This is a genomic window from Sphingobacterium spiritivorum ATCC 33861 (assembly GCF_000143765.1).
Classification (GTDB): domain Bacteria; phylum Bacteroidota; class Bacteroidia; order Sphingobacteriales; family Sphingobacteriaceae; genus Sphingobacterium; species Sphingobacterium spiritivorum.
This window is the reverse complement of sequence record NZ_GL379771.1, coordinates 749,731-865,073: the sequence shown is the minus strand read 5'-3', so window position 1 is coordinate 865,073 and position 115,343 is coordinate 749,731. Positions and strand designations below refer to the sequence as shown.

The window sequence follows — 115,343 nt, the reverse complement described above, 5'->3', positions numbered from 1 at the left end:
CGTGTAATGATTCAGCTTATTCATCTCCGCTTTAATCCAATACATACTCTTGTAACGATCCGCAATAGTCTTTTGAATACTTTTCGTCACTTCCAGTAAGGAGAAAATGGTTTTATTATCGATAACCTCTGGCATTAAACAAACTTAGGCAATCTTTCTTTGATAAAAAAGTGACGATTTTAGCAGATTCTCTGTAATATTTTTACTGGATTGGGATAAAAACCATATTTGATTGCGTGTTTGTGCATTTTTGAAAGTTAAATTTACAGCAAAAAAGAATTTATTCGTTACTTTTATCATCGTAAACCCTAAATTAAAGACATATGAAAATCCATAAATGGGTAATCGCAGCAACTGTTTGTAGTTTTTTAGGAACACTTCCTCTGTATGCACAGTATAAATCCGCTGTCAAAAATGAGAGTGTCCTGCTCCTTAATCAGGAGGGAATCATTCCTCTTAAAAAGCTGGATGATTATAAAATTGTTATTGCCAGTCCTTCTTCAGATAAGTTTACAGATTTTATTGTTCAGGCCGGACGTTACAGTGAATTTGAAATAAAAGGAGTGGAAAAGCTGGATGAGAGTATTAAATATGCCAATACCGTTATTATTCCACTACGGGATGCCGATATCACGGATCAATTAGTTTATCAACTGGTTCAGGCCCGTAAAAACAATAAAAAGATTATTCTGGCTGTTTTTGGTAGCGGCAGCGGGCTGTCGAAGTTGAACAATATCACTTTACCGGTTTTGTTTAATACAAATACAGATAGTCAGGCGCAGAAAAATGCGGCTATGACTATTTTTGGCGGTATGTCCAGTACCGCAAAGCTGGATAAGACCTATAGTTTTTATTTTCAAAAGGGAGCCGGTTTCAATACGAATCAAACCAGACTTCAGTATACAGATGGTCAGAGCAGCCCGCTCAATCTGAATAAACTCACTAAAAAAATAGATGAAATTGCTGCAGAAGCCATCACAAAGCAAGCTACTCCCGGAGCGGTAGTGATGATCATTAAAGACGGACAGGTTATCTTTGAAAAGGGGTACGGATATCATACTTATGACAAAAAGACTCCCACAACTATAGGTAACATTTTTGATCTTGCTTCCGTGAGCAAAATTGCAGGTACAACGCCTGTTATTATGCGTCTTACAGAACAGCATGTCATCAATCTGGATAGTACTATAGGAGACTATCTGTATCAGGCACAGGCAACTAATAAAAAGAACATCTCCTTACGAAGTGTGATGTTGCATGAAGCGGGATTTACTCCTTTTATTCCATTTTACAGAAATCTGAAACCCGGGGCCCTGGAACGTCGTTTTTCGGCTAGTCACCAGGTGAAAGTGGCGGATAGCTGTTATTTGCTGAACAATTACTACAGAGATGTGATGTGGCCTGAAATGCTAAATTCTCCCGTCAAGCCGGTAGGCAATTACGTATACAGTGATATCAGTATGTATGTCATGAAAGAAGTAGCAGAGCATCAGACGGGTGTGCCTATGCAGGATTATGTACAGAAGAACTTTTATAAGCCGCTGGGGATGAAGACTGCAGGATATTTACCAAGAGACCGTTTCGCTAAAGAAAGTATTATTCCCACAGAAAACGATACTTCCTTTCGTAAAGTCTTATTACAAGGTTATGTACATGATCAGGGGGCTGCAATGGCAGGAGGAGTGGCGGGACATGCCGGGCTTTTTGCTACTGCAAATGACTTAGCCATATATGGCCAGTTACTTTTAAACAGAGGCGAGTATGGCGGAAACCGCTATTTTACAGGAGAGACGGTAGATCTCTTTACCAGCAAACAATCCGCAACAAGCAGACGCGGACTTGGATTTGACCGCTGGGATCCGAATCCTAAAAATGAATACCCCTCTAAGCTGGCAAATAGTTCGGTGTATGGACATACCGGTTACACGGGTACATGTATCTGGATAGATCCGTCCAATCAGCTTATCTATATTTTCTTATCCAACAGAGTCCACCCGCAGGTTTCATCTAAATTGCTGGATCTGAATATTCGCAGCCGGATCCAGGATGCCATATATGAAACACTGAATGAAGTAAAGAAATAACAGCATCCGGTCTGTCTATGGCCAGAGACCTTATCCTAATGACTAAAAGATACTCCAATGATTAAAACGGTCAAACAGTTAACTTTCGGAATTACACTTATGAGTGCTTTTTCTGTAGTATCGGCCCAGGATTACAAACAAATCCATAAGGATCTGATTGTGGTGGATGGTCATAATGATGTGATTTATGAATCCATTTTCAAAGGAAAGGATATTGCTAAGCGGCTGACTACAGGTCATACGGATCTGCCCCGACTTAAAGAGGGTGGGGTGGATGTACAGGTCTTTGCTGTATGGTCGGATGATAAGAACTGGAAAAAAGGAGCTTTTAAACATGCGAATGATCAGATCGATGCGCTGGAAAAAATGATTTCGGGAAATTCGGATCAGATCGAACTGGCAAAAAGCTCGAAGGACATAGATGCGATCCTGAATAAAGGAAAGATAGCTGCTGTGATAGGTGTCGAAGGCGGGAATATGATTGAAAGCAAAATCGAGAATCTGGAAAAATTATATGACAGAGGAGTGCGTTACCTTACATTGACCTGGAATTATAATCTTCCATGGGTCACAGCTGCTGCTATTGAGGTCAAAACAAGCTCGGATAAGGGTAAAGGACTGACAGCGCATGGAAAGGACATTATTCGCCGGATGAATGAACTGGGGATGATGGTGGATCTTTCTCATGGTGGCGAAAAGACTTTTTATGATGTTATCGCTACATCTACCAAACCGATTCTGGTATCTCATAGTAATGCCTATACTTTAATGCCCCATTATCGCAATCTGAAAGATGAGCAGCTGGAAGCATTGAAAAAGAATGGGGGAGTAATCGGTGTGAACTTTTATTCCGGATTTTTAGATCCGACGTATACAGAACGGGTCAGGAAGCTATACAGAAAGCATTTTGGGGATAAAGGGAACTATAAATTATCGCCGACCCGTCAATATGAAAAACTGCCAAAGAAATTGCAACAGGAAGCTAATGCTCCGATGTCCAAATTGCTGGAACATATTAATTATCTGGTAAAGAAAGTCGGTGTAGACCACGTGGCCATCGGATCCGATTATGATGGAATCGAATCTCCTCCACGGGAGCTGGATGATGTAAGCAAATTTCCTTTATTAACAAAGGCACTTCTGGAACAGGGATATTCCAAAGAAGATGTTGGCAAAATTATGGGCGGTAATTTTTTACGCTTACTTCGTGAAAATGAAGCGCATTAGAAGTTTTTCTTCATAAATTCATTGTATTCTTTCTCCTCGATATTCATCTTATCGTACCAGTTTTTCTTGAGGATAAGCGAGGTTATTCCTAGGATCAGCATACTGGTAAACAACGGAAAGCCTTGCTTGATTACAATATACATGGGTATGAGGGTCAGGCTGCATTGCCAGATAATACCGATAACAATATTGAACATATCACGTTTGAAGTTTTTGTTTTCTTTAAGATCAGGGTATTGTGCCATTGCTTTTTGGATGATGGGTTTCCAGAATCCCCAGGGACGTACTTTGATATAAAAATCTATCAATACTTTTTCTTCTGTAGGTTTGGATAGCAGTGTTCCCGTTATACATCCGGTAACGGATACAAACAGGAGTACAGGGAAATAATAAAGAGGAAGTATATCCGGAAAAAACATCGGAGCAATCAAGGCTGCTATGATTCCTGAAAGCATCCCCCAGAAGAAACCGTTGCCATTGAAGCGCCACCAATGCCATTTAAGTACATTGGCAGCAATATATCCGCCGTATAATGCGGATACAATCCACTGTAATACAGAGTTAATGTTGCTGACATACATGCCAATAATGGTACTGATAATCACGACAAGAGCAGATACAATATAACTCACTCTGATCTGTGTCACGGCTGAAGCTTTTTTATGTATATATTTCAGAAATACATCATTTACTAAATAAGCCTGTGCGGCATTGACTGTAGAGGCAAATGTAGACATGAATGCAGATAAAAGTCCGGCAAGTAGGAGACCGACCAGACCCACATGTGCAAACTCATTAATCGCTCTGGGTAAAATGGTCTCAAAATCTATATTACTACCCATATTGTTAAAATCCTGACTGAAAAATACAAGAGCAAGAACCGTGAATCCCATAATCATAAGATATCGTGGAATTAACAGGATGACGGATACGGAGCCGCTCATGAGGGCTGCTTCTTTAGGGCTTTTGCAGGCTAATATCTTTTGCATATCATAGTTGGCTGCCGGACCTGCCATACTCATAAAGATTCCTTTGAAAAGCATCATCATCACAAAAATGGTAAACAAACTATACTGATCTTCGTTGATTTTGTCCATAATAGAGGGTATGAGGTTACTCCAATCCAGGTCCAGTGTCCATCCAAAAGAAGGAGAATCCCAACCTGCGGGAGTGTGGGCCGCAAGCATTTCGGGACTTACTTTGTTCATCGCGATTACGGCGATTATAATTCCGGAGATAGTCATAATACTGAACTGCACAACATCAGCCCATACAATGCTGTGCATACCTCCTAACATCACATAGAAGGTGGCAATTCCTGTAAAAAAAATGCCATAGACCTGTGCAACGGATGCTGTTTCAAGATGAAGCGGAATATATTGAGAAACAAATTCCCAGGGGAAGAATACTTCCATAAACTTGCCTATACCGATAAATCCATAGCTCAAAAATCCCAGTACACCCATCAGGGCGTAGAGGATCACAATAGTATGAGATAGATTAGCCCCCCGTCCATAGCCAAATCGTGTCCGTATCCATTCGGCTCCTGTAAGTACATTGGATCTTCGCAACCATACTGACAGATATATCATAAGAAAAACCTGATTAAATACGGGCCACAACCAGGGAATCCAAAGACTCTTGAATCCATACACAAATGCAAGGTAAACCATCCACATCGTGCCTGAAATATCAAACATTCCGGAAGCATCGGAGAGACCCAATAGATAAAAAGGAAGAGATTTACCTCCAAGAAAATAGGAGTCAAGATTTTTAGATGCTTTCTTTTTCAGCAATACACCGATGACAATCATTGTAATGAGATATACAACGATAATAAGAATGTCTATAAACTGGAGTTTCATTGGAAATCTGCTATCCTTTTGTATGTATCAACCGGAATATAATTTTTATGGAGCGGCTAAAGGTACATTTTTTCTATTTCTTTACGAGTGTTAATATAATACTCACCGGTTAATGATCAGAAATTTTTCTGAAAGCTGACCAGCCTTAGTAGGATTACGGGGTCAAATGTTTTATGTCGTTTGCTGTCCCACCCTTGTTAACGGTGGATCGTAAATAACAGTGCGATAAAGAGGCAGAATACACTAATCATGTTATTCATTCTGTTGTTTGTATATATTATTTTTGTCAATGAGTTCATTAATTTTTTTTATAGATTCTATTGTTCTTAATCCGTCTTGGGGGGTATGAAGACAATAATCCAGCAATTGATCTATAGTAGAAACGGCTACATGCATCCGGGTATCACTGGATGCGTAATAAATATATACTGTTCCGTTTTCATCTGCAATCCAGCCATTGGAAAACAGCACATTTGATACATCACCAATCCTCTCATCTTGTTCCGGAGCCATGAAATATCCTGCCGGCTCGGCGATCAGTATTTCCGGATTAGTCAGACTTGTGACGTACAGATAGAGTACATAGCGGAGCCCGGCTGCGGTATGTCGTACACCATGAGCCAGATGGAGCCAGCCTTTGGCCGTTTTAAGCGGAGAAGGCCCTTCTCCGTTTTTGACCTCTTTAATCGTATGATAATGACGTTTATTGATGATGATTTCGTTTTGTATTACGGCATGACAAATGTCCTCTGTCAGTGCCCATCCAATTCCGCCCCCATTTTTGGCCAAGATAAAATCATCCTGAGGACGTGTATACAGCGCATATTTGCCATTTACAAATTCGGGATGCAAGACGACATTACGCTGTTGATTGTCAGCCCTGATATTGGGAAGCCTTTCCCAATGCATAAAATCTTTTGTGCGGATAATGCCTGCCGAGGCGAGAGCAGAAGATAAATCTCCCGAAGAAGCCTTTGGATCATGTTTTTCGCTACAAAAGATGCCATAGATCCATCCGTCTTCATGTGCTGTAAGGCGAATATCATAGACATTCGTCTCTTGTTCATCATTGTCAGGAAAAGATAAAGGCCTTTCCCAGAATCGAAAATTATCAATGCCATTGGGGCTTTCGGCTATAGCAAAGAAGGATTTTCTGTCTACTCCTTCTACACGCACCAGCAGAAGATATCGCCCCTGCCATTTGATTGCTCCGGCATTTAAAGTCGAATTGACTGCAATTCGTTCTAAAAAATATGGATTCGTTTCGGGATTAAGATCATATCGCCAGTTTAACGGAATATGATGCTTGCTGATGACCGGATATTGATAACGATTTATAATACCATTAAAATCTGATTGTGGTATGTTGGTTCTTGTCAGTAACTCCTCGTGTCTGTCAAAAAGTAATGCTCTTCGCTGCTTAAAAAAGTCTCCCCTCATGTTGTTCTGCTGGCTCATGTGTAATCAATAGGTTATAGATTGTCCGGATATAAGGAAAGGCGTGTTACCCTATGAAAAGCGGTGTAGCTTGGGGAACTGATCTCCAGTTCATAGATGACTTCCTTGGTTTTGCCATCTATTTCGATGATATGGCCTCCGTTGCCTTTGTTGGTCACTGTCCCCATTCCCGGACAGAATAATATATTTCCGGTTTGGGCCAGGTATTGTACTCCTGAAAGTGCCTGTGAAAAGGTTCTTCTTCCTCTGTTTTGTCCATATGCCCACACCTGTTGTACAGTTTTTCTTACTTCATCGACCGCATATTCTACTACACGACTGTAGCTTTGGTCGGAGCTTAAGTCATTGGGTTTGAAATGGCGGTTGTAGCCATTATCAAAAACAAGGATATTGCCATTTGGCATCACTACAGGAGTATGTGGCCCCCATGGCCAGTCAAAATCAGGATGAGCGACCTCTCCGGAAATGACCTTAGGGTCAGTAACCGGCTGTCCCTGCTTATCCAGAGGCTGTAACAGATAGGGCTGATAGGCTGCGCCCCATCCTTTGTGTGGCGAAATAATCCATTTCAGCTTATTGGACGGATTAAAACTGGTAATCCCCTGATAACGCAAGGTGGCCAGAAGATCATTACCCCGCTCTGCAATAGAGTTGTTGTGGGCCCAGTTACTTGCTGTCTGGGCAAATTGCTGAGGCGTGTTAGCATCCGGCGTGTCATATCGCGCGCTGTCCAGCATAGTGACCAGGTCCCATTCATGGACAAGACTTCCGGATGTTGGATTAAGCTCTATAATATGATCATTGATTCTGGGTTTGCCATTATTCAGACGGGCACTGGATTTTGTCACTGTGATCAGGAAGTTTCCGTTTTTTGCCTCCGATACTTCATGATGGAAAGTGTATCCTAGCTTTTTGAGGTCCCACTGCCGTACAAGCTTTCCGAACAGGTCCAGTTCGACAATTCGGTTTTGGTACATATCTCCTGATAGAAAATTTCCGTTTTTAAGTCGTTTCAGACCAATAGAAGCACCTAAAGACTGCAGTTCCGGGGACTTTTTGAGAAGCAATATCCACCGTATTTCTCCATCGGCATCCAACATATAGGGACAGGAAGTGTCCAGTTCGCTTTCTCCCGGATAACTTACCAGATTTACTCCGGGCTCCATTCTGGCCGTTTGAGCGGTGATGATTTCAAAAGAGGGAAAAGAACTTATATCAAGAGGTTTTGTCTGGATCGATATAGAAGTGCGACCCCGTTCAAGACCATCTTTGTCCGTGAATACAAGTTCCACTTGATTATTATAATTGGCATAAAGTCCCAGTACAGGTACCTGTTGTCTGGGCGTCTGTGTCTGCAGTAAGTGTGTAATGGTGCCTTGTTCTCCGGATTTGCCTTTCACAATTACTCTGATTCTTCCCGTTGCGGGTAATAGTACATCTACCATAGCCGCGAGAGGATTATATCCTGTAGGATCCAAGACTATATCTTTTACGATAAAGTCGAGCTTAGTTCCTTTTGACGGAATAGTCAGAGAGTGCTGATCTGTAAAGGTGATTTGTGTAGACCATAGTTCGGGGGTTTCTTTGATCTCTTTGATAACAGATACCGGTACACTGACCTCTCCTGTTTCGAAATAAAAAACATAATATTCGGCACCCTTTATATACTTTTGGAGAAGAGCTCCCTTATCGATCATCGCTTCCATGGCGGCGTGAAAGGGAAGATCGGTACTTGTTGTGTCGGTCTTATCGTCCTTACAGCTTACCGAAAGCAAAAGGATAATGAACAGTAACTGTATAGTGAATCTTCTCCTTAAAAATTGTCCAGACATAATGTTTTGGGATAAAAGACAGGGAACATTTTACTGTCCCCTGTCTGGTTTTATGATTGCATTAGTACTTGTTCTTATTCTTATTATCTCCAGAGCGGATGTTGCTGGATCGCTGTATTTGTATTCATTTCTCCCTGTGGTATAGGAAGATAATAATGCCTGGCCTGAAAGTTTTCTGCACCTTGTTTTTTGTTGGTTACGAGTATCTGTTTCATCTGGTCGTAAGAATACCAACGTTTCAGATCAAAAAAGCGGTGACCTTCAAAGAAGAATTCCAGTTCATTCTGATGAATCATTTCTTTCCATAATTCATCAGCATTAGCCCAGGTCTTTGACGCCAGTCCGGCACGGTTTCGAATACGTGTAAGATCCGCTGCTGCGTCTCCCGGTTTACCCGTCTTGATGCAGGCCTCCGCATGCATCAGCAGTACCTCCGCATAGCGCATTACGCGAAGATTATTATTTTGGTTTTGTTGATTGTACATGCTGTTTGCATCGGCTTCATTTTTATAAAAATTGGTAAATTTTTTAATTAAGAACCTGCCTTTTACAGCATTTATGGTTGGGAAATCCGGCTCTCCGCGAAGGCGTTTGGTTGCACATGCTTCCCATATTTTGTCAAATGACATATTCCCGAACCATGCACCATCCGGAACAGTCGATTCGAAGTCCGAATGTTTCCAGAATAGGCTGGTGTACATTCGTTTATCAAATCGGGTGCTTGATCCCGCGGGGCGCTCTTCTGCTGTGAAGCTCTTGACAATGGAAGCGGTGGGCATCCATTTGAACCATCCTCCTGTTCCCTGCGGACCGACAAAGTTGGCAATTACAAAACCTTGTGTACTGGTCGATTCTTCAGATCCCCATGAACCGCTGCCGAAACTGCCGTCATAGATAAGTTCAAATATGGACTCTTTATTGAGTTCCTTATATTCGGTAAAGTTGTCTTCGAAGTTTTCAACCAGATCGTAGTTGTACGGAGCCTTCATAATAGTTGCCAGCTCCGCTTCCGCTTCCGGATAACGCTTCATGAAAAGATAAGTCTTACCTAAGTAAGCGATAGCAGCACCTTTGGTCACACGTCCTGCTTCTGCAGCCGGCCTTGTAACAGGCAGATATTCTTTTGCGGTCTTGAAATCTTCTGCAACCTGTTTCCAGACTTCTTCCTCGGGTGAAGATTTTTTCATGATTTCATCAGAGCTCTCACCTGCAGGGAGCAGGCGTATAGGGACATCCCCAAAGTTGCTGGCAAGTAGAAAATAAGCATAACCTCTCAGAAAACTGGCTTCTGCATACAGCTCATTTATCTTATTCTCACTCATTGGAACATTACGTATATTTTTGAGAACGACATTTGCTCTGTTGATACAATTGTATAATCTTCCGAAATCGCTTTCAGCAGTATTAGCCGTATTGGTATAGGTAGCCGGTTCCCAGTTCAGTATTTCTTCACCCAATATAAACCAGACATCATCGGCTCTGTTCATGGTATGCCATCCGGTGTATCCGCCAAAATATCCGTACATCTGTCCCCGTATAGGCGAGTAAACCGTTGCTAAGGCAGCCTGTGCATTGGCTTCTGATGTCCAGAATGTTTCTTCAACAGCCTGATTTGGATTGACCAGGTCTAAAAAGTCTGATTTGCAGCCGGATAGGGATAGTGCGACTATCGCAGCAAAAGATATATTTTTTAATATAGTGGTTTTCATGTTTTACTTTTTAAGGGTTAGAAATTCGCTTGCAGACCTATCATAATTGTTCTGGCTAATGGGAATCGTCCATGATCTGTGCCTCTGGACATCGTGCTTGAGCCTCCACCGTTCTGATCGTCATTCTGTCCGAGATCAGGTGTATATCCTTTGTATTTGGTCGACGTGAAAAGATTGTCAGCAGCAGCGAAGAGACGAAGGTTTTTGAACTTCGCTTTGCTTACCCACTGCGTATTGAAAGTATAACCGATTTCCAGTGTTTTGAGTCTGAAGAATGAACCGCTTTCTAACCAACGGTCACTGACTCTCCGGCTATTTTTGTTTTTATCCTCCTGTGTGAAACGAGGAACATCAGTATCTCTGTTCTGTTCGGTCCATGCATTTTCTACATTGGAACCGAAATTGGTAAATTCATTCATAGACTCCATCCGTGCCCGGGTATAGTTATATATTTTATTTCCCGCCATCCCGTCGAAAAATATACCCAGATCAATCCCCTTATAGGAAACATTTCCTCTGATTCCATAGTTGAAATCCGGAAACGGACTTCCCGCATATTGCCGGTCATCATCTGTGATCTTGCCGTCTCCGTTGAAATCTACAAAGCGGATGTCTCCCGGTTTTGCATCCGGCTGAATAAGTTGACCATTCTGAGTTGTATGTGCTTTTACTTCTTCCTCAGATTGAAACAGGCCATTGGTTTTTATCAGATAGAAGGCACCAATGGGATCACCGACTTTTGCCCAGGTGATAGTGCCTTCTCCCTGAGGATTATAACCGCCAAATTCCTGAATAGATCCGACAGTCACGGCCTTGACCTTGTTTTTTACGGTTGATGCATTCACAGCAATGTTGTAGTGTACTTCACCGACATTATTCTTGTGATTTAATAAGAGCTCAAATCCTTTATTCTGAATTACGCCTGCATTCATAGTGGGGCTTCCATTCATACCTGCAGAGCTTGGCATAGCAATGCTCAGCAACACATCATTCGTCTCCTGGACATAATAATCCGCATTCAAGCCAAACTTGCCGTTCATAATGCTTACATCCAATCCCACATTACTTGTTTTGGTCTCTTCCCATGTCAGGTTTTTAGGAGAAACCCAAGTCACGCCAGTATTGCTTCCCATCCACCATGTTCCTCCCTGGATGTAATTGATCCCGCTGGAACTGATATTCTGTGTTGCATAATTTCCGATTTCCTGATTTCCCAGAATCCCGTAACTGGCCCGTAATTTCAGTTCGCTGATTTTGTCTTTAGCCTGAGCAAAGAAACCTTCGTTCATGATGTTCCAGCCGACTGATACAGATGGAAATATTCCATATCTGTGGCCGTCTGCAAATCTGGAAGAGCCATCTCTTCGTACAGATGCAGTCACCATATAGCGTGAATCATAGCTATACATTGCTCTGGCAAACTGAGACAGCAAGGCATATTCCTGAAGCTGACCTGAAGTGGTTTGCTGTGTTGTAGAGCCTGCACCGATAGAGTTGGTTCCGAACGGAATATCACTACGTCCGGCGCCAAATCCGCGATTCGAATTTTTCTGAGAAGAATAACCTAATAGTGCAGATACGGTATGTTTTTCAAACGTATTGTCGTAATGCAGGGTATGTTCCAGCAGCCATTGATTTTCAAAAAATGCCGATTCGTTTAACTTTGACTGAACTGCTCCGGAACCGAAATCGTATGGCGCATTATAAGCATAGTTGCGTCCATTGTCTTTGTTATAACCAAAGTTGAGTTTGTATTTCAACCCTTTCAGCCACAGATCCACCTCTGCATAAGCATTGAATAATATTTCGGTACTATGCACTTCATTATCAAACAGGCGTGAGGCACCTACAGGATTGTCCATATTTTTCATCCAGGGTGAAATACCTGCGTATCCGCCAAGCTGATCTGCATCATAGACAGGCATCAGAGGGTTTTGACGAAGTGCATCCGTAATCGTTAATCTGTTGATATCTTTATTAGATGTTTTCAACAATAAGGTATTGCCTAATCTGAAATTGTCATTAAAAAAGGAAAAGGTGTTTTTAGACCGGATATTGAAAGCATCGTAACCGGAGTTGATCAGAATCCCTTCCTGATTGATATATCCGGCAGATAAGCTATAAGTAGCCTGTTGTGAGCCGCCGGTAATACCGACATTGGCTTTCGTTACGGGAGCTGTTCTGTATACTTCGTTCTGCCAGTTGGTTCCTGTACCCTGATAGTCTACTGCCTCCTGAGGGAGATAGCCCGATTGTTTCATTATTGTTTTCCACTGTTGCGCATCCAGCACACCTAGTTTTTTGGTAATATTCTGAACGCCCGAATAGAAGTTTACATTAATGGTGGGAGCCATTTCCTTTTTGCCGCTTTTGGTGGTGATGAGCACTACACCATTTGCGGCTCTTGAACCGTAAATAGCAGCCGCAGAAGCATCTTTGAGTACTTCCAGAGATGCAATATCTGCAGGGTCTACCATATTGATATCTCCGTATACACCATCGATGACATATAGAGGGGTGTTAGCTCCTAAGGAACTAAGTCCCCGGACATTGATGCTCATGCCTGAGCCGGGCTGCCCTCCTGTATTAGATACGGTGACACCGGCGATCCTTCCTTGCAAAGCTCCGCTGGCACTTTTTGCAACATCAGCCTGAAGATCTTTGCCTGTCACTGAAGCTACGGCGCCGGTCAGGTCACGCCTTTTGACTGTTCCGTACCCGACGACGACGACTTCGTCCAGCTGATTATCTTCTTCTAAAGTAACCTGTAAAAAGGATGCGTCTGAGACGGTAAGTTCAGATTTTTGCATGCCTACATACGAAAACTGGAGTATTTTGCCTTGAGGGATACTGATCGTAAAATTTCCGTCAATATCTGTTTTTGTGCCTTCGGAACTGCCTTTTACAGCAACTGTAGCTCCGGTTACAGGTTTGTTTTCTTTGTCTCTGACTGTCCCTTTGACAGTGATAGCCTGCTGCGCCCAAGCATATAGACTACAGACTCCAAGCAAGAGTATTAAAATAGTTCTTCTCATACGGTTTATAATTTTCTGGGTTGAGGGTTGTGTTCTCCTAAACAATCGGGGATGTACTAACTTCATGGTCTGTGTGCATTAGTCTATCCGGAGTGTTTTTGGAATTTGTCCGGAGCTAAACTACAGGAAAACATATTTTGTAAATTGAACTATTGCTTCAATCGGATTGAACTTTTTAATCTTTATTTGATGGGGAATTGTTAAAAGAGAGAGCAGGTGCTCTTATCTCTGCAAAAATTAGTGCTTATGCAGACAAGTTTTTATCATATTTGAAAGATTTGAATAAATTTTAAAACACTGACAAATAGCGTTTTAAAATTTATTTTATGTGGTTGTAATTGTACAATTAGCTCAATTTTATTGAACTATTCACTCGTATGGGAAGGTTGTTGTGTAGGAATGCAAAAATATAGCGGAAGGTTAGTAGCATTTAAATAATCAACTGCTGATTTTTGCTGTTGTCTCTGAATTCGGCAGGAGTAATGCCTTTTGCTTTTTTAAAGACCCGATAGAAATAAGAAATACTGTTAAAACCACAAAGACTGACAACCTCGGATATAGGTGCTGCATCCTTTAGTTTGCGTGTTGCCATATTTATTCTGAAATCCAGAAGGTAATCTGTAAAGTTCATTGCTGTATTGCATTTGATAAAACGGGCAAAAGTGGAACGGCTCATGTTTAATGCGTCTGCAGCTTCGGGAAGCCGGATTACTTCTGCAATATTAGTAGACACATAGTTTTGAAGTTTATGTAGCAAAATCTCATTTTTTGTCATTTCTATAGTGGTCTCGCTGGAGAGTTCGCGCAGGTCGTCCCCTTTTGACAATTCATAAAGCAGAATAAACAACTTCATTACTGCATAAAATCCGTCCTTTTCCATTGTAATGATCCGAAGTAAAGGGAGGACTTTTTCTATTGTGGCAGCACCAAAATGAACCCCTTTCGAAGCACGGGCGAACAATTGCTGAATACTCTGAAATTGCTTCTTATCCAGACATTGTTCAATTAAGGAGGGGTGAAACTGGATGGTAATCTCATGAATATTGGTGGATGTGCAGTCTCCGTCTTTCCAGGCATGTTTAAGCTCCGGATTGGCAATCAGTACCAGATCTTTCTCTCCGATATTCTCTATGGAATCTCCAATAATACGCATTGCTCCGGATGCCCCTTCTACATAGTTGATCTCATATTCCGGATGGATATGTACAGGAAATGTGAACGAGGATTTTCTGCGGTCAAATACGACAAAACAATCTTGCTCTGACAATGGCGATTTTTCTCTATAAATATCGGAAAGCATAACCTCAGTATTATTTTGGTTGATCAATTCCAAATCTAATGATTTTGGTTTTTGTTTTGATTGTTTTTTTCTTAATCTGTTTTTTTTGGAAGCAAGAATATTTGCTCATTTTATCAACGGTTTCAAAGCTGATTTTTTAGACTTAAACAATCTGATTCGCAGTTGAGCAGAGTTAGACGGCAACACTTATTAAGTATGCATGTTCTTTAATTTTGAATGAATAGGCTTTGTTTCTGCCACATCAAACGGTATGCGCTATCTTGCTGGAGTAACTGCTGATGATTTCCTTCTTCGATCAGTTTGCCGTCTTTGAGCACCATAATTGTATCTGCATGGGCAATTGTACTGAGACGGTGTGCGATGACAATCATCGTCTTACCCTGTGCTTTGAATTGGTTAAGAGTCTGTTGTATCAGAAGTTCGGATTCCGTATCCAGGGAGGATGTAGCCTCGTCCAGAATAAGGATTTCAGGATCTTTGTAAAGTGCCCGCGCCATAGCGATCCTTTGTTTCTGTCCGCCGGATAATACAGCCCCATTTTCGCCCAGATGTGTTTCAAAACCCTCAGGTAATTTTTCAATAAAAGGCAGGATACCCAGTGATGTGGTAATATCAACAATGCGGTTAAAGTCCGGAGAATCTTCTCCGAGCGCTATATTCTCAATAACATTTCCGGAAAAGAGATCTACCTGCTGAGGAACTACAGAAATGAGATTTCGGAGGGAATGCCTGCTGATGTGACTGATATTGCTGGAGCCAATGGATATTTTTCCGTTGTTGATCGGATAGATATGCTGTATCAGTGCTGCTAACGTCGTTTTTCCGGAGCCGCTTTCTCCTACAACAGCGGTTGTCTGTCCTTTTTTGAATGTGCATGAAAAATCCTTGAAAACAGGCGCGCGCGATCCATAGCTAAAGGATACGTCTTCTAATTTGATATCTCCTATGGAATCTGCGGATAAGTCCGTTTTCCCTGTTAACTCTTCCCGTTCCAGGTCCATGATCTCGAATAATCTGTCTGCAGCAATGAGCGCATTCTGTATGGCTTTGTTTGTGCCGATAAGTTGCGATACAGGCCCTGTAAAGTAACCAATCAAAGCATAGAATGATAACAATTCTCCGGGTGTGATGGAGCGATCTATTACATATCGCGCACCTATCCACAGGAGTATAATGGTAAAGAACTTAGATAGAAACTCTGAAGCATTTGTAGAGAACAGTGTATTCATCACAGAGGTGTAGATGGTACCGAGCAGTCTACTGAAGCTGCCCTCAGTTTTCTTATTTGCATAATTCTCTACTCCAAACTGTTTGATTGTGCTGATGGCGTGTAAGGATTCTACCAGATGAGATTCCAGATCAGCCGCATTTTCCATCATTCTTCGCTCTACCTTCTTATTTAGTTTATTGGAAACCCAGTAAATAAACAGGTATAAAGGAATAACCAACATAATAATAAGAGCCAGCTTCCAGTAATAGGTAAACATCAGTGTAAACGAAAAAAGGATAATAAATACGTTCACAACAATCTGAATGGATACATCGTTAATGAAAGTTCTTATTTTGACCGCATCATTCACCCGGGAAATAATTTCGCCGACTTTCATCGTATCAAAAAAACGCTGAGGCAACTGCAGCAGATGTTTATAATACCCCAGAATCAGATAACGGTCTATACGCTGGCCGGTCTTTAGTACCATGATACTTTTCATGGATCCTATAAAGAGCTGAAATATCAGGATTACAACCATGATTACGGAGAGCAGGTTGAGTAAGCGGAGGTTTCCTTCAGCAAGCACCTCATCGGTTATTTTCTGTATATAAATGGACATGGAAAGACCAAGTATAGTATATACCAGCGCGCCCAGCAGCGCCGGTATGGCCATGGTCTTATGTGGCTTGATCAGGTTCCAGAACCGGGAATAATTACCGATCTTCTCCTTCTTTTGTCGGAAAAATTCATTCGGCTCCATCAGGATAAGGACTCCTGTCCATAGTTCTGCAAATTCCTGAATGCTGAACTGCTCCATTTTTCCATGAGCAGGATTCATTACACTGACTTTGTCTTTAATCACCTCATAAATGACAACATAATGATGGAGTTTGTTTTTTAGAATAAGGTGTGCAATAGCAGGAAGCGGTATTCCGGAAAGAGACTGGACTGTTGCCTTAACTCCTTTGGCATCGAATCCCATACTCTGTAGCCCCTGTATCATGCCCAGAACATTGGTGCCCTGACTATCGGTGTGACAGATCTGCCGGATCTTTGCCAGAGGAAGCTCCAAACCAAAATGAGTACCTACAGATGCCAGACATGCAGCGCCACAGTCTTTGATATCATGTTGTTTTACCAGGCAGTTTTTTTTCATAGATGATTCTGTAGCAGATATATAGTTATGGGCTTAAGTTTTATATCGCGTCTGCCTAAGATATAGTTGCAGAAGAAATAAACAGGACTGTATCATACCTGTTAATTTTTTCGTTATAATGCTGAAGCCATGTATCAACAATTAGCTCTTTATCTACCGGAGCGTATAAAGCAGAATTTTTATTTGCAGGGAGAGTGATTTCTTTTGCAGACTGCGTTGTTGGAATGTTGATAAACGGTAACACCATAAACATGAAAAGTGAAAATATAATCTCAGTTAGGTATTTAATGTTCTTTTCGCGAAAAATCATAAATATCAGGTTAGCGGATCAATATACAAAAAGAAAATTTTTGTTTAACGGACAGTGATTATATTTTGAAAAAAATAATACATTCGCTTATACATTCTACATATGCCGGCAATATTTGATATATTACCTACTCCTGCAGAGTCGCCATGGTCATATACTTTGGTACCTGTCATTATTATCTGTAGTATTATCGGGTTTTACTATAAACCGTTTTTTTATAAACTACTCCTGCACCCGTATGAAATATGCCGGGGCAAAAGGTGGCATACCTTATTTACCTCGGCATTAGTTCACAGAAGCTGGATACACCTTCTTGTCAATGTGGTACTGATTTATGCCCTTTTATACGATCTGTTTGGATTGATAAAGCAAGAATACGGGACGAATGCAGCATATTTACTTTCTATTTTGATTATCTTATGCTTAGTTGTTATCCCAAATCTTTTTCAGACCTATATCAAAAAAGATGACTTTACGTATACAGCTGTCGGTGCTTCCGGATTAACTTTTGGCTTATACGGGTTCAGCTTTTTATACTTTCCTCTTCAAAAAATGAGTAGTTTCTGGATAGAAGCAATCAAAGTAAGCGCACAATTCTGGTTAGCGGTACTTATTGTTATTCTACTGCTGAGCTTTGTCCCTAAAAGTAAAGTTAATAAGGGACTACATATTTTTGCTTTTTTGTTAGGATCAGTATTGGCATTTTGTGTCAGGCCACCGGCTTTTTTAGAGTTTGTAAATTCATTTAAATCTATTTTTCAATAGGTTATCCTATTGAAAAAGCCATTTGGAAATGATATCCCACAAATCTTCTTGTTTAGGATCATTTCTGGATCCGGCATTGATAGTGATTTGTTCCTCCAGTGTTAATTCTTTTAATTCAACCTGAGATTCTGTTGTTTTTTTTTCTAAATTATTCATAGCATTTTGGGTTATTTAAATATTTAAACCAAAGCTAGATTTAGATGTGAGGAGCTACCACAACCCTAAGTTGTATGTTATAACTTAGCGTTGTAACTGAAGTTTTTCTTATAACCGTAGGTTATAATTTTTTATATTATTATATTTATGGCAGAATTAATTGGTAACGGATATGGAAATCGGAGAATACATTCGTATCAAGAGAGAAAACTTAAAAGTATCTCAGGAAGCTGTGGCATTTAAATTAGATATGTCACAGGCAGCTTATTCTAAAATTGAAAGAGGGGAGACCAAAGTAAAAGTCGATCAGGTTTATAAAATCGCCCACCTTTTTGGTATTAGTGTATATGAGCTGTTGCCGCCATCCCTCGCAAGTGATGTTACAAAAGAGAACACATTTGGTTTGATTTGGTATGCAATCAAATGGTCCTTTTACAAAATTAAGGGACTGGTAAAAGGTTGATTTTCTTTATTTAATTTCCATTTTTAAAATACGTGTCCATATTCATGCAGATCTTATTCACTGAAGTGGATGATTTGGCCGTTGGTGTATTTTATACCGTTGTATGGCTATTCAACCGGATACTGCTTAACCTTATTCCGCTATTATTTTCTTTCCTGCCGTTTGATAATCCCTGCACATGCCCTGATTATTTTTAGTAATTTCGTATAATGGCGAAAAGTAAATCAGCATATTTCTGTCAAAACTGTGGATATGAATCCCCGAAATGGTTAGGTCAGTGTCCTTCCTGTAAACAATGGAACTCATTTGTAGAGGAAGTGGTCGAGAAGGGTAATTCTAAAGTGCCCGAATGGCGGAGTACGACTACCACTTCTGTTTCCAAACGGGCGAATAAAGCAGCAATTATACACGAAATTATTTATCAGGACGAGTCCCGGATATTGACCCCTGATCAGGAGTTTAACAGAGTGCTGGGAGGAGGAATTGTACCGGGATCATTAGTGTTGATCGGAGGAGAGCCGGGTATCGGAAAATCTACATTGATGCTTCAGCTGGCACTTTCCATTCCTCAGGTGAAAACCCTTTATATTTCGGGTGAGGAGAGTGAACAGCAGATCAAGATGCGGGCAGAGCGCCTTTCCCAATCTTCAAAAGCTAATTGTTATATACTGACAGAGACATCCACACAAAATATATTTAAACAGATAGAGGCTGTACAGCCGGATGTTATTGTAATAGATTCCATCCAGACCTTACATTCCTCACAGATTGAATCTGCTCCGGGATCTGTATCTCAGGTAAGAGAATGTACGGCTGAACTTCTCCGGTTTGCAAAAGAAACCAGTACTCCTGTATTTATTGTTGGTCATATTACTAAAGACGGATCTATTGCTGGCCCAAAGGTGTTGGAGCATATGGTGGATACGGTTCTGCAGTTTGAAGGAGATCGTCATCATGTATACAGAATTCTACGGGCAGTAAAGAATAGGTTCGGATCTGCATCTGAACTTGGTATCTATGAGATGCAGGGGTCGGGTTTGAGAGAAGTTTCTAATCCGTCTGAGATTATGATTTCTCAGCGGGATGCACCTGTGAGCGGTGTTTCTATTGCTGCAATGCTTGAAGGCATGCGCCCTATGATGATAGAGGTGCAGGCATTGGTGAGTAATTCTGCATTTGGTACCGCACAACGATCTTCTACAGGTTATGATACTAAGCGATTAAATATGTTGCTGGCTGTTCTTGAAAAACGGTTTGGATTTCGTCTGAGTGCACAGGATGTCTTTCTGAATATTGCCGGCGGTTTACGTGTAGAAGATCCCGCTATTGATCTTGCTGTGATTGTTGCGATTATCTCTTCGCAACAGGATATGCCGATAAAAACAACGATTGCTTTTGCCGGAGAAGTAGGACTGTCCGGAGAAATACGGGCTGTAAACCGAATTGAGCAACGCATTGCTGAAGCAGAAAAACTGGGTTTTGAAGGAATTTTTATATCCAAGTTCAATATAAAGGGTCTTGACCCGAAAAAGTATAATATTGCAATACGGCCTATGGCCACATTAGAGGATATTTTCCGGGCCTTATTTGGTTAACGGAAAGTAGAGTCTTAGCAGACGTAGTCTTGCCGACCACACACCAGCTGCAGAGCATATTCCCGTAAACTACAATATCCCCTGAATTCGATGCAGGGGCTATTGTAGTATCTTGTTTTAAAGTTCTGGTATCTGTCTATTTAAGTATTTCTGCCAGTTTTCTGTCCAGCGCTTCTTTATGCAGATTCCGGGCTATTATTTTGCCGTTTGGATCGATAAGGACATTCTGCGGAATAGCTTTTACGCCATATAATGTTCCTACATCATTTTGCCAGCGTTTCAGATCTGAGACATGTCTCCAGTGTCTTTTATCCGCATGTATGGCTTTGGTCCATGCTGCTTTATCTTTGTCAAATGAGATTCCCAGAATTTCGAACTTATCGCTCTTGAATTTTTCATAGGTAGCGACCAGATCAGGACTTTCAACACGACAATCCGGACACCATGATGCCCAGAAATCTAACAAGACATATTTACCTCTGAAATCTTTTAGTTTAACAGGATTGCCGGTCGTGTCATTTTGAGTAAATTCAGGAGCTTGTTTTCCGACTGCAACAGTAGACAACACCCGTAAATATTCCTGAAATTCTTTTCCTTCTTTAGACTTCTTAACGTTTTTACTCAGGCCGTTGTAAAGTTCCTGCATTTCCTTATAATCAGGATCATATCCACCTACTCTCCTCAGAGAGATCAGACTGGATACGGAGTCCGGGTAGGCTTTGACCAGGTCTATATATTCTTGCTTGGTAAGTTCCTTCTTTTGTGATCCCTGCTGTCCGAAAGTGAGTATCGGAAGTGCAAGAAGAAGGTATAGGCATATTTTTTTCATGTGCTGATTTGTTTTCTACAAATATAAAGTAATCTATTAAACTAGTCGAGTAATATTATTGTCATATAATACTTTTACAATTCTGCTAAAGATTATTTATTCTTAACAATCTTTAACAGAATAATAAGATTTACACAATTATATTTGCTTTTTAACCTAATAGTCAATAGAATTTGTTGGTTCGTAATAGAGCATCATGATTTTTCAAATCTTTCAAAGCAGGGATAAAATGCATCTACAAGGTTTTGTATACAATAAACAGTTTAATACAAATGAAAAATCACGGAGCTTCACCACCTTTTTTAAAAACCATATTATACGGATGAAAAATATTCTCTCTTTTTTATGTTTAATGCTTCTATCCTTCTCCTTGTCTGCTCAGATTAAAGGTGTAGTAACCGATCAGGCAGGAAGGCCGCTCCCTTCAGTGTCTGTTTTTGTACAAAACAGTACCTCCGGAACATCCACCAATATGCTGGGACAATACGAGCTGAAAGTTTCCAAAGAAGAGAAGAATCGTACCCTTGTTTTTCAAAATCTGGGTTATAAGACACAGATCGTGTCGGTGCAGATAAGCGAGCAGCCCCATATTATGAATGTGCGATTGGAAGCAGAGGAGAGGCAGATCGGGGAAGTCGTCGTAACGATGAAGGGGGAAGATCCTGCTGTGCGGATTATACGGCAGGCAATTGCATCACGACAGGTTAATGCAGAAAAAAATGATAAATATACAGCGGACTTTTATTCAAAAGGACTGCTTAGAGTAAAGAAGCTCCCCAAAAAAATACTTGGACAAAAGATTGAGGATGATGAGCTTGCATTAGATACATCCCGTACAGGTGTGGTCTATCTTTCAGAAACGGTCTCTGAGATTAGTTTTCAGAAACCGGACAAGATAAACGAACATATTATCGCATCCAAAGTGAGTGGGGATGATAAAGGATTCAGCTTCAATACAGCTTACGGAACAAATTTCGATTTCTATGCAAACCATGTGACACTGGGATCAAGTATTGTATCTCCACTGGCTAACGCTGCATTTTCCTATTATAAGTTTAACAGGGAAAATGTTATTGATGTAGAACCAAAGATGCGTGTTCATAAGATAAAGGTAACTCCTGTGCGGGAGTCTGAACCGGTCGTCAAAGGTTATATTTATATTGTGGACGGAACCTGGGAAATATATGGGGTAGATTTTATTATTAAAGGTTCACAGATGAATCAGCCAATTATTGATACGCTGCATCTGACACAGCAGTATGCCTATAATGCCCGTGATCAAAAGTGGTCAAAGATGCTGCAAACCATAGATTTCCAGATCAGTATTTTAGGGATTGCATTCGACGGTCGGTACATACATAATTTTTCGAATTACAATTACGTCAATGCTTTTGAAAAGAAGACTTTTACCAATGTCATAGCTAAGATAGATCCGTTGGCAAATAAAAAAGGAGATGATTACTGGGAAAAGTACAGACCTGTACCGCTCACAGCTGAAGAGTCCGCTGATTATAGTAAGAAAGACAGTATTCAGCAGGTCAGAAATTCACCGCGGTATATCGATTCTCTGGATAGCAAAAATAATCAGTTTAAACTTCTGGATTTGTTGATCGGTTATACCTACCGGCATACACCGGATCATTTTGTATTCCGGTACCGAGGTTTATCCAACCTGTTGTCTACAAGTTTCAATACCGTACAGGGATGGAACTTTAATGCAGGATTTTCAGCAGCAAAAGGGGAGGTTGATAAAGGTAAATACAGTAGGGGTGAGATCTCTTTCAACTACGGACTCGCTGATGAGCAGCTGCGTGTGAAAGGGAAGCTTTTACATCGTTTTAATACGCAGACTTACGATATCCTGACACTGGAAGGCGGTCGGTCTGTAGAGCAGTTTAATCAGGCCGAGCCGATTGATGCGTTTTTTAATATGGCCTATTCCTTGTTTTCGAGGAGGAACTACATGAAGATTTATCAAAAAGATTTTGCTAAAATTTCATATTCCCGAAATGTGATAGATCAGATCGCTGGATCCGTATCTCTGGAGTATGCGGATAGAAAGGCCTTGTTTAACAACACAGATTATTCTTTTGCCGGAAGAGAACATCAGTATACATCCAACAACCCTTTATTGCCGGAGGATAATACTGTTCCGGTGTTTGATTCCCATCATTTATTTAAATATAATATTACGGCACGTATACGACCGGGTGTAAAGATTATTGAACGACCGGAGGAACGACTGTCGATTCAGGATCCGACTTTTCCTACTCTTTTAATAGGCTGGGAACAGGCTTTTGGGGCTTCCGAGAAGAAGTATGAATATCAGCTTATAAAGGGCAGACTGACACAGGATTTTGATTTTAACAATAAAGGACTTTTTGGTATCGCACTGAATGCAGGTAAATTCTTTAATGCTTCGGGGATTGGATTTGCCGATTTCAGGCATTTCAATGGTAATGAGACAAATATAGAGCGGGCTTCCCGGTATCTTAATAATTTTCTGATGTTGCCTTACTATACGCGCAGTACTAATGATGCCTATTTTGAGATGCATGCGGAACATAATTTTAAGGGCTACGTCATGAATAAAGTGCCTGTATTAAATCTGTTGAAGTGGAATCTGATTTTAGGTTATCATCACCTTGCTGTTCCGAGATTCAAACCATATCATGAATTTACGGCAGGATTTGACAATGTTGGATTTGGTAAGTACAGAATTTTTAGGGTAGACTATGTGCGGAATCTGCAGGGAGCATCTGCTGAAAACGGATTTATGATCAGCATCAAATTGTTGAATATGCTTAAATAAAAAGGCTTCTTTCTTTTGATCGGATAATTCTGTAATAATCTACTATATTAGTGGATATTTATCAGCCTTTTCATATGTCCATTGATATATCATCTAAACTCCCGAATGTAGGAACGACCATTTTTACAAGAATGTCTGCTTTGGCACAGCAATACGGTGCGTTGAATCTTTCTCAGGGATTTCCGGATTATGCTCCGGATCCTCAATTGCTGGCGCTGGTAGAGCAGGCCATGCAGGATGGTCATCATCAGTATGCTTTGATGACAGGAGTTCCGCTGTTAAGGGAGCGAATTGCTTCTAAAGTTGAACAGCTCTATCAGGTTAACGTTGATCCTGCAGAAGAAATTACAGTGACAGCGGGCGGCACACAAGCGATATTTACTGCTATCGCATCTGCGATAAGCCCGGGTGATGAAGTCATCATATTTGAACCTGCATACGACTGTTATAAACCTACAATAGAACTCTTTGGTGGTAAAGTTCGTGCTGTCCGTTTGTTCGCTCCGGATTTTCAGATAGATTGGGACTTTGTGAAAGAACTGGTGACGGATAAGACTAAAATGATCATTATCAATAATCCTAACAATCCAACCGGAAGAGTACTTCAGCCTGCAGATCTTACAGCGCTTTGTCATATAGTCGAGGGGACAGATATCCTCATCATCAGTGATGAGGTGTATGAACATCTGGTGTACGATGGAGGAGCTATCCATTCTTTACTGGAATATGAGCAATTGCGGAGACGAAGTTTTATTATTGCTTCTTTTGGCAAATTGTTGCATACTACAGGTTGGAAAATAGGATATTGCATCGCTCCGGCGGGGATGACAAAAGAATTTCGTAAAGTACATCAGTTTAATGTATTCAGTGTAAATACACCGATGCAGTATGCTATTGCAAAATATCTGGAGGATCCGAAGACATATTTGTCCTTACCTTCATTCTTTCAGGAAAAAAGAGATTTATTAGCTGAAGGTCTGAAAGACACGGGTTTTGATGTGATTCCTTCACAGGGGACTTATTTTTTAAATGTTTGTTACAGCAGAATCTCAGAACTCCCGGAAGAAGAGTTTGCTGTTCAGCTGACGAAAGATAACGGAATAGCCATGATTCCTGTGTCCGCTTTCTATTCTGTCCCGGTCAATCAGCAAGTATTACGTATATGCTTTGCCAAGAAAAAGGAAACTTTATCCAAAGCCCTTGATTTACTGAGGAATATTCGCTAATTTTTAATTTAATTATGTTGCTCAAACGATTGTTTAAAGGCAAAAAACGAGATAACCGACAAAATCTTGCAAAAAAGCGCAAACTTGCTGTGGTTAAACCGTAGAAATTATTAAATTTGCTATTCACCTTATCTAATACTCTATATCTAAAATGGCTAGATTAAATTTGTTGGAAGAGACACGCTTCGAAAAAGTTCCAGTAAGTGTGTACCCTGACCAGGATACGGCATCAAAAGTTGTTGCCAAACGTATCGCTGATATTATCCGGGCTAAGCAAGAGAATGGCGAACAGGCTGTTCTTGGATTGGCAACAGGTGCTACTCCTGTAAAAGTGTACGCGGAATTGATCCGCCTGCATAAGGAGGAGGGATTGAGTTTCAAAAATGTAGTAACGTTTAACTTGGACGAATACTACCCGATGCAACCAGATGCTGCACAGAGCTATGTGACATTTATGAATAATAAATTATTTGATCATGTAGACATCGATAAAGCAAATATCAACATACCTGACGGTACACTGGATGCAAAAGATGTACAGGCTTTCTGTGCAGCCTATGAGCAAAAAATTACAGATTGCGGAGGTCTTGATATTCAGATCCTGGGTATTGGACGTACAGGACACATTGGTTTCAATGAGCCTGGTTCTGCTCCGAATTCGGGAACACGTCTGGTTACATTAGATGATCTGACACGCCGCGATGCGTCAAGAGATTTTGGTGGTAAAGATAATGTGCCCCGCAAAGCGATCACCATGGGGGTAGGTACGATCTTCAAAGCCAGAGAGATTATTCTGATGGCATGGAGCGCAAATAAGGCCGAAATCATTAAAAAGGCTGTGGAGGGGGAAATTTCTTCTGAAATTCCGGCCACTTACCTGCAGTTATCGGATAGCGTAGAGTTTATTCTGGATACAGCTGCCGCTTCATTACTGACCCGTTTTGACAGACCCTGGTTAGCAGAAGATGTAGAGTGGACACCCGAACTGACTAAGAAAGCAGTTGTTTGGCTGGCTTTAGAAGTGAAAAAACCAATCTTAAAACTTCAGGAAGAAGATTATAACAGTCACGGCATGGCTAAGCTGGTGACCGAAGAAGGTCCGGCATATACCATCAATATCCGTATTTTTAATGAACTGCAGCACACCATTACCGGATGGCCGGGTGGTAAACCTAATGTAGATGATTCTCAACGTCCGGAGCGTGCTAATCCGGCAAAGAAAACATCTATTGTATTCTCTCCGCACCCGGATGATGATGTTATCTCTATGGGAGGAACATTTATCCGTCTTGCAGATCAGGGACATGATGTACATGTCGCTTACCAGACCAGTGGTAATACGGCTGTATGGGATGATGATGTCGTGAGATACCTGGAATTTGCAGAGGATTTTGCAAATGAAATGGGTATCGATGCAAGTAAAATCAAAGCTTTATATGATGAAAGCCGAGATATATTCGCCAGTAAAAAACCAAACCAGATCGATACAGACATCGTTCGTAAGATAAAAGCATTAATCCGTAAGGGTGAGGCAATCGCAGGAGCTCGTTTTGTTGGTCTTCCGGCATCGAATATTCATTTTCAGGATCTTCCGTTCTACGACAGACAGAAATTCTCCAAGAATGTATCTTTTGAAGACGATATCGTTCAGACGATGGAACTGTTGCGTAAAGTAAAACCTCATCAGATTTTTGCTGCGGGTGACTTTGCCGATCCGCATGGTACGCACCGGATTTGTTTTGACATTATTCTGGAAGCCGTAAAAAGATTACGTCAGACAGACGAGTGGACTAAAGATTGCTGGTTGTGGCTGTACCGTGGAGCGTGGCACGAATTTCCAATCCATGAGATCGAAATGGCTGTTCCGCTATCTCCGCAGGAGGTGTACCGTAAACGATTGGCGATATTCAAACACCAGTCGCAGAAAGACCTTCCGGTTTTCCCGGGTGATGATCCGCGTGAATTCTGGGTACGTGCAGAAGATCGTACAAGTGAAACGGCTTCACTTTATGACCAGTTAGGTCTTGCAGATTACGAGGCGATTGAAGCTTTTGTAAGATGGAAATTCGATTAATCGATTTATAAATATAATGAAAACGGCTCCCTTTGCAGAAAGGGAGCCGTTTTCATTATACAAGGCCAAGTTCTGTGATGGATATTATTTCATTATAGAAAAGGATAAGGGAATACCGGATAGTATTCGGGACGTAGCCGAAGAATTTTTTGAAAGCATTTGTAAAATGACTGGCATGTTTGTACCCCAGTTGATGACTAATAAAGCTGATGGTCAGTTCCCGTTCTTTCAACAGGTGCTGCGCCTTTTGCATCTTACATTCTGAAATAAAACTAAAGATGGTCTTACCATAGTACTGTTTAAAATGCTGCTTAAGGTATTGAACATTCGTGCCAACTTCTCTCGCCAAATGTTGAATAGTAAAATTCTTATTCAGGTTAGTTTCAATAATATACTTTACTTTTTTGATCTTTTCAATATCGGCTTCCCGTAATTCAGCCGGCTTTGACAATACCGTTCGCTGAATACCATCCATCAGGGACGATAAGATATAAAGGGATTTGGATTTATAGAATGCAGGTAAAAGTGTATGAGTAGCCTGTACCCGGATAAGATCAACGGCTTTAATATAAGTTCTGGAAGCGACTTCGCTTTCCATTTTTCCAACTTTACGGATTCCTGCATCTATATGGAGAATACTTTGATCTGTGATGTCCATATGTTTCAGGTAAGAAGGCTTGTATAATAACGTAAGGCATTGTGCATCCGGATGCCTGGAACTTACTTTTATATGTGTATCGTCAAGCCGAATGATCGTGCTGTCTCTTTCTTTCAGAATCAGTTTGTGATTTCCGGCGGATATTGAACATCCTTCTTTTATAGCTATCACCACCAGATAGCCTTCGTGCTCAGGAATAAGCTCGTATGGAGTATACGGATTGATCAATCTTATGCCGTAATCCTGATGATCATAATTAAGTGTACGTGTTTTCGTATTAAGCAATTTCATCTTTACAGAAATTTCCGATGTTATAAGTCTTATTTCCTATTGCGTTATTCGGTGATTTAGATTAACTCTATCTTCGTGCATTATTTATTTAGACTGAATCTAAATCAAATATAGAAAATTTTATACTTATTCAATTTAAAATATTAAGATATGTTAAAAAAATACTTTTCAATCTTATTCCTTGTATGGGTGTGGATGTACGCGACAGAGTCATCCGCGCAGACACATATTACGTTGGAAGGGCGTATTCTGGATCAGAAAAGTGATGAACCTATCAGTGGTGTGTCGGTTTCAGTGAAGGAAAATCCGCGTTCAGGAAGTGTAATTACAGGTTCTCAGGGTTCTTTCCGGATCCGGGCACATCGCGGACAGACATTAGTAATTTCTCATATTGGTTACATGGCTACAGAGGCTGTGGTTAACACCAGTCAGTCCAATCTTATATTTCGTTTAACGGAAGATCCGCATGAACTCAGTGAGGTACTTGTAACAGGAGCTTTGGGTATTAAAAGACAATCCAGAGAACTGGGAACATCTGCACAATCGGTCAACAATGAAGAGCTTAATTTAGGTAAAGTGGTCAATCCTTTACTGGCTTTATCAAGTAAGGTTGCCGGATTGAGAGTGAATGCTACGGATCTGACAACAGGTAAAACAGATCCGGGTATTCAAATCCGATTGAGAGGAACGCGCTCTCTGAACAGATCAAAAAATGATCCGTTATACGTTGTGGATGGTGTTCCTTTGCCGGATATTACCCGTATCAATCCAAATGATATACAGGATATCACGGTGCTTAAAGGCGCAAATGCCGCCGCTTTGTACGGATCTGAAGGTGTCAACGGTGCTATTATGATCACGACGAAATCGGGGCGATCGGAGAGAGGGCAGATCAATTTCAGTAACAGTACCACGTTTTCAAATGTGTTTTTATTGCCTCCGGCACAGACTGTGTTCGGGCAGGGACAGAATGGTGTATACAGCCCTGTCGCCAACGAGTCCTGGGGAGATAAATTTAATGGTGAAACGAGAGACTTCGGCTTACCGATCAACGGAGTGCAGCCTACAAAAGTGTATTCTGCTCCGTCAAAAGATAACCGCTTAGGTTTCTTTGATACCGGAATCACTGCTCAGAATGATTTGTCATTTTCAGGAGGAGATGAAAAGGGTTCATATTTTGTGTCTTTACAGGATGTGCGTATAAAAGGAGTAATTCCTGGAGATAAGTCCAGCCGTACAGGTGCCAGATTTAACGGATCCCGTCGTTTTAACAAGCTGAATACTTCATTTAATATGAACTATGTATTCTTTAAGAACAATACAACTAGTGACGGTCCCTGGTTATCGGTCTATACACAGCCTGCCAATATCGATTATAAAGAAGCAAGAAACTGGGAAGACCCGGCTTCTCCCAATCATCCGCTGAACTGGTATAATCCGGTAGCAAGCACAAGAAATCCGATTTTTATGGCGGATAATAATAGAAATATGTATGATCAGCATACTTTAAATTCAAAGCTGGAATTCAATTACGAGTTTACAGATTGGTTTGATGCTACGTACAGAACAGGTCTCTATTTCCAGTCTGAGCCGGGAAGGGTCACTAACCGCAAGTTGGTATCAAATGTTGCTACACGAAATATCAATGGTTCGGTAAATGATACACATCGTGGATTCACAAGGTTCAATAATGACCTGATTTTGAATTTTCACAAAAACTTCGGGGATTTTTCTACCAAATTATTAGTCGGACAGAATATACGAATGGATGATTCCAAGCTGATTAACGTAAGCGCTGCCAATTTATTGTTTGAAGATATATTTAACCAGGGTTCAAGAACAGGAGAGCTGACCGGCGGATCTACTATAACGAAATACCGTTCACTGGCAACCTATGGTGAGTTTACAGCGGGATACAGAAATTATTTGTTTTTGACTTTGACGGGTAGAAATGATCAGGTATCCGTATTAGACCCGAATAATAACAGTTATTTCTCTCCGGGGATCAGTTCATCATTTGTGTTTACAGACGCGATAGAAAGTCTTAAGAATAGCAGTATACTAAGTTATGGCCGGATTTATACCTCTTATAACAAGACCGGTAATGTAACCCTGGATCCTTACAGATTAAACCTGACGTACAGTCAGACCGGTGGGTTTCCATTTGGTAGCCTAGTCGGATTTACTCCCTCCTTATCGGAACCGAATTTATTAATCAAACCTGAATTTGTAAAATCATTTGAAGTGGGAACCCAACTCGCATTCTTTAATGACAGATTACGTACGGATATAGCCTGTGCGTATTCGGATTCCGACGGACAGATCTTCAATGCCGGGATATCGAGTGCTACAGGATTCAATTCTACTATTGTCAATGCAGGACAGATAATCAATAAGACACTTGAGGTCATGATTAATGGTACTGCTATTAAAAATAGAGATGTACGATTGGAGTTTGGGGTTAATTTCAGTTACACGGATACCAAAGCGAAAAATCTATATGCGGGAGATGAGTTTAATATTTTCAGACAGGCGTATGCCATCAAAGGTTTGCAATACCCTACCCTTCGTATGACCGATTTTCTAAGGGAGGACGGAAAGATTGTACTGGATAAAGACGGAAATGTTATTCCATCTACAGACGAGAAAGTATTAGGTACAATGGTTCCTCCTTATCTGTTTGGATTTAATACCAAATTCAGCTATAAATCCTTGACAGTAGGATTTCAGATAGATTCAAGATTAGGTAGCTGGATGTATTCTGAGGTAGTACCTCGTATGTATGCTGCCGGTACCCATCCGGAGACAGTGAAATATGACAGACAGCCGTTTATTATGCCAAACTCTATGGTTCGGCTGGCTGACGGCTCTATCGTTGAGAATACGAATGTATACTCTAAAGGAGATAAGGCCTGGTGGACTGCTTATGGAAATATTCAGACAACTACTGCCGCTAAAGGAGATTACTTAAAGCTAAGAGAGCTTTATATCGGATATGACTTGCCTGAAAAATGGTTAACCGGGCAGAAGCTGATAAAAAAGGCCAGCATTGGATTTGTAGGAAATAACCTCTTTATCATCAGACATTCTTCCAATACAATCGGCGATCCTGAAGCATTGTATAATCAAACGGATGGATACAACAGTTTCAGACAGATTCCTTCAGCAAGATCAATGGGCTTTAATGTTAACATGACTTTTTAATAACACGAAGATGAAATACAATATTATAAAAATAACTTTGCTGGCATTCGTTTCTATTACATTAACAGCATGTAGTGATTTTTTGGATGTAAATGTGAACCCCAACTCACCGATAAAGGAAAATTTAAGTTTAAATGCCAAATTGCCTGCTGCATTGGTTACAACAGCAGCGAATGAGGCCATTCAGTTAAACCAGATCGGTGGTTTGTGGGGCGGCTATTGGGGAACATCCAATGAGGGGGTTAGTTCATTTACATCGCTGAAAACGTATAATGGCCCGGCTATCCGGGATACCCGTGACGGAGTTCCGGTTTGGGAATCCAATTACAACAACCTGCTGTATTACAAGGAAATATTGGATCAGGCAAATACAGAAGATGCTAAATTTTATTCAGGGATAGCCAAAATTATGATGGCTTATCACTTTTTTATCCTTGTAGATTTCTATAACAATGTGCCATTCGATGAAGCATTGAAAGGTTCAGCTGTTCTGCACCCATCATATGAACCGGGTAAAGATGTGTATACCAAATCTATCAACCTGATCACTGAAGGTATTCAGGAAATCAAAGTTGCATCACTGTTGCCGACAAATGATGATGTTCTGTTTAAAGGGGATAAGGTTAAGTGGGCAAAGTTTGGAAATACATTAAAATTGAGAGCCCTTTTAAGACAATCTGAAGTTTCTGCACAGGCCACTTATATTACACAGGAGATTGCGAAAATTGTACAGGAAGGCTCAGGTTTTCTGTTAGAAAATGCAAGTGTCAATCCGGGGTATCTGAATACAGCGACCAAGATGAATCCTTTCTATGAGACATTCTATCGTAATAATGCAGGTGTGGCAGTTGCTAATTATGCAAATATACGCCCCACTCAATACCTGATCAGTAAATATAAGGAATTTAATGATCCTCGTCTGGCACAGAATTATACGAGTGTTGCAGGAGATTATAAAGGAGTTATTTTCGGAAATAATACGATTGCCAATGAATTTGCTGCGGCAACTACTTCAGCTTTCAAAGGTCCGACAGAAAATGCTAATCAACCGGCAGGGATTATAAAATCATTTAATCAGGTCAGTATGATTATTTCCCTGGCGGAAGCTAACTTTCTGCAAGCGGAGGCCGTAGAAAGAGGCTGGATAAGCGGCGTGGCAAGTCAATTGTATCAAAGCGGCATACAGGCTTCATTCAACTATTTGTTTAATGTCAACAATTATAATATACAGACCTATATCAATCAGAACAGCGTCAGTTATGCAACGGCTACAAATAAGATGGAACGGATAATAACTCAAAAGTGGCTGGCATTGAATAGTATTAATAATATTCAGGCATGGAATGACTTCAGACGCCTTGGCTTTCCAAACTTCCCGAATTCTGTATCTTCGCCTACAGCTGGAGCACATCCTTTGCGGTTTATGTATCCGGAAACAGAGGTTAATACAAATAATCAAAATGTAGTAGCTCAGGGAGAGAATGGAGTCCTTACTTCTAAAGTATGGTGGGATGCAAATTAAATTTATGCTGTCTGAATGCTTTCAGATAGCATAAACAGGAGTATAAAATAATTATGTCAGGTAATGCTGTAAAGCAACATTGCCTGATTTTTATTTGATGAATCATTAAAAAGAGAGAGAAAATGAATAAATCAAAACAAATAACGGCGGATTCAAAATGGCCGAAAATCCGTAAGTTTTTCAATGACCTTCACCTTTGGTTTGGTTTGATCAGTGGTATCGTTGTCTTGATTGTATGTCTGACGGGCACAATCTATGTATACAATACCGAAATCCGTGAAGCTGCGGCCCCGCATCTTTTTAAAGTGGAAAAGACTTCCCGGGAGGCAATGACAGCGGATGATCTTCTCGTTGCAGCGAAAAAACAAATTAAAGGCAAAATTTCAGGAATCCGGATTAGCGAAGATCCGGAGAGAGCCTATGCCATCCTGTATAGCAAACCTAAAAAAGAGGAAGGAAAACCTGAGGGAGAAGGTAAATCTGAGAAGAAGCCTGAAAAACCTGAATCCAAAAATGAGCGTAAAGAAAGTCTTGCTGAAAACGGAGAAGGAAAAAATAAAAAAGAAGGGCAGCAAAAAGAGAAAAAGGCTGGTCCTCCGGCTGGCGGGCGTCAAAGAGCTAATCAGATGATGATCAACCCTTATACCGGTGAATTATTGGGGGATCCGCAGGAAAAGGAAACAAAGACAGCTGCTTTTATGCAAAAGATGTTTAGTTTGCACCGTTGGCTTATGCTGAATGAAATAGAGAAACCTCTTATTGAAGGAGTGGAAAACAGAAAGCTGGGGAGCTGGATCACAGGGACAGCAACTCTGCTCTTTACATTAGGTGTGATCAGCGGAATAATAATCTGGTTTCCGCAACGTCTCAGAGGATGGAAGAACGGGTTAAAGATCAAATGGTCTGGGAAGTGGAAACGTATAAATCATGATCTGCACAATACATTGGGCTTTTACAGCTGTATTATTTTATTTCTGATGGGTGTAACGGGACCTTTCTGGTCATTTGACTGGTACCGGACAGGCTGGCAGAAGACCTGGGGGACCTATAAGGAAGCTCCGAAAGAAGGTGCAGCACCTCCAAAAGAAGAGAAGAAAGAAGAATCAATTTATCCAGGGCCGGAACATGCTCCTCTGCGTGTGAATCAGCTTCTGGCAATAGCGGATAAGGAATTTGTTTATCCGGGAGATTATATGGTCTCTCTGGCTTCCGATTCTGTTGCTACAGTATCTATATCCAAGTATAAAAAAGGATTCTTTGCGCCGTCCACTGCAGACAGATTAATATTAGATCAGTATTCCGGAAAAATTCTGAAAAAGGAAATTTTTGCTGAAAAACCTTTGAATGAACGCATATCCTCTTCTGTAAAGAGTCTGCACGTAGGGGATGTATATGGCCCGTTTACCAAACTGCTGTATTTTATATCCTGTCTTATAGCCACCTCACTTCCGGTGACGGGAGTCATGATCTGGTTGAATAAGATGAAGAAAACAAAAAAGAAAAAACCGGAAATGGCTTAAGCAGCGTTTGTAAACGATCTGTAATACCATTCTATAAAGGCTGTTGCAAATTATGTAACAGCCTTTATTAATGCCAAATGTTAGACTTTCATTCGTTGTACACGAACAGCGTTGAGAATCGCAGCCAGTGCAACACCCACATCCGCAATCACAGCCTCCCAGAGTGTGGCCACTCCCCCGGCACCCAGAATCAGAACAATGATTTTTACACTTAGGGCCAATATGATATTCTGCCAAACAATATTCCTTGTCAATTTACCTATTCGGATTGCCGCCAGGATTTTACGGGGTTCATCATTCTGAATAACCACATCTGCCGTTTCTACTGTAGCATCGGCTCCTAATCCGCCCATAGCAATTCCTACTGTCGCTAATGCCACTACAGGAGCATCATTTACACCGTCTCCCGCAAATGCAACTTTTCGGTTCTGATCCAGTAGTGCTTGTACATGCTTTACCTTATCTTCGGGTAACAGATTGCCGTATGCCTCGTCTATTCCTAACTTTTGAGCAACGTCATTGACAACAGATGACTTGTCTCCGGATAACATTACGGTGTGCAGACCGCTGTCTTTCATTTTACGTATCACTTCGGCTGCATCATCCTTTATCTGATCAGCAACAGTAATATAGCCTGCATATTGTTGATTAATAGCCAGTATAACAATAGAATCTACGATACTCTTAATTTCAGCGGGATAGGAAATTCCAAATTTCTCGAGCAACTTCGCATTACCGGCGAGAACCTCTCTGCCATTGACTATTCCTTTTAACCCATGTCCGGCAATCTCCTCCACTTGTTCTGCCGGTTGAACAGGTTCCTCATTATGATCATGCCGCATTACGGCTTTGGCAATAGGATGTGTAGACTGAGATTCAATCGCTTTGGCATAACGGAGCAATTCGGAAGGTGTAATATCCTGAGCAGATTTAACCTCTCTGACTTCAAAAACACCTTTTGTCAATGTGCCGGTTTTGTCCATTACAATGCTGTCTACAGTTGTAATTGCGTCCAGAAAATTGCCTCCTTTAAAGAGTATTCCGTTGCGGGAAGCAAGTCCGATACCTCCGAAATAACCTAATGGAATGGAGACTACCAATGCGCATGGACAACTGATCACCAGAAAGACAAGCGAACGGTAAAACCACTCTCTGAATATATATTCATCTAAAAAAAATGCAGGAAGCAGACAGACTGCGACTGCAAACCCAAATACAATAGGGACATATACTTTCGAAAATTTACTGATAAAGAGCTGAGTCTGTGATTTTCGGGCGGTAGCATCCTGTACCATTTCCAGGATACGGCTAAGCTTGCTGTCCTTAAAAGCAGCTCTGACCTGCACCAGACTCACTTTTTCCAGATTGATCATCCCGGCCAGGACCTCTTCATTTTTGTACTTTGTGTCCGGCTTGCTTTCTCCGGTAAGCGCCGCGGTATTAAATGATGCTGAATCGGAAGATAAGATACCGTCGAGTGCTACCTTTTCCCCGGCCTTAATACGGATGATTTCATCTATAGCTACCTGATTCGGATGTACAGCAAGTTCCTTTCCGTCTCTGATCACAGTGACTTCCTCCGGTCTGACATCCAGTAAAGCCTTGATATTTCGTTTGGCTTTGTCTACGGCACTATCCTGAAACCATTCTCCGATCTGGTAAAATACCATTACTGCAACTCCTTCTTCATATTCGCCGATCAGAAAAGCTCCTATTGTTGCGATCGTCATGAGTACAAATTCATTGAAGAAATCACCTCTTGAAGCCTTTCTTACAGCCAGATCAATGACAGGCCATCCAGCCAGAAAATAAGCAACCGCACTGAAAATGAGTTTTAAATAGGAGGCAATAATAATCCGGAAAGCATATTCTAGCAGGAGAAGGGTGAGTAAGATGATAAGTGCAATAAGCAGGTTTTTCTGCTCGATCCACCAGGGTTTTTCTTTGATCTCTGTATGATTATGGTCGTGATGATGTTCGCACATATCTTGAAATTAGAAGTCGCTATTTTGATTTTTTCTAAATTAGCAGATTAAAAACAAGAAAACGAAGATATCACATCATAAAATCTTAAAAACTAAAGTAAATCGCTGTAATAAACAATGCAAATATCTGAAAACAAAAACGGGATCCGATATTAAACCGGATCCCGTATGTATTGTAAACTTGGACAGATCAATTATCTTTTGAAGATCCCAAGATTGCGGATAATATCATTTCTACAATAGCGACAACGATTGCAAATAATGCTGCGGTCCAGAATCCGGATACATCAAATTTAGCTCCCATAATTTTATCACTTAACAATACCATCAGTACAGTAATAATAAAAGATACCAATCCCAAAGTCAACCAATTCAACGGAAAAGTAAATAAGCGAAGAATACTTCCTACAGTTGCATTTACAAATCCGATAACCAATCCGGTTACAATTGCCCAGCCGAAACCTGCAACATAAACTCCCGGAATAATCCAGGCTGATACAGCTACTACAACTCCGGTCAATAATAAACTAATAATAAATTTCATAGCAAAATGGTTTAAAAGTTCCGGGTAAAAACGTTCAAAATAAGTGCCAAAAACCATTTTAAACTCTAAAAAAGGATATTTTCAATTACTTTCTAAACTTTTAGTTATCCCATCTTGCACAGTCGTGCTATGCTAATGTGATAAAAAAAATAAAAAAAATGCTATGCTTGCATAATTATTTTTTTGTATATTCACTTTGGCAATTATAAACAGTAACTATCATGAAGAAATTAATGCTATCATTAATGGTGCTATTCGTAACAGTAGCTCTATTTGCTCAAACGGATCCTGTAATCGGTAAATGGCAGAATCCAAGTGGAGAAGCAAGAGTCGAGATCTATAAAAAGGGCGATAAGTTTTACGGAAAGATTTATTGGCTTAAAACTCCAAACGATGAATCCGGTCATCCTAAAAAAGATGTTAAAAATCCGGATGATAAGCTCAAGAGCAGACCTGTACTTGGCATGGAAAATCTGACCAACTTTGAAAAAGTAAAAGACAATCTGTATGAAAACGGAAAAGTATATGATCCTAAATCCGGAAAAACATATAGCTGTAAGATGACGCTTAAAGGAGATAAACTTGATATCAGAGGATATGTAGGTGTAAGTCTTATAGGTCGCACCGATACTTTTACAAGAGTAAAATAAGTCGGTTTCTAACATAAAGAACTTAGTAAATTAGATTTCATAAGGTGGTTTTTGGTTGAAAAGGCCTTGATATTTTATCAAGGCCTTTGTTTTTTGATTTTTAATCGATTAATTTGATATAAATAATACAATCGTATATGTCTGTTAATATGTCCTACCGCGAAAATGTCAAGCTTGCGCTGCAATCTATTGTAAGCAACAAGCTGAGGACATTCCTGACAGCTCTGATCATAGCGATTGGTATTACAGCTTTGATCGGCGTCCTTACTTCTATCGATGCGATCCAGAGTTCCCTGACGAATTCTTTCTCTTCCATGGGTTCCAATTCCTTTAATATTCGTAACCGGGGGCTTAATGTACGTATAGGCGATCAGGGAAGTAAGCCCAAAGTATATCCGGCGATTACGTATAAACAAGCGCTGGAATTTAAAGACCGGTTCAGCACAGATGCTATTGTGTCTATCAATGCAAATGTAACCTGGGCTTCTACTGTTAAATTTAAAAGTGAGAAAACTAACCCTAATATCGGAGTAATAGGCGGAGATGATAACTATCTGCAGACTTCGGGCTATAAAATTGCTGATGGCAGGAATTTTACAAAACAGGATGTGGAATTAGGAAGTGCTGTGGTGATTATCGGAAAAGAGATAACGACGAAACTTTTTAAAAATAATACAAATCCGTTGGGTCAGTATATTACTGTCGGAGATGATCGCTTTCTGGTGATTGGTGTACTGGAGAGCAAAGGTTCCAGTGCCGGATTCGGAGCTGATAAGGCTTGTTTTGTACCTATTTCAAAAGCAAGGATGATGATGGAAAATGCTAATCCTTCATATGTCATAACGGTTATGTCTCCGGATCCGCTCCGAATGGATGCTGCAGAAGGAGAAGCTATCCTTACTTTTCGTAAGATACGAGGGCTGAATGCCCGACAAACTTCTAATTTTGAAATAATAAAATCAGATGCTGTGGCACAGATGCTCATGCAAAATCTGAATTATGTGACCTATGGCGCCATTGCAATTGCTGCCATTACATTATTAGGCGCTTCCATAGGCCTCATGAATATTATGCTCGTCTCAGTTACCGAACGTACCCGTGAGATCGGGGTACGAAAGGCCATCGGTGCAACTCCGGGAGTTATACGCAAACAGTTTCTTATGGAAGCGATTGTCATTTGTATTCTGGGAGGATTAGCCGGGATTATTCTGGGAATTTCGATCGGAAATCTTTTGGCTGTAGCGCTCGGTGCGAGCTTTATTATTCCATGGAAATGGATGTTCCTGGGGATGGCGGTCTGTATCTTCGTTGGTGTAGTTTCAGGGTATTATCCTGCATCTAAAGCTTCCGGACTGGATCCTGTGGAAGCATTGCGCTATGAATAGTTAAAAATTAAACAATCGTTTCCACTGTCTTCTTTTTGTGTAATTTGGGTTAAATTTTCTTTAAACCCGCTTTCTGCGTCCCTTTCTTCAGAGATAAAACTGTATTTTTACGTGCTAAAATAGATTATTATGTATAAGACACTTCAACCTGCATTGCAGAAAGAGATCGCAGCCATTAAAGAAGCTGGTTTGTATAAAGAAGAACGTATTATCGTTACACCACAGGGAGCCGATATTAAAGTAAGCACAGGTGCTGAAGTTATCAATTTCTGTGCAAACAATTATCTGGGGCTTTCTTCTCATCCCAAAGTGATCGAAGCAGCTAAGCAGGCTATCGATTCACATGGATACGGTATGTCTTCTGTACGTTTTATCTGTGGTACGCAGGATATTCATAAGGAATTAGAATCCAAACTTTCGACTTTCCTGGGAACAGAAGATACGATCTTATATGCCGCGGCATTTGATGCCAACGGTGGGGTATTTGAGCCTTTATTTGGAGCTGAAGATGCTATCATCTCTGATGAACTGAATCATGCTTCTATCATTGATGGAGTAAGATTGTGTAAAGCGCAACGTTTCCGATATAAAAATGCGGATATGGCTGATCTGGAAGCGCAGTTGCAGGCTGCTTCAGGAGCCCGTCACAAAATTATTGTGACTGACGGCGCGTTCTCTATGGACGGATCCGTAGCTCCCTTGGATCAGATCTGTGATCTTGCCGACAAATATGAAGCACTGGTGATGATCGATGAGTCGCATTGTACAGGTTTTATCGGTAAAAACGGCAGAGGTACACACGAATTATATAACGTGATTGACCGTGTGGATATCATTACCGGAACACTTGGAAAAGCACTAGGAGGAGCCAGCGGAGGCTTTACTTCCGGTAAAAAAGAAATCATAGATATGTTACGTCAGCGTTCCCGTCCGTATTTATTTTCAAATACACTTGCGCCGGCCATTGCAGGTGCTTCGGTGGCTGTACTGGACATGCTGAGCCAGACGACAGAGCTTCGTGACAAGTTAGAGAATAACACCAAATATTTCCGTGAACAGATGACAGCTGCAGGCTTTGATATTAAGCCGGGATTTCATCCGATCGTGCCTGTAATGCTGTATGATGCTAAATTAGCACAGGAATTTGCAACAAAAATGCTGGAAGAGGGTATTTATGTAATCGGCTTTTATTACCCTGTTGTTCCTCAGGGAAAAGCCCGGATCAGAGTGCAGATATCGGCCGGACATGACCGTCATCACCTGGACAAAGCTATTGCTGCGTTTACTAAAGTCGGTCAGGAATTGGGGGTTATAAAATAAAAATTAGTGATGATGTAAAAATTGTGGTGTAAAATCGTTAACTTTGCACCCTCAAATTTTATATACAAACATTTGCTAGATGCAGAATATCAGAAACATAGCGATCATCGCACACGTTGACCACGGTAAAACCACATTGGTTGACAAAATCTTACACTTTACCAATCTTTTCAGAGATTCGGAAAACAAAGGCGACTTAATTTTGGATAACAATGATCTGGAGCGCGAACGCGGTATCACCATTGTTTCTAAAAACGTTTCTGTTACCTATCAGGGTGTAAAAATCAATGTTATTGACACTCCTGGTCACGCCGATTTCGGTGGTGAAGTAGAGCGTGTACTTAAAATGGCTGACGGGGTTATCCTTTTGGTGGATGCGTTCGAAGGTCCGATGCCGCAAACACGTTTCGTGACGCAAAAGGCATTGGGGTTAGGACTGAAACCAATCGTTGTTGTCAACAAAGTGGATAAAGAAAACTGTCGCCCTGATGAAGTATATGAAAATGTTTTTGACCTTTTCTTCAGTCTTGATGCAAATGAGGAACAATTAGATTTCCCTGTGCTTTACGGTTCATCCAAACAAGGTTGGATGTCAACAGACTGGAAAGAACCTAAAGAAGATTTCACAGACCTTCTGGATGCTATCCTGAAGCACATACCGGCTGCTCCGGTAGTGGAAGGTACGTTACAAATGCAGATTACGTCTCTTGATTATTCTACTTTCGTAGGACGTATCGCAGTAGGACGTGTGGCTCGTGGTCTGATCAAAGAAGGACAACCGGTATCGTTGGTAAAACGTGACGGTAAAATCGTAAAATCCCGTGTGAAAGAGCTGTATGTGTTTGAAGGATTAGGTAAAGCGAGAGTTACAGAAGTAAAATCAGGTGATATATGTGCTGTAGTTGGTATCGAAGGATTTGATATCGGTGATACTATCGCAGATTTTGAAAACCCGGAACAACTGGAGGTTATGCATATCGATGAGCCTACCATGAATATGTTGTTCACGATCAATAACTCTCCTTTCTTCGGTAAAGAAGGTAAATATGTGACTTCACGTCATATCCATGACCGTCTGCAGAAAGAATTGGAGAAAAATCTTGCATTGCGTGTTGTTCCTACAGAATCTCCTGATGCCTGGTTAGTATATGGTCGTGGTATTCTTCACTTATCTGTATTGATCGAGACAATGCGTCGTGAAGGATACGAGCTTCAGGTAGGTCAGCCACAGGTTATCGTTAAAGAGATTGACGGTGTGAAGTGTGAGCCTATTGAAGTAATGGTTGTAGATGTTCCTGCTGAGGTATCCGGTAAAGTAATCGAGTTGGTAACACAACGTAAAGGTGAATTGTTAGTGATGGAGACAAAAGGAGAAATGCAGCATCTGGAATTTGAAATTCCATCCCGCGGTATCATCGGTCTTCGTAACAACGTATTGACAGCTACAGCTGGTGAAGCGGTAATGGCTCACCGTCTGAAAGGTTATGAGCCTTGGAGAGGAACGATCCCTGGTCGTCTACATGGTGTATTGATTTCACTTGACAAAGGTACAACTACTGCATACTCTATCGATAAATTACAGGATCGTGGTAAATTCTTTGTAGATCCGGGAGTGGATATTTATGAAGGACAGATCTTAGGAGAACACATCCGTGATAATGATTTGACTATCAATATTGTGAAAGGTAAGCAATTAACGAATATGCGTGCTTCAGGTACGGATGATAATACACGTATTGCTCCTGCAATCAAATTCTCACTGGAAGAATCTATGGAATATATCCAGGCTGATGAGTACATCGAGGTTACACCAGAAAGTACACGTCTGCGTAAGATCTACCTGACAGAGAATGAACGTAAAATCAATGCGAAAAAATTCCAGTAATCGTATCGCATCATACATAGAAAAAGAGTTGTCAGATTTCTGACAACTCTTTTTTTGTTTACAGGAAACGTTTTATAAAATTGAACAGTTTTCTGGTTTTTGCAGTGTAGGGATACCAGAATATCCGGGATAACGGAAGGTTTTTGCTGCCTGAAACTACAGTTCTTTCATGTGAAAACGATTTGAAACCATATTGTCCGAAGGACTGTCCTATTCCCGAATGATTGACTCCGCCAAACGGAAGATTGGGGTGCATATACTGAATCAGCATATCATTTACCGCCGTAGAGCCGGCAGTTGTATTCCTGAGAACCGTATCCGTATAATGCCTGTTGTTACTGAAGATATAGAGCGCCAGAGGTTTTTCTTTCCGGGATACAAGCGTCAATGCTTCGTCTACAGTGTCATAGTAAACAACCGGTAATATGGGCCCAAAGATTTCTTCTGTCATTAAGCTGCTGTCTGCAGGCATGTCTGTCACTACTGTGGGAGCTATATAAAGCGATGTCTTATTTGTTTCACCACCTGTCAGTATCCGCGCTCCTGCTTGAACAGCTTTTTTGAGAGCCGTATCCAGGCGGTCAAATTGCCTGTCATTGATGATACGGGCCAGATCCGGCGATTGCTCTGCAGATGTTCCGAAAGCCATTATCACTTCTTCCGGTAATATTTTTTCAAATGTATCCTTCAGGTTTTTGTCTATAAGTACATAGTCGGGGGCAATACAGGTTTGTCCTGCATTTACGAATTTGCCCCATATCAGATTTCGTACTATCTGTCGCAGATTTACATCTTTATCTATAAATACAGGTGATTTGCCGCCTAATTCTAATGTTATATCTGAAAGGTGTGCAGAGGCTGCCTGCATCACGATCTTACCTACCTTTGGTGAACCTGTAAAATGAATATGGTCAAATTTGAGATTTAGTAAATGCGTAGTTTCTTCAGCTTGTCCGTTAATAACTGTAACATGCTCCTGTTTAAATACAGAACGGATAATTTCTTCTACTATCACATTGGTATGGGGAACGTATTCGGATAACTTCAGCATAACAGTATTGCCGGCAGCTATACTGCTGATTGTTTGCATCAGCGGAATCTGAAACGGATAGTTCCATGGCGTAATGATAAGAGAACTACCCTTTGGCTCATATTGGAGGTAGGAGCGTGTCGTGATATACATCAGGTTGTTCTTTACCTTTCGGTTTTGAGCCCATCTTTTTAGGTTCCTGCAGATATGTTTTATCGTAGATTGGACAACGTAGATTTCGGTATAATCTGTTTCAAAGGTATTCTTTCTGAAATCCAGATGTAAAGCTTTCGTAATTGCAGAATGATTGTTTTCTATTTGTTTACCCAAACTGCGAAGAAGGGAAATGCGTTGCTCTACGGATAGCTGTCTGGTTTTTTCCTTGTAGTCCAGTTGTCTGCAGTATAGAGAAGATATTTGTGCTAAAGGTGTACGGGGCGCTTCTGCCATAGTCGGGATATTTTATATATAAAACCATCAAATGCTAAACAAAGTTTTAATTAAAAAGGGTCCGACGATATGTCAGACCCTCAATTAACAATATTGTGGATCAGTTTATTTAAAACATGGGTACTTCTATCAGAAGAAGTTGTGCGTCTGCATTTGCTTCTATACTGACATTGCCTGAGTCGTGTATTCCTATTGCATCTCTGCGGCTAAGCTGTTCTCCTCCAACTGAAACATCTCCTTCCAAAACAAAGAGATAAATGCCGTTTGTCTGATTGTGTAAATGATAGGCTAACGTATTTCCTTTTTGCAGATCAGCAAGATTGAACCAGGAATCCTGATTTATCCATACAGCATTTGCATCTGCTTCATCTGGAGAGACAATGGTAATCCATTTATTCTCTTTGTCAAGATGGGCATATGATTTCTGATCGTATCTCGGCTCGATATCTGCTTCTTTAGGTATAATCCAGATTTGTAAAAATTTTACGTCATCTGTTTTACTTCCGTTGAATTCGGAATGCTGAATACCCGTGCCGGCACTCATGATCTGTACATCTCCGGTCTGTATATCTTTTCGATGACCCATGCTGTCGCTGTGAGCAAGTGTGCCTGATAACGGGATACTTACAATCTCCATATTGTCATGCGGATGGCGGCCAAATCCCTGACCTGCTGCTACATGATCATCATTTAGCACACGTAGTGCGCCGAAATGGATATTGTCCGGGTTGTAATATTGTCCGAAACTAAAAGAATGATAACTTTTTAACCATCCGAAGTCTGCATGACCGCGGTTTTCTGCACGATGGATTATTTTTTGCATGATTAACCTCCTGTATTTATATGTTTAAACATCAATATTTATGCCAATAACAATAACATACAGGGAGGTGTCAAAATGACAGATGGTCCTGTTGGGTAAGGGAAGTACACGAATCCGTACCTCATATTTTTATTAAATGCAGTACGGATTATGTTCTTATTGATCTATAGCAGAGCTGCTATTTTTCTGAAATTCTTTTCTTTCGTAGCATCCATAATCAGGAACCAGTCAATGATTGTCCAGATACCCAGACCACCACAAGTCAATAACTTTCCGATTCCGAGACCTGTATCTCCTATAATGAAACGATCTATACCAAATGAACCTGCAAAGATCGAGATCAACAGGGTAATCATAGGATCGTTGAAGGACAGCATCTGTATTTGTACAAACCGACTTTCATCCATTTGCAGCATTTGCTCTCTCAACAGATTAAGATGTTGAGGTGAGAAAAATTTGACCTGAGTTATTAAATAACTGTCCACTCTTTGTGCATCCATAGTTTTAGCTTAATAATGTTTTCAATCGTAAATATAGAATTTTAGTAAGAATGCGCAAAAAAATAAAATCGGTGTTATCCTGAAGATAACACCGATTTTATTTAATTACTTAGTCTTTAAGTTTTTCCGGAGCAACTGTCCGTATCAGTGCACGTGCAAGGATCCGATTGGGATCTACAAGCGGCAGACCTGAGATTTCTTTTTCACGAAGTGCCCCGGATAATTCTGTACATCCTAATATAATAACTGTAGCACCTTCTTTTTTGAGTTCGTGGATCGCAGCTACCAATTCTTCTTTTGCGCGGTTTGTAACAGGAGAGGAGCTGGCTTTGATTCCGTACTGCTCATCATGTATTGCCGCCTGGATTTTCTCCTGCCATTCCTCAGGAGGTTGAATAACTTTTAAGCCTTTTGCTGCAAATACGTGATTGTAAAGCCCTGTGTTACGGATTCCAGTTGTGGTCAGAATGCCGACTACAGGCGCAGTGAAATGTGCTGCAATATAGTCCGATGTTTCTTCTACCATATGCAGCAAACGTACTTTATGCTCTTTTTTCTGTAATTCATACCGGATGATATCAAATATGGGAACAGCATGTGCGGTATGACAGGGAATGCCAACTACAGTCGCTCCGGATTGTTCCAGTTCACTTATAATTTCCGCTATCGCATATGCCGGATTTGTGCGTGTATTATCAAGTAAATACTGCGTGCGGTCCGCGATACGATGAGGTTGCGAAGACAAAAGCACAGGCAGGTGATCCTGATCTGTGGATGCAATTGTTTCTTCCAATATTTTTTTGATAAGCTCCAGTCCGGCAAGTGGTCTGGATCCTCCGACGATTCCAATCATTTTGTACCTCCTAATCTTAATATAATCCGTACTTCAGATCGAAGTCCGGGTCTCATTAATTATCCAAAAATGAAGCCAATATATCTGTATGGGTTGCTAAAATGTGTTAAAGGAGTGTTGTATAGATTTTTATTCTGAAAAGACAGCATTATTAACATAATGTCTTTTACTGTAATTTTAATAAACAGATCTAAGAGTTATTACACTTCTTTTTCTTGGTGATAATCGTTATTTAGTTTATCCATACGTTTTTTGATGGATACATCTGTTCTGAAACCTTCCAGATTATCAATAGCGCTTTTCTCTACAGCGATACTTGTATGTGATTCATAGTCGTGAATCTCACGCTGACTTAACAGAGCCTGATCATAGGAATCACGTCCGCTCATAAGTTTGACAAATACGGGCAGACACTCAAAGAATATAAACAAGAGTGCAATGAAAAGTACAGCATTTTCTGTAGCCTGATCAACCGTGCCGTCTGCTTTAAATTTGAGGTTACCGAGGGCTGCATTACGATCTGCAAATCCGGCTATATTGACTGCACTGTCCAGGCTTTTATTGGAAAGTAGTTTTTGATCCAGTATACCCTCGAATGCCTTTCGGTCCTGCAGTACGCTTTCTTTTTGTTGAATGCGTGTGCGGAGTGTATCGAGATAAATTTCCTGCTTTTTGAGCTGGGCTTCTTTCATTTTGGCATAAGGTCCGTATCCCATGACACCGGAAGTCTCTGTTGTTTTGTTGCCAAAGATTTCGAAATTAAGTTTTTGCTTATCTGACTTTATGTTGCTGTCTAATGAGTCTGCCTGTTTTTTTAATCCGTTGAGCTGCCCGTATTCCGTTGCGTATTTATTCTCAAATGTCTGATTGAGGGTATCTATTTTTGCCCGCTGCTGGCTCAGATATGAACCTCGCAGATGTTCACGGATCTCTTTATCAAATATCTTTAACTCGAGAGGTCTGGAAATAACAACCCCGACAAGAATGGCCAGTAAGATACGCGGAAAAGCCTGAAGAAACTGCTTACCGCTTCCTTTAGTTTTATCAATACTCAGCACGATGTAACGGTCGAGATTAAAGATTGCCAGGCCCCAAATAAGTCCGAAAAGTATCGCATATACAACAGAAAGCGGATTCCCACTAAAAACAAAGTATAATGCATATCCGCCGGAAAGAGCTGCAAAAAGCCCGGTGAAGAATATCGTGGCCCCAATACTGACATATTTATTATGTTCTTCAGGATATTTTATCAGGGTGTCCTGATGTACGCCGGCACAGTACCAGAAGAAGCGAGATACACTATTCATCTTTTAAATTGCTAATTATTATGCTAATAGACGTAATATTTTGATAATAGTTACATCTGCGTATTTGTTTTACAAAAATCTGATAAATTTCTGAAAGTAAAGAGTCTTTGTGCTCACTGAAGACACTCAATCCGGGTGGAATTGTTAACTTTGTAAAAAACATTGAAAACAAATCAAGAAACGGAAATGAATAAAAAAAGCTTTTTGCCCATGTTCATGATCATTGCGGCAACTGTGGTCGGTTGTACTAATGAACAGAAGACAGAAACGACCAACCCTTTACTTTTAACCTATGATACACCTTTCAATGTACCTCCTTTTGACAAGATAAAAGATGAGCATTTTAAGCCTGCATTTGATGAAGCATTAAAACAACATAAACTGGAAATTGACTCTATTGTTAATAATATAGGCGAACCAACTTTTGCAAATACTATTCTGGCTTTAGAAAATGCAGGAGGTTTGTTGAGGCAGGTTTCCACTATATTTTCTAATCTTAATTTAGCAAATACGAACGACACTATTCAGGCTTTAGCCAAAAGTATGGCTCCTGTATTGTCTGCGCATAATGATGAGATTACATTAAATTCTACCCTTTTTGGCAAAATCAAAACGATATGGGAAAAGAAACAGACACTCGGACTGGATGCAGAAGATAATAAGTTACTGGAAGAAACATACAAAAGATTTATACGTTCGGGAGCGGGTCTGAAGGACCAAGATAAAGAAAAGCTGAAAAAAATCAATGCAGAGATGTCTGTACTGACCACTCAGTTTGGGCAAAACGTATTAAAAGAAACCAATGCATTCGAATTGGTTATTGATAAAGAGGCGGATCTGGAAGGGCTGACCTCTGATCTGAAAGCGGCTGCTGCAGAAGCTGCGAAGGCAAAGGGTCTGAAAGATAAATGGGTATTTACATTGAAGAATCCTTCAATCATGCCATTTCTGCAATATGCCAAGAACAGAGATCTGCGTAAGAAAATATGGGAAGCTTACAGCCTGAGAGGAAATAACGGAAATGACGCAGACAATAAAGAGATTGTTCGCAAAATTGCAAATCTGCGTTTGGAAAAGGCTAAATTATTAGGCTTCGCAAATCATGCCGCTTATGTATTGTCTGAATCTATGGCGGAGAATCCGGCTAATGTATATGATTTACTGAACAAGTTGTGGACTCCGGCGCTTGCAAAGGCAAAAGTGGAAGCTGCAGATATTCAGAAAGAGATCATTGCTGCAAAAGATACATTTAATGTAGCACCATATGACTGGAGATACTATGCCGAGATTATCCGTAAAAAACGTTTTGCGTTGAATGAAGAGGATATCAAGCCTTATCTGAGTCTGCAATCTGTACGTGAAGGGGCTTTCTCTGTAGCAAATAAGTTATACGGTCTCACGTTTGTCGCTTTAAATAATGTACCGGTCTATCACCCCGAAGTGGAAGTATATGAGGTGAAAGATAAAGATGGTTCACATCTGGGGCTGTTATATGCAGACTTCTTTCCGAGAGCTTCTAAAAAAGGCGGAGCATGGATGACATCCTACCGTTCACAATATAGAAAAGAGGGCAAGCGTGTCGCTCCTGTTATTTCTATTGTATGTAATTTTACCAAACCAATAGGGGATGAACCTGCATTGCTTACATTTGATGAAGCAACAACTTTATTCCACGAATTCGGACATGCGCTGCACGGATTATTGTCTAATGTTAAATATAAAAGTCTGGCCGGTACATCGGTACCGAGAGATTTTGTGGAACTTCCTTCACAGATCATGGAAAACTGGGCGGCAGATCCTGAAGTATTGAAAGTATATGCCAAACATTACAAAACCGGAGAAGCAATCCCGGATTCGCTGATTTCTAAGATGCAAAAGGCCGGCACATTTGATCAGGGCTTTGCTACTGTAGAATATTTGGCTGCATCCTTACTGGATATGAATTACCACACGATTACAGCTCCTGTTAAAGAAGATATCAATGCTTTTGAGAAAGGAGCAATGAACAAGATCGGACTTATCAACTCTATTATCCCGAGATATAGAAGTACTTATTTTGAACATATTTTCTCAGGAGGGTATTCGGCAGGGTATTATGCTTATATCTGGTCTGAGGTATTGGATTCAGATGCTTTCGCAGCATTCAAAGAAAAAGGATTGTATGATCAGGGCACTGCCGCTTCTTTCAGAAGAAATATTCTTGAAAGAGGAGGAACAGGAAACCCGGCACAAATGTATCGCACCTTCAGAGGTGCAGATCCGAATCCGGTCTACCTGATGAAGAAAAGAGGATTGAACTAATCACATCACAAAACAAAAGCGGGGTTTTTTATATAGAAAACTCCGCTTTTGTTTATAATAAAATTTTCAGCTCATACATCTGAATTTATCAGATACCGGCCGAATGGAATTGAAGGTCGTATAGTTTCTTATAGAATCCGTCTATAGCGAGCAGTTCATGATGGTTGCCGATCTCTTTGATCTCACCTTTATCGAGCACAATAATTTTGTCTGCTTTCTGGATTGTTGACAATCTGTGTGCAATGACAATGGCGGTTCTTCCTTTCATAAGGTTGTCAATAGCTGACTGGATCAGCTCCTCCGTTTCGGTATCTACAGAAGAAGTTGCTTCATCCAGTATCAGTATTTTAGGATCGTGGACCAGTGCTCTGATAAAAGAGATAAGTTGTGCCTGGCCTGCTGATAATGTCGCTCCGCGTTCCATTACCTCATAGTCAAATCCTCCGGGTAGACGCTGAATAAAATCATAAGCACCGACCTGTCTCGCTGCATCGATTATTTTCTCATTCGAAATGCTGTCTTCATTCAGATTGATATTCTTTCGGATGGAATCTGAGAATAGAAAAACATCCTGCAGTACAGTGGCAATAGTCTTGCGCAGGTAATTGAGTTCATATTCACGTATATCTATCCCGTCCAGGAGGATCTGTCCTTTATTGATTTCGTAAAAACGACTCAGGATATTGATTGTAGAGGATTTACCAGCACCTGTGGCACCCACAAGCGCAAGTGTTTCTCCCGGCTGTACTTTGAAGCTTACATCTTTTAATACCCAGTTTTCATCATTGTAGGCAAACCAGACATTTTTAAATTCGATTTCTCCTTTGACAGTTTCCGGTTTAAGTGTACCCGCATTGGGAGTCGCTTCATCGGTGTCCAGTACATCAAAGATTCTTTCAGCACTGACCATGCCCATCTGCAGGGTGTTGAATTTATCTATAAGCTCGCGTATAGGTCTGAATATCATATTTATATACATGATAAATGCTACTACTACCCCTGGGGATATCACATCTGCGATAATCTGTCTGGATCCGAACCAAACCAGAAGACCAAGTGCTATGGCCATGATGAGTTCTAATACCGGGAAAAATATAGAAAAGTACCAGTTGGCACGGATGTGTGCGTTGCGGTGGTGGGAGTTAATGTCTTTAAACTTATGTAACTCTTGTTTTTCCCGGGCAAAGTATTGAATAATACCCATCCCTGAGATATGCTCCTGCAAAAATGTATTGAGATTAGCCACCCACTTCCGTACATCCTGAAAAGCAGATTTCATCGCCTCTTTAAAAATGTAGGTCGCTGCCACCATCAGTGGCATAGGAATGAGCACGATAAGGGTGAGCTTCCAATCGGTGTAGAACATGACTATAAGTATCACCAGTAGTTGCAGCAGGTCCCCTATAATCTGTATAAGCCCTTCTGAGAAAATATTGGATATCGTTTCCAGATCGGATATTGTACGTGTGATAAGCCTTCCTATTGGGGTATTGTCGAAGTATTTGAGCCTGAGATTAGTGATGTGATTAAATACTTCAATACGTATATCTCTGATTACAGATTGTCCAAGAGTATTGGTCATTAATGTATGAAAATACCGGATGATGGTTTGTAAAACCAGAAGTCCCAACATCGCAATCAGCATGTTATTAAGTCCTGATGCGTCGTCTGTGAGAATATATTTGTCTAGGGTGTGCTCGATGAGCAAGGGTAGGGCGGGCGCTACGGCTGCAAGCAAAATAGTCAATACGACCGAAATCCAGAATACGGTCTGATAGGGGCGCATATATTTGATCATGCGCTTTAATAGCTTACTGTCGTATGTTTTTCCTGTTATTTTTTGATCGCTCACTACTTATTCTATTTACGTTTACTAATATAAGGATAAACCACTTCCGTTAAGTATAATCCATGCGCCGGGACAGATGTTCCGGCCTTTGAGCGACTCTTGCTCGCAATGACTTCCTGTATATACACAGGTTCTTTTCCTTTCAGGCCAATTTCTAACAAGGTGCCTACAATCGCGCGGACCATATTTCTTAGAAAGCGGTCTGCGGAAATATGAAAAACTAGATGATCATCGGTATTCCATAGCCATTCAGCTCTTGATATATCACAAAAATTGGTAAAAACCTGTGTGTTGGATTTACTGAAACATTCGAAATCCTGTCTTCCCAGGAGGTATTGACAGGCTTCATTCATCTTCACTACATCCGGAATATCTCTGGTCAGCCAGGAGGCATTTATCAGAAAGGGATCTTTTTTAAAATGCAGATGGTACTCGTAAGATCTGGATGTTGCATCAAAACGGGCATGAGCTTGGTCATCTACCGGTAAAAGCCTGTATACTGCAATATCGTGCGGCAACAAGGCATTGAGGGAATGAACAAATTTATCTGGCTGTAATAGCAGACCTTCCGGTATGGCATCGAAGTGAACAAATAACTGCCTTGCGTGTACTCCTGTATCTGTACGGCCGGCACCTATGGTTTCTATGTCCTTACGAAGTAAGGTTTTAAGTACATCATTTAACTTTTCCTGTACAGAAACAGCGTTATGCTGGATTTGCCAACCATGATATGCTGTGCCTTGATATGCTATCTCCAGAAAGAAACGTTTTGTTTTTAGTTCCACATTGCAAATGTAGTGATTTGGATGATTTTATGATTCAACTTCATTTTTTGACGGAACAATTTGACATTAGCATTGTTAATAAAGCAGATTAAACTGTTAGACATTCACTTTGGGATATGACAGTATATTTTCTCTGAAAAATTAGAGCTTTACGGCAGAGGAGAAACCGATAAATTAGTTTTATATACAAGTCAATAATATTGCATATAAAGGCAAATTTATCTAAGTTTGTTTGTTACAATAAAATAATCTTATGATACAGCGTATTCAAACGGTTTGGTTATTATTAGCGGGAGTGACTATTTTCGCATTGTTTCTGTTCCCTTATCTGCAGTATATCGATGTGGCGGGAATAGGAAGGAAATTATTAGTGTCAGGGTCTTATACTGCTGTTAACGGTGAATCTGTCAAAGAAGAATCTTTTATTTTGCAGAGTATTGCTACAGTGGTTTTAGGATTGATTCCGGTATATATCATCTTTAAGTTTAAAGACCGCAAAATGCAAATCAAACTGATTTTGTTACAGATGGTTCTGGTTGTTTTATTCTTTTTCTGGCTTTACTCTTTTTCCGGAGATATTTTATCCAAAACATCCCAATATCTTTCAGCAAGTAATATTGGAGTGGGATTTTTCTTATTCCCGGTTGCTATAGTATTCTTATCTCTTGCTTTCGGTGGTATACGTAAAGATGAACGCCTGATAAAATCAGCAGAAAGATTACGATAATGGACTATACGCAGCGAGAAAAACTGATTCGCAATTATGTAGAGGCCTACAATCAGTTGGATATAGCAGGTATGCTTGCGGATCTGGATGACGAAATCCGTTTTGTTAACATTACCGACGGAGAAATCAACTTATCTTTATTAGGTCGCCGTGCATTCTGGGATCAGGCTGTACAGGCTGCTGAGTTGTTTTCGGAACGTAAACAGGAAATTTTGGCTGTTCAGCATTCTCCTGAGCAGACTGAAATCGAAATCGACTATTCGGCCAAATTGGCTGTGGATTTGCCTAATGGTTATGAACGCGGGCAGGTCATCAGTATGAAAGGCCGGTCGATATTCAGGTTCGGAACGGACAAAATTATCAGCCTAACGGATATAAGCTAATCCGCAATTACGCTTTTAACCTCTCTTAACAGGTATTATTCTTTTTTTTAAGGTGTTTTTCCCCTCAACACTTAGAGCTTCTGTGTGTACTTATAGTAATTATACAGCACAACATCATGAAAGCTTACCTATATTATACTCTCTTATCTGCAATTGCATTTGGCTTAAGCAGTTGCCAGAAACCCACGTCCATTAAAAATGCGCCACTGACAGATTCGGTAGTATCTGCCTCGATATTGGATTACAATATTTATTTTGATGCAGAACGCTTTTTTATAAAAACTGTTGAAAGCGGACTTAAATTAAAAAATGCTTCAGAACAAGCTTTACAGATGGCCAGTTCGGATTCTATCCGCAATCTTGCATTGGCATTAAAAGAATGCCACACTAAAGATGTGGCACAGATTATAGCTTTAGGAGATAATATGAATGTGGCTATTCCGGAAGTCATGAATGTCATTGATGCGCAGCAAGTTTCAGATCTGAAGGAAGAAAAGAACAGAGATTTTGATTATAGATTTATAAAAATGGTTATTGAAGATTATGAACGCAGCATCCCTCTTTTCGAACAGGCTGTTTCGGATGCCAATAACTCAGAGATACGTAATGTGGCATCATCAGTTCTTCCTAACTTATATGCTCAGCTATCCAAAGCCAGAATTATAGAGCGTGTATATTTCAGAGACAAATTGATAAGTAAGCTGTAAACCTTTGTTAATATCCTGATGTTAGTATAGAAAGTATAGGATTATGGATAAATTGGCGCAATACCATAAGAAGCGTAATTTCAAGGAAACGGTGGAACCAAAAGGTTCTGCAAATTCGGAGAAACCTGAGAAATTGCGATTTGTTGTCCAGCGACATCATGCCAGTCGTCTGCATTATGACTTTCGTCTGGAGATGGGGGGAGTACTCAAAAGCTGGGCAGTACCTAAAGGTCCTTCTCTTTTTCCGCAGGATAAGAGACTTGCGGTGCAGGTGGAAGATCATCCTGTTGATTATGCCAGCTTTGAAGGAGAGATTCCTAAAGGAAACTACGGTGCCGGGACTGTTTCTATATTTGACGAAGGTTATTTCCACCCTTTGGGGGACGGTAACGAGGAAAGTCTGTTGGATGATGTGGAACAGGGTTCAGTTAAAGTTATTCTTCACGGAAAAATATTAAAAGGGGAGTTTGCCTTAGTCCGTATAAAAGATAGTGATGGTAAATCCTGGCTGTTGATCAAACACAAAGATAAGTTCGCCGTAGATAGACCGTACAATGCTGAAGACTATGTCAGTAAGAAGATAAAGGATCAAGGAGAACAGTATAAAAAGAAGTCTGCAAAGACATTAAAAGAGAAATCAAAATTGTCTGCTTCACCTGCTAAAAATGCAGAGGTTGAACTGCTGGAACCTCTTCCCATGTTAACCAGACTCGCTACGGATTTACCGGATGAAGAGGGGTGGTTGTATGAAAAAAAATATGATGGTTTCCGGATAATTGCTGTTAAGACCGCCAAAAAAGTTGTGTTGTACTCCCGTAATGGGAAACAGATGAACAAACTATTTCCGAGTGTAGTGAAAGCGTTGTCGGCTCTGGACCGCGATGTCTGGCTGGACGGGGAAGTTGTTATTGAAGATAAAAACGGGAAAGCTCAGTTCCAGCTTTTGCAGAGTGGAGAACCTTTGCCACCTTCTTTCGTAATTCGGTATTATATTTTTGATATCCTGAGTCTGGATGAAAATGACCTGAGTCAATATCCATTGAAGGAGCGAAAGGATCTGCTTCAATTACTATTAAAAGGGGTGAAAAAATCTGTAATAATGCCTGTTGAAGCTTTGACAGGAACGGTTTCAAAAATCAGGAAACAGGCTGAAAAGCAGGGTTGGGAAGGAGTCATAGCAAAAGATACGGAGAGTTTGTACCATGCCGGAAAACGGAGTAGCCAGTGGCTTAAAGTTAAATTCCGGAAAACTCAGGAAGCAGTGATCTGCGGATATACAAAGCCTCAGGGTAGCCGTTCCTTTTTTGGCGCTTTAGTGTTGGGATATTACGAAAAGGATCATTGGATATATCTAGGGAATTGTGGAACAGGCTTTACGGAGGATATTTTAAAAGATATTTTTGATATACTAAAGGATACGAAGAAGACCGATAAACCTTTTGATGCACACGTGGTAGTAGCTAAAGAAAAGGAGGTCACGTGGGTGAAGCCTGCTGTGGTGTGTGAAGTCTATTATTCGGAATGGACTGCAGACAGGCATCTTCGTCATCCTGTTTTTAAAGGATTACGTATGGATAAGAATGTGAAGGATGTACAGATAGAACGGGATGAACAAGAGTTGGTGAAAGATAAGGTTGTTACAGTCGACCGTCATCAGGTAAAGCTTACTAATCTGGACAAGATATATTGGCCCTCAGATGGATATACTAAGGGGCAGTTGTTAACATATTATGAGAAATACGGGGATCTTGCATTGCCCTATCTCAAAGATAAACCGATTTCCATGCACCGTTTCCCAAATGGTATAGAAGAAAAGAGTTTTTTTCAAAAAGATGTAGACGTAAAGCAGATTCCTGGCTGGTTGCGCACAGTTCCCATGTATTCGGAAAGTACAGATAAGGACATCGATTATCTGATCTGTAATAATAAGGCAACTCTGCTTTACATTGCAAATTTAGGATCTATAGAAATTAATCCCTGGCTGTCTACCTATAAAAAGAAAGAATATCCGGACTTTGCTGTGTTGGATCTGGATCCCAACGGAGCTGACTTTGAAGTTTTGATTGATGTTGCCAGAACTGCCCATCGTCTCTTTAAGCAGGCTGGTGTCACAGATTATATTAAGACATCCGGTTCTACAGGCTTGCACATATACCTTTATGTAAATAAAAAATATACTTATGATGTAGTCCGTGATTTTATACAGTTTATCGCAGAGATGATCCATGAGGAACATCCGGATACAACTAGTCTGATCAGGGATCCCCGGAAAAGGAAAGGTCTGATCTATCTGGATTATCTGCAGAACCGGCGGGGACAAACTATTGCAGCTCCATATTCTGTCCGTCCGAAGGAAAGTGCAACTATCAGTACGCCTTTGCATTGGAAAGAAGTGAAAGGAGGGTTGGATATCAGACAATTTAATATTACTTCTATTGCTGATCGTCTGGAAAAAACGGAGGATCCATGGGCAGATATTTTTGATCATCCTGCCGATATCAAAAAGGCATTAGAAAAATTTTAAGCTAAACTTGCCTTTAGCTGCGCTAGCAGATCTGCTGCTTTTGTATTTTCTACTGTCATCTTTCGGATAGTTGCCCGTTTGCCTTTTTCTTTCTGTTTGATGATCTTGAGCAGATCACGGGTATATTCATTTTTATATCCGGAGATATCAAAGCTATGGCTGTGTTGTTTGATAAGCTGTAAAGCCATATCCATTTCTTCCTTTTTGATCTTCGAGGCTCCCGGAATCTTTAATTCTTCAGCTGAGCGAATTTCTTCTTCAAAACGGAGCTTATTTAGTAAAAGCATATTCTGGTAGGGTTTTATAATGACCAGATTTTCAATATTGCGCATAACAAAGGATCCTAAGCCTGCAGTTTTGCTTTTTTCTAATCCTTTTAAGAGTAACTGGTAGGCTTTCTCTCCACCTTTCTGAGGCTCTAAATAATAGGGAGTATCAAAATAAATACTATCTATTTCTTCAAGTTTGACAAAGGACCGGAGATTGATCATTTTATTTTTTTCAGGACTTGCATCTTCAAAGTCCGCATCCTCCAGTACGACATATTTGTCTTTCAGCATATATCCTTTGACAATATTTTCCCATGCGACTTCTTTACCTGTCTTCTCATTCACCCTTTTGTACTTGATATTTGATTTATCTTTCCGATCCAGCATGTCCAGATCCAGTGAACTGCTTTGTGTGGCACTGTATATTTTAACCGGGATATTAACAAGTCCAAAACCTATTGCTCCTGTCCAAATTGCTCTCATACTAATATAAACAACGCAATGATCAGAAGGTTTCGGTGTATGCGGTTGATTTTTAATGTTTTGAATACGTTTCCGAAAGGCTGTTTTGTATTATTAAATAGACATTTAGAGCTGTGTACGTCTGTACCAAATTCTTCTCTATGTTTCAGAAGCCAAAATTTTCAATTTCATCGGGGTTAAATACGCGTATAAATACGTATCTGCCTTGCTGATAATTGGGCTTTTTAAACTCTATGGGGAGTGGTGTTGATTTAACCAAAAGTTTATAGGTATTTATACGTTTTTTGAAAGAAAAAAACCACTCTTTTTAGCATGCACTTTGAATAATGTCTTGCGATGATTCAACAAAATAGAGTTAACTGTAAAATGCTTCAAAGCGGAAATAAAAAATCTACTATTATGACTAGAAACGAATTTAATACTCAGGTTATGGAGCAAACTAATGAACTCCGGAGCTTCGCAAAACGCTTTACAAAAGATAATGAGGAAATCAATGATCTTCTTCAGGAGACGTTTCTCAAAGCTGTGACCTACTTTCAGAATTTTAAAGAGGGGACTAATCTTAAAGGCTGGTTGTATACTATTATGAAGAATACTTTCATTAACGGATACCGCAGAGTTTCTAAGACTCAGTCATTCATTACAACAGAAGAAGAAGTAAGTTCTTCTCAGATGTACTTTTCTGCTGTTCATAATTGGGGAGAAAATAAATTTGTGATGGATGATATACAACAGGCGCTTTCCGAATTGGATAAAGGTTGTTATGTTCCTTTTACCATGTATTTTGAGGGGTATAAATACTACGAAATTGCTGAGCATCTTAATCTGCCTGTGGGTACAGTCAAAACCCGGATTCATATGGCCAGAAAAAAACTGAAGAATGTTTTAGCCGTTTATCAATAATATATAATTATACCATTTTTCTTTTCCCTCAGGCACTGACTGTTTACAGTCTCTTGCTTGGGGGATTTTTTTTGCTTCCTCATCCCCGGATCACAATGAGGTGTATGTGCGTGAAATTTATGCCGAAGTAAGAGATAAAAGAAATTTTAAAAATGATTTTTCTGCAATTTCTGTCACCGACAGTTTGTCTTTACTTTTCTTTGCTATACGATTTAATACAGGTGCAAGACGCTGATCCAGATATTGATTCTGCAACTCCGGATGTATATAATAGTTACGGGTCACGGTTCGTGTATTTCCTAATTTAGATGCTACTTCATCTATTATGCGGACCAGATTCTTCTTTCTTTCGGTTTCAGTTTCCGCAACAGGCATCTCTGCCATGACAATCAATGCAAGCGTACAACCCGCCCATGTCCTGAAATCTTTGCATGTGTATTCGTCCTTCATGGCCTCTTTGAGATAGGAGTTAATGTCACCTGAGTCTAAGCGCACAATTTCACCATTCTTGTTATAATATTGAAAGAGTTCCTGTCCGGGTATATCTTTAATATTTTTCAACATTTTTACCAGTTTGGGTTCTTTAAGATATATCTGTTGGACGACTCCTTTCTTACCTTTGAATTTGAAAAAAACCTTGTTGCTCTGGATTTTAATATGTTTGTTTTTCAGGGTTGTCAACCCAAATGATCCATACTCCGCCTCGTATGCTTTATTACCTGCTCTGATATACGTGAGGCTCATAATATTCACAGCAATGGCACAAACTTTTTCCTTTGTGAGTTTTTTGCGTCTCAGATCTTTCTTTAATTGCGCGCGCAAAAGTTTCAGCTTTCTGGCAAATCCCTCCAGGCGATCAAATTTTTTCAGATTTCTGAAAGCAGACCAGTCATTGTGATACCGATATTGTTTACGGCCACGTGCATCTATACCTGTAGCTTGTATATGCCCGTTTGCCTTCGCACAGATCCAAACCTGCTGCCAGGCAGGAGGAAGGACTAATGCACGGATACGGTCTAATACCTTCTTGTCAGTTATTTTACCTTTATCGGAGAAGTAAAGGAATTTTCCGTTTTTCTCTTTTCGGGTATATCCGGGTTGCTGGTCAGATACATATCTAAGCTTTATATCGAGTGCCGCATGTGGCATAGCTGCAGAGGTCTTCATAAATTACTGCTTTGAAAAATAAGACCCCACATCTTTTAAAAATGCAGGGTCAAGGTTACTGTTGTGTTATTGTAATTGATCGATTTCAATGATTTCTTATAGCATCTATAAGTTTGCCTTTAGTCATGCTATGTCTTCCTTTTATTCCTATTTTTTTTGCTTCCGCCAAAAGCTCAGTTTTTTTTCGTTCATCAAGATTACTGCTTTTCCCTCCTTTTCGGCTGGCATCAGGCGTATTGGCAATACGGGCTGCTTTTTCTTTACTCATGCCTTTATTGCGCAGAGCTTCGTATTTTTCGTCATCTTTGATTTGATTTCCGTGGTCTTTGCTCATGATCTATACCTTTAAAAAAATCTATAAATCTATAACGGCAAGCGCGGATGTTTGTTTAGAAGACAACAGCGAACAGGTATTATTCCTGTGCTTTCAGGTATTTTTACTTCACAGAATCCTGCTGTACCCAGATCAATTTATTCAGGTCATAGCCAGCCTCCTTAGCTTTGACCAGATATTCTCTTTTGATTTGATCCGGAAGATTTGGTGTCCGTGACAGGATCCACAGGTAATCCAGGTTTTTGCCGGCTATGAGCGCATACTGATATGCGGAATCAAGTGCAATGACATTGTACCCTGAATAGAACGGACCAAAAAAGGAAACTTTTAGCATCCCCTGAGTCGGTTCATTTACAAATTTGGCTTTTCCGACAGCCTCCTTTTGTTTACGTTCCACTGTATCAAATCCTGTATTAACTACTTTTATAGAGCCATCTTTATTGAGCGAATAAGTGGCTGTCGTATTTTTGAGGTTTTTCTCAAATTTGAAGTCAAATCGTGCTATTTCGTACCATTTACCAAGATAACGGCTTTGATCAAAATTTTCGACAGCTTTCACATTTTCCGGAATGGTCTGGCATTGGACGAACAAAAAGGAAATAAGTGCACAGATGCCGGGCAGACTAAAGTAAGAGTGTTTATTTTTCATATGTATACGGTAAATATTTAATAAGATAACAATTGAGAATGTGAACAGGTTTTCCTGAAACATTAATTCTGGTTGTCCGCGCAATTTACGGAATCATTCTTGTTTACCCCAAAATACAGGATGAAGGTTTAGGTGTATAAGCCTTATATTTGCACTCATATATGAATTCTTTTCTCCAGTTCTTCGATTTTAAGCAAAAGGTAAATTACCGGGTCGAGATCCTTGCGGGTCTGACCGTCGCTATGACTATGATTCCGGAATCCTTGTCCTTTGCTATTTTGGCAGGATTGAGCCCTTTGACAGGTTTATATGCGGCCTTCCTGATGGGACTGATCACAGCTGTGCTTGGCGGCCGGCCCGGAATGGTTTCGGGAGGGGCTGGAGCCACAGTGGTGGTACTGATTGCTTTAGCCGCAACGCATGGTGTGGAATATTTGTTCGCTGCGATTATTTTAGGGGGAGTACTTCAGTTTCTGGTGGGGCTGTTCCGCTGGGGCAAGTTTGTACGGCTAATTCCGCAACCGGTGATGTATGGCTTTCTGAATGGTCTGGCTATCATTATATTTATGGCACAAATTCATCAGTTTAAGGTCGTGGAGAATGGAGTCAGTCACTGGTTGTCCGGTGCGGCTCTTTATACGATGATCGGACTGACTGTGCTTACGATGTTGATTGTCTATTTCTTTCCTAAACTGACCCGTACGATTCCAGCTTCATTGGTAGCAATTATGGTCATCTTTGCAATCGTTCTTGCCGGAAGTATAGAGACTAAGACAGTATCTGATATTGCATCCGTGAGCGGATCCCTGCCTGTTTTTCATATCCCTTCTGTTCCGCTGACATGGGATACATTGCAGCTCATATTTCCTTATGCACTGGTTATGGCCGGAGTAGGACTTATTGAATCTTTGCTGACACTTTCTATGGTAGATGAAATCACCAATACAAAAGGAAACTCAAACCGGGAAGCTATGGCTCAGGGTACTGCAAATCTTGTTAACGGTTTCTTTGGAGGAATGGGTGGGTGCGCTATGGTAGCGCAGACCTTGGTAAATCTGAATGCAGGTTCCAGAGCCCGGCTTTCAGCGATAATTGGAGCCGCGACCATACTGATTATTATTCTGATTGGCAGCCCTGTTATCGAACGTATTCCCATGGCTGCTTTAGTAGGCGTGATGATCATGGTTTCTATAGGTACCTTTCAATGGGTTTCGGTGCGGCTTGTCAATAAAATGCCCAAATCCGATATTTTTGTCGGAGTACTGGTAGCAGCTATAACAGTACTGCTCCACAATCTGGCTTTGGCCGTTTTGGTGGGTGTAATAATATCTGCCCTGGTGTTTGCGTGGGACAATGCCAAAAGAATCCGTGCCCGGAAGAGTATAGATGCGGAAGGTAATAAGATCTATGAAATAAATGGTCCGCTTTTCTTTGGATCAGCAGCTCATTTTGCAGAAAAATTTGATGTAGCTGAAGACCCTGATCAGATTATTATCGATTTTAAGGAAAGCCGGTTGGTAGATATGACTGCTATCGATGTGGTACATAAGCTGACAGCTAAATATGCGGAAAATGGGAAGCGGGTTATATTACGGCATCTGAGTGCAGATTCCCGTAAACTGCTTGCTGATGCGGCCGGCCTAATTGAAGTGAATGTAGAAGATGACCCTACCTATAAAGTGATGCCCGAATAGACACATTTATTTTTGATCCCCATATTCGTTTATTTATCTTTAAGAATTGAAATTCTAAAACAGGTAAGACAATGCACTTTACTGCGGTCATTGATAAAATAGGTATTAATCCGTTTGTGTTTGTTCCTGAGCTTGTTTTGCTGGAACTGATAACAGCTGCCGGCCAGCATAAAGGAAAAATTCCTGTATCTTTAACCATTGAAGGGATTGTTTTTACCCAGACTTTAGTTAAATATGCCGGCGAATGGCGCTTGTACATCAATGGCCCTATGCTCAAAGCTACAGGAAAAACTGTTGGGGATACGGCTGACTTTACTCTAGAGTTTAATGCTGAAAAACCTGAAATCCAGATACATCCGCTTCTGGCAAAAGCTTTACAACAAAATGTAGAAGCATACACTGTTTTTCAAAGTTTATCTCCATCCCTGCAATTGGAAATTGTGCGTTATATTTCTCATTTAAAGCAGGAAGATAGTATTGCACGCAATGTCGGAAAAGCGATACAATTTTTGTTAGGAAAAGAAAGGTTTATAGGTCGGGAGCCGATAAAAAAGGATTTCTGAAAGCTTGTTAATTACTGAGGAATATCAGAAAAGCGGATTTTAATATAAAACCCGCTTTAATCACAACTAAATACAGAATAGAATTATTCTGCCTTCGAATTTAAATTTGTGTCTGCAATGCCTGTTAAAGTTTCATCACAATTTTTTTCTTCTTCGAGTGTCATTAATAGAAGTTTTAAGCTTTCTTTATTGCCCAATACTTTTGCAAATGCAGCTAAGGTACCATATGTAGCAATTTCATAGTGCTCTACTTTCTGTGCAGCGGCAATGATACCTGCATCTCTTACATGTCCTACTTCTGTTTCTTCCATTATACTTTCACCTTCTTCTATGAGGCCAGCCATAGCGTCACATTTTTCGGCTTTAGCTTTTTTGCCTAATGTTTCAAAGCATTTTTCTAAACGGCTAATATGTTCTTCTGTTTCTTTGATATGCTTCTGAATCGCTTTTTTAAGTTGCGGAGAAGTTGCATTTTTATCCATTTTGGGTAATGCTTTGGTCAGCTCTTTTTCTGCCCAATAGATATCTTTCAGTCCGTCTTCAAACAAATCTGCCAGGTCTTTAGCCGCTCCGGATTTAGCCTTGATTTTCGAATCTTCTTTATTTGAGGATTTCGCAGGTGCAGTTTTTGATGCACTACTGCTTTTTGCTGATGTAGTTGCCATAATTATATGATTTATGTTTTTAAAATTTTAATTCATTCGTTAATAGAAGAACGAATTAATAATCAGATAGTTCTGCTCTTGCGGTTAAGTTTTTAATAATGCGTATTTCTACAAAGACACACGTATTAATGCTCAACTGTACTTGTCATGTAAACTTTGCTTATTGTCTCTTGTTATATAAAAGATGAAACTCTGGTTTAATTATAGAAAAATGTAAGATGAGTAAGACAAATTCGAGAGGCAGCGGCGTTGTTAAAGATTTCTTTTCCATTATAAAAACATCCGCTATGGGTTTTATAAATGAGGATTGTCTCAAGTATAGTGCTTCGCTGGCTTATTATACTATTTTTTCAATAGGACCTATTTTAGTCTTAATTATCTCTTTGGCTGGTGTATTTTTTGGTCAGGATGCTATCGAAGGCAAAGTGTTTACGGAGATGAAAGGTTTGGTAGGCCCCAGTGCAGCCCGGCAGATACAGGAAGTGATCATGAATCTCAAATTATCAGGTAAGTCAAATCTCGCTCTTGTCGTAAGTATTATTACGTTACTGATCGGAGCGACATCGGTATTCGGAGATATTCAGAATTCGATAAACAGAATATGGCATGTACGTGCCAAGCCTAAGAAGGGATGGGTAAAGGTTCTCAAAGACCGCTTATTGTCTTCGTCACTTGTAATCAGTCTGGGTTTTCTGCTAATGGTTACGCTAGTGGTAAATGGCGTCATACTTGCATTTACAGATCGTTTACAGCGATACTTTCCGGATATTACAGTCCACCTGTTGGACGCAATCAATTTTTCAATAAGTTTTGGAGTTATATTTATTCTGTTCGGAATTATATTCAGGGCGCTGCCGGATGTAAAGATTGAGTGGCGTACTGTACGTTCAGGAGCTTTTTTTACAGCTGTATTATTTGTAATCGGACGATTTGTAATTGGATTGTATCTTCAGACTTCGGGTACCGAATCTACTTATGGAGCTGCAGGATCAATTATATTAGTCTTGCTTTGGGTATATTATACGGCTGCCATACTCTATTTCGGTGCTATTTATACACGTGAATATGCGGCTATAAAAGGCATTCCGATACAACCCTCTGATTTTGCAGTACATGTCGAAGAGAAAGAAATTGAGAAAGAAGTCAAAGTGCTTCCTCCTCCTGATCACGACAAAACATAAGAACAGTAGTGAAGTTAATCTACCATATGCCGAAGTCTGATGACAACAGTTGTACCTTTGCCCAATTCGCTGAGGATATCGATTTTGCCGTTCAGTCTTTCGACAATCCGCTTTACAATGGCTAGACCTATTCCGGTTCCTTCATAAGAAGAAGCATTGGGTAATCTTTTGAAGATTTCATATACCATCTTCAGTTCTTCAGGAGCGATGCCGATTCCGTTATCCTGTATTTCGTATCTGATCCATTCCTCCTCTACCGTACTGCTTATGAAGATAAGCGGTTCTTCTTTTTTACTGGAATATTTCACAGCATTGTTGATGATGTTCATAAACAATTGGTAAAGCAATGTTTTTTCACCCCATACCGGAAGTAGTGTTCCCGTCTGAATACTGGAAGGGGGCATATTATAAATTTCCAGGCATTGCTGTGCAATTTGCTGAATGGTTGGTGCAATCTCGATGCACTCCGGTTTGAAGTTGTAGACCCTGGCTCGTGAAAATTCCAGAATCTTGGACATCATATTCTCCATTAGCGATACTGCATCCAGGATATTGGTAGATACTTTATTTAGAAATGCAGGGTCTATTTCCTTTCGCATCTTCATCAACTGAGCGGACAGCTTTATTGTTGAAAGCGGATTTTTCAGATCATGCGTTACCGTACTGGAATAGGTGTCCAGCGTATTGTTCAGGAGGATAAGTTCTTTATTCAGATTCTTGATTTCGACAGACTTGCGAAGCATGCTTTCTCTGATCAGTTGTCGGACGCGACGCATAAAATAGATGTCGTTTTTGTTCCATTTCATTGCAGTACCTTCTACCGCATCTTTCCAGACTTCAAAAGACATACGGGGAGATGGATAGTACTGGTCTTTTTGGGAGTCATATTTTAATACCTTTTCCGGTTTACCTGCCCATTTTTCTTCATATATATATTCTTTTCGAAACCAATAAATGCTAAAAGTACGGCTACTGTCAATATCAACTTTGCCAATTCCGGCAAAGCAGGGACAAAAGTTAAAGTGACGGCTATGGTTCAGAAGAAAATTATGGTCCTTAAATAGCTGCTTATCTGTGAATTCATTGATATATTGATGTATGCTTTCAAGTTCCTTGGCATTAGGGGCAAGCCCATGAGTGATAATCCGATCCGAATAGCGTATAGCAACTCCATCGGCATGTATAAGATCTCCTAGCGACTGAGCAGATGATGCCAATGCGGAAAGAATATCATTCTTTATAAGAAGCTTTTCTTTAAGTTCCAGTTCAAACGTATTGATCTCCCGCAGTAATTGTATATCTTTTTCCTTAACATTACTGAGGTATTTGGTTACAGCATATTGCGTTATTAAAACGGCCATGTGTCTTTGAGCGAGATCCACAGCCCTTGCTGTCCTGTGCTGACAAGTTACCAATCCCCAAAGTTTGTCATGTACAATAATAGAGAAGCTAATACTTGATTGCGCACCCGCATTTTCCAGATATTGTAAATGAACGGGTGAAAGTGCCCGTATAGTCGTGTAGGTCAGGTCAAAATCTAATTCACGTTTACTTATGATCGGAAAGGTCGGAGCTGAGATATCTGATGTCAGCCGTGCCGGATGTATAAGATAAAGTGCACGTGCCTGCTTCGGGATATCAAATTCCGGATAGCGCAACCCTAAGTGAGGTTCACAATCTTCTGCTACACGTTCGGCAATGACCTTTCCACTCCCGTCTTCCAGAAACTGATAGATCATAACCCTGTCAAACCTGATGACGTCATGTATGCTTTCGCAGAGCTCTTCCCATACCTTTTGATTTGAGCGGTCTATCTTTTTTGAATACGAATATAAGTTCAGCCAGGATGCAGGTGTATTTCCTGAAGCCTCAAATTCAAGATAGATGTAATCGTTCACCCTATATATACTAAGGTAATAGTTCGATGTTCCGATCTTTAGTTCTATAACGGAACGACCCTCTGTAGAGTGAGAAAAATATTCAAGACGTTCATTAATTTCTTCTATGTAATCAGCAAAATAGAAAGAAAGGAATTTAACAGCATCCTGTTCAAGGTAAAGATCAAGTTCCTCTTGCAGATAATTAACCCAATTTTCACTGATAGCTGATATAACGAGCCGCTGATCCAATATTAACAACAGGCCGAAATGTTGTACACGACCACATAAATGGATGGGTTCATTTTCACACAGAATCTGATTGGGGATCATAGATAGCGATTTTTTATAAAGTTAAACTTTAAAATTGATATTTCACCTTCCCCTAATGGAAGAAATGATGGATTTCAGGTATTCAGCAGATGTATGGATTACATTCAACGCCAGATTCTTATTTAATTACGAAAACATTACAATGGTAAATTTCATCCCGAATTAAGGAGATGCATAAAACAGGGAAGAAATACTTTAGCCAGTAGCTACTTGCTATAATTTTTTCAAATACACAAACAATTTAGGATAGAAGACCGTTCTAAGATAAAAAAATATCTTATGACCCTGAATGTTGTCAGAAAAAACATCTTTTTTAAGCCCGATTCCAGACGTGTATTAGCCCGTTATTTTAATCTAAGTGTAGAGCGATCCATCAAAATAGTTCAGCGTGTACTCAAAATGAGCAAGCAGGAGAAAGCCGATACCCTTAATCAGGTTCTTCGTAATTTTTCGAAGCGGCATCGGAGTGTGGTCTCCATTTTAGAGAAAAACTATAAGAGAACCGAAACGATTCTCAGGGAAATGAATATTAAGGATGAGGATGTCACATATAAGGAAAAGCTGTTGATAGGAGCCTATTTTACGATGGAATATTCTATTGAAGCAGCCGCGTTTTTCAATCCTTCGGTAGTAGAATCACCTGATCAGACACAATTAAAAGAAGGGGAAAAGCGAATTATTCTTAGTTTTAGAGCTACTGGTGAAGGACATGTATCTTCAATTGTATTCCGTTCAGCCATCATAGATAAAGATCTTAATATTCATCTGGATGAAGTTGGAACCTTATTGGAAAAGCCCAAGCAATTTAAAAGTCATCGTTATCAGAAAGAGGATTTTATAGACAAGCTGTTGCAGATGCACGATCCGGAGGAAGATGTGCTGACTGTTATCAGAGCCAAACTAACAGATTCCTTTACATATGAAGAGCTCCGTAGATTTGTCAGGGAAATGCAGCAGGAAAATGAATTGACACCGGACAGTCAGACGCTTATGTCTCAAATCATGTGGCTTGCTTCGTCTCATTATGAAATGACTTATTCTCTGGATACTTCTATTTCGGAGAGGGTTATCTTTCCCATCTCGGATACAGAGAAAAATGGAATCGAGGATGCCAGATTTGTACGTTTCAGAGGAGAGAAAAATCAACAGACTTATTATGCCACCTATACCGCTTATGATGGGTTCACAATTCTGCCAAAACTGATGTCTACCAAAGATTTTATTCATTTTAAAGTGCAGCCCATTAATGGTAAGATAGCAAATAAGGGGGCCGCTCTGTTCCCGAGAAAAATAAAAGGCAAGTATGCTATGCTATGCCGGGTAGATGGTGAAAACAATTACATTGCATTCTCTGAAGATATCAATATCTGGCAACAGGATATTACCTTATTGAAAGAGCCGGAATATCCCTGGGAACTGGTACAATTAGGTAATTGCGGGTCCCCTATAGAAACTGAAAAAGGATGGCTTGTACTGACACATGGGGTAGGGCCAATGCGGGAATATACTTTAGGAGCCATTTTACTGGACCTTGAAGATCCTACCAAGATTATCGGAAAACTAAATGAACCCTTGTTATATCCGAATGCAGATGAAAGAGAAGGGTATGTGCCGAATGTGGTATACTCCTGCGGACAGATTATTCATAACGGGCATCTTATTATCCCTTATGCCATGTCAGATTATGCGTCTACATATGCATCCGTAGAACTTAAGGAACTACTGGACGCATTGACATAGTAAGAATTCAGGAAAGCAGACGGCTGATGTTTAAATAGGCTATCCAAAAACAGATGGTGCTTTCTGCTCCCTGATTCAGATTTACACCGTGACTATCAAGGCCGTCACAACAACCTTTAGAAGATGCATCATAGAGCTGAAGACCCTGTTTGTTTTTCCCAAAAAACCACAAAAAAGAGCTTATCATACGCTGTTTGTATATTTTTTCGAGTGTAATATTATACATCTCTTCGTAAAGTAAGACAAGCGATGTAACTTCGATAGGCTGTTGGCCGTACATACTCGGATTTCCTCCTTCTCTATACCAGAATTCATTACCGATGATACACAAATAATTTTCCCGGAATAATATACTATCCAGAAAATGAAAACTTTCCATCGCAGTCAGTTTTAGAGATTCATCCTCCAGAACGAGAGAAGCCCTTAGCAGACTTAATGGTAATATAGCATTGTCATACGATATTATCTTTTCATACCAGGACCATTCACTGGTTGAATTTTGCCGGTATTCCTCCGCAATATATTGAGCCAGATGATGAATCAACTCTTTGATTCCTTCATCTTCCGGAGAACGTTCGGAAATATGTATCAATCCCAAAATGCTGTAACTTACAGCCCTGGGTGATCTTAAACTATAAACATGGGGTACCACACGATCGAAAAGTTCTCTCCCCGTTCGGTGAAAACTCGGGTTTACATTGCATTTTAGCAAATATCCCAATGCCCATATGGTGCGGCCCATTGCATCTTCTGTGCCTTCATCATCTAAAAAAACGTGTGAAAAAGAAAGGAAATTCCTGAATTTTCCGTTATCCAGCTGCATGTATTTTATATAAGCCAGATAGGTAGATATCAGCTGATTGTGTTCGTCGGAAGGCTCTTTTTCAAAGGCCATCAAAGCCAATATAAGAGCCCTTGCATTATCGTCAATACAATACCCGTGATGGTAGTTGGGAGTGATGTATGTGGCATGTTGCAATATTCCTACATGATTCGTTAACCTTTTTATATGACTCAGGTCAAAAGAAGGTAGTTTGTCTGCTAATTCAGTAGTCAGATCTTCAATAAGGTCAGCGCTTGCCGGATTTTCAACTTCATCCATTACTTTTAAATACGGCTTGTTCATTTTATTTATGGGGTTTACGAAGAGAGTCTGCTATTCCCCGTGGGAAACAGAGCAGCGATATTCTTTTTCAAATTGCGGCTATTGAATGAAATCGTTGGTTTGATATCCGTCTTTTTAAAGCTTTCCAATAAGGCTACATGTCGTTTACCAATATTAGTCCAGGACATTTCCTGTCCATATTGCTTCGCATTGGATCTGTATCTGGCCATGAGTAATGGCTCTTCCAGTAAGAGGTTGATAATAGTAGCTAATCCATCCGAATCTTTAAAGTCAAAAAGAATTCCGCGATCATTTGCCAACAGGTCCTTTGCATACCAGTAAGGAGTAGAAAGTACAGCAGCACCAGCACCAATTGCAAACGACAATGTACCGCTGCTTATCTGGTTTTCATTGGGATAAGGTGTTACATAAATATCACAGGCACTCAGATATTGAACCAGTAATTCTTCTGTAGCAAACGTGTCTACAAATTCAACTTTATCTTCTATACCCAGTTCTTTGACTTTATCCATCAGAGATTCTCTGTATATTTCGCCTTCATGGCGTATAATATTCGGGTGAGTAGATCCCAGAATAATATATTTGAAATCATTATCCTTTACTGAAGCTACTGCATCAATAGCCGTTTCAAACCCTTTACTTCTTCCAAGAAAACCAAAGCTAAGCATGACTTTTTTATCACACAATCCAAGTTTTGTTTTTGCAGCCTCCTGGTCATATTTGAAATCCGGCACCCCATGAGGGATGAGTTCAACCAGTTGAGTATCCACCTTATAAACGTCGCCCAACATTTGAATCGCCCGTTCAGTCATTACTGTTATCTTGCTGCTATACATAGACAGTTGTTGCAGGATATGCTGTTCATTAGGACTAGGTTGCTGAAGTACGGTATGTAAATTGGTAACAACCGGAACTTGCAATTTATACAGGAGCTCGAGAATAAATTCACCTGTATCTCCTCCAAAAATTCCGTATTCATGCTGAATAATACAAGCATCATAATACGAATTGATTAAGTGTGCTGCATGCTTATAACTATTCACATCGTTGCGGTCAATTACAAAAGCGACTTCATCCGGAAAAGACTCCTCTGAACCATCGGACATCGCAAATATACTGTGTATTTCAGCAGATGATTTTAGCATCGCTTTATATAGATCTTGTGTAAAAGTGGCAATACCGCACTGTCTGGGTGGGTATGTTCCGATGATAGCAGTTCTCATGTGTAGATAATGTTAAATTTGTCGGCAGCTGTTATGTGCTGTACTTATATAAACAGCTGAATCGTCATAATGTTCCATTAAAAAAGAGTATATATCATTAAAAGAGGATTAATTCTTTACAAGCAGGTATAAATACTTCTTAGAGAGTATTTTTACAGCCATTTTTCACGGTTTAAATCGTGTAAACTCTGATTTCCTGTGTAGAATAACAAAAGAAGGTCCTTTATAAGAAATATTATAGTCATTATAAGGCTATTTGCAACTTCAAAATGGGATTGTTGAAAGATTGCGCATACTTTTACTTTAGTTTTTTGCAGTTTAAATAGCTTAAGGCTATGAAAGAAAAGTATATAGGGTGAATTTTAGCTTTAGGAATCAGCCGTTCTAATATAAAAACGGTACAAATTTATATTTGTACCGTTGCCTATCTATTGGATTATTGTCTGGCACTCCATTCCAGCAGAGGTGCATATAAGGAAGCGATTCCCTTATCTTTGTGCTCCATATAGAGTTTTAACAGTTCTTCATTAAATTCTTTAGCCTTAGGGAAGCCTTTTTTACTGATCATCATGGTATTTACATTTTCTACCATTTGATTGAAAACGACTTGATCATCAGGAAACAGATCATGAGCATAGAGAAGGAAAAGTCCCCATGTCAAATATTCGTCGAAAACTTTTACAGGTGTTGGATAGTGCTGCGTTGATCTGTTTGTGCTGTCCACCCACTTCGCTCTGTTATCAAATATACTGTTGATTTTTTCTTTGTTATTTTCGCTTACAGGACCTACATAGTTGTGATCAATTTCTGTAAATATTATCCGTGTATTGATTGCTTTTCTGTAGTTTTCCGTCCATTCTTTATCTTTTTTAATGGTTGGCAAAAACAGTAAGGTCTCCTTGAAATCATTGTCTTCAAAGGTATGTGTAGCATTCATTCCGCCGATCAGAGGAGAGGTGAGCACCCTGTAGCTGTTTATGTTATAATCAAATTCCTTTTCCAGCCATTTCTTTTGCTCATCAATAGCCGCAAACGTATGATATTCCTTCTTTAAATCATTATAAAACCTGTTATGATCTTTATAGAATTTTCGAAATTTTGATTTCTTTGCAAAATCTTCCAGGTCATTTATATAGGTGATTATGGGATTTGTTTCGGCTTCAAATTTACCAACTCCTTTTGCCGGAAAATTGTAAATGCCAGTGGGTACGATTTTATCCTTCTCAAATCTGAATCCATATGCATTACCTGCCAGAATAAAATAATTAATAATATTTTCGGATAAAAGAGTATTGAATTTATGAACCACTTCATGGCCGGCATATGGTGTAAAATGAGCTATGATCTCACGATAGTATTCCGTACCCTGATCGGTCATTACCTTATTATTTTTTGCAATGTCTGTGAGGGATAGAATAATGTAGGCTAATTCCTGCAATTCATTAATCTCAATGGTCACTTTCTGATCATTTTGTTTCTTGTAGGCGGCATCAAAATTCAAATCTTTTTGTTGCCCGAAAACCGGAATAGAAGGATATAAGTACAGGATAGTGGTTAAGAATAAAATTATAGTTTTCATACTGTCTGATTGTTTCTGCATAGATTAGTACATATTTCTGACATGATTTCTCTCTATTCTCAGTCTTAGAAATACCGTTATTTTGCGGGTGCAAATATAGAACTAATTTATGTCTAACAGTACGAAAGGATTACAGATAACGCTGTATTTCAGATAATAATTCGGGTTTCAATGATGTTCAGGACTTATAATATACCCAACCTTCCAGGTGTTCCAGATCCTGTGGACGGCTCAGATCTATGAGCGTATTTATATTCAGTTTATAATGTAAAAGGCTCTCCTCATCTAATATCTTTAGCGGATAGAAGAGCGTGTTTTCATTGGGAAGATCAATGTTGCCGTGAAGCGCTATATATCCCTCCGCCAGTAAATTATCAATAAGAGTATCTGTAATCTTATTCAGATAGCGCATCATTTTGCTGATCCATTTCAATTCTTCCTCAACATAATCCGGGTAATGTTCTCTCACGAATCCCAGAATAATTTGTTCACCCTTCAAATCCAGTCCATCACGGATCATGCGCAGACCCATAGACCGGGCTTCTTCCTGATAGCAATCCTGACCATAGGAGAATTGAATCTCTCCTGCAATTGTACTTGCTTCGATCTTGGCACGTAAAGCCATCTGACGATTTCTCAATTCGTGAATATAATTGTATGTAGTATCCATAGTCTAATTGTTTAATCTTAATTTCTCATTTGGATATACGGTTAGACCGAAGCAAATAACTTAGCTTTTATCTACTGCTGTCTCTGAGGTCGCGTATGCGATCATGAGCCTGCAATTGTTTTTCAGACTGGCTTCTGATTATATCCACCACATTGATGGGAAGGTGCGGAGCTTCACGCAGTGCCTCCTGATAAGCTTTTTTGCTGGCATCCTCTCCGCGTTCACACTCCTCAAGGATGCTTTTACGGTCATGTCCGCTGAATGTAGCTTTGACATCTAACCAGAGACGGTGCAACTTGCCTGATGTACGTGTGCCAGTAGTTGGTTCTTCACCATTGATCACAACCAAAGGGTTCAGTTCGCTGTTGAATTGACGTGTTTGTTGGATATAATCTTCAAAAAGAGATCTGAGATCCAGATTCTCCTCGTCTTTAAGATCTTCTAATGCTCTGGTATATCCTTCAATTCTGTCGTTATTGATTTCAATAAGATCATTAACAATTTCAGCTGTTTTGTTTTCCGTAGTCATATCTTTTCTTTTTAATAATGAATAAATATCGATGTACTGAAGAAACGAAGATGTTCGGGAAAAGTTTAGTCTACAATTTTGCGTAATAGATTTAAGTTGCTGTTTGTTAGCAAGTTAATTATTTTTGAGCTGTGATATTGGGTATTAATTATTATTCTTTCCGTATAAATACGAATTATACTTCTTTATACCTGATTGCGATGACAGGTAAACTTTAAGGTATCAATAATTGTTTTTTAGACAGATCAGCATTCCATAATGGTCTGTAACTGATAAAGAATAAAAAAACTAATAGGAGATATAATATGAACACTGAACAAAACAGAGAAGAAAATCTGGACGGACAAAAGGCGTTAGAAAAAATAAGAGAAATTGTAGATGATGCCAAAACCTGCTTTTTCTGTACGGATATACGCACAGGGGTGCCACTTTCTGTACGACCAATGACAGTACTGCAGGTAGATGATAACGGTTATCTGTGGTTTATGACCTCTTCTCAGACTCATAAGGATGAAGAAGTCGCTAAAGATCCTTTTGTCAATCTTATGATGCAAAGTGGCAAGAGAGCCGGTTTTCTGAATCTATATGGAATAGCTGAAGAAATGCAAGACCAGGAAAAAATCAATGAACTTTGGAGTCCTGCATTAGAAATCTGGTTTGATGGTCCGGAAGATCCCCGGATTGTTTTGTTAAGGGTAGAGATCTTAGAAGGCCATTATTGGGATAATAAGAATATTGCTCCTGTAGCAGCTTTCAAAATGCTGAAATCTCTGCTGACCGGAAAACCGGATCACGATGGTATTCATGGCGATCTTACCGTATAGCTGGTATCGATGTATAAAATATAAATGCGGGCATCTCTATTTTTGAAATGCCCGCATTTTTTTAAGGATTAGAATTAAAGTGTTACTTCTTCCAGATAGGCTGTTACAGCACTATTGAAGAATTCGAGATCGTCAGGAGTACGGCTACTGATGAGATTGCCATCCTGAATGACTGCTTCATCTTCCCAGATTGCCCCGGCATTTTTGAGGTCGGAGCGGATATTACTGACAGAAGTCATTCTCTTTCCTTTTACATAATCAAGTTCTACAAGCGGCCAGGCTCCGTGGCAGATTGCTGCTATCAGTTTCTTTTGTTCGATAAAATGCTTAATAAAATCCAGTGCTTTGGGTAGCACACGCAAGGCATCAGGACTTAGTGTTCCTCCGGGTAAGATCAGGGCTTCATAAACGGCGGGGTCAGCCTCTGCAAGATGTACATCAATAGGATAAGAAGGACCCCAGTCAAAATGATTCCATGAACGTACAAATTCAATGTCTTTTGGCGAGACAATGTCTACCTGAAATCCCTTGTTCTGCAAATATATTTTTGGCGATTTTAATTCGATTTCTTTAAAACCGTCTGCAGCTAATATGGCTATTTTGTTCATAATAATATGTGTATAGATGTATTTAGTAAACAAGCTCATGTAAGCGATTGTTTAATGTACAGCATACATCGCGTATTAATCTGATCCGATCAGGTATATCACATAGTCCCCAACCCACAATAAAGGTTTCAAAACTTTCAGCATAGTATCTGTGTTCTATTAAAACAAATCATCATTAAAACTTAAAGACTATGGCTATTAAAAAGGAGAACGCAAAAGTTGGAATCATTAATAAGGACAGACAACCCAAAAAGCAAAAGACTATTACATCTGTAGTTGAAAAACGTGACAAGAAACAGGAAAAGGATGGAGAAGCAGGGGTAGATGCTCAGGTCGGGCAGCTTCATACTATGCCTGATATGCATACCTACCCTAAAGAGCCTAAGAAAAAAACGTCTAAAAAATAGTTTCTATGGACGGCTTCAGAAAGATCTTTTTAGAGGGAGTGGAATGGGGGTTTCTCGGAGAGATTGTTGTTCGCTCTGTTATAATGTTTGCTTTGATACTGATTATTCTTCGGTTGTCGGGCAAGAAAGGTGTGAGGCAGTTGACCCTTTTTGAAGTGGCGATCATCCTGAGTCTGGGTTCTGCTGCCGGTGATCCAATGTTTCAGGAAGAGCTCCCGGTGCTGTATGCGTTTGTCGTGTTATTTTCCGTCATACTGATTTATAAATTCGTGACATGGGCTTCATCAAAATCCGCTTTTCTCAATAAGATGCTCGAAGGCCGGGCGATGGTTGTGGTCAGAGCAGGCGAGTTTGATCTGAAACATGAGCATGACGGAGATTTTTCGAAGATGGAGTTTTTCTCTGAATTACGCAATCAATCCGTAGAGCATCTGGGCCAGGTAAAAATGGCAGTATTAGAAGTAGATGGCACAATGAGTATACTTTTTTATGCAGATAAGGAAGTAAAGTACGGATTACCCCTATTCCCGGATGATTACCGGCAGGTAAAGGAGGAGTTCCAATCTGGTCCTTTTGCCTGTATGTATTGTGGAAGAGTAGAGGAAGTAATGCCTGAAGGAGGTTTTTGTAGGCGCTGCAACCGTACAAAATGGGCGAAAGCGATGGATAGCACAAGGATTTAAATAAAAAGTCTTCCGGGGAGGAAGACTTTTAAAGAAAAATAGTTATTGAAGTGTATAAAAGAAAAGTTGTCGAATATTCTAATGTGGCTTATTCCTGTTTCCCTGGATAATATTGCTGTTTACTAAACCTTTAAGTAGTAGTTTCCATTGTGGAAATGAAGCGCCCAAACGTGCACCCATTCCTACGAAGAAATTGCGTAATTTATCAGTAAGTGCTTCCACATCCAGATTCATAAGTTCATTTCGGCCAAAATAATTTACATTAATACTATTATTAATCCGTTGAATCTGTAAGGTAGAAGTCGCTATATCCTTAAAAAAGTGCTTGATTTCATTATCGGACTGATCAATAGGATCCGTACTTGGGCGCAATGTTAATGTTAGCGTTTGAAGATTATCTTCATCTGTTTCATCAATGCGTTCGATTCTTACGAAATCAAAACCGCGGGTACTTGATAAGCCTGGACCCGGAATGTCAATTTTAATAAAGTTTCCAACTTTTGGTAAATCAGTAGTCTCCTGGCCATTTTGATCAATTTGTATGAAAGAAGCCATAGGAAGTTCAGCTAATGCATACCAGTTATCTATTCTAAGGAGCCTGTTACGAACTATTTCATAAAAATCTTTAGCATCCACTTTCTCAGGGAAGCATATAGATTCTGAAGCATCCATACTACGGCCAGTCTGCTGAATCGGAATTTCATGTTTCATAATATCAGAGATTAGATGTACTGTAAAAACGGTGACAAGATGATGATGTTTTATAATAATTAAAGTCAGGTATTTGTCGCAATTAAGCAGAAAAAAAGCAGCGTTAAATACGTAATTTATATAAATAGCATGGAAAATATAGCGTATCACTATATCTCTTACATACTTAACAATTATATTTAGTCCGATTTATTTTTATAGGAGGGGCTGGATACCACAGAGCGTTCTACTTTACAGAGTACGCAGCATCTTCTAATGAACCGCTTAAAAAGGTTTTAAGGAAATTCCCTTTAGATAAAAGCTATACTTAAATTATTAGGATAAGATGTAAAACATTTAAAAACAAGAGTTGTTGTATTACGACGGATACCATGAGAAAAAGGATAGTATAACTAATCTTAAAAGGCGGAATCATCGGAAATATATGAACAAAAAAATAGAGAACGGAGCAAACAACTTTAACGATCAAAAGAATGAGTCTGACTACATAAAAGGGCAGTATTCACTGTTCGAGGAAGATTTTGATCGGGACGAACTCTGTTTCGATATTTTTTTCAAAGAAGGGCCGTTTGGGATTATGCTTCTTGACCGGTATTTTCAAATAGGACGTCTCAATCAGAAGCTGGAAAAGATGCTGGAGTATAAACCGAAAGAAATGTTGGGGCGGCAGGTTTTTGAATTTCTGGCAGGAGAGGATGCGCTTAGTTTAAAATCTGTTTTACAGAATGGTCAGGCATTAAAGACTCCCTTACTGGTAAGTTTAAGATTTATAAAGGACAAAAACAAGGTGTTAATAACAGATACTTATGTTCGTAAGTACAAAACAAAGATTGGGGATGAGCAATATTGTTTGCTTATCTTTGATAAAGAGTTTAGTCCAAATGGTCAGTTGCTGGAATTAAAGCAGGAGATCTACCATACTATTATTGCTACTCAGGAACAGGAAAGACAAAATATTGGAAGTTTATTACATGACAGTACTGCGCAGCTACTGTATGCAATCCGGCTCAATCTTCAACACCAGACTCTAAAATCGGGAGAAAAAGATTGGATGCTACCTATGAAAGAAATGTTAAATGAAGCTATTTTTCAGATTAGGAATATATCCATGGATCTTGTTCCATCCGTACTGAATGATTTTGGATTGAAAGCAGCTATTGGTTCTATGTCTGAACGGATCACTATTCCGGATTTTCAGGTCATTCCGCTGGTACAGGAGAAATGCGAGGAATTATCTGAGGAAATGAAACTCGCAATCTACCGGATTGTACAGGAGCTCCTGAACAATTGCATGAAGCATGCTGTAGCCACAAGAATCCGGGTAAAAGTAACAATGAAAGATGATTGGGTAAATGTGGAAGTGGGAGATAATGGAAAAGGATTTAAAAAAGAGGTAAAAGAATGTATGGAAGAAGGGTCTGGACTGAGAAATATTCAAAACAGAATTAATTTCTATAATGGCAGTATAAAAATAAAAACACAAAACACCGGAACTACCGTGCTTGTAACATTGCAAGTAATATAAATATGAGAAAAATCAGAATAATATTAGCAGAAGACCACCTGGTGGTCAGAAATGGAATCAAATTATTGTTGGATTCTCAGGACAATTTTGAAGTAGTAGGAGAGGTGGGAAGCGGAAAAGAAGTATTAGATCTTTTGACTTCAGGAACAGAGGCCGATATCCTGATTACCGATCTGAGTATGCATAATATTGACGGTCTTCAACTCATGAAAGAGATAGAATCCCGTAATATTGCTCTTAAGGTTATTGTTCTTACCATGCTGGATTGTGATCAGCATGTCTCCAAATCTTTCCAAAGCGGAGCTAAAGCTTATCTGGTAAAAAATGTGGCTGCGGAAGAAATGATATTCTGCATCAATCACGTAGCGAAGGGAGGTCGATTCCTGTGTGAAGAATTGACAATGAAGTTTATTGATAAACTCATTGAAAAATCAGTAACACAACCTACAAAAATTGATCCTGCTGAACTCGATCTTTCCTCTCGTGAACTGGAAGTTCTGGAATTGTTGGGCGAAGGTCTTACAAATCTGGAAATATCCAAACGTTTGTTTCTGAGTAAGCGTACCGTTGAAGGACACAGACAAAGCCTCATTGATAAGACCAAATCCAAGAATACACCTGCATTGATCAAATTTGCTATTCTTAATGGATTAATTGATTAAAAATCAGTAAAATAGATCCCCCGTATAAATACGTAGAATTTCAGTATAAACACCCTTTATCGACACAGTTGTAAACTTACTGTTGATAAAGGGTGTTTTTATAGTATACAGATTTTTTACCCATTAAAAATCATAATGCTATGAAAAATACAAAATTAATGTTGATGTTTGCTGCAGGCTGTATGCTTTCTGTGGCTGCATGTGGAAATTCTAAAACAGATAATAGCGGACAATCGACTACTGTACCTCCTACAAATGGAGAAGATACCCGTTATAATCAGAATCAGGCAGACTCTTTAGTGATGCCCATCGATTCCAATGTAACCGATACCTCTAACACGGATATTAGATAGAAAGGGACGCCATGTTATTCAGAAAGAAAAAAGTAGCAAAGACTATTTTGGAAGAACCGGATGATCAACCGGCAGGATACGCGATATACTGGACTATCTTAATTGCAGTAGTAATTCTGGCAATACTCTATTTTGTCTTTTTTAAGGATAGATAGGGAACTAAAAATTATGCTATGGAAGAAATTAATAAACCCGTAAATCCTATTAATAAATATCCCGAGCCACCGTTTAGAAAACAGGAACAATATCCACCCGGTCTTGAAAAAGGATTAGATCCTCAGGCTGATCACGGAGAGAATTCGTATAAGGGAAATGGACTCCTGCAAGGCAAGAAGGCGTTAATTACAGGTGGAGATTCGGGAATAGGGAAAGCTATTGCCATCGCTTTTGCCAGAGAGGGTGCAGATGTAATAATCTCCTATCTCAATGAAGACGAAGATGCCATCGATACCAAAAACTGGGTTGAAGCGGCGGGAGCAAATGCGATATTAATGCCGGGTGATATCAGAGATGAGAGACATTGCCAGTTGCTGATTTCGAAAGCTGTAGAGGAATGGGGAGGAATAGATATTCTAGTAAATAATGCCGCTTATCAGCGGACTTATAAGGATTTCGACTCCATACCAGCTGACGAATGGCGAGAGGTATTTGACACAAATGTACATGCGATGTTTTACTTATGTCATGAGGCTTTGCCTTATATGCCGGAAGGAAGCAGCATCATTAATACGACATCTGTAAATGCGTATCACCCTAATCCGATACTGTTACCATATGCTGCGACTAAAGCTGCTATACAAAACTTTACAGCCAATATGGCGCAGATGATGCTGGAAGCTGATAATGGCATTCGTGTAAACGCAGTAGCTCCAGGTCCGGTATGGACACCGCTGATCCCTTCCACGATTCCCGATCATGAGAATTTTGGTAAAGATACACCTATGGGAAGACCGGGGCAGCCAGCTGAGATTGCTCCTGTTTTTGTGTTCCTGGCCTCAAGTGCAGCTTCTTATATCTCGGGAGCAACCATTCCTGCAACAGGAGGTAAAATAGCCTTTTAGTACATAAACTTAAAATTGGATATGGATATTAATAGCGATAAACTGAACTTTTGTGGCGATTATTTTTCTAAAAAAAATCTTAAACTCATACTTGCAGAAAGTATGACTGCCGGATTTATATCGTCCGTAATCAGTCTGGAAATTAACTCCGGAGATTACTTCTTAGGTTCAATTGTCTGTTATCATGATGATATGAAAATCTCGAGTCTGGGTGTTGATCCGGAACTTATCAAAAAGGCAGGTGCTGTATCCGAAGAGGTTACACATGCCTTATTAAATGGCTTGAGGGATAGGTATGATGCGCACATCGCTGTTGCTGTAACGGGATATGCATTTGAAGATAAGGCCATTAGTGATGAAAATCCAGTAGGAACGGTTTTCCTTCAGATCCAATATCAAAATTCATTTATAAATAAAAAATGTCTTTTTACAGGGGAAGCGCATGACATCATAACAGCGACAGCTAATGAGATTATTGAGAATCTGTACGAAATGGTGTTGCTTTCAGAGACGCAGGAGAGAGATAAGATTTAGCGTTGAAGCAATAACAGGAAACAAAAAAAGCAGTTCTTTCTAAAAAAAACTGCTTATGCAAAAAAAACTATAGTAGTAATTAGCTTAATCTCACATTGATAGCGTTCAATCCTTTTGGAGTGCGCTCTACTTCGTAGGTAACTTCGTCACCTTCTCTAACTTGGTTTTTAAGTCCTGTAGTGTGTACGAAAACATCAGCACTACCATCTTGAGGAGTAATAAAACCAAATCCTTTAGTTTCATTAAAAAACTTTACAGTTCCTGTATTCATTGTATTGTATTAAAATTATTTATACAAGAGTACGGTTTTATTTTGGTTAAATTTCGAAATACTTTTAAAAAAAGTTTTCATTATGGTAAAAGGCCTTAATTGTTGTTTTATGCCATTTTAACATATTGCAATTGTAACAAAAAAAACTAAAAAAGTTGAAAATCAAATCTATCTGAAAGGGAGACATTTGGATTATTGTCTCTGTTTTACTTAATCAGACAGGTTGTCTGTTATGCAAAAAGGTTCACGAGTCAATTTGCTATTAACATTTATTTAACTTTGAAAAGCATTCTCAGCTCTTTTATTTTGTTATCTTTGAACACTACATTCTGACAAGATCATTAATATCAGTGCTCTATTCGGAGCGTATTTTATCTGATGTCAAAAATAAAATTCATAAATAATGGTAGCTCATTATTTTCCAAAGATCTTCGTAACAGAGTAAATCAATATTTCGGTACAACTTCCAGAGAAAAGGTTGGAGATTTTCGTCTCTTTCTTAAAGCTATTTTGCTTATCGTATCAGCCCTGTCCATATACGTATTTCTTGTTTTTTTCTCCTATCCTGCCTGGTTAGGAATTATACTAAGTATTATATTCGGATGTAATCTGGCTGGTATTGGTTTCAATATTATGCATGATGCAGGACATGATACTTTTTCTGCAAATAAAAAAGTCAATCATGTATTCTCTTACAGTCTCAACTTATTGGGAGGAAGCATCTACTTCTGGAAACTAAAACATAATATTGCTCACCATACTTATACCAATGTACAGGGGCATGACCACGATATAGATGTCAGATTTATGAGATTGCATGATGATCAGCCCTTTCGCTGGTATCATAGATTTCAATATATATACTTTATTCTGCTTTATTCTATATCGTATATGGCCTGGGTATTCTATCAGGATTATGAAAAATATTTCAGAGCAACAATGAGTAAAGGTGGCGAAAGTTTTCGTTTTCCCATAAAAGAGAAAGCTATCTTTTGGGTCACCAAAGTTTTTCATCTGGGTATTTTCATTATATTACCTGTGTGTTTTGCCGGCTGGCAGGCCGGAATTACAGGTCTTGCCATTGCTTTTGTGAGCTGCGGTCTCTGCCTTGCATTTGTATTTCAGTTAGCGCATGTTGTTAGTGAAACCAATTTCCCTACTGTAGAGGAGCATGAAAATATAAAAGAAGAGTGGATGGTTCATCAGCTTGAAACTACAGCTAATTTTTCAACAAGCAATAAACTGCTTTCCTGGTTATTGGGGGGGCTTAATTATCAGGTCGAGCACCATTTATTCCCCAAGATTAGCCATATACACTATCCGGAGATCAATAAACTTGTAAAGCAGGCCTGTAAAGATCATGGTATAAGTTACATCGAATTTAAAAGCCTGAGGCAGGCTTTGTGGTCTCATATCCGACACATCCATAGAATGTCAATTAATGCATAGTGTCTGCAATAATTTTTTCACATTCCCGTATGCTATTTCAACTTAACAAGAGGATGATTTAACCCGTTTACTTCATTTTTTATAATTTCATATTTATCCAGGCTGTCTAATAGCTGCGTAAGATTTTTGAATCCAAAGGTGCGGGCATCAAAACTAGGATCAATTTTTCGTAGAGCCAGTCCTATTTTGGCAATAAAAGTTTCATCATCCTCATTTGTTGCAATCGAGAACGCCTTATCGATTTTGATCATTTCAGATTTGGGTAAGGTTGCTTTGGTGATTTTAACAGACTCCGGTTTTTTGTTAATCTTTTCAGCAATAGCTCTTGCCGGCCTTTTTTTGTTATCCGCAGGAATAGCGGCAATTTCTTCCACTTCTACCAGATTCTCTGTGAAAGTAAAAATCTCACAAGAGTTAACAAATGCGATAGGCGTAATCTTTCGGCCTATCCCCATTACAAAGAGCCCCTCCTCCCTGATCCGCTTCGCTAATCCCGTATAATCACTGTCACTGGATACAATACAGAAGCCATCCACACTCTTACCATGCAGAATATCCATAGCGTCTATGATAAGGGAACTGTCCGTAGAATTTTTTCCGGAAGTGTAAGAAAATTTTTGAATTGGATTTATTGAATATTCGTTTAATATATCTTTCCAGCTATTCATTTGCGGACTCGTCCAGTCTCCGTAAATACGTCTTATTGTCGCTTTTCCGTATTTGGACACTTCAGCTATCAATTCTTTAATCAGACTTGCCTGAGCATTGTCTCCATCTATTAGAACAGCGATATTAAATTTGGAATCGTTCATTTCTGTATATCCGTCAGGTGAATCAGGATATGGAATTGGTGTAGTATACATCCTTTTATCTCCATACCCAATAGTTTCTAATTTATAAAAATTTATTGAGTATACTGCATACCGGTATTGATCAGGCTATAATACTTTACGAAACAGAGTTTTGTTGTTTTTTGTGATAAATTACTATTTTTAGTGATTCATCCCGCAGCGTAATGAAGCGGGAGTTAAAACGTTAATAATAGTTATGAAGAAAAGTATAATATGTTACTGTATCCTTCTTTTGGGAATGCTGATCATTCCTGGTCTGTCTTCAGCCCAGGAGGCGGATACTGTTCCCGAATTAATCGATGATATTCAGGTAGATGTTAAAAATGTAAGTGTAGATGCAAAGACGAAAATACTTACACTGGATCTTTTTTTAATCTCCTATCAAAAGAATCCGAGAGAATTTAAGCTGAATACATTTGCTACTCAAGTGCTGGATACTAAGGGGCAAACCTATATGTATTCGACAATGCAGATGGGAAAGGTATTGATCAAGCTATCCGACAGACAGAATTACCTCCACTATTTTATGGAAGATGAAGTTCCGGTAGCCTTTAAGATTACGGTAGATAACTGGACGAAGGGAAATAAAGCAAAAGCTGTCAAACTCGTTTTTGAAGACAGCGCTGAAGCTGGTAAATTTATAGAAAAGGCTGTCAATTTGTAACTGACAGCCTTTTTTTTGTATTATCTTGAGTATCGGATTTGTTGACGGTCCATCATGCCCATCTGATCTTTCATCATCTTGATCTGCTCTGTCAGCAATTTATTTTTATCCGCTTTCTTCGCTTCCTGTAAGTATTTCTCAGCTTCCCTCTTATTACGCTTAGCCATAGCAATGCCTGCCAGACTCAATTTGGCAAGGGCAACATTATGATCCATATGAAGTCCCAGAGATAGCGCCTTCTTAAAGAATTTTTCAGATTGTAGCGGTGCTCTGCGGGATTCAATAAGTCCGATTAGCATATTGTAATATCCATGCTGCGCAGGGATCAGTTGTTTTTCATAGTTTGTAATTCTGTTTAACCACTGCTCCGCTTTATCCATTTTTTCTTTACGCATAAACCATTGAGCTAACAGCATATTTTCATTGAAAAATACCGTTACCCAGGCCAGTATAGTGATCAGAATGCCTAAAACTCCCCATCCCCACTGTCCAAACCAAAATAGGACAACGGTACCGACTAACAGCAGACAGCTGATGATAATTCGAATTAGATTTGACATGTGTCTTTGATTTTGTACTTTAAATTGCAAATATCCGTTAATTTAGCCGCAAGTACAACTTGTTGACGGGATAAAATTATAAAAATTGTAAATTTGAAATATGGAAAAGCGTTATGATGAAAGTTGGGACGTGATTTTGAAGCCGCTCTTTAAAGAACCTTACATGCGGTCATTGTCACAATTTGTACAGCAGGAACGGCAACGTTGCCTGATTTTCCCTCCGGAAGATCTTGTTTTAAATGCATTTAAACTGACTCCGCTGGATCAGGTTAAGGTAGTCATACTGGGGCAGGATCCTTATCACAATGACGGTCAGGCACATGGACTTTCTTTTTCCGTGCCGGATGGCGTTGCGCTTCCTCCTTCACTGCGAAATATTTATTCAGAATTGCAGACAGACATTCCGGGATTTACATATCCTGCTACAGGCAACCTGACAAAATGGGCCACACAAGGCGTGTTGCTGCTTAACGCCACTCTTACCGTAAGGGCGCATGAGGCGGGTTCGCATCAAAAAAGAGGTTGGGAATTATTCACAGATCAGATTATACAAAAAATCTCCGAACACTGCGAACACGTTGTATTCATTCTATGGGGTAGCTATGCTCAGAAAAAGGCTGTTCTGATTGACAAAAGCAAACACCTGATTCTCACTTCAGTGCATCCCTCACCTTTGTCTGTATACCGTGGCTTCTTTGGTTGTAAACATTTCTCCAAAGCCAATGAATATTTAAAAGATCATGGAAGATTGCCGATAGACTGGAGGATAGCGACTGATTAGGCCGATTGTTCTGCGGTCCTCGGAAATGGAAGTTCGCTGTTTGAAAGTCTCTTCACGTGTCTGATGTTGAGTTTCACACCGTGCTGGATGACTTGTGTTGTCAGGAGATGACTGTCATACGTGATTTGAAAAGGCTGCTCCGGATCCAAAGCGGGATCGGCAACTCCGACTACAGAATATTCCCACTGCCCGGTAGGCGTATAGCGAGAAACAATTATCTGTTGATTTCCCATTACGCGAAAGGCATACCATGCGCCTTCGCCTACTCCGCCCAGATATTGAGATTCTTCAGGAATAGAAGCGGGTTTACTGTCATATTCCATTCCACCAATGATAAGATCGTCAGGCAGCAAAGCTGCTTTTTTGCTCCGGACATTATCAGCCAGCTTGCTGAGTAGGAACAAAAACGATTGCCAGCGGCTCATTCTGAAATTTTTTAACCCGTTTGCCGGGCTATAGGAATAGACAGATCTGCAGTGATTTGCATTTACGACATTACTGATAGGACTGGACTTGATTGTTTCCGGAAAATTAATCGAATGCAACCATGTGTATTTTTGGGAGGAATTGAATAATAGTCTGGTAATAAAGCGGGAGCAGTTGTTGTTACCGCGCGCTACTGCTCCGTAAGGAGTAGATCCCTGAAGAACGATACGATCTGCATAATTTTTAGCCTGATCAAAGTTAATGTCTTCCGCTACCGAGAAATACAATTCGCCGAATCCCTGCATATCCTCTCGCATAGATTCAAAGTGATGGACAATATTTTCCAGATTGCTGATCTTTCCATGCTCATCAAACCGGGCTTTGAAGTTGATGGCTAATCTGGGGTCAGATTCTTTAGAACGGGCTCTGCCATGTCCTCTTGGAGAAATATACCTGCCAAAATCATAGTACAAGAGTTCGCCGGAGGCTGCGCTGATGAGTACAATACCTGTATGGCCGACCTTGAAATTTAAATTTTTTACAATTCCTATCTTTTTGAAAAACATCATCCACGCTTCATCGCCCCGTATTGTTGAATCGGGCCAGGCAAGAATCAATGCAAAATCTTTAAACTCCGGTATAGTCTTATCCATAGGCTAATATTCCAAAGGGATGATAGGCTCCTTTTTACTGGTGGACATGATCATCATCGTCTGGAATGTCTTTACAAAAGGGATTTTAGATATCTTTTCCATGATGACAGCTTCATAAGCTTTAATGTCTTTTACATACACTTTTAAGATAAAATCACAATTTCCGGTTACGTGGTGGCATTCGGTTACTTCAGGAATTCCCTTTACAGCTTCCACAAATTCAGGAATTGCATTATGGGTATGAAAATCTAAAGAAATCTGTATAAAAGATTTGATTCCCAGCCCAAGCTTCTCTTCGTCCACAAAAGCATGATAGCTTTTTATAAACCCGGAATTCTCCAGCTTACGTACGCGTTCCAGCGTTGGAGCAGGAGAAAGGCCAATGCTTGAAGCTAACTGCAGGTTGGTCACCCGACCGTTCTCTTGAAGAAGCTTCAAAATTTTTAAGTCAGTTTTGTCAGGCTGAAAAGGCATATTTTCAATTTAGTTTTACGATTAAATGTAAAGATAACAAAAAATATCCGAATAATATTTGGTTATAAGTTCTTTGTATAAACAATTATTCTTGACGTGAAAAGTTTTGATTTTTATTTAACTGGTTTATTTACAATATTTTAGATTGTTTATGCTGCGTTAGAATGAAGTTCCGAGGGGGAATAAAGAACAAAAGTGATCGAAGTCATATTTTTTGTCATAAATAAGCCATCTAACCGATTAAAAAGTATTTTTTTAGGTTCTAAAGTCGTACCTTTGTAGCTTGAAACTGAGTGATAATACTCAGAAGATTTTGATTAAGAGTAGAGATATGAGTACCAAAGATGACGATATTTTAAAAGAGCTGGAGCAGGAGGAGTATAAATACGGTTTTACGACCGATATTGAAATGGATATTGCTCCTACAGGCTTGACAGAAGATACGGTTCGACTTATTTCTGAAAAGAAGAATGAGCCGGAATGGTTATTGGAGTGGCGTTTGAAAGCTTTCCGTCATTTTTTGACGTTAAAGATGCCAACCTGGCAAAATTTTAGAAACCCGGATGTTGATTTTCAGGCTATTTCATATTACGCTGCCCCTAAAGCAAAGCCACAATTGAATTCACTGGATGAAGTCGACCCTGAATTGCTGTCTACCTTCGCAAAATTGGGAATCCCGTTGGATGAACAAAAAATATTAGCCGGAGTAGTAGCGGTAGATGCTGTCTTTGATTCTGTGTCTGTCAAGACTACATTTCGTGAAAAACTAAAAGAACAGGGAGTTATCTTCTGCTCATTTGGAGAAGCCGTACAGGAATATCCTGAATTAGTTAAAGAATACCTGGGAACAGTTGTTCCTCAGACAGATAATATTTATGCCGCATTAAATTCTGCAGTATTTTCGGACGGATCGTTCGTATACATTCCAAAAGGAGTCAGATGCCCTATGGAGTTGTCAACTTACTTCCGTATCAATGCGCAAAATACCGGACAGTTTGAGCGTACGCTAATTATCGCAGATGAAGGATCATACGTTTCGTATCTGGAGGGATGTACTGCACCTACACGTGATGAAAATCAGTTGCATGCTGCAGTGGTAGAACTGGTTGCTCAAAGAGATGCAGAGATCAAATACTCTACTGTTCAAAACTGGTATCCCGGAGATAAAGACGGTAAAGGCGGTATCTACAACTTCGTAACGAAAAGAGGGATATGCAAAGGTGACAACAGTAAGATTTCCTGGACACAGGTCGAGACCGGATCAGCTATTACATGGAAGTATCCAGGAGTTATTCTCAAAGGAGATAATTCTGTAGGCGAATTTTATTCTGTAGCATTGACCCGTAATATGCAGGTCGCTGATACAGGCACAAAGATGATTCACTTAGGAAAAAATACACGTTCTAAAATTGTTTCTAAAGGTATCTCAGCAGGAAAGAGCCACAACAGTTACAGAGGATTGGTGAAGATCGGTCCAAATGCGGACAATTCACGTAATTTTACACAGTGTGACTCTTTATTGATCGGTGACAAATGCGGAGCACATACCTTCCCTTATATCGAGAATAAAAACAGAACTGCAGTATTGGAACATGAGGCAACTACTTCTAAGATCGGGGAAGATCAGGTATTTTATCTGAATCAAAGAGGAATTGATTCCGAGAAAGCGGTAGGACTTATTGTTAACGGTTATGCCAAAGAAGTGCTGAATCAATTACCAATGGAATTTGCTGTGGAAGCACAGAAACTACTGGCTATTTCCTTAGAGGGAAGTGTTGGATAGTAGCAGGATCATAATAAAATTAAATATCGACAAAAATATAAGGAGCTGTCAGCAGAAGTAAAGCAATTTGCCAAACCGATGATGCCGATCTCCAAATGATAAAGAATATGTTAAGTATTAAGAATTTACATGCGTCTGTTGAAGACAAACAAATATTAAAAGGCTTAAACCTTGAAGTAAAAGCTGGAGAGGTTCATGCCATTATGGGACCTAATGGCGCAGGAAAGAGCACATTGGGAAATGTACTGGCTGGACGTGAAAGCTACGAAGTGACAGATGGTACTGCCTTATTGGACGGTGTAGATTTACTGGATCTTTCTCCTGAAGACCGTGCGCGTGAAGGCCTGTTTCTGGCTTTTCAATATCCCGTAGAAATTCCGGGAGTTTCAAATATTAATTTTCTGAAGACAGCTGTAAATGATATTCGCGCTTATAAAGGCCTGGCGCCGATGGAAGCTAAAGAATTCTTGCAGATGGTAAAAGAAAAACAGAAGCTAGTAGAGTTTTCTGCAAATCTTGCCAACCGTTCATTAAATGAAGGCTTTTCAGGTGGTGAGAAAAAACGTAACGAAATATTTCAACTCGCGATGCTGAATCCGAAACTATCTATTCTGGATGAAACGGATTCCGGTTTGGATATTGATGCGTTACGCGTTGTAGCAAACGGTGTTAACCAATTGCGTTCAAAAGACAATGCTTTTGTTGTGATTACACACTACCAGCGTTTATTAGATTATATTGTGCCTGATTTCGTTCACGTACTTTACAATGGACGTATTGTAAAGTCTGGTCCGAAAGAACTTGCTTTGGAACTGGAAGAAAAAGGTTACGATTGGTTAAAAGAATTAGACACACAAAATGCTTGAGGATCTTAGCGGATGGATGAAGTAGCAAGCAGACGGATAGATAATAACATGAGTACATTGATAGCAGATTCATTATTTCAACAATTGGTAGACGGATTTCAGGAGCAGAAAAATGCTTCCGAAACTGTAGCCTTGACTAAATTACGTCAGGATGCTTTTGACAAATTTCGTCAGGTCGGTTTTCCAACCGTGAAAAATGAAGATTGGAAATATACAAATGTTCACAGTCTGGTAAACAAAACGTATGTTTTGAATCCGGATGTGGATATTGATGGTTTGGATTTCAGTAAAGCGGATATTCCGGATCTTGATGCACATCGTATAATATTGGTAAACGGTCAGTATGTACTGGCATTTTCTTCACTTGAAGAAGAGATCGGTCTGACTGTGAAGCCTATTGATGATGCAGCTCAGGAAGGTAATTTTAGTGCACACTTTGCGCAATATGCGGATAAGACACAGAATCCTTTCGTAGCGTTGAACACAGCTTTGTATACATCCGGTTTATATATAGATGTAGCAAAAGGTAAAGCATTACAAAAGCCCATTCATATCGTACACGTAGCGACCGGAGCTGAAGATTTCTTCACGCAGACCCGTAACCTGATCGTACTGGAACCTAATGCAGAAGCTGAAATTATTGAATCATTCATCACATTAGACGGCTCAGCAAAAAACGTACAGAATAAAGTGACTGAGATTGTAGTACAGGAGAATGCAAAATTACAGCACTACTATCTTCAGGTTTCGGCATCTGTAAGTCATTATTTAAATCATACAGAAGTATATCAGGAAAAATATAGTTTATATAATAATTATAACTGTAATTTCCCGGGAGCATCTTTTGTCCGTAATGATATCAATGTAAGATTAGATGCTGAATATGTGGAAAGTCACCTATATGGAATCAATCTGACTGCTGATAATCAGTTTGTCGATAATCATACCGTCGTAGATCATATGAAACCACATTGTGAATCATACGAATGGTATAAAAATATTCCTCAGGACACTTCTACAGCAGTTTTTAACGGCAAAATCTTTGTTCGTGAGGATGCTCAGAAAACGAATGCTTTTCAGCAAAATAATAATATGCTGATTGGTGATAAATCGACAGTATATACCAAGCCTCAGCTGGAGATCTTTGCAGATGATGTAAAATGTTCTCACGGTTGTACGATGGGACAATTTGACAATGATGCATTGTTTTATTTAAGAGCCCGGGGAATCGGTGAAGAATCGGCTCGACTGCTTTTAGTACACGCCTTCGCGTTTGATGTAACAACAAGGTTTTCTAACCCTGTAGTTCGTCAATATGTAGAAAATCTGGTAGATGCCGGGTTGAGGGACTAAGAAATATAAAGATTGCATAAAAAAAGCGTTTAAGAATGTTCTTAAGCGCTTTTTTTATGGATTTCTATAGCCGGGTTCACCTTTAATAATTCACTTATAAATTGTTCATAAGTGTCAGGGCTCAGGTATATTTCCGCATATGTATGGTAGTAAATGATGATACCTTTTCTTGCTCCTGCAAGTTTAAGTCCCATCCACATAGTTGTATCGGTATCAATTCTCCTTATTGCATTTATTTTTATGCGTTCCTTATAAAATCCGGCTACGCAATCAATATAGTCCGGCCCGATGATATACTGTATACGGAAGGTCATCCAAAGTAATATCCCTATTGCTGTTAAAGCAGGAATAAGAGAAATAAGGATTTGAAACAGGGTAGCTCCTTCTTTGATATACATTATCAGTAAGAAGATTATTATCGTAATGCAACATGTGAAAATGACTCCAAGGACTAACGGATCTTTTCTGCTTTTGAAAATCATATCAGGGCTGAGTTTTTAGAATAGATTAGAATCTCAAAGTAAGAATTCTAAGGCTAAAGAGAAAATAAATTTTAAAAGAAAGTGTAGACAAGAAGAATATTATATAAAAAAAAGAAAGCCTTTGAAAATTTTCAAAGGCTTTCTTTTGAGCGAAAGACGAGATTCGAACTCGCGACCCCAACCTTGGCAAGGTTGTGCTCTACCAACTGAGCTACTTTCGCTTTTGGTAATGCAAAAATACGGTTTGTGCTTTATTCTGACAAATAAAATTTCAATTTTATAGTAATGATATGGCATTCACGCAGTTAATCCCGTCTATAGCAGCAGAAACAATACCACCGGCATATCCAGCTCCTTCACCACAGGGATAAAGTCCTTTTATCTGCGGATGCTGTAAGGTTTCCTTATCTCTTGGAATACGTACGGGAGAAGAAGTACGGGACTCGACTCCTACCAATATTGCCTCATTTGTGTAATAGCCTTTCATCTTTTTGCCAAATACAGGTAATGCTCCCCGTAAAGCCTTATATACGAAACCCGGAAGTACTTCATCCAGATCTACACTTGCTGTACCCGGTTTGTATGAATTAGATGGCAGATCTTTAGAAACTCTCTTCTCTACAAAGTCGACCATACGCTGAGCCGGTGCAACGAGATTTCCTCCGCCTAAGCGGAATGCCTTTTGCTCGATCTGACGTTGGAAATCCAATAAAGCAAAAGGGTCAGTGGCCGCATTGGGTACGTCTTCTAGATTGATCTGTGTAACTGTGCCTGAATTTGCATGTGGATTATTGCGTCTGGAAGGAGACCATCCGTTTACAACGATTTCATTTTCATCCGTGGCGCAAGGAGCAATTATGCCCCCGGGACACATACAGAACGAAAATACACCGCGGTTATCCACCTGTTCTACCAGACTGTAATAAGCCGGAGGGAGATTTTCATGACGTGTGCTGCAATGGTACTGTGCCTGATCAATAATTTCCTGCGGATGTTCGATACGTACACCCAGCGCAAATGCTTTTGCTTCCACTAACCAGTTCTTTTGACGAAACAGCTCGAAAATATCCCGGGCTGAATGCCCTGTTGCCAGGATCACATGCCCTGCTGTTAGTTGTGATCCGTTTGCAAGTGTTACACCCCTTACGTTGCCGAAAGACTCTTGGATATCAGTGACACGCTGGTCAAAGATAAATTCTCCGCCATATTCAAGAATGGTATCCCGCATCGCTTCAATAATATGCGGTAGTTTATTTGTACCGATATGCGGACGTGCGTCTACCAGAATATCTGATGTCGCTCCATGGTTGACAAAAATCTGCAAGACATTTTGCACATCACCGCGTTTGTCAGATCGGGTATAGAGCTTCCCGTCGGAATATGTACCGGCCCCTCCTTCACCAAAACAATAATTGGATTCCGGATTGACAGCCCCTTCACGTGTAATCTTAGCTAAGTCGCGGCGGCGTTCGCGGACAGGCTTACCTCGTTCGATAACGATAGGTTTGAGACCTCGTTCAATACATCTGTATGCGGCAAATAAGCCTGCAGGACCAGCACCTATAATGATGACAGGTTTGGCGTCTTTTACAGTAGTGAGGGTTGGGTGAAAAATGCTGTTAACAGGTTCTTCATCAATAAAAAAGATTACCCGGATGCGAAAGACAACATTTCTGCCCCGGGCATCAATAGAGCGTTTTCTTATTTTGAATCCTTTGATCCTACCTGCCGGCAGGCGCAGTTCTTTAATTCCTTTATCAAGGATATAAGCCTCATCCTGTATATACTCAGGAGCAATGGCTAATTCTATTTCTTTTTGCATGGTCTGGCTGGGTTTTTATCCCAAAACGATGCAAAGATAAGGATTCACTGACAATATTTCATCCCGGGAGAGTGGTGTTTTAAATAAGCGTAAAAAATATGCTATTGGTATGTGCTTTGCTATACCCATGTGGTATAAAAACATTTTAGTATATTTAAAAGTTAATTAGATTAAAACTTTACACATGAAAAGATTATTAGTAGCAATTGTGGGCTTATTCACAGCATTATCATTCAGTTCCTGCGGTTACAATACAATGGTTTCCAAAGATGAGAATGTAAAAGCAAAATGGGCTCAGGTCGAAAATGCCTACCAGCGTCGTGCAGATTTGATCCCTAATTTGGTTAATACCGTTAAAGGTGCAGCAAAACATGAGGAGGGAACCTTGACGGCGGTTGTAGAGGCTCGCGCCAAAGCAACATCTGTAACAGTAGATCCTTCTAACCTTACAGAAGAATCAATCGCTAATTATCAACAGACTCAGGATGCACTTTCTCAGTCTATCGGACGATTATTAGTGAGTGTAGAGGCTTATCCTGACCTGAAAGCTAATCAAAACTTTCTGGAACTTCAGGCGCAACTTGAAGGAACAGAAAATCGCATTTCTGTAGAAAGAAGAGCTTTCAATGAAGCTGTTCAGGATTACAATACAACGGTAAGAAGTTTTCCGAATAATATTATGGCGGGAATCTTCGGATTTAAATCAAAAGGAACATTTAAAGCTGCCGAGGGATCTGATAAAGTTCCTCAGGTATCATTTTAGTGAAAATCATACATAAGATGGACAGTCCGGATCTCAGATCCCGCTTGTTCATCTTTTTTTAATCTTGCAGATGCAGATATTAAATAGCGAAGAACAGGAAAAGATCGCTCATGCGATAAGTCTGGCGGAAAATATGACCTCCGGGGAGATACGGATTGTTATGGAACGTGTGTGTAAAGATAAGGACCCTATAAAAAGAGCAGTATCTTATTTCGGGAAACTGGAAATGCATAATACCGTTCAGCGAAATGGTGTCCTCATCTATATGGCTGCAGACGACCATGTCTTTGCTATCATAGGTGACGCAGGTATTAACGAGCGGGTAGAAGATGATTTCTGGGAGTCTACAAAGGAATTAATGGCAAAATCATTTAGGAAAGGTGAACTTACCAATGGTTTAATTGCCGGTGTACACAATGTGGCGAAAAAACTTCAGCATTTTTACCCCCGTCGTTCAGATGATATCAATGAATTGCCGAATGAGGTTTATTTTGGTGATAACTAATGACTCATATACGTATAGATAATATGTCTAAAATCAAAAAAGCATATTTAAGATCGATGTTCCTGCTTTCGCTCTTCTTTATGCTATTGTTGAGAGCAGGAGCTCAGGATTTTCCTGCAACTCCTAATCGTCTGGTTAATGATTATACAAGCACATTAAATAGTACACAAGTACAGGAGCTGGAACGTAAGTTGCTGGCTTTTGAGGATTCTACTTCCATACAGATTGCTGTAGTGGTGATGAATACAACCGGCGATTACGATATTGCGGATTACGCTGTTAGACTGGCGCAGAAATGGGGAGTGGGTAATAAGAAGTATAATAATGGTATTTTGCTGTTAGTTGCTTTGGGCGACAGGGCTGTGACTATACAGACCGGATACGGTATAGAAGGTACAGTACCTGATGCTATAGCTTACAGAATCATAGAAAATGAAATCAAACCCGCATTCCGGCAAAGGGATTACTATACAGGAATAGATCGGGCAACAGATGCATTGATTTCTTATACAAAAGGTGAGTACAAGAGCGATCCGTCTGACAGGACTCAGGGACAGCCATCAGGTGGAGGCATATTAAAGATTATTATTTTTGTAGTCATTGTCATTATTGTGCTGGTTGCCCGAAAAGGTGGCGGCGGCGGTGGTAATGGCGGCGGCCGTGTAATAGGTGGCCGCGGAGCCAACGATCTGATATGGTGGACACTGTTGAACGGAATGTTAGGCGGTGGCGGTGGTCGCGGCGGTTCTTCCGGGGGTGACTTCGGCGGCGGTGGCGGCGGATTTGGAGGTTTCGGTGGCGGAGGCTTCGGTGGTGGCGGAGCAAGCGGAAGATGGTAACAAAATTTTTTGTAATGATATCCGCAGAAAATACTTTAAAACCGTTATAATAGATAGCATACATAGATATTTAAACAAATACAATTAAATTATAATGAAGAAATCGATTTTTTTAGGACTTAGCCTTATTCCTGCGCTTGTGTTTGCGCAAGAGGACTTTACGGTTCATGGTAAGCTTGCCAATGTAGGAGATAAAGCCAAGGCATATATCCAATATAGAGATAATGGTCAGGCCTTTCTTGATTCTACAGCGGTAGTAAAAGGAGAATTTAAGTTTCATGGTACCGTTACAGAGCCGGTTCAGGCTTTTGTAGTTCTTTCTCCTGAAGGACTGGACCCTCAGTCTATTCCTCAACCGGATCTCACTGCTGTATACCTTTCAAAAGGAGTGGTGAAGATCGAAGGAGATAAAATCCTGAAGGATGCAAAAATCAGTGGCAATCAGATCAATGATAATCTTGTTGCTTACAAACAGGTGATTAAGCCTTTTGAGGAACAGTTTGCAGCCTTGAATAATGAGTACATGGCAGCTACTGCAGAGCAAAAAAATGATCAGGAGTTTGTAGGAGCTCTTCAGGAAAAGGCACAGGCTATTTTTGAAAAACAACAGGTAGTAAATGATGAATATGTAAAAGCGAATCCTAACAGCTTTATTTCATTAAGTCTCCTCGAAGAAAAGCTTGATCCGGAGTCCGTAAGTGAATTTGTAGAGCCTCAGTTCAAGTCTTTATCAGCAGAATTAAAAAACAGTAAAAAAGGAAAGGCGCTGGAACAGAAAATCGCTGATCTGAAGAAATTGGCTGTTGGATCTGTAGCACCGGACTTTACGCTTCCTGATACGACAGGGAAACCTTTGGCACTTTCTTCATTGAGAGGTAAATATGTGCTGGTAGATTTCTGGGCAAGCTGGTGCGGTCCGTGCAGACATGAAAACCCGAATGTCGTAGCAGCATTTAATCAGTTTAAGGACAAAAATTTCACAGTACTTGGTGTTTCATTGGATCAGGAAGGGAAAAAAGATGCATGGGTAAATGCTATTAAAGCAGATAACCTGCAAGCCTGGCCACATGTTTCAGACCTAAAAGGATGGGGATCGGCGGTTGTCGAACTGTATTCAATACGAGGAATTCCTCAGAATTTTTTACTGGATCCTCAGGGAAAAATTGTGGCTTCCAATCTAAGAGGAGAAGCTTTAGTAGCTAAGCTCTCTGAGATTTTGAAATAATACATCCAAAATAATAACCATACAAAAGGCTTTTCAATTATGGAAAGCCTTTTGTATTCATTCATAATCCTATTAGATGCGAATATTCTATTCCTTATTTATTAGTCTCCTTGTGATTTCAGCTTGCCAATCTCCAAAAAAAGAAGGAGCAGCAATTATCAATCTGGCAGCTCTGGCAGCTTTGCCATTGGATACTCCCATTGATCAGCTGGCAAAAGATGGCGAATTTATTGAAGTTAACCTCCCCGCAGAAGCGCGGATTGATCAGTTGTCACAGAAAGATCTATCCCTTTTGAAGGCTGCTGCATATAGATTTTATGGCCATGTCACACTGGTAAATAACCGGTATCAGGTCGATATCAAAGAGGGCAAGGAAATCAATGTAGAGGACGATGTTGTACAAGCCTATATCAAGGCTCTTGAAGAAACAAATAATTTTGCGGATTCATTGCAGAGAGAGGGGCAGGATATCAAACTGCCGGAGATAACAGACGCGTATAGAAATACACTTTTAAAATAATAAAGGAGGTGTATTTGCACCTCCTTTATTATTTTTATAGGGATAGAATTTCGACAATTCTTGTCAGATTGTCATCAATTTTATCAATATGTTTAATTGCTTTGCTGAACGGGGTATATTTGACCTCTCCGTGGATCAACCCCACCATTTCACCTCTTCTGCCTTCGATCAGGCCTTCTACAGCTCCCACACCTACACGACTCGCCAATACTCGATCCATACAGGTCGGAGATCCGCCACGTTGTATATGACCTAATATTGAAAGGCGAACATCATAGGAAGGAAAACTCTCCTTGATCTTATCAGCTACAACCATTCCACCCTCCTGATCTCCCTCTGCAACAATGATAATGCGGGAAGCTTTATTCTTACGTGTTTTATCCAGACGCGTCATAATGGCATCATAATCCACTTTGATTTCCGGAATTAATACGGCTTCAGCACCTGTGCTTATTCCCGAGCGAAGAGCTATTAAACCCGAATCACGACCCATTACTTCGATGACAAAGAGGCGATCGTGTGATTCTGCAGTATCTCTGATTTTATCCACAGCATCTACAACAGTATTGATCGCTGTATCGTATCCAATTGTAAAATCAGTTCCTAATAAATCATTATCGATAGTACCCGGTAAACCCATTACCGGAAAATCAAATTCTTCAATAAACTTAGAAGCACCGGTGAATGTCCCGTCTCCGCCAATCACGACTAATGCATCGATTTCGTGCTTTCTCAGGTTTTCATATGCTTTTTGGCGACCTTCAATTGTTCGAAATTCATCACTTCTGGCCGTTTTAAGTATTGTTCCTCCTCTTTGGATAATATTAGCTACGGATTTGGCATCCATACTGATAATATCTCCACTTACCATTCCATCATATCCTCTACGGATACCAAAAACATTTAAATTATAATAGATACCTGTGCGGACAACTGCACGGATGGCAGCGTTCATTCCAGGAGCATCTCCTCCTGATGTTAATACGGCAATATTTTTGATCTTACTCATATAATCAAAGATAATAAGAAATCTTATTTTTTGGCATTAAAAGCATCTAAACCGCTTTGTAAAAATTTGATATAACTGTCAATATTGTAATCCGCCCCGCTTGGTGGCACCAATACATTGCCTTCTGTATCGACAATAACATATAAAGGTTGTGAATTACTATTGAAGGCAGAGGCCTGAAAATCACTGTTTTTATTTCCTATAGTACGAATCTTTTTACCGCTGAATTTGGAAACGTATTGTTCTTCAGGAGCCAGTTCGGTCTTGTCGTCTACAAATAATTCTGCCATTACGAATTGTTCTTTTAACAGCTTGGCAACTCTCGGATCTGTCCAGACATTGGCTTCCATCTGTCTGCAGTTGACACAGTTCCATCCTGTAAAGTCGATCATTACAGGTTTGTTCACTTCTTTTGCGGTCTGAAGAGCCTGATCATAATCGTAGTACGGATCAAAACCTTTTGGTGTACCACGCTCATGGAAAATTTCCGCATATTTCTTTACTTTACCGTCATGTGCCGAAGGTCCTGCTGCCACACCTGCACTAAGATCAAAATCCTGTGTTGCGGAAGGAGGAAGGAAAGCCGAAATAGATTTCAGTGGAGCCCCCCACAATCCAGGAACCATGTAGACAACAAAAGAAAATACAATTATGGCTAACAGCGTGCGCGGTACAGACATATAAGCTAAATCACTGTCATGTGAAAATTTGATCTTGCCTATTAAATAAAGTCCCATAAGACCGAATATCACGATCCACAGAGACAGAAATACTTCTCGGTCAATCCAGTTCCAGTGATAAGCCAGATCTACATTGGAAAGAAACTTTAAGGCTAATGCAAGCTCCAAAAATCCCAGAACCACTTTGACGCTGTTCAGCCATCCGCCTGATTTTGGCATTGACTTTAGCAGAGACGGGAATAAGGCAAACAACGCAAATGGGATGGCCAGTGCAACCGAGAATCCTAACATGCCAATTGCCGGACCCAAACGGTCACCTTTAGAAGCAGCATCGACAAGTAATGTTCCGATAATAGGACCTGTACAGGAGAATGAAACCACTGCAAGACTGAAGGCCATGAAAAATAAACCTATAAGACCTCCTTTATCTGATTTGGAGTCGATCTTGTTGACAAATGAGCTTGGTAGTGTGATTTCAAATGCTCCGAAGAAGGAGGCTGCGAAAACAACCAGCAAAATAAAAAAGAAGAAATTAAAAAATCCGTTTGTTGATAAGGCATTCAGTGCATCAGAACCAAAAGTAATGGTGACCAGCATTCCTAATGCAACATAGATAACAATAATAAAGAACCCATACAACAATGCCTGTTGTACCGCTTTTGCTCTGCTGCCGGCTTTCTTAGTGAAAAAACTTACCGTTAGCGGAACCATAGGAAAGATACAAGGCATCAGAAAAGCCAGAAATCCACCTACCAATCCGGCAATAAAAATGGTCCAGAGAGATTTCTCCTGGTTACTGTCGGTTGTATTAGTCTGTGCAATCTGCTTTACGCTGGTGGTATCTTTTGTAATAGTATCTGTAGAAGATGCTTCATCCTGACCATCCGAAAACTCCAGATCTGAAGGGATCTCCGTGAGTACAGAGCTGTCAGTGGTGCTGCTGTCCTGTACATTCAATGCAAATGAAGCTGTTGAAAATGTCAGAAATAACGTAAGTAAAAGAAAATGAAGTTTTTTCATGTTTATGGATAAGAAATATCAAAAATAAAAAAAAGGCAGTAAACGAGTTTACCGCCAAAATTCATATTAACTTAAATTTTTTAAATTACTTGATCTGCGCAGTAAAAGCATATTCATCCGGAGGAAGACAACGGGAATCATCACAAACCATAAATTCTACTTTACCCTTTACTGCTGTCTGTCCTTTTTTAAGTTTGACCTTTTGTGCAAAAATAACTTCTTTCTCAAAGAATTTTACGTTCATTTTAAAGGCATCTTCATATTTTGATTTTGGAGTAGGCTCAACTGTTTTGCCGGCTAATGTAAAGTCTTTAGAGGGAGTAAAGCTAAAAGAAGTCGCTACCGGACCACCCTCACCAACATTTTGAGAATAAATGTGCCACCCTTTGTCAATAGTGGCTTTTATATACACAGTGGCTTCTGTATTGCTTGTTTTTTTTGTCGCAACGGACCATTTAACAGGATTCAGAATCTGTGCATGTGTACTCACTACTGTAAATAATATAGCAACGATTAATAAACTTAATTTTTTCATTTTCATCTTTTAATATGTTATATCTCTATTTATGATTACTACTTTCATTAAAAGGTTTAATTAACCTTGTACAAAAATAGCTTAAAAGTTCTTTCTTAAACTAATCTCAAAGTAAAATTATCGTTGCCTATAGCTGGTATGCGATCTCTTTTAAATTAAAAGAGACCAACTTTTTCCCGAAATCAACCCATAGCTGGCCATCCTCGTCCACTTCTGTAATAGTTCCTTCGACCTTTACATTATCAATGAGGAAATTGTGTTTTTCGCCGCGCCACATGAGCATTGAGTTATAGTCCTTTAATAATTCTGTGTTATCTCCGGCCTTTAGCCGGTCATACTGTGTTTCTAAATAATAGAAAAGCTCAGGGAGAAGGTTGTCTATAGAAATATCGTCCGGTTTTTGCAGCAATTTTTTTAAAGAACAGACTTTATGACTGATTTCGTCAGGAAAATCAGTTTGATTAATATTTATCCCCATTCCTATAATACTACTTGAAAAAGAATCTTTTTTAATTTGATTTTCGATAAGAATTCCGCAGACTTTTTTTTGGTTGCCCATGATGTCATTTGGCCATTTTACACTTATTTGTGCTGTTGTTTGGGTCTGTAGCCATTTTGCAATACCAATACTTATTGCCACGTTTAAAAAAAATTGTTTGGATACCTCTAAAAAAGAAGGGTAAAGTAAGAGGCTTAGGGTGAGGTTTTTGCCCGGTTCTGATCGCCAGATATTACCTCTTTGGCCTTTTCCCTGAAATTGTTCTGTTGCCATAATGGCAGAACCCTCGTCAAGTGGCTTGAAATTTGACAGTTGTTCTCTTAAATAATCATTTGTAGAAGCCACCCGGTCCAACTTTATTAAGTTTAGACCCATATAAAGTCGCAGAAATGTGTTATTTTGCACAGAAAAGAGGATTAAAGGATTAAAAGATCAAAACTATAATAATTTTTAATGGTTAAAAATAAAAATGCAGGATTATCCTCAAAGCTCGCCGAGATTGCTGTTCATGGAATGCAGGAGAAAAAAGGAAATGAAATAGTACGGCTTGATTTGAGAAATATTAACAGTTCCGTCTCCGATTATTTTGTAATTTGCCATGCAGACTCAACTACACAGGTCAACGCGATCGCTAAAAGTGTCGAAGAAGAGATTTTCAAAGCATTTGGTCAGGACCCCTGGCATAAAGAAGGTCACGGAAATGGAGAATGGATTCTGATTGACTTTGTAGATGTCGTCGTGCATATCTTCAAAACAGAAAAAAGAAGCCATTATGGCATAGAAGATTTATGGGGAGATGCCGATGTCAAGACTTATCAAAGTGCTTAACAGATTTTAGAACATAATTTCACAAACAAGAGAATATAATGAATAAAATACCCAGTAAAAAAGTAACACCCATGCCGCCGAAGTTTAATATGATGTGGTTATGGATCGCTATGATTTTGGGATTTTTTGGATTGCAGTATTTTTTAAACGGAGAGACAGCAAAGCAAATTACCTATAGCGAGTTCGAGTCGAAGATGCTCAATACGGGAGACGTGGAGAAACTCGTTGGCTATAAGAAAAATGATTTAGTTCAGGTCGAAGTATATATTAAACCCAATAAACTAAAAGAAGATAGTAAATATAAAGATGTCGCGCCAACACCGAATGCCCTTAAATTAGGGAACTCTCCTGGTCCGCAGTATACTTTTACAGATGGCTCTTTTGAAGCTCTAGAGAAGAAATTGGAAGTTTCTCAGGCTAATGTCGATCCGGCACGGCGAATTCGCGTTATCCCCGAAGATCGTTCCAATCCGTGGACAGGCTGGTTCGTAACTTTTATGCTTCCTTTGCTTATTATTGTCGTGATCTGGTTGTTCCTGATGCGCAGAATGAATGGCGGAGCTGGCGGTGCGGGTGGTGCTATTTTTAACATCGGTAAATCTAAAGCGCAATTATTCGATAAGGAATCTCAGGTTAATATCACTTTCAATGATGTTGCCGGATTAGAAGAAGCCAAGCAAGAGGTGATGGAAATTGTAGATTTCCTGAAAAATCCTAAGAAATACACGAATTTGGGAGGTAAAATTCCTAAAGGAGCTCTTTTGGTAGGCCCTCCGGGTACAGGTAAGACCTTACTTGCGAAAGCTGTAGCAGGAGAAGCACAGGTTCCTTTCTTTTCACTTTCGGGATCAGATTTTGTAGAGATGTTTGTCGGCGTGGGTGCATCCCGTGTTCGTGACCTCTTCAAACAAGCGAAAGAAAAGGCTCCTTGTATTATTTTTATTGATGAGATCGATGCTATTGGTCGTGCCCGTGGAAAAAATTCTATCATGGGCGGAAATGATGAGCGTGAGAATACGTTGAATCAGTTGTTAGTGGAAATGGATGGTTTCGGAACAAATCTGGGGGTTATTATTCTTGCTGCAACTAACCGTATTGATGTATTAGATACTGCGTTGTTACGTCCGGGACGTTTTGATCGTCAGATTTCAATTGATAAGCCTGATTTAATCGGTAGAGAGCAGATTTTCAATGTTCACCTGAAACCATTAAAACTTTCCGCTTCTGTTGATGCCAAAAAATTATCTGCACAGACACCGGGATTTGCCGGCGCCGAAATTGCAAATGTGTGTAATGAGGCGGCCCTGATTGCGGCACGTAAGGATAAGAAAGAAATCGATATGCAGGACTTTCAGGATGCGATAGATCGTGTGATCGGAGGACTTGAAAAGAAAAATAAAATTATCTCTCCTGAAGAGAAGAAAATTGTTGCTTATCACGAAGCCGGGCATGCTATTGCAGGTTGGTTTTTGGAGCATGCTGATCCTTTGGTAAAGGTTTCTATTGTTCCACGTGGAGTGGCTGCACTGGGTTATGCGCAATATTTGCCAAAAGAACAATTCCTGTATACAACAGAGCAATTGCTGGATAGTATGTGTATGACTATGGGTGGACGTGTAGCTGAAGACATTACATTTGGCCGTATTTCTACCGGAGCGCAGAATGACCTTGAGCGTATTACAAAACTGGCATATGCTATGACTGCTGTCTATGGTATGAACCATAAAGTAGGTAATATATCTTTCAGAGACAGTTCAGGAGAATCTCAATTCCAGAAACCTTATTCTGATCAGACAGCAGAACTTATCGATGAAGAAGTAAGAACATTGATTTCTGCAGTGTATGAGCGGACAAGAGAGTTGTTGCTGGCCAATCAGGAAGGATTGATCAAGATTGCGGAGAAGCTTCTTGAGAAAGAAATCTTATTCCAGTCTGATCTGGAAGAGATTCTGGGTAAACGTCCTTTTGTCAACAGAACAACTTATGACGAATTTGTAAATGGAAAGTCTTCCGGTGTGCCGCAGACCCAATTGCCGATTCCTCCTATACCGGAAGAGTCTGCAGAAGGAATTGCTGATCAAAAAAACCAGGATTCCCCTAATTCGTAATTAAATAAAACTGATCACGATGTACTGTAGCTTTGCTTACGGTACATCGTTTTTTATAGCCGTCAATACTTCTCAAATGAACATCAAGAATACGACCGCAAAAGAAAAAATGCTGAAAAAAATTCGGCAGGCTCTTTTACAGAAAAGAGAAAATCCCCATCCTGACTTTGAAGACTCACCGTTGTACAAAGACGAGGAAGAGTCTTTGGATGTAACCTTTGCGCGGGAATTTACTGCTATATCAGGAAAGTTTGTGTATTGCGACGGAGAGATTAACCTGATTGAAAATCTGATTGCATTTGCAGAGCAGCAGAATGTAACACGAATCTATGGTTGGGAAGACAGTGTCAAACAACTCCTGGGACAATACGGCTTTCCGCTAATGACAGATGATCAGAATTTTCAACAGGCGCAGGTGGGCATTACTGCTTGCGAAGCTTTAATTGCAAGGAATGGAAGTATTATGATCTCCAATGCAAATGCAGGGGGACGTCGGCTCAGCATTTATCCGCCTGTACATATCGTCATTGCCAAAGCCTCCCAATTGGTGATGGATGTAAAACATGCGCTTAATGGAATAAAACAAAAATACGGAGATCATCTCCCGACAATGATTACCACTATTACAGGTCCAAGCCGTACAGCAGATATAGAGAAGATGCTGGTATTGGGTGCACATGGTCCGAAGGAATTATATGTATTCATGTTGGAGGACAGATTTTAGCATGGAAAATATCAACTACTTTATACAATCACCTGTGGCCAGTGTGATTTTTATACTTACTATCGGACTTAGCCTTTATCTGTTCTCAAATCAGCATCTTTTTGGTAAATTGATGTTGCATCCTTACAGTGTATACCGTAAACATCGTGTTTATACGATCTTCACCAGTGGACTTATCCACAAAGACTGGGGCCACCTGCTCTTTAATATGATCACCTTTTATTATTTTGGATTCGGACTGGAATCTATTTTTGCGGGAATCAGTGTATGGGGGCATTTCTTGTTTGCAATCCTTTACCTGTTAAGTCTTATTCTGAGTGATATACCGACAATTGTACAGCAAAAGAACAATCCCGGATATTATAGTCTGGGTGCATCCGGTGCAATAAGCGCGGTATTATTTGGTTATATTCTGTTTGATCCTCAGGCTGAGTTGGGTATATTCTTTGTCATTCCTATGAAAGCTTATTTGTTTGCTGTACTATTTATGGGCTACAGTTACTGGGCTTCCAGAAAAGCAAATGACGGAATTAATCATAGTGCACATCTTTTTGGTGCCCTGGCTGGATTGTTGTTGACGGTTCTGTTCTTTCCGGATGTTATACAACACTTTATGCGTCAGTTCTAAAATCGGAATCTTTTGATTATACCATTATTTACAGCTGTAAAATCTAATTCACACTTATTATGGCAAAAATCATAATCCTGTCTTTTTTCTTTGTATTGCTACTGTCATCCTGTAATTCGGGAGGTTCAGGTGGAAGTGATAAATCCAAAACTAAAAATGTAGCTATTGCGCATAATGCCAAATCAGATGGTTGTACCGTAGAGGCAGTCGTCAGAAAGCTAAGTGAGCTAGAGGAGATCAAAGAGCAGAAAGCTGTTTTGGATTCTTTATTTGCTGATAAACCTAATATTTCTTTTATGGTAGACAGCGCAGATGTCAATGGCAAACAGGTGTATACAGTAACTGCTGGCTATAACGGTGAATTACGATACGAACCTTACTACCATTTCTACGTTAACAAAGCTACCTGCGGAGATATTGAGGTGATGGATGTGGTTAGTGGTGACTATCTCACTTTGGATGAGTGGCGTAAAAGCCGGGACAACTAACCCGCCCAGTTCTCTCTATCCAGGCTTCTGAAGTGAATAGCCTCTGCAAGATGTTCATTTCGTATATCTGCAGATTCCTCCATATCAGCTATTGTACGGGCTACTTTCAGAATGCGGTCATAGGCTCTTGCTGACAGACCAAGTCTGTCCATCGCTGTTTTGAGTAATTGTGTTCCCGTTTCATCCAGCATACATACTTCACGAACTGTTTTTGTGCTCATTTGTGCGTTACTGTGTATGGTTTGTAAATCAGCAAAGCGTTGTAACTGTATATGGCGTGCCTTTATGACACGCTCGCGGATAACGGCACTTTTCTCTGCGATCCGGACAGAGGAGAGTTCTTTGAAATCTACCGGTGTAACCTCCACATGCAGATCAATGCGATCTAATAAGGGGCCTGATATTTTGCTCAGATATCTCTTCACTATATTTTTTGCACAGATACATTCTTTTTCCGGATGATTATAGAATCCACAGGGACAGGGATTCATGGCAGCGATAAGCATAAAACTCGCGGGATAATCAACCGAAAATCTGGCGCGGGATATGGTAATCGTTCGGGATTCCAAAGGCTGACGCATAACTTCTAGTACAGAGCGTTTGAATTCAGGAAGCTCGTCAAGAAAGAGAACACCGTTGTGTGAAAGCGAAATCTCACCGGGTTGAGGATGTGCACCTCCGCCAACCAACGCAACATCGGATATGGTGTGGTGCGGAGCACGAAAGGGTCTTACTGTCATAAGAGATCCGGTGACAGGAAGTTGACCTGCAACAGAGTGGATTTTTGTTGTTTCTAATGATTCGTCAACTGTGAGTGGTGGTAATATAGTAGGAAGACGCTTGGCGAGCATAGTTTTCCCTGATCCGGGCGGACCGATAAGGATGACATTATGTCCACCTGCTGCAGCTATCTCAAGCGCACGCTTGATGTTTTCCTGCCCTTTCACTTCTGCAAAATCTGCATCGTAGTTATTAATATTCCGGAGAAATTCATCGTTGATATTGACATGAGTTGCTTCCAGCATCTTCTTCTGATCAAAGAAATCAATAACATCCTGAAATGATTCCACTCCCAATACCTCCAGTCCTTCTACAATAGCTGCTTCTCTGGCATTGGCTCTCGGAAGGATCACGCCTTTGAATCCATCTTTGGCTGCCTGTACGGCTATGGGAAGCGATCCTTTGACAGGTTGTATTTTCCCGTCTAGCGAAAGTTCTCCCAATATGACATATTGATCCATTTTGTCATCTGTCATCTGCCCGGAAGCGGCAAGAATAGCAGTCGCAATGGCCAGATCATATGAAGATCCTTCTTTGCGGATATCTGCCGGAGCAAGATTAACCACTATTTTTTGTCGTGGCATACGGTATCCGCTGGAAGATATAGCTGTTTCAATACGCTGAAGGCTTTCTTTGACTGCATTGTCAGGAAGGCCCACGATATAATACTTTACCCCCGGAGATATATTTACTTCAACGGTAATAGTGGTGGCCTGAATGCCATAAACGGCACTGCAATAGGTTTTTACGAGCATAATTTAGTTAGTGTGGTTTCTCTAAAGTTAATAAAACATTAATGAAACTGCAAGCTGTTGAGACTTTTAGAAAAATAAACTTGTTGAGAATCGATAAATTTTGTATTTTGAAAAGGAAGAAATTTCATCATAAATGAATTAAAAATCGGGTGTTTGGCAAACGATTTGCTATTTCACTTGTTTAGTAAGTAACACGTAGAATCATTAACAGCAATTAAAATTAAAAATCATGAATGATAACGGTAAAATAGTAGCTGCTTTGTTGGCAGGTCTTGCGGCTGGGGCAGTTTTAGGTGTATTGTTTGCTCCTGAAAAAGGTTCTGAAACAAGAGATAAAATTAATGAATCTCTTTCTGATCTTGGAGATGCTTTAAAAGAAAGAGCAGAAGAACAATTTGACCAATTGAATGACTTTAAAGATAAAGTTGTAGCAGCAGTCAAATCTAAAATAAATAAAGCCGGACACTCTGTAGAAGGAGAGCTGGAAGAGCATGCGTGAATATAAGAAAGCAGTATGCTTTTTTAATTTTATAAATTTTTAAGGAAGGTGTATGGTTGGTTACAAAAGAGATCCGGCTCGGGAATTTCCATATATTCTCCGGAAGTGTGATAAGGTAATTCTTTTTATAACTCTCATATACCTTTCTGTTAAACATTGAATGCATGGACGAAGAACAAAAATTTTCCCTTTCCGGTACTTTTCAAAAGTCAAAAGAATACCTGGATTCGCAGATAGAGCTTCTAAAACTTAAGGCTATTGCCCGCGGATCACGTATGCTGGGTAGTCTTATCTTAGATATCAGTAAAGTTGTATTGACGCTTTTTATTGTGTTTTTCCTGAGTCTGGCTTTTGCATTTTATTTAGGAGAATTAATGAACAGTAATGCGCTTGGCTTTTTGACTACTGGCGGTATTTTCATTCTTCTGGTAGTAATAGTACGATTGACGGAGACAAAACTGGAAGCTAAATTTATGGATCTTTCTATCCGAAAACTATTGGGAAAATGGAATGAAGAGGATGAGGAAGATGTAAAATCTGAAAATGGAAAACGTAATGAGGAAACCTTTAAAAATAAATAATCTTACCGAGCTAAAAGCGGAAATAGCACGGCTCAATGAGCTGAAGTTTGAGCAGGAAGCCTATTTAAAGGATCAGTATCATTTGCTAAATAGGAAAATTGAAGCGCCTGTACGGTTATTCAGGTCCATTACTTCCCGTATTCCCGGTGTTGATATTGTCACTCAACTGTTTTCAGCTTCAGGGCACAAAGGAACTGAAGAAGGAGAAGGGGGGGGATGGGCAACAAAAGCATTGCGAATAGGTGTTCCTTTTCTCTTAAATAAATTTTTTCTGAAAAGGGCAGGATGGCTTAAAAAAGCGCTTGTTTTACTGGCATCTGAGACAGCTATTGGTCAGGTAAACAAAGACAAGATATCTTCTGCAATATCCAAATTGTCTGATTACATCCGTCCCGGGAAAAAGAAAGAAAAGAAAATAAAACCAGTGATTGAGGAAGATGCGCCTCACTTTGGTATCCCTCCGAATAGTGAAACTTACTAATTACTAAGTTTCAATTCACTTTTTGCCTGTAAGATTTGACTTCTATGATTTTAACCTTATTTTTGCCCATATTTTTTTATAATGGGTAAAGATAAGTTAAGGAAATTTGCGGAAGTCTCCACGTTCAAAAATGTTGTACAATTGGATGAAGGAAAGGATTTAAAAGGCAAATGGGGCAGTCAACATTTTGGTAATAACAATCCGATTGTATTGGAACTGGCCTGTGGAAAAGGAGAATATACAGTCAATCTTGCCAAGCTGTTTCCACAAAAGAATTTTATCGGAATAGATTATAAAGGCAACAGAATCTGGAGAGGAGCGAAAACTGCTCTTGAAGAGGGTATCGACAATGTAGGATTTTTGAGAATCCAGATTGAAACCATACTGGAGCATTTCGAAGAGAACGAGGTGGATGAAATCTGGATCACATTTCCGGATCCTCAACCTCAGGACAGCCGCGAAAAGAAGAGACTAACGAATCCTAAATTTTTAGAACGGTACCAATATATTATGAAACCGGATGGTCTGATGCATTTGAAGACTGATAATGACGGTTTTTACGCCTATACCTTAGATCAGATTGATGTTCTTGGATTAACAAAAGAAGCACAGACTGATGATCTTTATCATTCAGAACTTGTGGACGATGTACTGTCTATAAAGACGTATTATGAGAAGAAGTATCTGGCACATAACAAGAATATCAATTATGTAAGGTGGACATTTAAAAAATAGTCCTGCATAATTTTTATAGAAATTGTAACTTTAAAGGAGGTAAATAATGACCTCCTTTTTTATTTCAGTATGAATCGTTTCCTTTTTCTTCTTTTTTTATTTGTCAGTCCTGTATATGCACAGGATTATGTTAATACGTATAAGCAAATTATTGATGAAGTAGATCATCACTATGAGGGATATAAAAATCTTCGTCAGATCACTTCAACAATCGGACATCGGCTTACGGGTTCTGTAAATGGCCGTAAAGCTGAGCAATATGTGTATGACCTGATTAAATCTTACGGTGTACAGGTAGAATTTCAACCTTTTGATGCCAGAGGCTGGAACAGAGGGGAGCTACATGTGGAAGTAAAGGTGAGTACTAAAGATTTCAAACCTGTAAAAGCAGTCAGTCTGGCACATGCTCCGGTAACCAGCGATGTAGAGGCATCAGTTGTAGATCTTGGAAACGGACTGGAAGATGATTATGTAAAAGCCGGAAACAGTATAAAAGGAAAAGTTGCTTTGGTTTATCTGGGCGTATTGCCTGGTTCTCCTGCTGGAACCGGTTCTCTGCATCGATCAGAAAAGACAGCCATTGCCTATAAGTATGGTGCTGCAGGCATTGTTTTTATTAATCAGGTTAAGGGAAATGTTTTATTGACCGGAACGGCCTCTGTTGATGGGGAGTTGATAAAAATTCCTGCTGTGTGTATTGGTTTGGAGGACGGTATGCAGTTAAAAGAGGAATTGAAGAAAAATGCAAGGGGCACGATGCGAATTCATATGAAAAATGAAGCCGGAATGATACAGGCACGAAACATTATTGCAACCTTCAGAGGTGCAAAATTTCCGGATGAAAAAATTGTAGTCGGCGGACATCTGGATAGCTGGGATCTTGCTACAGGCGCGATCGATAATGGAATAGGTGCATTTGCAGTATTGGATATGATTCGGGCATTTGCAAAATTACAACTGAAAACTGAGCGGACGGTACAATTTGTACTGTTTATGGGTGAAGAGCAAGGATTGCTGGGTTCTAAAGCTTTTGTCGAAAATCTGATTAAACAGCATGAGTTGGAAAAGGTACGTTATATGATTAATTATGATATGACAAATGCTCCAACCGGTTTTTTCAGTTCCCGTACTGAAGTAAAAGAACTATTTGCGAAGTGGGGAGAGTGGTATGCTAAAGCCGACCCAACATTTAAAAATATCTTTGTTTCGGGAGCATGGCTTCATAGCGATCATCAGCCGTTCTTGTTGAAAGGAATACCCTATGCAGGAGGAGCGGGGGATAAACTTCCCAATAATGCCGGTTTGTACTATCATTCCGACGGAGATGTATTTGGACTGGTTTCTGAAGAAGGAATGAAACAAACCACCAAAAACGGATTAATATTAGCGTATTCACTTGCTAATGAGGATAATCTGCCTGTGACAATATTGTCAGGAGATGTATTAAAAAACTACCTTATAAAACATCAACTTGAAATGCCTCTCCGGATTTCGGGAGATTGGATTTGGTAACAAAAAATAATAATTGTAGAAAGAGTTTATCCAAAAGATAAGCTCTTTTTCTTTCATTTACTTTTATTGTCTATGTAAAAGTTACGTTTATATAAACTTTTTATAAAATGTTAATTTGGATTTAATATTGGCTTAATATTAGAATCTAACCTTTGTGCTGCCTTAAAAATTGCTTTTTTAATATAAAAAAGAGCATTTATATATTTTACTCAGCATGTCACTCTCTTCAAATCAACACGATCGTATAAATCTTTTGACAAATTTATTTGATGAAAATGTCAATTGTTATTATATATTTGTTTTGAATAACCAATCAAAACTAAAAATAACCAAACGTAACTTTCAATAAAAGTAAACAAAACTAAATCCAATTTATACTATGAAAGAATTCTACATTTCGAATATGAAGAAAATTCTCTTTATTCTTCTTTTCTGTTTTGGAGCATTTCAGGACGGGATAGCGGAAGGGGTATTGGCAAATGCCATTCCTGTAAAAGCTGTGGAACAAGAACTCTTTGATATCAAAGGAGTCGTAAAGGATGCTGTCAATGGAAATCCGGTAGAGGGGGTAACTATACTGGCCGGTAATAAATCTATCGGTAAGACGGATGAAAATGGAAAGTTTAGCTTTTCAGTTCTGAAAGGAACACAGGTCTCGTTCCGTGGTATAGGATATACTACTCACAATCAAACGATCAATAAGGAGAATAATAACCTGACAATCAGTCTGCAACCAAATGAAACTGCTTTGTCAGAAGTTGTTGTTACCGCATTGGGGATTAAAAGGGATGAAAAAGCATTGGGATATTCCGCCACAGTAGTGAAAGGAGAACAATTTACAGATGCGCTTTCCAACAACTGGACGGATGCGCTTTCCGGAAAAGTAGCGGGTGTCAATCTGATGCGTTCCAACTCGGGTCCTACGGGGTCTACAAAGATTATTCTGCGCGGGGAATCCAATCTGAATGGTGATCCGGGTGCCTTGATTATCGTTGATGGTATTGTTGTAAGTAATGGTAGTGGGCGTAAGACCGCAATAGGAGGGGAGAGTGCTTACGGAACTTCAGCAGATAATATGCCGGCAGATTATGGATCGGGTATTGATGACATCAATCCGGAAGATATCGAAAACGTGACGGTACTGAAAGGGCCGGGTGCTGCAGCACTTTACGGAGCCAGAGGTGCCAGCGGTGCAATTATTATTACTACAAAGTCCGGCTCAAAAGGTAAAAAAGGAATAGGAGTTACCGTAAATTCAAATACTGCATTTGAAAGTGTAAACCGCTGGCCTGATATGCAATATGAGTACGGGCAGGGTTTAGATGGTTCGGATTATTACTCTTATGGTACAACTGTAGATGGTACAAGCACCAGCGGAACGAGTTCGGCCTACGGACCTAAGTTTGACGGACAGATGTTCTTTCAGTATGATCCTCTGACCAATACGACAGGAAAGGAACGTACGCCATGGGTACCTTATAAAAATCAAATCAGAGATATTTTCGAAGTAGGACGTACCTATACTAATTCTGTCAGTATAGATGGTGGTACAGACAGAACAACTGCCCGTTTTTCAGCAACAAATGTTAATAATTCCTGGATTCTGCCCAATACTGGTTTCAAAAGAAATACAGTAGCATTATCTGTCAATTCAAAAGTGAGTGATAAGTTAACCATTAGTTCCAAAATCAATTATACCAATAAATGGAGTGATAACCTTCCCGGTGCGGGGTATGGTAATCAGTCTCTGATGTACTGGTTTATATTCTGGCAGCCAAATGCAGATTTGAATTGGTTAAAAGATTACTGGCGCCCCGGCGAAGAGGGGCTTAAGATCAGGTATCCGTTTAGTTCTTATCCTGAAAACCCGTATGCTATCTCAAATGAGTTTATCAACAGGTCCAATCGTCAGGGGGTAACCGGAAATGTACAGGCTAGCTACCAGTTTAATAAAGAATGGAGCTTGCAACTGAGATCAGCTATTGACTTTGCTTATGAAGACAGAGCGCAGGAGCGACCATTTGATGCCGGCAGTAAGCTGACACAAGGAAGTTTCAGGACACAGAGCATCTTTTCTAATGAAAATACAATCGACTTCCTGTTAAAGTATGACAAGAAGATAAATAAGGACTGGAACGTGTCTGCTACTTTAGGGGGAAGCCGCATGCAGAATAAATACAAAAAAGAAGAGTTACGTGCGGATTCACTGACATTCCCGGGTGTGTATACGTTTGCGAATGCAAAGGGCCCATTGGATGCCCGTCCTTATTCTTCCAAATTTGAAGTGAATTCACTTTATGCATTGCTTACAGCAAGTTATAAAGACTATTTGTTCTTTGATGTTACAGGACGTCAGGATTGGTCAAGTACATTGGCTTCTGTGGATATGCCGGATAAAAACCTGGGGTTTTTCTATCCTTCTGTAAACCTGAGTTTTATCGCTTCAGAGTATTTTACACTTCCTAAACAGATCAATTATGCCAAATTCAGGGCCTCCATAGCTGGAGTTGGTAGTGGGGGTACAGATCCTTATCTGACAGGATACTCTTATGAAACAGCAGGAAGTCTTTACTCAGGTGGACTTCAAATGCCAACTACTCTTGGAAATGGCGGGTTGAAGCCTTTGAAAACAAATTCATATGAGATAGGTGCAGATTTAAGATTTTTCAAGAGCCGCTTAGGAATTGATGTTGCTTTATATAAGAGTGAAACAAAAGATCAGCACTTATTACGTTATGTAGATCCATCTACAGGATACAGAAGATACGTCATCAATGCCGGAGCAGTCAGCAACCGAGGATTGGAAATTGGCCTTAATGGTAAGCCTGTTCAGAATAAAGAGGGCTTTAACTGGAATATGTTTGCCACATTTACACGTAACACCAACAGGATAGACAATCTGCCAGATAGCTCTATAGTAATACAAACCGGGCCGGTAGCTGGTGGCCAGCTTGTTGCTAAAGTAGGTGGAAGTATGGGTGACTTGTATGGATACGGTTACAAACGCTCTCCGGACGGACAGGTTGTGTATGATGCAAATACAGGATACGCGTTATTGTCTGATGAGATTATCTATTTAGGTAATACCATTCCTAAGGGCAGAGCCAGTATCGGTAGTGATTTCAGTTATAAAGGATTTAAATTAAGTGTATTGTTTGATGCGCAGTTTGGAGGAGTATCTCATTCCCTGTCCCATTACAAACTGGCTGAACAGGGTAAAACTACGAATACTTTGCCGGGAAGATATAACGGGATCATAGGTAACGGGGTTATTCAGAATCCGGACGGGACTTATCGTAAAAATGATGTAATTGCTAAAAATATCGATGAATATTACCGCTCACATTATGGTCAGGATAATGCGGAAGGAAGTGTTTTTTCTACAGACTTTATTAAGTTCCGTGAAGCCCGTTTTGATTATACATTGAATAAAGATCTTACTAAGCGTCTGAAAATCCAGCGCGCAACAGTAGGGGTATATGGCCGTAATTTATTTATCTGGTCGGGCTGGCCGATCTTTGATCCGGAATTCGGAACATTGAGCGGTACAGATATAGTGAAAGGATTTGAAGTTGCTCAATTCCCTTCAACCCGCACTTTTGGTTTTAACATAGTCGTTGGATTTTAAGCATTAAAAGATGAAAAAGAACATTATTTATATCATATGTGCATGTGTTGGAATGAGTGTATTTTTCCAGTCATGTGATAAGAATTTTCAGGAGATCAATACGGACCCGAATAAATCGTTAGAGGCTTACCCGTATCAGTTTATGGCTCCTGCACTGGTCAATTCGGTGTCGTATAATATGAACCGCAACCGGGGCTTTAATAATGAATTAATGCAGGTGACAGTGAATGTCGGAGATTCGGAAGGAAAGGTATTCCGTTATGATTTCAGACGTAACTGGGCGGATTATATGTGGAACAATTTATATCCTGTACTCAACAGCTGGAGAGAAATGTATAAAAAGGCAGATGGAGGTATCAATGATAACGCTTCCTATCGTGCAATCTCGTTGATCAACCAATCATGGATATTTTCAATCCTGACAGATACTTATGGCGATATTCCATATTCACAGGCTCTTTTAGGAAAAGATTCGTTGATTATTGAACCAAAGTTTGATACACAAAAGGATATTTATGCCGCTATTTTTGCAAAACTCGACACGGCAAATGCATGGTTAAAGGCAAATAAATCTATTAATGCAAGTCAGGATCCTGTCTTTCAGGGGAATGTATCCCGTTGGAGAAAACTAGGGAATTCATTGTATCTCAGATTGCTGTTAAGAGTTTCTGGCAAACCGGAGGTCAGTGCTTTGGTGCAGGCTAAAATTAAAGAAATTCTGGAGACAAATGCTTCAAACTATCCGATTATGACGAGCAATGATGATTCAGCTATATTGCGCTGGACTGGAGTAGCTCCCTATACTTCACCATTTGCTACGGTACGTGAAGCAGATTTCAGACAGCCGGGAATTGCAAGTTTCTTTATCGACAACCTGGTTAACTGGAATGATCCGCGTATT

At 39.9% G+C, this 115,343-nt stretch carries 103 protein-coding genes and 1 tRNA gene (2 of these 104 only partly in view); 57 read left to right on the top strand and 47 right to left on the bottom strand.

Features of this window, described 5'->3' with window-relative positions; all coding sequences use genetic code 11:
- Window positions 1-135, bottom strand: partial view of an exodeoxyribonuclease VII large subunit gene (xseA, locus tag HMPREF0766_RS13750; protein WP_002998283.1) — the start only. The gene continues 1,140 nt to the left of window position 1, outside the view; only the first 135 of its 1,275 coding nucleotides appear in the window; the start codon lies at window positions 133-135; its stop codon lies beyond the left edge, outside the window.
- A 188-nt stretch (window positions 136-323) separates the two neighbouring features.
- Between xseA and HMPREF0766_RS13745 the strand changes: the two genes are divergently transcribed.
- The gene (locus HMPREF0766_RS13745; RefSeq protein WP_002998278.1) at window positions 324-2,084 is read left to right on the top strand and encodes a serine hydrolase domain-containing protein; all 1,761 of its coding nucleotides are present in this window, start codon (window positions 324-326) and stop codon (window positions 2,082-2,084) included.
- Window positions 2,085-2,141: 57 nt separating this feature from the next.
- Window positions 2,142-3,311: a dipeptidase gene (locus HMPREF0766_RS13740; protein ID WP_002998275.1), complete on the top strand. Its 1,170-nt coding sequence runs from the start codon at window positions 2,142-2,144 to the stop codon at window positions 3,309-3,311.
- Here the strand turns inward: HMPREF0766_RS13740 and HMPREF0766_RS13735 are convergent.
- The 8 genes from HMPREF0766_RS13735 to HMPREF0766_RS13700 all read right to left on the bottom strand — a co-directional run bounded on the left by HMPREF0766_RS13735 (window position 3,308) and on the right by HMPREF0766_RS13700 (window position 17,189).
- Window positions 3,308-5,176, bottom strand: a complete 1,869-nt coding sequence (locus tag HMPREF0766_RS13735) for a sodium:solute symporter family protein (protein WP_002998273.1) — start codon at window positions 5,174-5,176, stop codon at window positions 3,308-3,310. The genes HMPREF0766_RS13740 and HMPREF0766_RS13735 overlap by 4 nt on opposite strands.
- Before the next feature lie 252 nt (window positions 5,177-5,428).
- On the bottom strand, window positions 5,429-6,634 hold the full coding sequence (locus HMPREF0766_RS13730; RefSeq protein WP_002998271.1) for a glycoside hydrolase family 130 protein: 1,206 nt from the start codon (window positions 6,632-6,634) through the stop codon (window positions 5,429-5,431).
- A 14-nt stretch (window positions 6,635-6,648) separates the two neighbouring features.
- Complete coding sequence (locus tag HMPREF0766_RS13725; RefSeq protein ID WP_002998269.1) at window positions 6,649-8,466, bottom strand: aryl-sulfate sulfotransferase; 1,818 nt, start codon at window positions 8,464-8,466, stop codon at window positions 6,649-6,651.
- Between the two features lie 83 nt (window positions 8,467-8,549).
- Window positions 8,550-10,175 carry a RagB/SusD family nutrient uptake outer membrane protein gene (locus HMPREF0766_RS13720; RefSeq protein WP_002998267.1) on the bottom strand — a complete coding sequence of 542 codons (1,626 nt, stop codon included), beginning with the start codon at window positions 10,173-10,175 and terminating at the stop codon, window positions 8,550-8,552.
- Between the two features lie 17 nt (window positions 10,176-10,192).
- A complete protein-coding gene (locus tag HMPREF0766_RS13715; protein ID WP_002998265.1) occupies window positions 10,193-13,210 on the bottom strand; it encodes a SusC/RagA family TonB-linked outer membrane protein in 3,018 nt (1,005 codons plus the stop codon).
- Window positions 13,211-13,640: 430 nt separating this feature from the next.
- Window positions 13,641-14,510 (bottom strand): AraC family transcriptional regulator, encoded by an 870-nt coding sequence (locus tag HMPREF0766_RS13710; protein ID WP_002998264.1) that lies wholly within the window; start codon window positions 14,508-14,510, stop codon window positions 13,641-13,643.
- 206 nt (window positions 14,511-14,716) lie between these two features.
- The gene (locus tag HMPREF0766_RS13705; protein WP_002998261.1) at window positions 14,717-16,879 is read right to left on the bottom strand and encodes a peptidase domain-containing ABC transporter; all 2,163 of its coding nucleotides are present in this window, start codon (window positions 16,877-16,879) and stop codon (window positions 14,717-14,719) included.
- A 55-nt stretch (window positions 16,880-16,934) separates the two neighbouring features.
- Window positions 16,935-17,189, bottom strand: coding sequence for a hypothetical protein (locus HMPREF0766_RS13700; RefSeq protein ID WP_002998259.1), 255 nt, complete (start codon window positions 17,187-17,189; stop codon window positions 16,935-16,937).
- 102 nt (window positions 17,190-17,291) lie between these two features.
- Between HMPREF0766_RS13700 and HMPREF0766_RS13695 the strand changes: the two genes are divergently transcribed.
- On the top strand, window positions 17,292-17,954 hold the full coding sequence (locus tag HMPREF0766_RS13695) for a rhomboid family intramembrane serine protease (RefSeq protein WP_002998257.1): 663 nt from the start codon (window positions 17,292-17,294) through the stop codon (window positions 17,952-17,954).
- 6 nt (window positions 17,955-17,960) lie between these two features.
- Here the strand turns inward: HMPREF0766_RS13695 and HMPREF0766_RS13690 are convergent, their stop codons facing one another.
- On the bottom strand, window positions 17,961-18,110 hold the full coding sequence (locus HMPREF0766_RS13690) for a hypothetical protein (RefSeq protein ID WP_002998255.1): 150 nt from the start codon (window positions 18,108-18,110) through the stop codon (window positions 17,961-17,963).
- Between the two features lie 172 nt (window positions 18,111-18,282).
- Between HMPREF0766_RS13690 and HMPREF0766_RS13685 the strand changes: the two genes are divergently transcribed.
- Together HMPREF0766_RS13685 and radA are read left to right on the top strand one after the other, a co-directional pair.
- Window positions 18,283-18,573 carry a helix-turn-helix domain-containing protein gene (locus tag HMPREF0766_RS13685; protein WP_002998253.1) on the top strand — a complete coding sequence of 97 codons (291 nt, stop codon included), beginning with the start codon at window positions 18,283-18,285 and terminating at the stop codon, window positions 18,571-18,573.
- A gap of 209 nt (window positions 18,574-18,782) precedes the next feature.
- Window positions 18,783-20,168 (top strand): DNA repair protein RadA, encoded by a 1,386-nt coding sequence (radA, locus tag HMPREF0766_RS13680; protein WP_002998249.1) that lies wholly within the window; start codon window positions 18,783-18,785, stop codon window positions 20,166-20,168.
- 136 nt (window positions 20,169-20,304) lie between these two features.
- On the opposite strand, the gene HMPREF0766_RS13675 is transcribed toward radA, so the two are convergent.
- Window positions 20,305-20,997, bottom strand: coding sequence for a TlpA family protein disulfide reductase (locus HMPREF0766_RS13675; protein ID WP_002998246.1), 693 nt, complete (start codon window positions 20,995-20,997; stop codon window positions 20,305-20,307).
- A gap of 322 nt (window positions 20,998-21,319) precedes the next feature.
- On the opposite strand from HMPREF0766_RS13675, the gene HMPREF0766_RS13670 reads away from it, so the two are divergent.
- The 3 genes from HMPREF0766_RS13670 to nagB all read left to right on the top strand — a co-directional run bounded on the left by HMPREF0766_RS13670 (window position 21,320) and on the right by nagB (window position 27,109).
- The gene (locus tag HMPREF0766_RS13670; RefSeq protein ID WP_037460396.1) at window positions 21,320-23,809 is read left to right on the top strand and encodes a DUF5686 and carboxypeptidase regulatory-like domain-containing protein; all 2,490 of its coding nucleotides are present in this window, start codon (window positions 21,320-21,322) and stop codon (window positions 23,807-23,809) included.
- Between the two features lie 74 nt (window positions 23,810-23,883).
- On the top strand, window positions 23,884-25,035 hold the full coding sequence (locus HMPREF0766_RS13665) for a methionine aminotransferase (RefSeq protein ID WP_002998243.1): 1,152 nt from the start codon (window positions 23,884-23,886) through the stop codon (window positions 25,033-25,035).
- Window positions 25,036-25,186: 151 nt separating this feature from the next.
- A complete protein-coding gene (nagB, locus tag HMPREF0766_RS13660; protein ID WP_002998241.1) occupies window positions 25,187-27,109 on the top strand; it encodes a glucosamine-6-phosphate deaminase in 1,923 nt (640 codons plus the stop codon).
- A gap of 55 nt (window positions 27,110-27,164) precedes the next feature.
- On the opposite strand, the gene HMPREF0766_RS13655 is transcribed toward nagB, so the two are convergent.
- Window positions 27,165-28,058 carry an AraC family transcriptional regulator gene (locus tag HMPREF0766_RS13655; protein ID WP_002998240.1) on the bottom strand — a complete coding sequence of 298 codons (894 nt, stop codon included), beginning with the start codon at window positions 28,056-28,058 and terminating at the stop codon, window positions 27,165-27,167.
- 150 nt (window positions 28,059-28,208) lie between these two features.
- Between HMPREF0766_RS13655 and HMPREF0766_RS13650 the strand changes: the two genes are divergently transcribed.
- From HMPREF0766_RS13650 to HMPREF0766_RS13640, 3 genes are all read left to right on the top strand, one after another.
- A complete protein-coding gene (locus tag HMPREF0766_RS13650) occupies window positions 28,209-31,262 on the top strand; it encodes a SusC/RagA family TonB-linked outer membrane protein (RefSeq protein WP_002998238.1) in 3,054 nt (1,017 codons plus the stop codon).
- Between the two features lie 10 nt (window positions 31,263-31,272).
- Window positions 31,273-32,784, top strand: a complete 1,512-nt coding sequence (locus HMPREF0766_RS13645; protein WP_002998236.1) for a SusD/RagB family nutrient-binding outer membrane lipoprotein — start codon at window positions 31,273-31,275, stop codon at window positions 32,782-32,784.
- 122 nt (window positions 32,785-32,906) lie between these two features.
- Window positions 32,907-34,304 (top strand): PepSY domain-containing protein, encoded by a 1,398-nt coding sequence (locus tag HMPREF0766_RS13640; RefSeq protein ID WP_002998234.1) that lies wholly within the window; start codon window positions 32,907-32,909, stop codon window positions 34,302-34,304.
- A gap of 80 nt (window positions 34,305-34,384) precedes the next feature.
- Here HMPREF0766_RS13640 and HMPREF0766_RS13635 read toward each other — a convergent pair whose 3' ends face one another.
- Both HMPREF0766_RS13635 and HMPREF0766_RS13630 read right to left on the bottom strand, forming a co-directional pair.
- Window positions 34,385-36,289: a heavy metal translocating P-type ATPase gene (locus tag HMPREF0766_RS13635; RefSeq protein ID WP_002998232.1), complete on the bottom strand. Its 1,905-nt coding sequence runs from the start codon at window positions 36,287-36,289 to the stop codon at window positions 34,385-34,387.
- 190 nt (window positions 36,290-36,479) lie between these two features.
- Window positions 36,480-36,833 carry a phage holin family protein gene (locus HMPREF0766_RS13630; protein WP_037460394.1) on the bottom strand — a complete coding sequence of 118 codons (354 nt, stop codon included), beginning with the start codon at window positions 36,831-36,833 and terminating at the stop codon, window positions 36,480-36,482.
- Between the two features lie 221 nt (window positions 36,834-37,054).
- Between HMPREF0766_RS13630 and HMPREF0766_RS13625 the strand changes: the two genes are divergently transcribed.
- From HMPREF0766_RS13625 to typA, 4 genes are all read left to right on the top strand, one after another.
- Window positions 37,055-37,483 carry a DUF2147 domain-containing protein gene (locus HMPREF0766_RS13625; protein WP_002998228.1) on the top strand — a complete coding sequence of 143 codons (429 nt, stop codon included), beginning with the start codon at window positions 37,055-37,057 and terminating at the stop codon, window positions 37,481-37,483.
- 137 nt (window positions 37,484-37,620) lie between these two features.
- Window positions 37,621-38,868, top strand: coding sequence for an ABC transporter permease (locus HMPREF0766_RS13620; protein WP_002998226.1), 1,248 nt, complete (start codon window positions 37,621-37,623; stop codon window positions 38,866-38,868).
- A gap of 129 nt (window positions 38,869-38,997) precedes the next feature.
- Entirely contained in the window at window positions 38,998-40,188 is a 1,191-nt protein-coding gene (gene kbl / locus HMPREF0766_RS13615) for a glycine C-acetyltransferase (protein WP_002998224.1), read from the top strand.
- 79 nt (window positions 40,189-40,267) lie between these two features.
- Complete coding sequence (gene typA / locus HMPREF0766_RS13610) at window positions 40,268-42,073, top strand: translational GTPase TypA (RefSeq protein WP_002998222.1); 1,806 nt, start codon at window positions 40,268-40,270, stop codon at window positions 42,071-42,073.
- Window positions 42,074-42,131: 58 nt separating this feature from the next.
- On the opposite strand, the gene HMPREF0766_RS13605 is transcribed toward typA, so the two are convergent.
- The 5 genes from HMPREF0766_RS13605 to HMPREF0766_RS13585 form a co-directional block, all read right to left on the bottom strand.
- On the bottom strand, window positions 42,132-43,553 hold the full coding sequence (locus tag HMPREF0766_RS13605; RefSeq protein WP_002998220.1) for an aldehyde dehydrogenase family protein: 1,422 nt from the start codon (window positions 43,551-43,553) through the stop codon (window positions 42,132-42,134).
- A gap of 109 nt (window positions 43,554-43,662) precedes the next feature.
- On the bottom strand, window positions 43,663-44,376 hold the full coding sequence (locus tag HMPREF0766_RS13600) for a pirin family protein (protein ID WP_002998218.1): 714 nt from the start codon (window positions 44,374-44,376) through the stop codon (window positions 43,663-43,665).
- 164 nt (window positions 44,377-44,540) lie between these two features.
- The gene (locus tag HMPREF0766_RS13595; protein ID WP_002998217.1) at window positions 44,541-44,876 is read right to left on the bottom strand and encodes a TM2 domain-containing protein; all 336 of its coding nucleotides are present in this window, start codon (window positions 44,874-44,876) and stop codon (window positions 44,541-44,543) included.
- 109 nt (window positions 44,877-44,985) lie between these two features.
- A complete protein-coding gene (locus tag HMPREF0766_RS13590; RefSeq protein ID WP_002998215.1) occupies window positions 44,986-45,729 on the bottom strand; it encodes an aspartate/glutamate racemase family protein in 744 nt (247 codons plus the stop codon).
- 200 nt (window positions 45,730-45,929) lie between these two features.
- Window positions 45,930-47,036: a DUF4407 domain-containing protein gene (locus HMPREF0766_RS13585; protein ID WP_002998214.1), complete on the bottom strand. Its 1,107-nt coding sequence runs from the start codon at window positions 47,034-47,036 to the stop codon at window positions 45,930-45,932.
- Between the two features lie 162 nt (window positions 47,037-47,198).
- Between HMPREF0766_RS13585 and HMPREF0766_RS13580 the strand changes: the two genes are divergently transcribed.
- Window positions 47,199-49,337 (top strand): M3 family metallopeptidase, encoded by a 2,139-nt coding sequence (locus HMPREF0766_RS13580; protein ID WP_248676749.1) that lies wholly within the window; start codon window positions 47,199-47,201, stop codon window positions 49,335-49,337.
- Between the two features lie 88 nt (window positions 49,338-49,425).
- On the opposite strand, the gene HMPREF0766_RS13575 is transcribed toward HMPREF0766_RS13580, so the two are convergent.
- Together HMPREF0766_RS13575 and truA are read right to left on the bottom strand one after the other, a co-directional pair.
- Window positions 49,426-51,189: an ABC transporter ATP-binding protein gene (locus HMPREF0766_RS13575; protein WP_002998210.1), complete on the bottom strand. Its 1,764-nt coding sequence runs from the start codon at window positions 51,187-51,189 to the stop codon at window positions 49,426-49,428.
- An 8-nt stretch (window positions 51,190-51,197) separates the two neighbouring features.
- Window positions 51,198-51,971: a tRNA pseudouridine(38-40) synthase TruA gene (gene truA, locus HMPREF0766_RS13570; protein WP_002998208.1), complete on the bottom strand. Its 774-nt coding sequence runs from the start codon at window positions 51,969-51,971 to the stop codon at window positions 51,198-51,200.
- A gap of 253 nt (window positions 51,972-52,224) precedes the next feature.
- Between truA and HMPREF0766_RS13565 the strand changes: the two genes are divergently transcribed.
- From HMPREF0766_RS13565 to ligD, 4 genes are all read left to right on the top strand, one after another.
- Window positions 52,225-52,698: a DUF4293 domain-containing protein gene (locus tag HMPREF0766_RS13565; protein ID WP_002998206.1), complete on the top strand. Its 474-nt coding sequence runs from the start codon at window positions 52,225-52,227 to the stop codon at window positions 52,696-52,698.
- Window positions 52,698-53,081, top strand: a complete 384-nt coding sequence (locus tag HMPREF0766_RS13560) for a nuclear transport factor 2 family protein (protein WP_002998205.1) — start codon at window positions 52,698-52,700, stop codon at window positions 53,079-53,081. Before HMPREF0766_RS13565 ends, HMPREF0766_RS13560 begins: the two co-directional genes overlap by 1 nt.
- Window positions 53,082-53,197: 116 nt before the next feature.
- Window positions 53,198-53,788, top strand: coding sequence for a DUF4142 domain-containing protein (locus tag HMPREF0766_RS13555; protein ID WP_002998203.1), 591 nt, complete (start codon window positions 53,198-53,200; stop codon window positions 53,786-53,788).
- 43 nt (window positions 53,789-53,831) lie between these two features.
- On the top strand, window positions 53,832-56,312 hold the full coding sequence (ligD, locus tag HMPREF0766_RS13550; RefSeq protein WP_002998201.1) for a DNA ligase D: 2,481 nt from the start codon (window positions 53,832-53,834) through the stop codon (window positions 56,310-56,312).
- Here the strand turns inward: ligD and ku are convergent.
- Window positions 56,309-57,064: a non-homologous end joining protein Ku gene (ku, locus tag HMPREF0766_RS13545; protein WP_002998199.1), complete on the bottom strand. Its 756-nt coding sequence runs from the start codon at window positions 57,062-57,064 to the stop codon at window positions 56,309-56,311. The two genes, ligD and ku, sit on opposite strands and share 4 nt — an antisense overlap.
- Window positions 57,065-57,463: 399 nt before the next feature.
- Here ku and HMPREF0766_RS13540 point away from each other — a divergent pair, with 399 nt between their 5' ends.
- Complete coding sequence (locus tag HMPREF0766_RS13540) at window positions 57,464-57,967, top strand: RNA polymerase sigma factor (RefSeq protein WP_236582350.1); 504 nt, start codon at window positions 57,464-57,466, stop codon at window positions 57,965-57,967.
- A 117-nt stretch (window positions 57,968-58,084) separates the two neighbouring features.
- Here HMPREF0766_RS13540 and HMPREF0766_RS13535 read toward each other — a convergent pair whose 3' ends face one another.
- The 3 genes from HMPREF0766_RS13535 to HMPREF0766_RS13525 form a co-directional block, all read right to left on the bottom strand.
- Window positions 58,085-59,134 carry a DNA topoisomerase IB gene (locus HMPREF0766_RS13535; RefSeq protein ID WP_002998195.1) on the bottom strand — a complete coding sequence of 350 codons (1,050 nt, stop codon included), beginning with the start codon at window positions 59,132-59,134 and terminating at the stop codon, window positions 58,085-58,087.
- 85 nt (window positions 59,135-59,219) lie between these two features.
- The gene (locus tag HMPREF0766_RS13530) at window positions 59,220-59,468 is read right to left on the bottom strand and encodes a DUF7218 family protein (protein WP_002998193.1); all 249 of its coding nucleotides are present in this window, start codon (window positions 59,466-59,468) and stop codon (window positions 59,220-59,222) included.
- Window positions 59,469-59,571: 103 nt separating this feature from the next.
- The gene (locus HMPREF0766_RS13525; RefSeq protein ID WP_037460392.1) at window positions 59,572-60,117 is read right to left on the bottom strand and encodes a lipocalin family protein; all 546 of its coding nucleotides are present in this window, start codon (window positions 60,115-60,117) and stop codon (window positions 59,572-59,574) included.
- Between the two features lie 161 nt (window positions 60,118-60,278).
- Between HMPREF0766_RS13525 and HMPREF0766_RS13520 the strand changes: the two genes are divergently transcribed.
- Together HMPREF0766_RS13520 and HMPREF0766_RS13515 are read left to right on the top strand one after the other, a co-directional pair.
- The gene (locus HMPREF0766_RS13520; protein ID WP_002998189.1) at window positions 60,279-61,811 is read left to right on the top strand and encodes a SulP family inorganic anion transporter; all 1,533 of its coding nucleotides are present in this window, start codon (window positions 60,279-60,281) and stop codon (window positions 61,809-61,811) included.
- Between the two features lie 71 nt (window positions 61,812-61,882).
- On the top strand, window positions 61,883-62,374 hold the full coding sequence (locus HMPREF0766_RS13515) for a DUF1905 domain-containing protein (RefSeq protein ID WP_002998187.1): 492 nt from the start codon (window positions 61,883-61,885) through the stop codon (window positions 62,372-62,374).
- 83 nt (window positions 62,375-62,457) lie between these two features.
- Here HMPREF0766_RS13515 and HMPREF0766_RS13510 read toward each other — a convergent pair whose 3' ends face one another.
- A complete protein-coding gene (locus tag HMPREF0766_RS13510; RefSeq protein WP_002998184.1) occupies window positions 62,458-63,039 on the bottom strand; it encodes a YciE/YciF ferroxidase family protein in 582 nt (193 codons plus the stop codon).
- Between the two features lie 218 nt (window positions 63,040-63,257).
- Here HMPREF0766_RS13510 and HMPREF0766_RS13505 point away from each other — a divergent pair, with 218 nt between their 5' ends.
- A complete protein-coding gene (locus HMPREF0766_RS13505) occupies window positions 63,258-64,220 on the top strand; it encodes a YihY/virulence factor BrkB family protein (RefSeq protein WP_002998182.1) in 963 nt (320 codons plus the stop codon).
- Window positions 64,221-64,234: 14 nt separating this feature from the next.
- Here HMPREF0766_RS13505 and HMPREF0766_RS13500 read toward each other — a convergent pair whose 3' ends face one another.
- Window positions 64,235-66,430 (bottom strand): ATP-binding protein, encoded by a 2,196-nt coding sequence (locus HMPREF0766_RS13500; protein WP_002998180.1) that lies wholly within the window; start codon window positions 66,428-66,430, stop codon window positions 64,235-64,237.
- Window positions 66,431-66,709: 279 nt separating this feature from the next.
- Between HMPREF0766_RS13500 and HMPREF0766_RS13495 the strand changes: the two genes are divergently transcribed.
- Window positions 66,710-68,170 carry a glycoside hydrolase family 130 protein gene (locus tag HMPREF0766_RS13495; protein WP_002998178.1) on the top strand — a complete coding sequence of 487 codons (1,461 nt, stop codon included), beginning with the start codon at window positions 66,710-66,712 and terminating at the stop codon, window positions 68,168-68,170.
- 7 nt (window positions 68,171-68,177) lie between these two features.
- On the opposite strand, the gene HMPREF0766_RS13490 is transcribed toward HMPREF0766_RS13495, so the two are convergent.
- The 5 genes from HMPREF0766_RS13490 to HMPREF0766_RS13470 form a co-directional block, all read right to left on the bottom strand.
- The gene (locus tag HMPREF0766_RS13490; protein WP_002998176.1) at window positions 68,178-69,296 is read right to left on the bottom strand and encodes a hypothetical protein; all 1,119 of its coding nucleotides are present in this window, start codon (window positions 69,294-69,296) and stop codon (window positions 68,178-68,180) included.
- 14 nt (window positions 69,297-69,310) lie between these two features.
- Window positions 69,311-70,519, bottom strand: coding sequence for a glycosyltransferase family 4 protein (locus HMPREF0766_RS13485; protein ID WP_002998174.1), 1,209 nt, complete (start codon window positions 70,517-70,519; stop codon window positions 69,311-69,313).
- Window positions 70,520-70,955: 436 nt separating this feature from the next.
- Window positions 70,956-72,098 carry a DUF4932 domain-containing protein gene (locus HMPREF0766_RS13480; RefSeq protein ID WP_037460387.1) on the bottom strand — a complete coding sequence of 381 codons (1,143 nt, stop codon included), beginning with the start codon at window positions 72,096-72,098 and terminating at the stop codon, window positions 70,956-70,958.
- A 178-nt stretch (window positions 72,099-72,276) separates the two neighbouring features.
- Window positions 72,277-72,768, bottom strand: coding sequence for a hypothetical protein (locus HMPREF0766_RS13475; RefSeq protein WP_002998170.1), 492 nt, complete (start codon window positions 72,766-72,768; stop codon window positions 72,277-72,279).
- 67 nt (window positions 72,769-72,835) lie between these two features.
- On the bottom strand, window positions 72,836-73,297 hold the full coding sequence (locus HMPREF0766_RS13470; protein WP_002998168.1) for a ferritin-like domain-containing protein: 462 nt from the start codon (window positions 73,295-73,297) through the stop codon (window positions 72,836-72,838).
- 305 nt (window positions 73,298-73,602) lie between these two features.
- Here HMPREF0766_RS13470 and HMPREF0766_RS13465 point away from each other — a divergent pair, with 305 nt between their 5' ends.
- Window positions 73,603-74,121: a pyridoxamine 5'-phosphate oxidase family protein gene (locus HMPREF0766_RS13465; protein WP_002998166.1), complete on the top strand. Its 519-nt coding sequence runs from the start codon at window positions 73,603-73,605 to the stop codon at window positions 74,119-74,121.
- 74 nt (window positions 74,122-74,195) lie between these two features.
- Here HMPREF0766_RS13465 and HMPREF0766_RS13460 read toward each other — a convergent pair whose 3' ends face one another.
- Window positions 74,196-74,768, bottom strand: coding sequence for a type 1 glutamine amidotransferase domain-containing protein (locus HMPREF0766_RS13460; protein ID WP_002998164.1), 573 nt, complete (start codon window positions 74,766-74,768; stop codon window positions 74,196-74,198).
- Between the two features lie 152 nt (window positions 74,769-74,920).
- On the opposite strand from HMPREF0766_RS13460, the gene HMPREF0766_RS13455 reads away from it, so the two are divergent.
- A complete protein-coding gene (locus HMPREF0766_RS13455) occupies window positions 74,921-75,136 on the top strand; it encodes a hypothetical protein (RefSeq protein WP_002998162.1) in 216 nt (71 codons plus the stop codon).
- Between the two features lie 5 nt (window positions 75,137-75,141).
- Window positions 75,142-75,819: a DUF421 domain-containing protein gene (locus tag HMPREF0766_RS13450; RefSeq protein WP_002998160.1), complete on the top strand. Its 678-nt coding sequence runs from the start codon at window positions 75,142-75,144 to the stop codon at window positions 75,817-75,819.
- Window positions 75,820-75,897: 78 nt separating this feature from the next.
- Here the strand turns inward: HMPREF0766_RS13450 and HMPREF0766_RS13445 are convergent, their stop codons facing one another.
- Window positions 75,898-76,530, bottom strand: a complete 633-nt coding sequence (locus tag HMPREF0766_RS13445; protein WP_037460280.1) for a hypothetical protein — start codon at window positions 76,528-76,530, stop codon at window positions 75,898-75,900.
- A gap of 424 nt (window positions 76,531-76,954) precedes the next feature.
- On the opposite strand from HMPREF0766_RS13445, the gene HMPREF0766_RS13440 reads away from it, so the two are divergent.
- From HMPREF0766_RS13440 to HMPREF0766_RS13420, 6 genes are all read left to right on the top strand, one after another.
- Complete coding sequence (locus HMPREF0766_RS13440) at window positions 76,955-78,055, top strand: sensor histidine kinase (protein ID WP_002998157.1); 1,101 nt, start codon at window positions 76,955-76,957, stop codon at window positions 78,053-78,055.
- A gap of 2 nt (window positions 78,056-78,057) precedes the next feature.
- The gene (locus tag HMPREF0766_RS13435) at window positions 78,058-78,717 is read left to right on the top strand and encodes a response regulator transcription factor (RefSeq protein ID WP_002998156.1); all 660 of its coding nucleotides are present in this window, start codon (window positions 78,058-78,060) and stop codon (window positions 78,715-78,717) included.
- A 140-nt stretch (window positions 78,718-78,857) separates the two neighbouring features.
- Window positions 78,858-79,070: a hypothetical protein gene (locus HMPREF0766_RS13430; RefSeq protein WP_002998154.1), complete on the top strand. Its 213-nt coding sequence runs from the start codon at window positions 78,858-78,860 to the stop codon at window positions 79,068-79,070.
- Between the two features lie 11 nt (window positions 79,071-79,081).
- Window positions 79,082-79,225, top strand: coding sequence for a hypothetical protein (locus HMPREF0766_RS22400; RefSeq protein WP_002998152.1), 144 nt, complete (start codon window positions 79,082-79,084; stop codon window positions 79,223-79,225).
- Between the two features lie 18 nt (window positions 79,226-79,243).
- Window positions 79,244-80,131, top strand: coding sequence for an SDR family oxidoreductase (locus HMPREF0766_RS13425; RefSeq protein WP_002998150.1), 888 nt, complete (start codon window positions 79,244-79,246; stop codon window positions 80,129-80,131).
- Window positions 80,132-80,152: 21 nt separating this feature from the next.
- Window positions 80,153-80,665, top strand: coding sequence for a CinA family protein (locus tag HMPREF0766_RS13420; RefSeq protein ID WP_002998147.1), 513 nt, complete (start codon window positions 80,153-80,155; stop codon window positions 80,663-80,665).
- A 79-nt stretch (window positions 80,666-80,744) separates the two neighbouring features.
- Here HMPREF0766_RS13420 and HMPREF0766_RS13415 read toward each other — a convergent pair whose 3' ends face one another.
- Window positions 80,745-80,936 (bottom strand): cold-shock protein, encoded by a 192-nt coding sequence (locus tag HMPREF0766_RS13415; protein WP_002998145.1) that lies wholly within the window; start codon window positions 80,934-80,936, stop codon window positions 80,745-80,747.
- 378 nt (window positions 80,937-81,314) lie between these two features.
- On the opposite strand from HMPREF0766_RS13415, the gene HMPREF0766_RS13410 reads away from it, so the two are divergent.
- Window positions 81,315-82,385, top strand: a complete 1,071-nt coding sequence (locus HMPREF0766_RS13410; protein ID WP_002998140.1) for a fatty acid desaturase family protein — start codon at window positions 81,315-81,317, stop codon at window positions 82,383-82,385.
- 32 nt (window positions 82,386-82,417) lie between these two features.
- On the opposite strand, the gene HMPREF0766_RS13405 is transcribed toward HMPREF0766_RS13410, so the two are convergent.
- Entirely contained in the window at window positions 82,418-83,248 is an 831-nt protein-coding gene (locus tag HMPREF0766_RS13405; RefSeq protein ID WP_002998138.1) for an NYN domain-containing protein, read from the bottom strand.
- A 184-nt stretch (window positions 83,249-83,432) separates the two neighbouring features.
- Here HMPREF0766_RS13405 and HMPREF0766_RS13400 point away from each other — a divergent pair, with 184 nt between their 5' ends.
- On the top strand, window positions 83,433-83,900 hold the full coding sequence (locus HMPREF0766_RS13400) for a hypothetical protein (RefSeq protein ID WP_037460277.1): 468 nt from the start codon (window positions 83,433-83,435) through the stop codon (window positions 83,898-83,900).
- A 20-nt stretch (window positions 83,901-83,920) separates the two neighbouring features.
- Here the strand turns inward: HMPREF0766_RS13400 and HMPREF0766_RS13395 are convergent, their stop codons facing one another.
- Window positions 83,921-84,460, bottom strand: coding sequence for a tetratricopeptide repeat protein (locus tag HMPREF0766_RS13395; RefSeq protein ID WP_002998134.1), 540 nt, complete (start codon window positions 84,458-84,460; stop codon window positions 83,921-83,923).
- A gap of 100 nt (window positions 84,461-84,560) precedes the next feature.
- On the opposite strand from HMPREF0766_RS13395, the gene ung reads away from it, so the two are divergent.
- A complete protein-coding gene (gene ung, locus HMPREF0766_RS13390) occupies window positions 84,561-85,241 on the top strand; it encodes a uracil-DNA glycosylase (protein WP_002998132.1) in 681 nt (226 codons plus the stop codon).
- On the opposite strand, the gene HMPREF0766_RS13385 is transcribed toward ung, so the two are convergent.
- Both HMPREF0766_RS13385 and HMPREF0766_RS13380 read right to left on the bottom strand, forming a co-directional pair.
- The gene (locus HMPREF0766_RS13385; protein WP_002998130.1) at window positions 85,238-86,320 is read right to left on the bottom strand and encodes a DUF6695 family protein; all 1,083 of its coding nucleotides are present in this window, start codon (window positions 86,318-86,320) and stop codon (window positions 85,238-85,240) included. The genes ung and HMPREF0766_RS13385 overlap by 4 nt on opposite strands.
- A gap of 3 nt (window positions 86,321-86,323) precedes the next feature.
- Window positions 86,324-86,794, bottom strand: coding sequence for an Lrp/AsnC family transcriptional regulator (locus tag HMPREF0766_RS13380; protein ID WP_002998128.1), 471 nt, complete (start codon window positions 86,792-86,794; stop codon window positions 86,324-86,326).
- 331 nt (window positions 86,795-87,125) lie between these two features.
- Between HMPREF0766_RS13380 and sufB the strand changes: the two genes are divergently transcribed.
- The 3 genes from sufB (at window position 87,126) to sufD (ending at window position 90,796) form a co-directional block, all read left to right on the top strand.
- Window positions 87,126-88,577 (top strand): Fe-S cluster assembly protein SufB, encoded by a 1,452-nt coding sequence (gene sufB, locus HMPREF0766_RS13375; RefSeq protein WP_052646429.1) that lies wholly within the window; start codon window positions 87,126-87,128, stop codon window positions 88,575-88,577.
- A 107-nt stretch (window positions 88,578-88,684) separates the two neighbouring features.
- The gene (gene sufC / locus HMPREF0766_RS13370; RefSeq protein ID WP_037460381.1) at window positions 88,685-89,443 is read left to right on the top strand and encodes a Fe-S cluster assembly ATPase SufC; all 759 of its coding nucleotides are present in this window, start codon (window positions 88,685-88,687) and stop codon (window positions 89,441-89,443) included.
- 48 nt (window positions 89,444-89,491) lie between these two features.
- Window positions 89,492-90,796, top strand: a complete 1,305-nt coding sequence (gene sufD / locus HMPREF0766_RS13365) for a Fe-S cluster assembly protein SufD (RefSeq protein WP_236590625.1) — start codon at window positions 89,492-89,494, stop codon at window positions 90,794-90,796.
- 41 nt (window positions 90,797-90,837) lie between these two features.
- Here sufD and HMPREF0766_RS13360 read toward each other — a convergent pair whose 3' ends face one another.
- The 3 genes from HMPREF0766_RS13360 to HMPREF0766_RS13350 form a co-directional block, all read right to left on the bottom strand.
- Window positions 90,838-91,194 (bottom strand): PH domain-containing protein, encoded by a 357-nt coding sequence (locus HMPREF0766_RS13360; RefSeq protein ID WP_052646423.1) that lies wholly within the window; start codon window positions 91,192-91,194, stop codon window positions 90,838-90,840.
- A 232-nt stretch (window positions 91,195-91,426) separates the two neighbouring features.
- Window positions 91,427-91,499: transfer RNA gene (locus HMPREF0766_RS13355), tRNA-Gly, on the bottom strand.
- A 56-nt stretch (window positions 91,500-91,555) separates the two neighbouring features.
- Window positions 91,556-93,100 carry an NAD(P)/FAD-dependent oxidoreductase gene (locus HMPREF0766_RS13350; protein WP_002998119.1) on the bottom strand — a complete coding sequence of 515 codons (1,545 nt, stop codon included), beginning with the start codon at window positions 93,098-93,100 and terminating at the stop codon, window positions 91,556-91,558.
- A gap of 184 nt (window positions 93,101-93,284) precedes the next feature.
- On the opposite strand from HMPREF0766_RS13350, the gene HMPREF0766_RS13345 reads away from it, so the two are divergent.
- The 5 genes from HMPREF0766_RS13345 to HMPREF0766_RS13325 all read left to right on the top strand — a co-directional run bounded on the left by HMPREF0766_RS13345 (window position 93,285) and on the right by HMPREF0766_RS13325 (window position 96,952).
- Entirely contained in the window at window positions 93,285-93,863 is a 579-nt protein-coding gene (locus HMPREF0766_RS13345) for a LemA family protein (RefSeq protein WP_002998117.1), read from the top strand.
- Between the two features lie 70 nt (window positions 93,864-93,933).
- Window positions 93,934-94,368 (top strand): TPM domain-containing protein, encoded by a 435-nt coding sequence (locus HMPREF0766_RS13340; RefSeq protein ID WP_002998115.1) that lies wholly within the window; start codon window positions 93,934-93,936, stop codon window positions 94,366-94,368.
- The gene (locus HMPREF0766_RS13335) at window positions 94,368-95,207 is read left to right on the top strand and encodes a TPM domain-containing protein (RefSeq protein WP_002998113.1); all 840 of its coding nucleotides are present in this window, start codon (window positions 94,368-94,370) and stop codon (window positions 95,205-95,207) included. The genes HMPREF0766_RS13340 and HMPREF0766_RS13335 overlap by 1 nt, the downstream gene beginning before the upstream one ends.
- A 94-nt stretch (window positions 95,208-95,301) precedes the next feature.
- A complete protein-coding gene (locus HMPREF0766_RS13330) occupies window positions 95,302-96,432 on the top strand; it encodes a TlpA disulfide reductase family protein (RefSeq protein WP_002998111.1) in 1,131 nt (376 codons plus the stop codon).
- Window positions 96,433-96,508: 76 nt separating this feature from the next.
- Window positions 96,509-96,952, top strand: coding sequence for a hypothetical protein (locus HMPREF0766_RS13325; RefSeq protein ID WP_002998109.1), 444 nt, complete (start codon window positions 96,509-96,511; stop codon window positions 96,950-96,952).
- A 34-nt stretch (window positions 96,953-96,986) separates the two neighbouring features.
- On the opposite strand, the gene pfkA is transcribed toward HMPREF0766_RS13325, so the two are convergent.
- The 4 genes from pfkA to HMPREF0766_RS13305 form a co-directional block, all read right to left on the bottom strand.
- On the bottom strand, window positions 96,987-97,961 hold the full coding sequence (pfkA, locus tag HMPREF0766_RS13320) for a 6-phosphofructokinase (RefSeq protein WP_002998108.1): 975 nt from the start codon (window positions 97,959-97,961) through the stop codon (window positions 96,987-96,989).
- 23 nt (window positions 97,962-97,984) lie between these two features.
- A complete protein-coding gene (locus tag HMPREF0766_RS13315; RefSeq protein ID WP_002998106.1) occupies window positions 97,985-99,661 on the bottom strand; it encodes a protein-disulfide reductase DsbD family protein in 1,677 nt (558 codons plus the stop codon).
- An 85-nt stretch (window positions 99,662-99,746) separates the two neighbouring features.
- Complete coding sequence (locus HMPREF0766_RS13310; RefSeq protein WP_002998105.1) at window positions 99,747-100,202, bottom strand: protein-disulfide reductase DsbD domain-containing protein; 456 nt, start codon at window positions 100,200-100,202, stop codon at window positions 99,747-99,749.
- A gap of 121 nt (window positions 100,203-100,323) precedes the next feature.
- Window positions 100,324-101,070, bottom strand: coding sequence for a biotin--[acetyl-CoA-carboxylase] ligase (locus tag HMPREF0766_RS13305; RefSeq protein ID WP_002998103.1), 747 nt, complete (start codon window positions 101,068-101,070; stop codon window positions 100,324-100,326).
- Window positions 101,071-101,148: 78 nt separating this feature from the next.
- Here HMPREF0766_RS13305 and rsfS point away from each other — a divergent pair, with 78 nt between their 5' ends.
- The 5 genes from rsfS (at window position 101,149) to HMPREF0766_RS13280 (ending at window position 105,471) form a co-directional block, all read left to right on the top strand.
- Complete coding sequence (gene rsfS / locus HMPREF0766_RS13300) at window positions 101,149-101,523, top strand: ribosome silencing factor (RefSeq protein WP_002998101.1); 375 nt, start codon at window positions 101,149-101,151, stop codon at window positions 101,521-101,523.
- 38 nt (window positions 101,524-101,561) lie between these two features.
- Entirely contained in the window at window positions 101,562-103,631 is a 2,070-nt protein-coding gene (gene ftsH, locus HMPREF0766_RS13295; protein ID WP_002998099.1) for an ATP-dependent zinc metalloprotease FtsH, read from the top strand.
- A 76-nt stretch (window positions 103,632-103,707) separates the two neighbouring features.
- Entirely contained in the window at window positions 103,708-104,355 is a 648-nt protein-coding gene (locus tag HMPREF0766_RS13290; protein WP_037460273.1) for a LutC/YkgG family protein, read from the top strand.
- 1 nt (window position 104,356) lies between these two features.
- A complete protein-coding gene (locus HMPREF0766_RS13285; protein WP_002998096.1) occupies window positions 104,357-104,983 on the top strand; it encodes a rhomboid family intramembrane serine protease in 627 nt (208 codons plus the stop codon).
- A 59-nt stretch (window positions 104,984-105,042) separates the two neighbouring features.
- Window positions 105,043-105,471: a hypothetical protein gene (locus HMPREF0766_RS13280; RefSeq protein WP_002998094.1), complete on the top strand. Its 429-nt coding sequence runs from the start codon at window positions 105,043-105,045 to the stop codon at window positions 105,469-105,471.
- Here the strand turns inward: HMPREF0766_RS13280 and HMPREF0766_RS13275 are convergent.
- Window positions 105,468-107,006, bottom strand: a complete 1,539-nt coding sequence (locus HMPREF0766_RS13275; protein WP_002998092.1) for a YifB family Mg chelatase-like AAA ATPase — start codon at window positions 107,004-107,006, stop codon at window positions 105,468-105,470. The two genes, HMPREF0766_RS13280 and HMPREF0766_RS13275, sit on opposite strands and share 4 nt — an antisense overlap.
- 229 nt (window positions 107,007-107,235) lie before the next feature.
- Between HMPREF0766_RS13275 and HMPREF0766_RS13270 the strand changes: the two genes are divergently transcribed.
- The 7 genes from HMPREF0766_RS13270 to HMPREF0766_RS13240 form a co-directional block, all read left to right on the top strand.
- On the top strand, window positions 107,236-107,505 hold the full coding sequence (locus tag HMPREF0766_RS13270; protein ID WP_002998090.1) for a YtxH domain-containing protein: 270 nt from the start codon (window positions 107,236-107,238) through the stop codon (window positions 107,503-107,505).
- Window positions 107,506-107,669: 164 nt separating this feature from the next.
- Entirely contained in the window at window positions 107,670-108,086 is a 417-nt protein-coding gene (locus HMPREF0766_RS13265) for a hypothetical protein (protein ID WP_002998088.1), read from the top strand.
- The gene (locus HMPREF0766_RS13260) at window positions 108,061-108,567 is read left to right on the top strand and encodes a hypothetical protein (RefSeq protein ID WP_002998086.1); all 507 of its coding nucleotides are present in this window, start codon (window positions 108,061-108,063) and stop codon (window positions 108,565-108,567) included. The genes HMPREF0766_RS13265 and HMPREF0766_RS13260 overlap by 26 nt, the downstream gene beginning before the upstream one ends.
- Window positions 108,568-108,648: 81 nt before the next feature.
- Window positions 108,649-109,302: a tRNA (guanosine(46)-N7)-methyltransferase TrmB gene (trmB, locus tag HMPREF0766_RS13255; RefSeq protein WP_002998084.1), complete on the top strand. Its 654-nt coding sequence runs from the start codon at window positions 108,649-108,651 to the stop codon at window positions 109,300-109,302.
- A gap of 69 nt (window positions 109,303-109,371) precedes the next feature.
- A complete protein-coding gene (locus HMPREF0766_RS13250) occupies window positions 109,372-110,814 on the top strand; it encodes a M20/M25/M40 family metallo-hydrolase (protein WP_002998082.1) in 1,443 nt (480 codons plus the stop codon).
- 379 nt (window positions 110,815-111,193) lie between these two features.
- Complete coding sequence (locus HMPREF0766_RS13245; RefSeq protein WP_002998080.1) at window positions 111,194-114,442, top strand: SusC/RagA family TonB-linked outer membrane protein; 3,249 nt, start codon at window positions 111,194-111,196, stop codon at window positions 114,440-114,442.
- A 10-nt stretch (window positions 114,443-114,452) separates the two neighbouring features.
- Window positions 114,453-115,343 carry the 5' portion of a SusD/RagB family nutrient-binding outer membrane lipoprotein gene (locus HMPREF0766_RS13240; protein WP_002998078.1) on the top strand. The gene runs 639 nt beyond the window's last position, so only the first 891 of its 1,530 coding nucleotides appear in the window; its start codon is at window positions 114,453-114,455; the stop codon falls past the right edge of the window.

Bases quoted from the DNA above. Each gene is read 5' to 3' on its own strand.
- HMPREF0766_RS13560 (WP_002998205.1), top strand. From the start codon at position 52,698: ATGGACTATACGCAGCGAGAAAAACTGATTCGCAATTATGTAGAGGCC.
- HMPREF0766_RS13265 (WP_002998088.1), top strand. From the start codon at position 107,670: ATGGACGAAGAACAAAAATTTTCCCTTTCCGGTACTTTTCAAAAGTCA.
- HMPREF0766_RS13540 (WP_236582350.1), top strand. From the start codon at position 57,464: ATGACTAGAAACGAATTTAATACTCAGGTTATGGAGCAAACTAATGAA.
- sufB (WP_052646429.1), top strand. From the start codon at position 87,126: ATGAGTACCAAAGATGACGATATTTTAAAAGAGCTGGAGCAGGAGGAG.
- HMPREF0766_RS13745 (WP_002998278.1), top strand. From the start codon at position 324: ATGAAAATCCATAAATGGGTAATCGCAGCAACTGTTTGTAGTTTTTTA.
- HMPREF0766_RS13285 (WP_002998096.1), top strand. From the start codon at position 104,357: ATGGAAAATATCAACTACTTTATACAATCACCTGTGGCCAGTGTGATT.
- HMPREF0766_RS13705 (WP_002998261.1), bottom strand. From the start codon at position 16,879: ATGAAAAAAAACTGCCTGGTAAAACAACATGATATCAAAGACTGTGGC.
- typA (WP_002998222.1), top strand. From the start codon at position 40,268: ATGCAGAATATCAGAAACATAGCGATCATCGCACACGTTGACCACGGT.
- HMPREF0766_RS13715 (WP_002998265.1), bottom strand. From the start codon at position 13,210: ATGAGAAGAACTATTTTAATACTCTTGCTTGGAGTCTGTAGTCTATAT.
- HMPREF0766_RS13740 (WP_002998275.1), top strand. From the start codon at position 2,142: ATGATTAAAACGGTCAAACAGTTAACTTTCGGAATTACACTTATGAGT.
- HMPREF0766_RS13470 (WP_002998168.1), bottom strand. From the start codon at position 73,297: ATGACTACGGAAAACAAAACAGCTGAAATTGTTAATGATCTTATTGAA.
- HMPREF0766_RS13530 (WP_002998193.1), bottom strand. From the start codon at position 59,468: ATGAGCAAAGACCACGGAAATCAAATCAAAGATGACGAAAAATACGAA.
- HMPREF0766_RS13510 (WP_002998184.1), bottom strand. From the start codon at position 63,039: ATGGCAACTACATCAGCAAAAAGCAGTAGTGCATCAAAAACTGCACCT.
- HMPREF0766_RS13440 (WP_002998157.1), top strand. From the start codon at position 76,955: ATGAACAAAAAAATAGAGAACGGAGCAAACAACTTTAACGATCAAAAG.
- HMPREF0766_RS13435 (WP_002998156.1), top strand. From the start codon at position 78,058: ATGAGAAAAATCAGAATAATATTAGCAGAAGACCACCTGGTGGTCAGA.
- HMPREF0766_RS13625 (WP_002998228.1), top strand. From the start codon at position 37,055: ATGAAGAAATTAATGCTATCATTAATGGTGCTATTCGTAACAGTAGCT.
- HMPREF0766_RS13425 (WP_002998150.1), top strand. From the start codon at position 79,244: ATGGAAGAAATTAATAAACCCGTAAATCCTATTAATAAATATCCCGAG.
- HMPREF0766_RS13650 (WP_002998238.1), top strand. From the start codon at position 28,209: ATGTTAAAAAAATACTTTTCAATCTTATTCCTTGTATGGGTGTGGATG.
- radA (WP_002998249.1), top strand. From the start codon at position 18,783: ATGGCGAAAAGTAAATCAGCATATTTCTGTCAAAACTGTGGATATGAA.
- HMPREF0766_RS13685 (WP_002998253.1), top strand. From the start codon at position 18,283: ATGGAAATCGGAGAATACATTCGTATCAAGAGAGAAAACTTAAAAGTA.
- HMPREF0766_RS13590 (WP_002998215.1), bottom strand. From the start codon at position 45,729: ATGATTGGAATCGTCGGAGGATCCAGACCACTTGCCGGACTGGAGCTT.
- HMPREF0766_RS13310 (WP_002998105.1), bottom strand. From the start codon at position 100,202: ATGAAAATGAAAAAATTAAGTTTATTAATCGTTGCTATATTATTTACA.
- HMPREF0766_RS13505 (WP_002998182.1), top strand. From the start codon at position 63,258: ATGAGTAAGACAAATTCGAGAGGCAGCGGCGTTGTTAAAGATTTCTTT.
- HMPREF0766_RS13655 (WP_002998240.1), bottom strand. From the start codon at position 28,058: ATGAAATTGCTTAATACGAAAACACGTACACTTAATTATGATCATCAG.
- HMPREF0766_RS13695 (WP_002998257.1), top strand. From the start codon at position 17,292: ATGCCGGCAATATTTGATATATTACCTACTCCTGCAGAGTCGCCATGG.
- sufC (WP_037460381.1), top strand. From the start codon at position 88,685: ATGTTAAGTATTAAGAATTTACATGCGTCTGTTGAAGACAAACAAATA.
- HMPREF0766_RS13735 (WP_002998273.1), bottom strand. From the start codon at position 5,176: ATGAAACTCCAGTTTATAGACATTCTTATTATCGTTGTATATCTCATT.
- HMPREF0766_RS13430 (WP_002998154.1), top strand. From the start codon at position 78,858: ATGAAAAATACAAAATTAATGTTGATGTTTGCTGCAGGCTGTATGCTT.
- HMPREF0766_RS13395 (WP_002998134.1), bottom strand. From the start codon at position 84,460: ATGTCAAATCTAATTCGAATTATCATCAGCTGTCTGCTGTTAGTCGGT.
- pfkA (WP_002998108.1), bottom strand. From the start codon at position 97,961: ATGAGTAAGATCAAAAATATTGCCGTATTAACATCAGGAGGAGATGCT.
- HMPREF0766_RS13260 (WP_002998086.1), top strand. From the start codon at position 108,061: ATGAGGAAACCTTTAAAAATAAATAATCTTACCGAGCTAAAAGCGGAA.
- HMPREF0766_RS13465 (WP_002998166.1), top strand. From the start codon at position 73,603: ATGAACACTGAACAAAACAGAGAAGAAAATCTGGACGGACAAAAGGCG.
- HMPREF0766_RS13280 (WP_002998094.1), top strand. From the start codon at position 105,043: ATGGCAAAAATCATAATCCTGTCTTTTTTCTTTGTATTGCTACTGTCA.
- HMPREF0766_RS13380 (WP_002998128.1), bottom strand. From the start codon at position 86,794: ATGCCTTTTCAGCCTGACAAAACTGACTTAAAAATTTTGAAGCTTCTT.
- HMPREF0766_RS13710 (WP_002998264.1), bottom strand. From the start codon at position 14,510: ATGCTTTCCGATATTTATAGAGAAAAATCGCCATTGTCAGAGCAAGAT.
- HMPREF0766_RS13350 (WP_002998119.1), bottom strand. From the start codon at position 93,100: ATGCAAAAAGAAATAGAATTAGCCATTGCTCCTGAGTATATACAGGAT.
- HMPREF0766_RS13335 (WP_002998113.1), top strand. From the start codon at position 94,368: ATGACTCATATACGTATAGATAATATGTCTAAAATCAAAAAAGCATAT.
- HMPREF0766_RS13245 (WP_002998080.1), top strand. From the start codon at position 111,194: ATGAAAGAATTCTACATTTCGAATATGAAGAAAATTCTCTTTATTCTT.
- HMPREF0766_RS13490 (WP_002998176.1), bottom strand. From the start codon at position 69,296: ATGAACAAGCCGTATTTAAAAGTAATGGATGAAGTTGAAAATCCGGCA.
- HMPREF0766_RS13410 (WP_002998140.1), top strand. From the start codon at position 81,315: ATGTCAAAAATAAAATTCATAAATAATGGTAGCTCATTATTTTCCAAA.
- ku (WP_002998199.1), bottom strand. From the start codon at position 57,064: ATGAGAGCAATTTGGACAGGAGCAATAGGTTTTGGACTTGTTAATATC.
- HMPREF0766_RS22400 (WP_002998152.1), top strand. From the start codon at position 79,082: ATGTTATTCAGAAAGAAAAAAGTAGCAAAGACTATTTTGGAAGAACCG.
- kbl (WP_002998224.1), top strand. From the start codon at position 38,998: ATGTATAAGACACTTCAACCTGCATTGCAGAAAGAGATCGCAGCCATT.
- HMPREF0766_RS13325 (WP_002998109.1), top strand. From the start codon at position 96,509: ATGCGAATATTCTATTCCTTATTTATTAGTCTCCTTGTGATTTCAGCT.
- HMPREF0766_RS13495 (WP_002998178.1), top strand. From the start codon at position 66,710: ATGACCCTGAATGTTGTCAGAAAAAACATCTTTTTTAAGCCCGATTCC.
- nagB (WP_002998241.1), top strand. From the start codon at position 25,187: ATGGCTAGATTAAATTTGTTGGAAGAGACACGCTTCGAAAAAGTTCCA.
- HMPREF0766_RS13445 (WP_037460280.1), bottom strand. From the start codon at position 76,530: ATGAAACATGAAATTCCGATTCAGCAGACTGGCCGTAGTATGGATGCT.
- HMPREF0766_RS13565 (WP_002998206.1), top strand. From the start codon at position 52,225: ATGATACAGCGTATTCAAACGGTTTGGTTATTATTAGCGGGAGTGACT.
- HMPREF0766_RS13630 (WP_037460394.1), bottom strand. From the start codon at position 36,833: ATGAAATTTATTATTAGTTTATTATTGACCGGAGTTGTAGTAGCTGTA.
- HMPREF0766_RS13485 (WP_002998174.1), bottom strand. From the start codon at position 70,519: ATGAGAACTGCTATCATCGGAACATACCCACCCAGACAGTGCGGTATT.
- HMPREF0766_RS13315 (WP_002998106.1), bottom strand. From the start codon at position 99,661: ATGAAAAAACTTCATTTTCTTTTACTTACGTTATTTCTGACATTTTCA.
- ung (WP_002998132.1), top strand. From the start codon at position 84,561: ATGGAAAAGCGTTATGATGAAAGTTGGGACGTGATTTTGAAGCCGCTC.
- HMPREF0766_RS13640 (WP_002998234.1), top strand. From the start codon at position 32,907: ATGAATAAATCAAAACAAATAACGGCGGATTCAAAATGGCCGAAAATC.
- ftsH (WP_002998099.1), top strand. From the start codon at position 101,562: ATGAATAAAATACCCAGTAAAAAAGTAACACCCATGCCGCCGAAGTTT.
- HMPREF0766_RS13420 (WP_002998147.1), top strand. From the start codon at position 80,153: ATGGATATTAATAGCGATAAACTGAACTTTTGTGGCGATTATTTTTCT.
- HMPREF0766_RS13535 (WP_002998195.1), bottom strand. From the start codon at position 59,134: ATGAAGACCTCTGCAGCTATGCCACATGCGGCACTCGATATAAAGCTT.
- HMPREF0766_RS13665 (WP_002998243.1), top strand. From the start codon at position 23,884: ATGTCCATTGATATATCATCTAAACTCCCGAATGTAGGAACGACCATT.
- HMPREF0766_RS13460 (WP_002998164.1), bottom strand. From the start codon at position 74,768: ATGAGCTTGTTTACTAAATACATCTATACACATATTATTATGAACAAA.
- HMPREF0766_RS13385 (WP_002998130.1), bottom strand. From the start codon at position 86,320: ATGGATAAGACTATACCGGAGTTTAAAGATTTTGCATTGATTCTTGCC.
- HMPREF0766_RS13270 (WP_002998090.1), top strand. From the start codon at position 107,236: ATGAATGATAACGGTAAAATAGTAGCTGCTTTGTTGGCAGGTCTTGCG.
- HMPREF0766_RS13605 (WP_002998220.1), bottom strand. From the start codon at position 43,553: ATGGCAGAAGCGCCCCGTACACCTTTAGCACAAATATCTTCTCTATAC.
- HMPREF0766_RS13645 (WP_002998236.1), top strand. From the start codon at position 31,273: ATGAAATACAATATTATAAAAATAACTTTGCTGGCATTCGTTTCTATT.
- HMPREF0766_RS13250 (WP_002998082.1), top strand. From the start codon at position 109,372: ATGAATCGTTTCCTTTTTCTTCTTTTTTTATTTGTCAGTCCTGTATAT.
- HMPREF0766_RS13620 (WP_002998226.1), top strand. From the start codon at position 37,621: ATGTCTGTTAATATGTCCTACCGCGAAAATGTCAAGCTTGCGCTGCAA.
- sufD (WP_236590625.1), top strand. From the start codon at position 89,492: ATGAGTACATTGATAGCAGATTCATTATTTCAACAATTGGTAGACGGA.
- HMPREF0766_RS13450 (WP_002998160.1), top strand. From the start codon at position 75,142: ATGGACGGCTTCAGAAAGATCTTTTTAGAGGGAGTGGAATGGGGGTTT.
- HMPREF0766_RS13400 (WP_037460277.1), top strand. From the start codon at position 83,433: ATGAAGAAAAGTATAATATGTTACTGTATCCTTCTTTTGGGAATGCTG.
- HMPREF0766_RS13290 (WP_037460273.1), top strand. From the start codon at position 103,708: ATGAACATCAAGAATACGACCGCAAAAGAAAAAATGCTGAAAAAAATT.
- HMPREF0766_RS13520 (WP_002998189.1), top strand. From the start codon at position 60,279: ATGAATTCTTTTCTCCAGTTCTTCGATTTTAAGCAAAAGGTAAATTAC.
- HMPREF0766_RS13675 (WP_002998246.1), bottom strand. From the start codon at position 20,997: ATGAAAAAAATATGCCTATACCTTCTTCTTGCACTTCCGATACTCACT.
- rsfS (WP_002998101.1), top strand. From the start codon at position 101,149: ATGGTTAAAAATAAAAATGCAGGATTATCCTCAAAGCTCGCCGAGATT.
- HMPREF0766_RS13455 (WP_002998162.1), top strand. From the start codon at position 74,921: ATGGCTATTAAAAAGGAGAACGCAAAAGTTGGAATCATTAATAAGGAC.
- HMPREF0766_RS13500 (WP_002998180.1), bottom strand. From the start codon at position 66,430: ATGATCCCCAATCAGATTCTGTGTGAAAATGAACCCATCCATTTATGT.
- HMPREF0766_RS13345 (WP_002998117.1), top strand. From the start codon at position 93,285: ATGAAAAGATTATTAGTAGCAATTGTGGGCTTATTCACAGCATTATCA.
- HMPREF0766_RS13360 (WP_052646423.1), bottom strand. From the start codon at position 91,194: ATGTATATCAAAGAAGGAGCTACCCTGTTTCAAATCCTTATTTCTCTT.
- HMPREF0766_RS13700 (WP_002998259.1), bottom strand. From the start codon at position 17,189: ATGATTTTTCGCGAAAAGAACATTAAATACCTAACTGAGATTATATTT.
- HMPREF0766_RS13600 (WP_002998218.1), bottom strand. From the start codon at position 44,376: ATGCAAAAAATAATCCATCGTGCAGAAAACCGCGGTCATGCAGACTTC.
- trmB (WP_002998084.1), top strand. From the start codon at position 108,649: ATGGGTAAAGATAAGTTAAGGAAATTTGCGGAAGTCTCCACGTTCAAA.
- HMPREF0766_RS13480 (WP_037460387.1), bottom strand. From the start codon at position 72,098: ATGAAAACTATAATTTTATTCTTAACCACTATCCTGTACTTATATCCT.
- HMPREF0766_RS13405 (WP_002998138.1), bottom strand. From the start codon at position 83,248: ATGTATACTACACCAATTCCATATCCTGATTCACCTGACGGATATACA.
- HMPREF0766_RS13730 (WP_002998271.1), bottom strand. From the start codon at position 6,634: ATGAGCCAGCAGAACAACATGAGGGGAGACTTTTTTAAGCAGCGAAGA.
- HMPREF0766_RS13525 (WP_037460392.1), bottom strand. From the start codon at position 60,117: ATGAAAAATAAACACTCTTACTTTAGTCTGCCCGGCATCTGTGCACTT.
- HMPREF0766_RS13595 (WP_002998217.1), bottom strand. From the start codon at position 44,876: ATGGATGCACAAAGAGTGGACAGTTATTTAATAACTCAGGTCAAATTT.
- HMPREF0766_RS13305 (WP_002998103.1), bottom strand. From the start codon at position 101,070: ATGGGTCTAAACTTAATAAAGTTGGACCGGGTGGCTTCTACAAATGAT.
- HMPREF0766_RS13690 (WP_002998255.1), bottom strand. From the start codon at position 18,110: ATGAATAATTTAGAAAAAAAAACAACAGAATCTCAGGTTGAATTAAAA.
- HMPREF0766_RS13585 (WP_002998214.1), bottom strand. From the start codon at position 47,036: ATGAATAGTGTATCTCGCTTCTTCTGGTACTGTGCCGGCGTACATCAG.
- HMPREF0766_RS13340 (WP_002998115.1), top strand. From the start codon at position 93,934: ATGCAGATATTAAATAGCGAAGAACAGGAAAAGATCGCTCATGCGATA.
- HMPREF0766_RS13725 (WP_002998269.1), bottom strand. From the start codon at position 8,466: ATGTCTGGACAATTTTTAAGGAGAAGATTCACTATACAGTTACTGTTC.
- HMPREF0766_RS13670 (WP_037460396.1), top strand. From the start codon at position 21,320: ATGAAAAATATTCTCTCTTTTTTATGTTTAATGCTTCTATCCTTCTCC.
- HMPREF0766_RS13515 (WP_002998187.1), top strand. From the start codon at position 61,883: ATGCACTTTACTGCGGTCATTGATAAAATAGGTATTAATCCGTTTGTG.
- HMPREF0766_RS13330 (WP_002998111.1), top strand. From the start codon at position 95,302: ATGAAGAAATCGATTTTTTTAGGACTTAGCCTTATTCCTGCGCTTGTG.
- HMPREF0766_RS13555 (WP_002998203.1), top strand. From the start codon at position 53,198: ATGAAAGCTTACCTATATTATACTCTCTTATCTGCAATTGCATTTGGC.
- HMPREF0766_RS13720 (WP_002998267.1), bottom strand. From the start codon at position 10,175: ATGAAAACCACTATATTAAAAAATATATCTTTTGCTGCGATAGTCGCA.
- HMPREF0766_RS13475 (WP_002998170.1), bottom strand. From the start codon at position 72,768: ATGGATACTACATACAATTATATTCACGAATTGAGAAATCGTCAGATG.
- ligD (WP_002998201.1), top strand. From the start codon at position 53,832: ATGGATAAATTGGCGCAATACCATAAGAAGCGTAATTTCAAGGAAACG.
- HMPREF0766_RS13635 (WP_002998232.1), bottom strand. From the start codon at position 36,289: ATGTGCGAACATCATCACGACCATAATCATACAGAGATCAAAGAAAAA.
- HMPREF0766_RS13275 (WP_002998092.1), bottom strand. From the start codon at position 107,006: ATGCTCGTAAAAACCTATTGCAGTGCCGTTTATGGCATTCAGGCCACC.
- HMPREF0766_RS13415 (WP_002998145.1), bottom strand. From the start codon at position 80,936: ATGAATACAGGAACTGTAAAGTTTTTTAATGAAACTAAAGGATTTGGT.